This is a genomic window from Streptomyces sp. NPDC040432 (assembly GCF_055595445.1).
This window is the reverse complement of sequence record NZ_JBVIVP010000028.1, coordinates 1-99685: the sequence shown is the minus strand read 5'-3', so window position 1 is coordinate 99685 and position 99685 is coordinate 1. Positions and strand designations below refer to the sequence as shown.

The following is a 99685-nucleotide window of genomic DNA, read 5'->3' as shown; positions in this document are numbered from 1 at the left end:
GGGTAGGGGGGGGAGGGGGGAAGAGTGGGGGGGGGGGGGGGGGGGGGGGGGGGGGGGGGGGGGGGGGGGGGGGGTTCCCCCCCCCCCCCCCCCCCCACCACCGCTCAGGCGCGCATGATCCCCGTCAGACGGCCGCGGAGCCGGGCGAACTCGGTCGACGCCCGCAACGCGGCGACGTCCGTCCCCGGATCCCGTTCCAGGCCCACCGGCAGCTCCGCCACCACCCGGCCGGGTCCGGCCGCCATGACCAGGACCCGGGAGCCCAGCAGTACGGCCTCCTCCGCCGAGTGCGTCACGAACAGCACCGTCGTTCCCAACCGGGCGGCCAAGGCCCGTACCTCCTCCTGGAGCCGTTCCCGGGTCAGGGCGTCCAGCGCGGCGAAGGGTTCGTCCATGAGGAGCAGTTCGGGCTCCGCCGCGAGGGCCCGGGCGAGCGCCACCCGCTGCTGCTGACCGCCCGAGAGCTCCCAGGTCCGCCGACCCGCCGTGCCGGGCAGCCCCACCCGGTTCAGGAGTTCCGTGATCCGCCCGGCCCGCTCGGCACGCGGCACCCCGAGCCGGGCCAGCGCGAAGCCGATGTTCCCGCCGACCGTGCGCCACGGGAACAACCGGGGTTGCTGGAACACCACCCCGGCCCCGACGCCCGGCCGGGGGAGCGCACCGCGGACCCGGGCGACACCCGAGGAGGGCTGCTCGAATCCGGCCACCACGCGCAGCAGGCTCGTCTTGCCGCAGCCGGAAGGCCCGACGAGGACGACGAACTCTCCGGGCTGGATCAGCAGGTCCACGCCATCGAGCGCCGTCACCGGCCGCCCGGCCGTTCCGTACGTCACCGTCACCGCCGACAGTTCGACGGCCGCGGCCGCCGTGACGGCTCCGGGGGACGCGACCGCCCCCGGGGCGTCAGTTCGCGGCACGACCGAGCTCCTCCACCGCGAGTGCCTTGCCGAACACGGCCTCGTCGGGTACCGCGTCCACCGCCTTCTGCCCCTTCAGGAACACCGCTGCGTCGTGCAGGTTGGCGGCGAGCTTCCCCGGCGCGCCGCGCGTGCCAAGGTACTCGGGACCGGTCTGTTCCTTCGCGCTCAGCAGCACCAGCTCCGACAGCTGCCGCCTCGCCTCCTCCGTCGGCAGCCCCAGCTCGGCCCCGATGGACTTCGCAGCCCGGTCCGGAGCGGTACGTGCCTGGGCGACGGCCTGGTCCTGCGCCTTGATCCAGGCGGTGACCACCTCCGGATGCTTGGCCGCGAACGCGTTCGTGACCACACCCAGGTCGGCGGTGGGCTTGCCCTGCTTCGCCAGCTCACGGCTGCTGACGAGCACCTTGCCGTCCTTGACGAGCTCGCCCAGGGTCGGCGTCCACACGTACGCCGCGTCGATGTCCCCCCGCTTCCACGCGGCGAGCGCGTCCTGCGGCTGGAGGTCGATGGTCTGCACCGACGACGGTTCGACACCGGCGTTGCCCAGTGCGGCGAGCAGCGAGTAGTGGGCCGTCGACCCGAAGGGGGTGGCCACCTTCTTGCCGGCCAGGTCCTTCACCGACCCGATTCCGGCCTTCGCGACGAGCGCCTCGTTGTCCCCGATCAGATCGTGGATCCACAGCACCTTGTACGGAATGTTCAGCGGCGCGGACAGTCCCTTGGTGACCGGGCTGGACCCCGCCAGCCCCAGGTCCACGGCACCCGCGATGACCGCCGTGTTCACATCACCACCGGACTCGAACCTCACCCACTTCACCTCGACGTCGGGCAGGGCCTGTTCCAGCAGCTTCTGGTTCTTCACCACGAGGTCCGCGTTGGGTATCGCCTGGTAGGCGATCCGTACGGTGGTCTTCCCGGCGGTGCCTTCGGAGGCGTCCGCGCCACCGCCGCACGCGGTGGTGACGGAGGCCGTCAGGGCGACGGCCGCGGCGAGCAGGAAGGTGCGGCGGGAGGGGAATGCGGGCACGGGAGATCTCCGGTCTGAAGTCCGATCCGAGGTCGGATGACGAACGGGGGAAACGGGTGGGGAAAGCAAGACGAGGTGAGGCGAGGTGATGAGGCGGGAGGGTCAGGCGCGAGTGCGCCACGGCACCGCGATCCGCTCGACGAGTCGCAGCAGCGAGTCCAGAACGATCCCGGACAGACCGATCGCGAGGATGCCCGCGATCACCAGAGCCGTTTGGTTGTAGCGCTGCGCATCGCGGATCATGCCGCCGATGCCGGGCACGCCGTTGATGGTCTCCGCCGCGACCACCGAGGTGTAGGCGACTCCGACGGCTATCCGGACGCCCGTGAGTATCTCGGGCAACGCGGAGGGCAGCCGTACGGACAGCAGCAACGCCACCGGGCCCGAGCCCAGGGCCCGAGCCGCCTCGACGAGGTGGCCGGGAACCGTACGGACGGCAGCGGCGGTCGCCGCCGCGATGGGCGGCAGCGCGGCGATGACCAGCAGCCAGATCTTCGGTGCCTCGTCGATGCCGAACCAGATGACGAGCAGCGAGAGGTAGGCGAGCGGCGGCAAGGTCCGCAGGAACGTCACAGCGGGTTCCAGGACGACGGCCAGCGGCCGGATCGTACCGATCAGCAACCCCAACGGCACGCCCACCAGGACGGCGTACGCCGAACCGGTGCCGATCCGCCCGAGGCTGACCCCCAGATGCTCGATCAGCAGGTGGCCGCCGTAGCCGCGCACCCCGTCATGCACGGTGGACGCGAGGACGAACTGTCGCCAGACGTCCCCGGGTGAAGGCACCAGGACCCGCGGCCACACCTCGGCGACGACGACCGCCTGCCAGGCGCCGAGCAGCACGGCGAGCGCCACGAGCCGCAATGCGCCCCAACGCAGCGCTTCCCGCAACCGATCCCCGCGCCGGGACGCGGAACCCGTCCGGTCCGGACCCGGCCGCGGGCTCCGGTCCACCACCTCCGGCGCGGTCCCCAAAGCGGTCACGTGGCCTCCGCCCCGGTCAGGGCCCGCAGGCGCGGGGCCACTTCCTCGCCCACCCGGTAGGCCTCTTCGAGGTGCGGGTAGCCGGAGAGGACGAACTCGTCGATGCCGAGGTCCCGGAACTCGGCGAGGCGCTGCGCCACTTCGTCGTGCGAGCCGACCAGTGCCGTCCCGGCCCCCTCGCGGACCAGGCCGACGCCTGCCCACAGGTTCGGTGCCACGGTGAGTCGGGAGGCGTCCGTGCTCCCGCCGTGCAGGGCCGTCATCCGGGCCTGGCCGATGGAGTCCATGGTGGCGAACCGGTCCTGGCTCGCCCGTACGGCCTCGGGGTCGAACCCCTCAAGGATCCGGTCCGCCTCCGACCAGGCCTCGGCGGCGGTGTCGCGGCTGATGACGTGCAGTCGCAGCCCGAACCGCACGGTGCGGCCGGCATCGCGGGCCCGCTCCTTCAACCGGGCGATCCGTACCGCCAGGGCGGCCGGCGGTTCGCCCCAGAGGAGTTGTACGTCCGCCTGCCGGGCGGCGACCGCCTCCGCGGCGGGGGAAGCCCCACCGAGGTACAGGGTCACCGGGTGGAGGACGTCGGCGTCGGGGAGCCGGGCCCCCTCGATCCGCAGGTGGGGCCCGTTGTGGTCCACGGTCTTGCCGTCCAGTAGTGCCCTGAGCACCGACATGACCTCCTCGGTGCGGGCGTAGCGCTCGTCGTGCTCGACGTGGTCCCCGTAGGCGCGCTGTTCCGCGGGGTCGCCGCCCGTCACCACGTTCAGCGCGATCCTGCCCCCTGCGAAACGCCGGAAGGCGTCGGCCTGTTGGGCGATCAGTGTCGGACTGGCGAAGCCGGAGCGGAACGCCACGAGGAAGCCGATGCGGGTGGTGTGCTGGGCGAGTGCGGCCGTGAGGATCCAGGGGTCCACGCAGCCGAGCCCCACCGGTGTCAGCAGGGAATGGAAGCCGGCCTGTTCGGCCGCTCGGGCCACCTGGGCCAGGTACGGGATGTCGGCCGGTCGGCGGGTGGCGGCCCGGCTTCGGCCCTGGACGGCGGTGACGCCGCCCGGGTCGCGGCCGTCCCCGCCGGTGGGCAGGAACCAGTGGAGCCGGAGTGGGTTTTCGGGCATGGGAGGACCTCGTCGAAGCAGCGGCGCGGCACGTGGCGCCGCCGTGAGGGCGGTGGCACGTGTACACGGGCAGGAGGGAGGGAGGAACGGGGGCGCGAACGACGCGCGGGGGTGTCCGTACGGTTCAGGCGCGGCGGATCAGTGGATCAACAGCCGTGCGTACGAAACTGGTCGGCCCGACACAGCATGGTCGAAACACGCAGCAGATCTACGTGACGACGCGAAACGAGGACGGGGGCCATGGCCGTATCCTGTCGGCGCCCTTCGGACCTGTGCAACCGCCGTCCGCATCCTGGACGATTCTGTTCCGTATCGCGGGACGGGTCGGGGTGGGGGTGGGCCTGCGGCCCGCGAGGCGTGGGTGTGCGGGCAAGGCGTCCCGAAGTGCGGCCGGCTGACGGCTCGGCAGGTGTCGGCCGGCCCGGGTGCGGTGACGGCAACCGGCGCGACCCGAGGGGGCCGATGCGGCGGTGCGGGCGGCGTCGCCGCGTAGGCGCGTCCGCCTTGGCCCGCTCCCCGTCCCCTGAAGGGGGTGTGAGGCGTTGTCCAAGCATTCCGGGCGGCGTCGAATTCGATTGCGCCCCCGTATGCGCTCGGCGCACTTCTCGTCCCGTATTCCCTGCTCCGTCAGCCCGGATCCGGTAACGTTTGTCGGCGCGGGCCGGCGGGGAGTGCGGGCATTTCGTTTTGTGTGCGAGAATCCGAAGGCCTTCCGTGGCGCGGCGACGCCCCAGGGGGCGGACCATTCCTCTGGCATGTTTTCGGCCAAGCTGACCGGTCTCCGATCGTCGAACAGGCGTCACATACCGACCAATTGCCGTCAAGGTGTTGCCAGGAAGTGTCAAATCCAGCCCGGTGGCCGCAACGTTGTTCTCGATCCGCTGCGTGCGTCCCAAGGGAATGCGTAAACGTCGGCTCGACCCTGCGGCCATTTCTTTTCCTTTTGGGTGGCCGGCGGTAATTGCTTCCGCTGTTTCCGGACTTTCGCCCGGGATATTCCTCTACTCTCGAATCGTCCCCGGAGGATTGTCTTCCGGGGACGGTCAATTCGTTCGTCCTCGGGAGGAATCATGAAGCGCACCCTTCGTACCCGCCTCGCCGCCGCCGCCGTGACAGCCATGGCGATGGCGGGCGCCGTGGTCATCGCGGCCCCGGCGGCCCAGGCCGCTCCCAGCGACTGCACGGCGTTCCTCGCGGCCGCGGGCTACTCCAGCACGGACACCAACCTGGCGTGCACCGTGGGTGGTTCTGGTCTGCCGGCCGACCAGCTGCTGTGCCGCCTCGTCCTGATGAACGTCTCGTCGGTCCCGCCGGCCCTCGCGCAGACCGCCTGTACGCTCGCCAAGCTGTGACGGGCCTGTCGGACGGTTAGGCGCTGACCCGGCCGGCCGCACGGCTCGAACGATCGGCTCCACGCCCTGGGAAGACGCCCGAAACGTCTTCCCAGGGCTGTGGCATGCCTGCCCACGGGCAGCCCGGTCGATGCACGCTGCACCGAATCAGCCCCGATCCTCCTGTCGGAAGCCCCCGGAGTCCTGGCGTGCGGTCGTGGCCGGCGGGGCCGACGCCGGTGAGGCAGGTCCCCGATCGTCACCTATGGTCAGGGTTTGGCCATGGCTTGTTTACTATGTCCTCCCGGTCGCCCCTTCCGTCGCACGGCGGCGCGGCGCGACTCCTCCCGCCGGCCCACCGCCGGCGCGAACCCAAGGGCGAACAGGACATGCGCGTACTCCTCGTCGAGGACGAACCCGACCTCCGCGAAGTGGTGGCGGCCGGCCTCAAGGCCGCCGGGTACGCGGTGGACGACGCGGCCGACTGGCCGGCCGCCGAGTTCCTGCTCGACCTGGCCGCGTACGACTGCGTGGTTCTCGACCGCCTGCTGCCCTCGGGGGACACCCTGTACGCGCTGGAACGCCGGCGCCGGAGCGGATGGTCGACCCCGGTGCTCTGCCTCACCGCCCTCCACACCCTGTCGGACCGCGTCGACGGCTTCCGCTCGGGTGCGGACGACTACCTGCCGAAGCCCTTCGCGATGGAGGAGCTCGTGATGCGGGTCGGCAGTCTGGCCCGCCGCGCCGGTGACCGGCTCCCCGTGCACCTCGCCCACGCCGACCTCGAACTGGACGCGGCCCGCCGCGAAGTCCGTCGGGCCGGTGTCCTGCTCACCCTGACGCACAAGGAGTACGCCGTCCTGCGCCACCTGCTCGTGCACCGCGAGACCGTGGTCACCCGCGCGGCACTCGTCGAGCACTGCTGGGACGAGATGGCCGACCCCGTATCGAACGTCGTGGACGCCGTCATGGCCGGGCTCCGCCGCAAACTGGGCGCCCCGCCGCTGATCCGCACCGTCCGTGGCCACGGGTTCCTGCTCGGCTCCGACAGCACGGACCACTCGTGAGGAGCCGGACCCCGGACCGGCACGGCCGCGGCCCGCGGACCGGTGAGGAGTCCGCCGGCCACGGCCGGACGCCCGGCCCGGCCCGCCGGCGCTCGCCCGCCCGCAGGCGGCTGCGCAGGCTCCAGTTCCGGCTCACGCTCGCCTACACGCTCGTCACCCTGGCCGGGGTCAGCGTCCTGTCCTGGATGGTGATCCGCACCGACGCCCGTTCCTGGCGTGCCGCGGAGTACGACGAGATGAACCGGCGCGCCGCCGTGAGCACCTCGCTGATCTACTACACGGACGAAGGCCTCCAACTGGACGGCCTGTACGACGACGAGGCCACCCGCGGCCACCCGCGCGTGAACGTACTGCACACCTCCGCCGACGGTTCCTTGCAGCGGGTCTTCACCTCGCCCGGCCCGGTCGCCGTGCCCATCGGTGACGACCGCCTCGCCGGACTCGCCCGCTCCGCCATGCGGCGCGACGACACCGTCCGCGCCGAGGTACCGGAGGCCCAGGGCGGCACCGCCTACCTGCTGGCCCGGCCCTTCCACCATGACGAGACGCAGGAAGTGCGGGGAGCGGTCGTCGTCACCGGCGACCCGGCGCACCGCATGGCCGAACACGACCGGCTCGTCATGTCGGTACTCGTCGGAGCGGGACTCCTCACCACCCTGGCGGCCGGCACCGGACACCTGCTGTCGGGGCGCAGCCTGCGCCCGGCCTGGGAGTCGCTGGAGGCCCAGGAACGGACGCTCGCCGACACGGCCCACGAGCTGCGGACCCCGGTGGCGGTCATGCGCAGCTCGGTCGACGTCGCGGGCACCGACCCCCGGGGCCTCGACCCCCATCTGCCGCGGATCCGGCGGGCCACCGAACGCCTCGCCGATGTCGTCGAGAACGTCCTCACGCGCGGCCGACTCCAGGCGGCCCACCGCGACGCGCTGCGCGCCGCCCCGCTCCGCCTCGATCAGCTGGTCGAGCAGGCCTGCGAGGAGCCGGCGCCCGGTCCGCACGTCCTGACGACGTCCCTCGATGCCTCCGTCGTCACCGCGGACCCGGCCCTCGTACGGATCGCCGTGCGCAACCTCCTGGACAACGCCCTGCGGCACGGCCGCACCCCCGGCGACCCGGCGGGCCGGGCGGAGGTCCACGTCATGGTCCGCGGATCGACGGTGGTGGTGGCGGACCGCGGCCCCGGCATCGCGGCCGCCGACCTCCCCGCGCTGACGGAACGATTCCGCTCGCCCGCCGGCGGCACCGGCATCGGCCTCTCCCTGGTCTCCGAGATCGCCGCCGCGCACGGTGGCACCCTCACGGCCGACCTCCGCCCCGGCGGCGGCACCCTGGTCAGGTTCTCCCTCGACCGTCGCGACCGGCGTCCGGCCCACGGCGCGCGTCCCGGACACGGCTCGGGCCCCGCCTCATGAATTCCTCACGATCCATCGCGCAGTATGCGAACACCTCATCGCACCTCGCACTGGAGAACGTGTGCCGAAGCACTCCGCGACCCCCTTCCTGCGTCGCAAATCCACCCTGGCCGCCGGCGCCACGGGCGTCGTCCTCGCCGTCGGAGCGGGCCTGACCCTTTCGCAGGCCTCCGCGGGACAGGCCGCCGCCCTACGGCTCCCGGTGGCCAACGCGTCCTTCGACTACCAGATCGGGGCCGCGTACACGCCCCCCAAGGGGGTGAAGGTCGTCTCCCGCGACCGCTCCGCCCAGCCTGCGGCCGGTCTGTACAACATCTGCTACGTCAACGCCTTCCAGGCCCAGCCCGACGCACTCGGCTGGTGGCAGAAGAACCATCCCGACCTGGTGCTGCGTGACACCGCCAAGCGTCCCGTCCTCGACGAGGACTGGGGCGAGGCGCTCCTCGACACCTCCACGCCGGACAAGCGCACCCGGCTCGCCAAGGTCGTCGGAGACTGGATCAAGGGTTGTGCGCGCAGCGGCTTCCAGGCGGTGGAGCCCGACAACCTGGACTCCTTCGACCGCTCGGGGGGCCGCCTGACCAAGGCGCACAACGTGGCCTTCGCGAAGCTCCTCGCCGACCGCGCCCACGCCGAGGGACTGGCCATCGGCCAGAAGAACACCGCCGAGATGCTCTCCGACCGGACGAAGATCGGCTTCGACTTCGCCGTCGCCGAGGAGTGCGGCCAGTACAACGAGTGCGGGGACTTCGCGAAGGCCTACGCCAACCGCGTGTTCGTCATCGAGTACGAGAACTCCGGCTACGACCGGGCCTGCTCCGGTTGGGGCTCGAAGCTCGCGATCGTGCAGCGCGACCTCGACGTCTCCGCCGCCGGCGCGCGGGGCTACCGCTACCGCGCCTGCTGAACCGCGGGGCCCCCACCCCTCTCGGGGGCCCCGCCCCGTCACCGGAACCCGGGAACGCCACCGCCACGCGGACGGTCGGCAGCCGGGTTCCGGTGCCGGTCCACAGGCGAGGCGATCGGTGAGCACCGGGGCGGGCCCGATGAGCGAGCAGCCGACCCTGCCACGGGCCACGGCGACCCGAGGCGGCCCCTACTGGCGCTCCTCGATCCCGATGGCCTTCCTCAGTTCCTCGTGCGCCGGGCCGGGCTCACCCGAATGCTGTTCCAGCAGGGCGGCGGCGATGGCGTCGAGCTTGCGCTGGATGGCGTGCTCGGCCCGCCGCTCGGAGTTCTTCAGCAGGGCCAACAGCAGCAGCGCGACGGAGGCAACGGCGTCGCCCGCCAGGTGCTGCCAGCTCTGGGACAGGTGGAGGGCGTGCACGACCACGACGTTGACCACCAGGGCAACGCACACCGCGAAGAAGACCGCCGAGCTCGTGAAGTTGGAGGCCAGCTCGGCCAGCCTCTCGAACGGCCCGACGCGGCCGTCCTCGTTCTTCTCGGCAGGATGTTCGAATGTCATGCGGAGCATCATCCCTCGTCCGGCGACACGGGTGACCGTGCCGGGCCGTACGGAATTCCGGAGTCCACGCTCCCGGGCGCGCCGGCGCGCCACCGAGCGGCGCCGGATCGTACGGACGGCCGCCATCGCCGACGGCGGCAGCTTCGACCCTTGACCGACGAGCCGATACTCCGCGGGCCGGCGCCCGGGACACCCGCGCAACCCGACGCCCGCCGACCGGCGCGCGATCCCGGGTCGCGGGCAGGCGCGTCGAGCACCCGATGGCGGGCGATCCGGGCCCTCGGTCAGAACGGCGGGTCCGCGCTGTAGCCGCCGGCCGGTCGGCCGCCGTTCCAAGAAGCGCGTTCAGCTCTCAGGCGGGCGTGCCGTTCGCGAGTCGCGACATCGGACGCGTTCTCCAAGGTGCTGGTGTCGTGCCCCCATGCCTTCAGCGCCTTCAGGGCGCGGTCGCGATGGCGACGGTCGGCGCTGGTGGTCAGAAGAGCTCGTGCGTGGTGGGCGAGATCGGCCCGGTGCCCGGTGAGGAGGGGGTGCTCGATGAGTGGAAGGGCAGCGATCAGGGCGGCGCCGCGCACGTCCGCGTCGTCATCGCGGAGAAGGGCCCGTACGGCGGAGAAGAGGGTCGGCCGTGCGTCCCTGAACGCGCGCATCTCCGGGTGGTCATCGAGACCGCCCTCGTCCTGGGAACCTTCGTCGAGGGCAACGCTCTCGTCATCGGCGTCGCGGGCGGTGTCCCCGAGCCAGTCGAGGAGTTGTACGAGGGTGCGGCGGGTCGAGGGAGTCGCGGCGTCCCGACCTCGGTCGACCGCGGCGATGGTGGGGTGGCTGAGGATCGCCGCGACGCAGAGCGCCACGGGCACGGTGGCCTCGTAGATGCTGTTCTGGTGCGTCACCGGTCCCAGCGCATCGCCGAGAGCGGACTCCCTGACCGCCGGATCCGGGCTGGTCAGGAGCGTCAGCGCCGCCGGCAGGGATTCACCCGTTCCGCCGGCCGTCGCGAGCGACGCCCAGTTCGTGCTGTCCAACAGGGTCTGAAAGGGCGGGGGCTCGGCAGGGCGAGGCTGCTCGGTCCGGCTGCGGCTGCGGGTCACGGGCTGAGGCTATTGCGTTGACGGGCCGGAGCTGTGACCGGGTGTCGCACGCCGGACAGGACGCGCCGGCGGTCCACACGGCAGCCTCCCGAACGGGAACCCGGGAGTCCGCGTGATCCGGATCAACAGGGGATGCGGCGGCGCGCAGGGCCGCCTCGACCCGGCGGTTGCTGGTCATGGTCGACGTGACGGCGGTCATGGCGAGGAGAAGGCCGGCCGCGGCGTAGAGCGGGGTGCGCACGTCGTACGCGGTGGCCAGCCAGCCGCCGAGCAGGGCGCCGAACGGGGCGGCGCACATGGAGAGCATGCGGGAGGTGGAAGCGACACGTCCCATCAGGTGGGCCGGTACGATCGCCTGCCGAAGGGACGGAGCGAGCACCATCGTGGCGCCCATGCCCGCCCCGCACACGGCGAGCGCGAGCCCGGCGACGTACGGGTTCGGGGCTGAGGCGAGCGCCAGGATGGCCAGCCCCTCCACTGCGGCCGTGCAGGTCAGCGCGGTACCGGTGCCGAGCCGTCGGCCGAGGACGGAGGCGATCCCCGCGCCGAGGAGCCCGCCGGTGGCCTCAGCCGTGAGGAGCAGGCCGAAGCCGATGGTGTCGATGCCGAGACGGTCGTGCGCGAAGAGGGCCAGTACGGTCTCCACGGCCAGGAAGGCGATGTTCCCGACCGCCGGACGCAGCGCGAGCCCGAGCAGCAATCGATCCCCGAAGACGTACGAGGCACCGGCCCGCGCCTGCCGAAGAAGCGACGCCCCGGCTTCCGGTGCGTGGCGTGGAGTGGCGGGCAGCGAGCGCACGAGCAGTGCGGAGCACGCGAACGACACCGCGTCGACGAGCAGCGGCACCGCCCGTCCGAACGCGAGCAGTGCACTGCCCAGGGGCGGGCCCACGAACCCGAAGGCTGCGGTCTGGGACCCGCGAAGACGGGAGTTGGCGCGTTCGAGGGCCGCGGGGTCGCGGCCGAGCAGGTCCGGAAGGTAGGCCGTGGCGGCCGTGTCGAAGAAGAGCCCGCCGAGGCCGAGCAGGAAGGCGACGGCCGCCAGCAGCGGAATGCTCAGCAGGTCGAGCGCGGCCGCGGCCGCCGGTATCGCGAGGAGCACGGCACGCACCGCGTCCGCGACCCACATCGTGCGCCGACGATCCCAGCGGTCCACCAGCGCACCGCCGAGGATCCCGAAGAACAGCCACGGCAGTGTCCCGGAGGCCGTGACGACGGCGAGTGCCATCGGATCCCGAGTCAACATCAACGCGAGCAGTGGTAGTGCGGTGTGCAGCACTCCGTCACCGAGCGAGGAGACGGTCTGCGCGGTCCACAGCCGTCCGAATCCGAGCGGCAACTTCCTTATTCGAAAACTCACTTGGCCTCCTCTTCGACCTGCTTGCGCGGTGCGGGGTGGAACAGCGCGAAGACGAGTGAGGCGTCCGGCAGCGATGGGTCGGACAGTTCCCGGTACTCGTCCGCCAGTGCCTGCAGCCGCGCTCCCAGCTCGGCGAACTGCTCCTCCGTGAGTCGTAGATGCGCCATTCGCACGTGCCGCTCGCCATCGGCCGGGGCGGCTTCCAGGTCCGCCACCGCATGGCGCATCAGCACGTCCGGCCCTCCCTCGCCCGGATCAGGCAACGCGATCGTCCGCGCGGCCATCGCGTAGTACCGCTCGGTGACCCCCCGTACCTTCCTGGTCCGTACCACTTTGACCAGGCCGGCCCGTTCGAGCAGCCGTACGTGATAGCTGGAACTTCCCTTGGCGAGGCCCACCCGTTCGGCGATCTGGGTGATCGTCGCGGGCTCGAATCGCAGCACGGCCATGATCCGATGGCGCGTCAGATTGGACACTGCGCGCAGTTGTTCGTCAGTGGTGACGTGGAACGTCTCTGGAAGATCTTCATTTGGCATGCCCCAATGGTCAACACTTCTTGACCATTGGGCAAGGGGTTTCGTTCGCCCGGTCGGAGAAGGTTGCCGGGTGCGGGAGGCCTTCGTCCCGTCCCGTCCCGGTTCCTTACCCACCCTCACGTCCCGAGGGGGCCGTCGTTCGTGTGCTGGATCACATCGGGGGGAGTCCGGTGCTGAACTCGGGTCGACCGAAGTGGAGTTGTCGGCCGGGCGGAAGCGGGCGCCCGACCGCGCCCGGCGCGAGCGCACCCCGTCCATCGATTTCGGCCCTCTTCGCGAAAGCTCCCGGGAATGTGACCCGACTGCGCCCCGCCGGCCTCTATGCTTCTACAGATCTGTAGAAACAGAGAGGGGTGTCTGGTTCCGCGACCCCGGCCGCCGTTGCGCCGGGACGCGTACACCTACCCACTCAAACCTGCCGTGATGACCTGTGGAGGGGACCCGCAATGGCTTCGATCGATCGAGCAAGGTGCTGGACAAGGCGTGGGCGGACAAGGGGCTGCCGGAGATCCTCGCAGCGCCCGTGTCGGCCCTGAAGGGCGTCAGTGATCGGCGGGGCGACCTCCCTCAGGAGGCGTTCGGCGTCAGGGCCGTCGCCGACCTCGCCGGCCCGAAGTGCGTCTCCTGGGCCCAGGCTCTGGTCACCCTGGACGGCTCCGCCAAGTAGGCCCGATCCGCGGGGCGGCACGCCCGCGCCGTGCCGCCCCGCTTCCGGTGAACGCAAGCGCAACCAGAAGGAGTGAACGCCACCATGGTGTTCAAGAGACTGCTCGGCTCGCTCGGTATGGGCGGCCCGGCCGTGGACACGGTCCTGGACCCGATCGCAGCCGTTCCCGGCGGGACGCTCAGCGGCCAGGTGCACCTCAAGGGCGGCAACGCCGACTTCGCGATCGAGCACGTCACCCTGGAACTGATCGCCCACGTGGAGGCGGAGTACGAGGACGGTGAGCCCCAGGGTGCCCTCGCCTTCGAGCGGTTCACCGTGGCCGGCGGATTCCGCTTGGCGGCGGGGGAGGGGCGCGGCATCCCCTTCGCGGTCACCCTGCCATGGGAGACACCGATCACCGAACTGCACGGGCAGTCGCTGGGCATCGTCCTGGGTGTGCGAACCGAGCTCGGCATCGCCGGCGCGAAGGGCAAGGGTGACCTCGACCCGCTCACGGTCCGTCCGCTTCCCGCCCAGGAAGCCGTCCTGGAGGCCCTCGGGCAGCTCGGCTTCGGCTTCAAATCCGCCGACCTCGAACTGGGTCACATTCGCGGCACCGGGCAGCGACTCCCGTTCTACCAGGAGATCGAACTCGTCCCGGCCCCCGCCTACGCGCGGCAGGTCGACGAGATCGAGTTGACCTTCCTCGCCGGCCCCGGAGGCGTCGAGGTCGTCCTGGAAGCCGACAGGCGCGGGGACGGGTGCTCCGAGGAGCGCGACATCCTGGGTCGGTACGGCGTCGAGCACGCCGACGTTCCGCATCGCGACTGGAGAGCGGAGGTCGATGGTTGGATCCGTCAACTGGTCGCGCATCGGTCCGACTGGGACGCTCAGGTCGACACCCACGCCCATGTCGGCGTCCCGCATGCCGACAAGGGGCACGGGAGCCATGGCGGTTCCGGTGGCGGACGTCGATCCGGCCCCGGCGTGGGGGCGGTCGTCGCGGCCGGAGCTGCCGGCGTGGTCGGAGGCATGGTCGCGGCCGAGGTGGTCGACGAGGTGGGCGACTTCTTCGAGGATGACGAGGGCGAGGAGGGTGGGGCGCCGGAGCGGGAACCCTGCTGATAACTTCTACAGAGTTGTAGAAATCAAATGGTTTCGGGCGCCGGCCCGATATCGCCGTTCAAGAAATGAGGAGTGAGCGTGGCACTGTGGGACCGGATCAAGGAATCCGCATCAACGATGCAGACCCAGCTGGTGGCGAGGAAGAACGACCTCAAGAGCGGTGCGTTCCGCGACGCGAGCATGGCCATGTGTGCTCTGGTCGCCGCCGCCGACGGCACCATCGACCCTGCCGAACGCCGTCGGGTGGCCCAGCTCATCGGCACCAACGAGGTGTTGCAGAACTTCGACGCCGCCGACCTTCAGCGGCGCTTCGACGCGAATCTCGACAAGCTGGCTGCCGACTTCGACTTCGGCAAGGTCGCCGTTCTGCAAGAGGTCGCCAAGGCCAAGAAGAAGCCCGCAGAGGCTCGCGCGGTCATCCAGATCGGCATCGTCATCGGGGGCGCGGACGGCGATTTCGACAAGACCGAGCAGGCCGTCGTACGCGAGGCCTGCTACATCCTCGACCTGCCGCCCCACGAATTCGACCTCTGAGCAGAGGGCGACGAGGGGGCGCCCGCCCGCTCATCGGGTCCGGGAACCCGGGTGTGGCCGATGTCGACCTTCGGCACCCCGGGGCCCGCGTCCGCTCCCCGGCCCCGCTGCAGGGGCCGGGGACTCCGCCCCTACAGCGGGGTCGCGGCCTTGAGGATGGAGAACAACGTGATGGCCGAGTTCGCCGATGACAGGGCCGAGGCGGCCGTACCGGCCGCGGCGCCCCACACGGCGAGGCCCGCTGCCGTGAAGACCGGTGGCCAGCGCAGCGCCGCCGGCGCGGGAGCCAGCAGCGCGGCCACCCGCCGCGGCACCGGACCCGCCGCCGCGAAGTGTGCGAGGGCCCGCTCCGGAGCGGCCACCCGCACCAAGGCCGCCTTGGCCACGGCCCGGGCGACACCCCGACGGTTTCCCGTCACCGCAGCCGCCTCCTCGTCGGCCCACCGTTCGGTGGTGTAGGTGACCGACGTGCACAGGGGACGCAGGAACGGATTGGCGCACGCCGCCAACCGCGAGGCCAACAGGAACCGGTGGTGCCGGGCGTTCAGGTGGGCGCGTTCATGGGCGAACAGGGCCCGCCGCTCACGCCCGTCGAGCTCCGCCAACATGCCGGAGCTCACGACGATCCTCTGACGTCGTCCGGGCAGCGCGAAGGCGAAGGCCTCGTCGTCGGGCAGCACGGCCACACTCCGGTCCGGCAAGGAGCCCAGAGCGCGCCGGGCCGCACGCCGCACACGGAAGTGACCCCAGGTGATCGACGCGCAACCGGCGAGAGCGCCGAACAGCGCGGGAATGGCCACTTTTCCGGCGACCTCGTCGTACGGAACCGCCTCACGCACCTCCGGATCGGACCAGCCGTCGGGCAGCGGGTTCCCCGGCAATTGCGCGGTCCCGACCACCATCAGCAACGCCAGGCACAGCGTGCTGCACACCGCCAGAACGACCGCGATGCCCGTCAGCAGCCAGGTCCCGGTCCGCGGATGGAGATGGTGCTCGGCGAGCCGGGCAATGGGCCACGCGGTCAGCGGCAACACCAAGGGCAGGAAGACGAAGACCCCCATCGGTGCTCAGCGCTCTCCCTCTTCGTCCACCTGCGAGAGCAGACCCCGCAGCAGGTCCTCGTCCCCCGGGGACAGCGACGTGACGAAACTCGTCAACACCGCCTCCCGGTCGGCCTCGCCGTCCAGGACCTTGCGCATCCGCAGCGCCGCGAGCCCCGCCTCGTCGGTCACCCGCACCCACTCGAAGGAGCGACCGGCACGCTCGCGTTCCACCGCCCCCTTGGCGTGCAGGCGGGTCAGGATCGTGATCACGGTCGTGTACGCCAACCCGCCGGGCAGGCGCTCCTGCACCCATGCGACGGTCACCGGCCCCGGGGCGGTACCGAGCACGGCCAGAACCTGCGCCTCCAACTCACCCTGCCCCCGACGCGAGGGGGACGCGCCTTCCTTGTCGTGCCGGGCCGTCATGCTCAAGCCTCCCGTCCTGGGGTCGTGGTCCCACGCGAAGTGCGCCCCATCGTACTGAGTGCCGAGGGCCACCATCGTCGCGAACCCTCCGGGCCCCACCCGACCGGGCCCGCGTCGACTCCGCCCATCGGGCGCCCTCGAAAACCCCTTGCGGAGAGGACCGCTCCCGCCCCCGGTCCGCTGCCGGTCACCCGCCGGTCCCGGGTCACTGGTCCAGTCGTCGATAGGCGGCGCGGGCATGGGCGATGCGGGCCGTCGCGGTGCCCGCGGTGGCGGCGAGGAGCAGGCAGGCGATCCGGGCGGGGTCGTGCGGGGCGGCCCAGGTGAGCTCTCCGATGGGCGGGGCGCCGAAGGCGTTGAGCACCGCCCAGCAGAGCAGCGCGGTACCGGGCGCGGCGGCGAGCCGGGCGCCGGTGCTGGTCAGCGCGACCACGAGTGACAGGACGACGAGACCGGCGGTGGTGCCGCCCTGCCGTCCGAGGAGGTGGAAGGCGACCACGACGGCCAGGGCCGCCGTGGTCGTCAGCGCCCACACGGAGGAGGTCGCGGTGGGGTCGGGAACGGGACGGCGGCCCGGGTGCACCGGTTTCCATTCGAGCAACACTGCCTCCTCGGCACCTGAACCCCACCGTTGGAGCCCCCGCCATGGTGCACCACCGGGCGACGACGGTCCTTACCGCGTACGGCCGGCCGGGCGGCCGCCGAGGGAATGCCTCGACGTCCACGACCCGGGCCGGCCGGATACCGGCGACCGGCGACCCGTTCCCATCCGAGGGGAACCCTTCGGAACCTCGCAGCGACCGCCGTCAGGGTGCCCTTCCTGCGGGCGGGGTCGGCGTGAACTCCACGAGCAGGGACTTCGGTCCACGGGTGAACACCCCTTGCTCGGAAGGGTCGTAGCCGTCGGCGGGCCGAATGTCCGGCATCGCGTCGAGGAGTTGATTGACGGCGGTCTCCACTTCGGCCTTGGCGAGGAGCGCGCCGACGCAGAAGTGCCGTCCGAGCGCGAAGGCCAGGTGGTCCGCCGCCGCCGAGAATGCGGTGGTCGCCGTCAGGTCGTCGCGGAAGATGTCGAAGCGGTCCGGGGACTCGTACCGCCCGGGATCACGGTTGGCCGCCCCGATGAGGCAGGTGACGGTGGAGCCGGCGGGAATCGTGCCCCCGCTCGTCCGGACCTCGGCGGCGGACTGGCGCATGATCATGTGCACCGGTGGGGTGAAGCGAAGGGTCTCGGCGAAGGCCCGGTCGATGAGTCCGCGGTCCTGCCGGACGGCCTCAAGCTGCTCGGGGTGGGCCAGCAGGTTCGCGAAGAGGCCGGCTATGGCCTTGTCCGTGGTCTCGGCACCCGCGGTGAGCAGCAGGCTGCAGAAGGCCTTGATGTCCTCGTCGCTCATGCGTACCCCGTCCACCTCGGCGGTGCACAGCGCGGACAGCAGGTCATCACCGAGGTTGCTCCGCCTGTCGCTGATGATCGGCAGCATGTACGCGGCGAACTCGGCCTGGGCCCGGACGCCGGCCGCCGCGAACTCGGGATCACCGGACAGGTTGGCGGTGAACGCCACGAAGGCCCGGTACCAGCCGCCGATGTGTTCGTGGCCGGACCGGTCCAGCCCGAACATGTCGGCGATCACCGAGATGGGGAAGTGGGAGGCGAAGCCGCTCACCAGGTCGACGGAGCCGGCGCCGCGGAACGCGTCGATCAGCTCACGGGAATTGCGCTCGATGACCGGAAGAACCTTCTCCCGCAGTTCGTTGCCGCGGAAGGCGGGCGCCACCAGAGCCCGCCGGGTGGAGTGTTCGCGCCCGCTGAGCTGGAGAAGCGTCCTCCCGTGCACGGGCTCGGCCTGCCAGGCGTAGTTGTCCGTGGTGAACTGCGACTCCTTGTCCTTGAAGGCCCGTGCCACGTCCTCGTAGCGCGAGATCAGGTAGCTCTGCGTCGCGTCGTGCCAGAGCAGGGGCGCGTGCTCGCGCAGGGCGCTGTAGGTCGGGTACGGGTTGTCGGCGAATTCCTGGGACAGGATGTCCGGGACGTTGTGGACGGCGGTCATGGAGTCCCCCATCAGCTTGGCTTCGTCGCACCGGCTCTGACGGTGTCGTCATGCCCGGCCGTGCTGCCGTACCGCGCTCGTCACCCCGGCTGCCGGATGTACGGCGAACTCGGCTGAGTGGCCTGGGGGTTGTGTCGGATCGATGGTGTCCGTCCGGATGGGCCACCTCAAGGAAACACCACACCCCTGCCCCTCGCCAGGGCTTGGGCAACTCCTCCTGCGCGCGCCCCGACCCGCCCGTGACCTGAGTGTTCCCGAGAGGCGGCACGGACGGTTGGGGATGCGAGGACGCTCCGACGACCCGACCTCGGTGGTGGGGGAACGGGGCCGGGGCGACGGCCGGCCGGCGGGGGCGATCAGGCGAGTACCGCCGTCCTCGGAGCGGCGGATGCCATGTCCCGCGCGATCTCGGCCGCTGAACATGTTGGTTATCTGGGTCGACGTGATCCTCTCGCCGACACTCACCCCACGACTGGTCGACCGCTTCGGCAACGCCAAGGTGATCTTCGGTGGGCTCCTGGCGGCGGTACTCGCCTACGCCCTGTTCCTCCCGCTGGGAGCCGACTGGAGCTACACCGCCATGCTCCCGGGCCTCGTCATTCTCGGCCTCGCGTTCTCCCAGGCCTACGGCCCGCTCACCATCGCGGCCACGGAAGGCATCGCGGAGGAGGAGCAGGGGCTCGCGGGCGGCCTGCTCCACACCGCCTTCCAGTTCGGTGCCGCCCTCGGGCTCTCCGCGGTCACCGCCGTCTCTGTGTCGGCCACGCACGCGCAGACCCCTGCCGCACTGCTGGACGGGTACCGGGCCGGACTGCTCGTGCCGTTCGCGGCGGCCGTGGCCGCCGCCTCGATCAGTGCCTTCGGCCTCCGCTCGCGGCGGAGCGCCACACCGTCCGCGCCGGACGAAGCCGTGGTGGACGCCGTGCTCGACGCGGGCACCGCACGATCCGCCACGGTCGCCGCACGCTGACCGCCACACCGTGGACCCCTCTCCCGTCGCACGCGGTGCCGCGGCACTCCGGCCGAACGGCCCGGAGGGTCACGGCGATCCACCCACCTGCCGGGTCTTCGAACGAAGTCGGCCGAAGACCCGGCAGGCGGCTCACGCCGGCTGCGGTGGCCCGGAGGTCAGCGGAACGAGTCGATGTTCTCGCGCACCCAGTGGTCGTACGTGAGCATCGGACGGCCGATGATGTCCTCGACGGACGGCCGCTGCTCGGCCGTCCACCGGGCGAGCTCCGCGAACCGGGCGCCGTACTCCTCAAGGGCGTACAACGTCACGTCGATCGCACCGTCGGGCCAGCCGCGACCCCGCCAGATCGCCCGGCTCTCATCAGGTGTCAGCTCGACGGTGGCGATGTCCCGGCCTAGGGCGGCGCCGATGCTCCGAGTGCGAGAACGTGTGCTGAGCGGCGGGCCCACCCCCTCGATCACCATCCCGGTGAAGTCGTCGCCGATCAGGGCCGAGGCCACCACGGCGGCGAGGTCCTCCTCGTGGATGAAGGGGTAGTGGCCACCGTCGAGGAAAGCCTCACGGACCACCCCGTCGGCGCGCACGGTGTCGGGCCAGTCCGACCCTGTCGCCGGGTAGGTTCCCTCGACGACGGCACCCATCACCGCCGATGGCCGGATGTGCGTCCACGGGATGGTCGAGCGCTCGACCGCCTTCTCGATCGCCAGCCAGAACCAGGTGTCCGGCGCATTCGCCTCCTCGTACTCCGACCCGTGCGACGACAACAGGACGATCTTCCTCGCACCGGCGTTGCGAGCCAGGGCCAAGGCCTTCTCGACCGTGGACGGAACGGCGCCCGCGAGGAACACGGCCTTGACGCCGTCGAAGGCCGAGGCGCACTCCAGTGGCCTGGTGATGGAGCCGGGAACCACCTCGACGCCGTCGGGCCAGCCGTCGCACTGGCCCGGCTCGGCGATCACCCGCACGGGACGACCCAGGGAGACCAACTGTCGCGCCAGCCTTCGACCGACGATCCCGGTCGGGCTGTTGCCCTCGTCCTTGCGCGGGCTGACAACGGTCAGCAGATGGACGCCTTCGGAATTCGGAGCCGTCCCGTTCCGATCGAACTCGTCCTGATCGAACTTCTTCACAGCAAGACCTTTCGACGCGTGCGCGAGGATCTTGCACCTGGCCGGGGCACCGGACGGACTCCGCCGTACCGAACGAACGCAAGGCCAAGGCTGCGGATCGAAGTGGGCGAGCCTACCAGGTGGCGCGACCGGACCGAAGCCCCGGACCTCCGCGCGACCGGGCCGGAGGCCAGGGGGCGTTGTGGAAGTCCCGCCCGGCCCGCTCTCACAACACCCCCTAGAACGGGTCAGGATCGATGTGCACCCGGCCGGTGGAGGCCGCACAGACGTCCCAGCGGACGCCGGTCCGGCGCAGGTCCAGGACGATCGCGACGGGGGCGCCGACCTTCGGAGTGAGGTCGACGTTGACGGAGGCACTGTCACCGCTCTCGGTGGACGACACGATGCGGTGCCCGAAGGCGGGCGACGTGATCCCGCGCAGGGCGGCCGTGGGATCCCCCTGCCCCTCCGGGCAGTTGCCGCCCTGCGCACGCACCGGTGGGGCACCTTCGCCGCCCACCACGTCGAGGTAGGAATCCACCGCCCGGTGGAGCGGGCTGCGCCCCGGTGCGCCGGTCCCCGTGAACACCACCGCCATGACGATCGCGGCCAGGGCCGACGGTATTCCCACCGCCAGGGCCACGTACCACCTTCCCGCTCCTCGCCCACCCCTTGCCATCCGGCCCTCCCTCTCGCCACGGACCCGAAACCCCGGCGCCGTACTGCTCCGACTGACCCGAAGGACGCAGTACCGTCCCCGGCCGTTCCCGCCCCGCTGGTGTTCGTCTCGCACGGCACCGGCGGGTCGGGCGGCGAGATGCACTGGCTGGTGCGCCCGCTGCGCGCGGCGGGTTTCCGGGTCGCCGCTCTCGACCACCACGGCAACAACTTCGTCGACGGCTACGAACCGGAGGGCTTCCTGCACGTGTGGGAGCGGCCTCGGGACATCTCCTTCGCCCTTGGCGCGCTCGACCGCGAGCACCCCCTCGGCCCGGTCGGCGCCGCCGGCTTCTCCCTTCTTCGCGCCGGAACCGGCAGACCCGCAGGTCCGCATCCGGGTCGGCGAGGAGGCGGCATCCTTCTTCCTGGAACACCTAGTCGGGCATCCGCGGGTAGCCGACGCCGGGGCGTGAGGGCCGGCCCGCCGCCCCGCCCGCGGTCGACGACCCGGTCGGGGCCGGGCACGCGCCGGCCCCTCGGCCCTTCGGCGACGCCGGGGAGCGCACCGCGACGGCCGGACGTCACCGCACTGCGATGGTGGCGCAGGCGAACACGGTGTCCCGAAGCAGCTCGGGCGTGATGGCGACGCCGGTCAGGTGCTCCGCCAGAGCGAACGCCGCCGGCGAGGACAGGTCCGTTTCCGGAGCCTCCTCGAAGTGGAATCCGATCTGCCGCATGACGTCGAGAAGTTCGTCGGGCACGGTTCCCCACCTGTCCTCCGGGAACATGGGGTCGAAGCAGAGCCGCAGAACCTGATCCTGCGCCCAGAGGAACGTGCCTACGGCGTTGACATTCACGAAGTGGGAGACCCAACTCGCCCCGGTCGAGGCGGGCAGCGCCCGGTCCTCGCTGACACCGAGATATCCGTTCGGCTCGATCAGCAGCGTCCAGGCACCCACAGTGGTCAGGGCGACCAACTGACGTGCGCCCTCGGCCGACCCGTACGGAGCGAAAGCGGCGTCGACGACCGCCCCGACACCCCGCAAGGGCTCTTCCTTCCGTCCCTCCAGCCGGGACACCACGTCATCGGGCGACAGCCCCCGTACCAGAGTGAAGCAGTACGCCTCGGCGAGGTCAGGGAAGTCGTTCTCGAACCACGCGTAGTCCGCTCCGGTTTTCGTCATGCCGCCCATCCTCACCCGTGTCACCGACAGTGGAGCGAGCACGCCGATGCCGTCGAGGGGATGGCCCGTCACCACTCGTGACCATGGTCACCGACGGTGCCACCGCAGGTCATCGCCCTCGGCCCGGGCCGAGGGCAGGTCCTAGGATCTTCGACATGGCAACACGACTCGTACAGATCAATATGAAGGCCCACGACGATTCCGCGCTCGGCCGGTTCTGGGCGGAGGCACTCGGATGGGGCGTCGACAGCGAGGGCCCCGGCGTGACGAACCTCGAACCCGTGGGATTCGCCTACCCCGACCCGGCGGCCGTCTGCATCGACATCATCGCCCGCCCGGAACCCAAAACGGTGAAGAACCGGGTGCACCTTGATCTGGCCACCACCTCGACCGCCCATCAGGCGGAACTGGTCGCGCGCCTGCGGGACCTGGGCGCGACGTTCGCCGACGTGGGCCAGGGCGACGTCCCCTGGACTGTGATGGCCGACCCGGAGGGCAACGAGTTCTGCGTCCTGGAACCCCGCCCGATCTACCAGGACACCGGGGTGATCGCCGCGGTGGTCGTCGACTGCACCGACCCGCGGGCGATGGCCCGGTTCTGGGGCGAGGCGATGGACTGGACCCTCCACGGCGTCACCGACGACCAGGCGTCCATGCGTTCCGCCCAAGGCGTAGGCCCGTACCTGGAGTTCGTCCGCTCTCCCGACGCCAAGAGCGGATGGAACCGGGTCCACCTCGACATCAGCCCGTACACCGGTGACGACCTCAAGGCAGAAGAGACCCGCCTGCGTGCCCTGGGCGCCACCACCCCTGGCATCGACCAGTCGGCGATCCACTGGACGGTTCTGGCCGACCCGGAAGGCAACGAGTTCTGCCTCCTCAGCCCTCGCTGATCCCGGGCAACGGCCGGCTCCGGGCCGATGGCGCATGCCCCCGGGGCGGCCCCTGAACCCCGGAATCCGACGCAGCCGTGAGGGCCCGCTCCCGGCCCGGTCGGGTGGTCGTGACCCCGGCTCACGCGGTCTTCTGGTGACGGGTGGGTCACGGACCGATACGGCGCCCGGCATGGCGTCGTTGGGCTGGATATGGACCAGAGAACCGTTCCAGCACCGAGGGCGTCCGCCGATACGGGGGCGGACACCGGTTGGGCGTGGGATTCCCCGATCTACGACGCCCTGGAGCGGCAGTGGCTCCAGGAAGGCCGGGAAATTCCCGGCGGCGGGGGATCCCTGCCGACGGGAAGGCACAGGGCGGGGGAGGGCGACCTGTTCCGCCGAGGCTGACCGGGCCAACGCCCCCGGATCCCGTTCGAACCACGCAGGGCCTGTTTCCGGGCCCGGTGGCGGCGGCGTGTCCTGGACGGTGCCGAGCCGTCGAGAACGTCTCGGCACGAAGCCCTGCTCGCCGGCCCCTTGGCGCAGGGCGCGGACGTTCACGGGGCGGGCCGAGCCGTCGGACCATGAGTCTCATCCATCTCATCCTTTGCCCCGGTCGCCCCTCACCCGGTTGGGGGAGAGAGATCGAGGGGGATTGTTCCGGCGGCCGATGCCCCCCACCGCAACTGCTGGGACCTTCGACACATGACCGGTTTCGCGCGGACGACGCAGACACACCGGAGCGCCCCGCAGCGGCAATGGCCGTACCGGGTGGCCCGGGCAACGATGCTGTGGGCGGTGGCATACGCCGCTTTCGGCCTGGCATGCGTACTGACCGGGACCACCTTGTCGCACCACGGCGGGGCCTGGCCGGCCTGGACGGTCATGGCGCTGGGGGTGCCGGCGGCCCTGACCAGCGGAGCGGTGGTACGGCACGGGCTGCGCCCGGTGCTACGGCTACTGCTCGGGGTCCTCAGCGGGGCGGCCGTGATCACCGCGTTCAGTCTGCTGATGGATGTGATCACGCTGATGTTCGCTCAGGGAGCCGAAAGCCCGGTATCCACCGCGAACAAGGCTCTGGCGGCCATCGGGGCAGTCCTGCTCGCGGCCACCGCCCGATCCGACCGCCGGCCCGCCGGCACTGCTGTACGAGCACCGTCCGCCGCCCCGCGACTCGTCCAACTCGCCGCCATTGCAGGGACGCTGGCATTCGTTCCGTACGCGGCGATGAAGCTGGTCTGGGCGTCCGGCGGCACGTTCGCGGGCATCAGCGGCGAGGAGATGCTCGCCGTATCGGAGCGCAACGGTGCCTCGGAAACCTTCCTCGCCCTGGAATCGTGGGGCCTGGACCCCACGGCACTGCTGGCCGCACTCGGTGTCTTCCTGCTCTGGGGTCTGGTCCGCCCGTGGGGGCAGGTCTTCCCTCGCTGGACGCTCTTCCTGCGCGGTCGACGGGTCCCACGGTGGCTTCCGCTCGCCCCGGCGCTGCTGGGCGCTGCCACGCTTGCCCCGTACGGCTTCGTGGGGGCCGGCTATCTGACCCTGGTCACGTCCGGCGTGCTGACGATGCGACGCGGTGACTTCCACTCCTCGGGCGACGCGCTGCTGGTCGGCTGGATAGGGATGGCCGCCTTCGCCGTCTACGGCACCAGCCTGACCCTGGCGGCCCGCTCGTACTGGCTTCGTACGCGCCCCGCCGCCCGGATGGCCACCGACACGGAGCGGCCGTCGTAGGCCGACGGCCGGTTTCCGCACGATCGGCCGGCCACGAGGGGCGAACCCGTACCGGCGGGCCGCCCGACCGAGGTGTCGGCCCGTCAGGCGCCGGCCGAGAGCGTCGACGGAGTCAGCAATCGGGTCAGTCGGACGGCGAAGTACACGGCCGCGCCGGCCGCCACGACGTTCAGAGCATCGGCCGCGATGCCCACGTTCACGGCGTCCAGGAGCGCGTCGAGGTCCTCCGCCCTCCTGTAACGCATTCCGCCGTAGGCGCGGAGCAGGACGGATCCGGCGAAGGAACCCCACCAGAGGTTCACCGGCCAGAAGGCGCCCCGGCCGGCCGTGGCCGTCCGCAGGCCTGCGGACCACATGTCGACGGCTATCCGGTACGGCATCCAGAAGCAGGCGAACGGTACGAACCACGCGCCGATGGACCAGCCGGGCCCTCCGCGGAACCGGTCCGGGGCGAGTGCCCCGGCATTGCGCCGCATCCGGTGGAACCAGGCGATGAAGACGGTCGCGCAGGCCGCCACGGTCACCGCACGGAACTGGTCCGAGATGGAGAACAGCTTGTCCGCGGTGGCCAGTCGGTCCTCGGCGATGTAGCGGAAGCCCCCGCCGCCGAGGACCTCGAAGTGCATCCGTATCCCCGCGTAAAGAGAGAAGAGGTCAGCGGCGACGGCGGCCGTCAGCAGTGCACAGACGCCCACGAGCAGGGGGCGTCCGGTGCCGCGTGCCGGCGTGGGCAGTGGAGGGCGCGGCCGGACTTCCTGGAAACGGGACATGACGGTGTGGACCCCTCACGGGCATGGGACAGGATTCGCCCGTGGATCCGGTGCGCAGAGTGAAAATACGCGACGCGGCGTTGCCCGTCCACGGTGAAACCCGGAGGCCGGGCCCGGCAGGGCGCGGACCGTCGTACTGCCCGGCGGTGGAAGGCGCAGCGGGGTCGGTCATCGGGCGGTCTGCGTCATCGGGCACACCCGGGAGGACGAACGACCCGCCGGATGGGGACACGGTCGGGCTCGAAGAGCGGCGGTGTGCGCACCCACGAAGGACCCCGTTGCGGGGTGCGCCCGCGTTCCGGCTCATCCGGAGAAACGCGGCACGGACACCATTGCCGGGCATCCGGAGCGGCCGCCCGGAATGCGGAGCCGTGCGGGGCTGTGCACGATGGGAGCCGGACGGGTGCACGCTCAGGCCGGCCGCGCCGGGGAGCCCGCTCCGCACTCCGCAGGGGAGGCGCCATGGCCCCGGACCGCACCGACGACAGGACAACCCCCCGCCATACCGGCATCCTGCTGGGTTTCGCACCGTGGATCATCTTCGACGTGGTCGCGAGCCCCAGTACGTGGAAGCTGGCCGCCTTCGCCGCGCTGATCGCCTCACTGGTGCTGAACGTGCCCGACCTGCGACGCGGTAGCGTCAAGGTGTTGGAGATCACCGGCATGGTGTTCTTCGCGGTGATCTCGATCCTGGCCCTCGTGCTCGACCGCGGTGACCTGATGTGGTTGGAGACGTACGCACAGGTAGTGTCGAGCGGGGTCATCGCCGCGGTCGCCCTCGGGTCGCTGGCGTTCACACCGTTCACCGAGCAGTACGCCCGAGAATCGGTGCCCTCCCAGTACTGGGACTCGCCGGTGTTCCGCAGGACGAACCGGGTGCTGACGGCCGTGTGGGGTGTCGTGTTCGTACTCATCGCGATCGCCGGTCTGATCGCTGTGGAATCGGGCCACCACGGCGATTGGTTCAGCTGGATCATCCCCGTCGTCCTGCTCGTGGTCGCCATCAGGATCACCGCCTGGTACCCGGAACACGTACGCTCCACCGTCCGGCAGGCCTGAGCCGGGTGGCGCGGGCGGGCGCGACGCCCACGGATCCGTGACCTCGGTCCGGCCCCTGCTCAACCCCGGGCCCGAGGGGCCGTTCCCCGAGCCCGGTGTGCGCCCCCCGGGGACTGCGGCGACCCTGCCCGGCTCGTGCGGTCGTCGCCCGGCCACGCCCGCCCCCGACGAACTCGGTGGAACCCGTAACGAGTTCGCGCTCCGACCGGTGACGCCCGTGGTCGCGACGGGCCCGTGGCGGCCGTCGGGGCGCGGGTGGCCGCAAATCGTTGGACGGGGCGGGTGCAGGTGCACTGGGATGAACCCGACCGCCCGTTCCGTCCGGAGGGCCGACCGCAGGAGCCGTACGTGGCGACCGAAAGCACCCCGCACCTCACTCCGGTGATCGGCACGGAGCTGGTGAGGCGCCTGATCGACACCCAGTTCCCGCAGTGGGCCGGACTGCCACTGACTCCGGTCGACCCGGGCGGCTCGGACCACGTGATCCACCGGCTGGGTGGGGAACTGTCCGTCCGGCTGCCGCGCCGCGCGGCGGTCGCCGAGCAGTTCTCGAAGGAGTACGAATGGCTTCCCCGGCTGTCCCCGCACCTCCCGTTGGCAGTCCCGGAGCCCGTGGAAGCGGGCCGGCCCGCCCTCGGCTATCCGTGGCCGTGGTCGGTGGCCCGCTGGCTGGACGGTGAGCAGGCGACCGTCGAGGCCTTGGCCGACTCGTCGGAGGCGGCAGTCGACCTGGCGGGGTTCCTGACGGCCCTCCAACGGTTCACGCCCGGGACCCTCCCACCCGGGGACGTGCCGACGGGCCTCCGCGACGCTCCGCCGGCCGATCGCGACCAGGACACCCGGGCTGCCATCGCCCGGTTCGACGGGGTGTTCGACGCGACGGCAGCGACCGCCCTGTGGAACGCGGCACTTCAAGCTCCAGGCTGGGACCGGCCCCCGGTCTGGTTCCACGGTGACTTCCACACCGGCAACCTCCTGATGGTGGACGGCCGGCTCAGCGCGGTGATCGATTTCGGTGGACTCGGCATCGGCGACCCCGCCCGGGACCTGATGATCGCCTTCACCCTGCTGTCCGCGCGGAGCCGGGCCGTGTTCCGCGCCGCACTCGACGTGGACGAGGCGACCTGGACCCGGGGACGCGGCTGGGCCCTTGCCACGGGCCTGAACGCCTACGCCCGGTACGCGGCAACGGACCCCCGGATCGCCGCGCAGACCACCCGCCAGATCACCCAGGCCCTCATCGGCTAGAAGTCCGTTCGGCGGCCCGAGCCGCGCGGAGGTTCAGGGAGCGACTCCGCGCCGCACGGCGGCGAGCGGAACATCCTGCCGGGGGAGGTGTATCCAGCCCTCGACCAAGGCCACGGCACGCTCCTCCTCCGTCGTCGGCACATGGGTCATCCCGCATGCCGAGGCCCGGGCGACGACCGCAGATATCAACGCGTCCAGATCGTGGTCACTGCGCGCGCACCGATCGCGCACGGCTTCGCCGAAATCGAGGCCCAAACCGTCGGCGACTCCGGCCAGGATCTCGACCCTCGCAGCCGCAGCGCCGGGCTTGGAGCCCTTGTAGCCGGTTCTGCCCGCAAGCCCCCACTGGATCAGTGCGAATGCCGGGTAGACCTCGACGACCGAGCCGGAGCCGTCCCGGGGGATGGCGGGTCCCGTCCCGGCCAACCGTTCCAAGAGGTTCACCGCGCGCATGGCCACGATCCCCAGCTTGTCAGCGGCGACCGAAAGGGGGCGCTGCTTCCCGGCCCCGGTGCGTTTCCACGCCAGGTCGTCGGTCAGACGATGGGTGAACGTGCACAGCCCGTCAGGGCCACCGGGGAGCGACGCGTAGCGTGACCGTACGGGCAGCTTCGCTCCTGCCTGGTGAGCGGCGAGCAGAGAGGTGAACGCCACGGGCCAGCCGACGGGGGAGTCGACGCCGGTCATGTCGGCGGACCGCATGGCCGCCAGGAGGTCTTCGTCGCCCCTGGCGTCGAGCAGTTCGACGACCGGTTGCTCCGACCAGGTGACACGGCAGACCCCGGTCGTTCCGGAATGGCCCGATAGGTCCATGCCCACGGTCACCAGCGGAGGAGCGTTCGTGGCGATGGGCTCCGGTCCTTCTTCCACAGGCGTCACGTTCAACTTCGTTCCGCTTCCTTCTCGACGGCGGATTCCAGGTGTTGGCTGCGTGGCAGGCGCTCTGTCCTTCAGGGCACGAAGCAGGTCCAGTCTTGCCCATCCCCGGAACGCACCTTCGGCGTTGCCCCGTTCCGGGGACGACTCGGCACGGAGGGACGTGAGCCCGGCGTCCAGCATTCGCTCTCGTAGGGTCTGCGTATGCTCCTTTGGATCAACGGCCCCTTCGGCGGGGGCAAGACGCAAACTGCGCACGAGCTCCGGCGTCGCCTACCCGCCAGTGTGATCTGCGACCCGGAACATGTCGGCTTCGGCCTGCACCGGATGATGCCGCCCGAACTGCGCGGGGATTTTCAGGATCTTCCGGCCTGGCGGCAGGGCGTTCATGATGTGCTGGACATGGCCCTCAGCAGGCACGACGGCACGGTGATCGCACCGATGACGCTCGTTGATCCGGTCTACTTCCGGGAGATCATCGGCCGGCTGCGGGAACGGGGCCATGAGGTACGGCACTTCGCGCTGCTGGCCGAGCGGAGGACGGTGCTGCGGCGGTTGAGCGAGCGCGGCTTCGGACATGCCGTGCGGTTCGTGGCCGGTCAGGACGCCACCCTGCGTCGCGAGAGTTTCGCCGTGTCGAAGCTCGACCTGTGCCTGGACCGACTGCGCGGGCCCGACTTCGCCGAACACCTGTGGACCGATCGCCTCACGATCCCTCAGGTCGCCGACCGCATCGCAGCCTCGGCCGGGCTGACGATCGCCCCGAACACGGACAGCCCGGCGAGGAGGCGGTTGCGCCAGGCCTGGACCGGGGTGAAACACATACGGTTCGACTGAGGGCGGGCCCGCTGGTTGCACGGCGCCCGCCCGGGTCCCTGACGATCCCGTGCAACGCGGCACGACGCGGCTGTGCCCCTCCGTGGGGGGAGGGGCACAGCGGGTCGCCGGACGCGGCCGGGGGCGGGGCTCCCGCGGCGCGGATCTCCGGCTTGCCCGGGCCTCCCGCGGCGTCCGCCGAGACGGACTGCACCTGCTGCTGGGCGCGGCGGAGGCGATCGAGGCGGTACCGGCGACGCCGAGAGCTGCCAGGGCCAGGGTCGCGGTGGCGAGGGTACGGGAAACACGCATGATTGAGGTCCTCCAAAACGACGGGGTCCGTCGGTGCCGCACCGTGGTGTGGCGGACCCCAGGGAGTTGGGGGGCTTCGTCTGTTCTGCACCGACACCTCTACGAGCCCCCGGACCCCGCCACGGCCGCGTCGTCACTTCGGTCCCCCTCCCTGATGAACGGCCGTCCTCCGCCCCCGGGCGGCCCCGGTGGGCGGCATCGACGCCGCACGGGGTTCAAGCGACGCACGGGTTCAGAGAAGGGGCCGCAGGGCTTCGGCCACGGCGGTCTGGGAAGGAGCGATGGCGGTCCGCCCGTCCTCGATGTCCCACAAGGTGTTCTGGAGCAACCGGGCCGAGGTCCAGCCGGCCGCGCGCCGGCGGTCCAGGTCGAGCGTCTCCGTCAGCAGGTCGAAGCGGCGACGCACCACCCGGTGGGCGTCCCCGGCCGAGCCGAGTGCCTCCCAACCGCTGTCCAGGGCCGGCCACAGATCGAAGCCCGGGTCACCCACCAGGGGTTCGGGGTCGATGGCCAACCACGGCTCGCGTTCGGCGGCGAGCACGTTGTCGTAGTGCAGATCCCAGTGCAGCATCCGATCGCCGGGCTCGCCGACCAACTCGGCGACCGTCGCTGCCCAGCCGTGCAGCCGCCGCCGGTCCGCCGGGTCCGCCAAGGCGGCGCCGGCCACCGGGACGGACACCAGCATGTCGCGCGCCACGTCACCGAGGCCTCGCAGGCCCTCGGGCGCAGGGACGGAGTGCAGCCGTGCCATCAGTGCGGCCAGGGTGGTCATGGCCACGTCGTCGTCCTCGACGGAGGACAGCGTGCGCGAGCCGTCCAGACGTTCCAGCAGTACGGCGCCGCTCTCGGGGTCGTGATCCAGCAGCCGTACGATGCCGTCGCCGTTCCACGCCCGCAAGCCGATCAACGCGGCGGCCGTCTCCGCGCGCGGCATCTGCAGCTTGAGCGCGGCGCGGGTACCGTCCGCGCGACGCACCGGCACCACCAGCGAGGCCTCGCCGGACCCGACGCCGCCGTCGGGCTCCAGCCCCCACCGGCCGAGGAGCTCCGCCGCGAGCGCGGGCAGCCCGGCGATCCAGGCCCGTTCAGCCTCACCACCGTTCCCCGTGTACGAGGCGATCAGGGAGTCGGGGACTTCGATGTCCAGCGGCGCACTCATGGGGGCCTTCGGGGGAGTGGGGTTCGGGAAATGCCGCCGCGAGCCTAACGAACGGGCTGCCCCCCGAGCGCGCGAATTGTGCCGGTACCGCAGAGCGGTGGGGGCGAGCGAGCGGTGGGCGGCCGCCGCGCCCGCGTCGCCCGCGCCCCGGGCGGCGCCGGCCCAACCGATGGAGCAACCGGGTCGGGACCACCTCCACTCGCCCCCCCGCGGTGAAACGCCGCGTTCGTACCGCCCGCGGAGCCCATGGCGGCCGACACTGGAGGGCGACGAAGGGAAACGCGGTGGAAGACGTCTGGACGATGGTGCACGCGGAGCGGGCGGCCCTGATCGAGGACCTGGAGCGACTCGATCAGGGCCAGTGGGGGAGTCCGTCCCTCTGCGCGGGGTGGACGGTGCACGACGTGGCCGCCCACCTCGTCGACACGGCCCGTACGACGCGTCTCGGGTTCGTCACCGGACTGGTCCGGGCGCGCTTCGACTTCGACCGGCAGAACGCCCGCGGCGTGGAACGCGCGCGGGGAGCCTCACCGATGGAGACGTTGCAACGGCTGCGCGAGGCGGCGACCCGGAGGTCGACCCCGCCGGCGCCGCTCGACAGCCGCCTCGTCGAGGAGATCGTCCACGGTGAGGACATCCGCCGCCCCCTGCGCATCACCCGCTGCTACCCGCAAGAAGCCGTCGTCAGGGCACTACGGCTGCAGACGCGCACATCGGCGTCGTTCGGCGGGGCCAGGGAACTCGTCACCCGCGTCCGCCTCACGGCGGGCGACGCGGGCCTGACGATCGGCACCGGACCGGACGTCGAAGGGCCCGCGCTCTCCCTCCTGCTGGCCGTCACGGGCCGCCGGGTCGCCCTGGACGACCTCGCCGGACCGGGCCTCCCGACACTGGCGGCAGGCGTCTGACGCGCCCGGCACCTCGGCGCGACGCCGTACCCCCGGACCCGGCTCCACCCCGATCTCCACCTGCCTCTCCACCCCTGGACGCAGGTGTTCCTAGCCTTCGCGCAGCAGCCTTGGGGCATGGACATCACGACTTGGATCATCGACATCGCCCTCGTCCTCATCGTCTTCCGGCAGCTGCGCGAGGGCCCGCTGACCCCGCGGTCCTACCTCCTGCCGCTCGGGATCGTGACCTTCGTCGGATTCAGCTACCTCGACGGCATTCCCACCGGCGGCAACGACCTGCTGCTGATCGGCGCGCTCATGGGCGTCGGCGCGGTCCTCGGCGTCGCCGGCGGGATCTTCACCTGGATGCGGCGTGCCGACGGGCAGATCCTCATCAAGGCCGGGGTGGTCTCGGCCGCGCTGTGGGTGATCGGCATGGGTGCACGGCTCGGCTTCCAACTGTGGGTCGATCACGGTGGCGCCGGCCACGTCGCGCGGTTCAGCATGGACAACCGGATCACCGGCTCCCAGGCGTGGGTGGCGGCCCTGGTGCTGATGGCGCTCACCGAGGTCGTCACCCGGCTGGCGACGATCTTCGTACGGAGCCGGATGCTGCCCGCCGCGACGCCCCTAGGGACGGCCCCGCTGTCCGCCGTCGGCGCCGGTCGCGCGGCCTGACCGTGGGTTATGGTCGCGCCATGCCAGAACCAGGCACGGACCGGGCCGCCGCCGCGACCGTACGTCCGCACGAGGGCCGCGGCGGCCGCGCCGAATGGGCGGTCGTGACGGCCCTCGTCGTCGTCGGGATCGTCACCATCCGCCCCATGGGTTTCAGCGGCCGAGGGCTGGCCGTCACGCTCCTGTTCGTGCTCAACTGCGCCGTACTGGCGTTGCGGCTGGTGCCCGCGGACCGTGTTCCCGGCCGCTTCGTCCTCGTCTGGTCCCTCACGGGCGTCGTGGCGGCGGCCGCTCTCCTCGGCGTCGCGGACACCGGTTCGTCCTACCTCTTCGCGTTCTTCCTCGTCGCCCTCGCCGGGAACCGTCTGGAGACCGCGCCCGCCACGGCTGTCGCCGCGCTCAGCAGCCTCCTGTGCGGCGGCGTCCTGTACCTGCGGGCAGAACCGGGCGACCGGACCGTTCCCGCGCTGGTCGGCCTGGCCACCGGGGCCGCCGTACTGGCGGGGATGGCCTCGCGCAGTCGTGCGCAGGCCACCCGGGCGGCCATCGAGGCCGCCGGGTCCGCGGAGCAGGCGGCACGGGCCGAGGCCCGGACCGCCGTACTGGCGGAGCGCACCCGGATCGCCCGCGACATCCACGACGTCCTCGCCCACTCGCTCGCCGGCATCAACATGCAACTCGAACTGGTCGACGCGCTGATCGACACCGGCGACCTGGAACGGATCAGGAACGCCAACGGCACGGCCCACAGCCTGGTGCGGGAAAGCCTGAAACAGGCCCAGTGGACGGTGCACGCACTGCGCGAGGACGCCCTGCCGCTACTGGAGAACCTGACGGCGATGCTGGAGTCCTCCGGCCACCACGACGCCCTCACCGTCGACGGGGACGTCCGTACGCTGCCCGCGCAGGTGACCCAGGGCCTGCTCCGGGTCGCCCAGGAGGCCCTGACCAACGCGGGCCGCCACGCACCGGGCGCAGCGGTGGCCGTACGGTTGGCCTTCACACAGGACACGACCGTACTGAGCGTGCGCAACGGGCCCGCCACCCTCCCGGTGACGGCGGTCGAGGGCAGCGGATGGGGATTGATCGGTATGCGCGAACGCCTCGCCCTGCTCGGCGGGAGCATCACCACGGGCCCGCTCACGACGGGTCCGGAACGGGGAGGATGGCAGGTGGAGGCGGTGGTTCCGCGATGACCGGGTCGGACGAGCACAGGAGCCCCGCCGGGACCACGGGGTCGGCCGGGCCCGCTTTTGCCGGCCCCACCGGACCTTCTGCCTCCCCTTCCCCTGCTGCCGCTCCCGGCGGCGGATCGCCGCCCGTCCGGGTCGTCGTCGCGGACGACCAGGCGGCGGTGCGCGAACCGCTCGCCGCGGTCCTGGCCCTGCTGCCGGACATCGACGTCGTCGCGGCGGCGGCGAACGGGCAGGAGGTACTGGAGGCCGTGGCCGCGGCTCCCGTCGACGTCGTCCTGATGGACCTGCGGATGCCCGTCATGGACGGGACCGAGGCGACCCGGCGGCTGAGCGCCGACCACCCGGACGTCGCGGTGGTCGTCCTCACCACCTTCGCCGACGACGAATCGATCATGGCGGCGCTCGGCGCCGGAGCGCGCGGATACCTGACGAAGAACGCCGGACGCCAGGACATCGCCCGAGCCATCCGGGCGGCCGCCGCAGGACAGTCCGTCCTCGACCGCGAGGTGCAGACCCGCCTCCTCGCCGCGGCCGGTGCTCCCCGCCGGGCCACCGCACCGGCGCCCGCACCCCTACCCGTCGACCTCACGGTGCGCGAACGCGAAGTGCTCGCCCTCATCGGCCAGGGCCTCCCGAACCGGGCCATCGCCGAACGGCTCTTCATCAGCGAGGCCACCGTCAAGACCCACATCAACAACCTGTTCGCCAAGACCCACGTCCGGGACCGGGCCGAAGCCGTACGCCTCGCCCTCACGTCCGGCCTGACCTGAGCCGGCCCGACCTGAGCCGGTCCGATCGGCGTCGGCCGAGGTCGGGCCGGGCCGCCGCACGCCGATTCCCGCGTGCCCGGACCCGTTCATCCGGGCACGGGACCGAATGGAGGACGAGGCTCGGGGGCGGCTCGCGGTTCAGTGGAGGGGTCGGTGCACAACAGATCAAGCCCCCACCCCCTGGGGTCCGCCACACCACGGTGCGTCACCGACGGACCCCATCGTCCCGGAGGACCTGAACCATGCGCATCACCCGTACCCTCGCCACCGCCGGCCTCACCCTTGCCGCTCTCGGCCTCGCCGGTACCGCGACCATCGCCTCGGCCGCACCCCAGACCACCAGCACCACCGCCGTGGCGGCCGCCCACACCGCGCATGGCGGCACCCATGTTCCCGCCTCCGTGCAGGGCGGCTGCAAGCTCTGCCTGCCGTAACACCCGCGGAACCCCATCACGTCGCAGCGGCTGCCCCTCCCGGGGCGGTCGCTGCGGCGCGTCCGGATCCCGCGGCGCACCATCGGAACGGTGACGTCGTCTCGGCGAGTGCCGCCGCACCCGTACGCCTGCTGATTCACTCCCCGCTCGCGGAAACCGCCCCGCTCGACACCTCCGGACAGCAGGGGGAGGATGAAGTGATGGACCGGACTCCCTTTGGGGTGACTCGGTAAGCGCCAGGGACGCACTCGTCTTTGCCGTTCGCGACAGCCGGTGGCCCACGTCGTCCCCTGCCGCTCGGCGGCCCCCTTCGTTCCTCATGCGGCTGCCCTCGCCCCCGTAGGTGTGAGGAAGCAGAGATGAACAAGCGCACGTGTGTCGTCCTGAGCGCCCCCGTGTTGGCCTGCTCGCTGGCTCTCGGGCCGGCTGCCGCAGCCGTATGGGCGGCTGCCCCGCAGGCCCTGCCCTCGGCGCAATGCTTCGTCGAGGCGAAGCCGGGTGACGCCACCAAGTCGATCATCACCGGCGAGGGCTTCAGCAAGGGCACCAAAGTAACCGTCGACCAGACCGACGGGCCTGGCGGTGTGCTGGTCACCGTCGGCGAGGACGGGAAGTTCGCGGTCGCCGACCAACCCAACGGCAAGTACACGGCCAACGGTGGCGGTCTGAACGCCACCTGCCTGGGCGGCCAGGCGGCCCAGGACGCCGTCAACAAGAACGCGGTGGACGCGGCGCGCAAGGCGGGTGCCACCGAAGGCTTCACCATCGGCAAGGAACTGGCGCAGGCCGGCAACTGCGAGGCCAAGCCCAAGGCCAAGCCGGTACCCCAGGGACTCGTGCCCGACGCGGCGTCCCAGAAGGCGGCCAAGGAAGCGCACGACGCGGCCTTCGACGCGGCCTTCAACGCGGCGATCAAGCGCTACTGCACCGACTAGTCCGCAGAACGCTCGCGCTTGCCGCCGGATCCCACCACCCGAGGGGCCTTCTGTGGCCGCTAGAGTCACGGGGCATGGGGGATCGGACACGTGCCAAGCACTGCAAGCAATGCCGCCGGCCGCTCGACGAACGCAGCCGCCGACGGCGCCCGAAGCGGTTCTGCAACCGTCGGCACCGACTGAGGTACTGGGTGGAGGAGGTCCTGGACGCCGTGCTGAACTAGACCTTGCTCCTTGCGGAGGCAGTCCGGCGTCCGAAAACGGCGTGGTCGACACGCCCGCACATGACTGATCCGGCGCGTTTCCCGTGCGTCCATCGACACAACGGCTCGGGAAGCATGGCGCGGCCGGTGCCGGTGCCTTTCCGCCGACGAGTTGGAGCCGGACCCAGGAGGTCCGTCAGTGCGGGATGCGGCGGCCGAGGAACGCCGCCACGTGATCCAGGGCCGGGGCGTGCTCGGGTACGGGGCGCGCCGGGTCGAAGGACCCGCCGGAGGTACGGGGTAGGTCGCCGTGGATCGCGCGGACGACCGGCAGCGCGGCCCGTGCGACATCGGCCTCCAGGTCACGGTCCAAGCCGAGCGCGGCCGCGAGGTCCCAGCCGTGTACGAGCAGTTCGACGAGGAGCTGTTCGACCACCCGGCGGCCGGGGGCCGGGCCGAAGGACCGGTCCAGCATCCCCGGCCGCAGGAAGGCCTCGCGCGCGGAGGCCGCGGCGGTCTCGAAGGCTGTGACGTGGTCGTCGCCCAGGTGGTCCTCGGTGTGGCCGTGGGCGGGGGGCGCGCCTTGGGCCATGCCGCCCCAGATGATGTTCTCCCACACCAGATGGTTGAGGAGATCGCGTACGGTCCAGTCGTCGCAGGGGGTCGGCAGGTCGAAATGTGTCGGCAGTGTCGCGCGTACGAGGGTGCCTACGGTGTCCTGGACGTGCGTGAACGCGTCCAGGACGCCGCCCGGCCATGGGTCGGCGTCGTCCGTGTAGAGCTCTTCGAGCCGGGCCTCGCGTGCGCCGGGCGAGGAGTTGGCACGCAGCGCGGTGAGCAGCCACCGTCCCTCCTCGGCGATGCCGGCGGGCGCGGGGCGGTCGCCCAGGACGCACAACAGCTGCCAGAAGCGCTCGACGGCGGGCTCGGCGGCGGCCGTGAGCTGCTCGTGCAGGAGCGCGCGTGCCTCGACGCCGTCCGACTTCACGGCGGGGGCCGTGTTCGCGCTGCCGGCCAGCCAGAGGGCGACGATCTCCGAGACGACCCGGTCGGCGGCCGCGGAGTCCGCTGCCGTGCCTGCGCGCATCGCCGTGCGGACGCGTGCGGTCCAGGTGTCGGTGAGGGCGCGCATCTCCTCCGCCACTGCGGAGTCCCGCGTTCGCCCGCCGTGGCGGGCGGCGTACTCCGCGATGCGGCGCACGGCCGGACGCAGCTCCCCGGCGGCGACCAGTTCTCCCAGCTCAAGCCATGCTTCGACCTGTTCGTCGGTGGGGTCTTCCGACAGTTCGGCGGCCGCTGCGGCGAGGCCTTCCCGGAACTGGGGCACGTCCAGATCGCCCAGCGTGTCGCTGAGGAAATCGTGCACCAGCTCGCGACGTCGGGCGGGTGACATGTGGGCGGTACGGGTCATGAGGGCAAGTCCTTCAGAGGTGGTGCGACGGGTGACCGTGCGCAGGACGGCCTGGTGGGTCCGCAGGCGGCGGATCTGCGTCTCCAGCGCGTCGACGTGCGCCGCCGCCACCTCCGAGAGGCCGTCCTCGCCGTCCAGCGCGGCCCGGATCTCGGCGAGTCCCAGCCCCAGGTCCCGCAGCGTGCGGGCCAGATGCAACCGGGCCACACCCGTGGTGTCGTAGCAGCGGTAGCCGCCGGCCGTCCGGCCCGCCGGGACCACGACGCCCGCGTCGGACCAGTGCCTGACGACCTTCACCGGCAGCCCGACCTGTCGCGCCACGGCCCCGATGCTCCACAGGGGTGACGACGACGCTGACGAGGACGCCTTCTCCATGCGCATGTGCTCCACCTTCGACTCTCCCTCCGTGGGAGAGTCAAGCAGCTTCACACCCCCGACGCGTGAGACGCCCGCATCCGGAACGGGGTGGCGGGCAGAAGTACGGAGCGCCGTCGCAGCAGACGAGAAGGGCGGAAGAACCGTGCGGGAAACCGGTAGGCATGCGGGAGTTCACGGGGGTCGCGGGTGGGCCGCGCTCGCCGGGTTCGTCGTCCTCACCTACGCCGTTGCCGCAGCGGGTGCTCTTGCCTCGTCGAACGCGGCTGAGGTGTACACGTCTTTGGACCGGCCGGATTGGGCGCCGCCCGCTTGGCTTTTCGGCCCTGTCTGGACCCTCCTCTACGCCACCATCGCCCTATCGGGTTGGCTCGTCTGGCGGCGGGCCGAGCACCCGGAGCGGCGGAAGGCGCTGGCGTGGTGGGGTGCCCAGCTGGCCCTCAACCTCGCATGGACCCCGCTGTTCTTCGGAGCGCGCAGGTACGACGTGGCCCTGCTCGACATCATCCTGCTGGTTGCCGCCCTCGTCGTCACCATCCGCCTCTTCCACCGCGTTCATCGAGCGGCCGGACTCCTGCTGATCCCCTACCTGGCGTGGGTCGCCTTCGCGATGGTCCTGAATGCCGCCATCTGGCAGGCGAACACCTGAGGTGATCCGCTCAGGCGGGCGGGTATGCGCTGCGCTTGAGGCGGCGGGCGAGGTGGGCGGTGTTCGCGGCGAGGGTCCTGGTGGTGGCGGCGGTCTTCTCGGGGGTCTTGCCGAGGTCCTGGTAGTCGGTGCCCTGCATGGCTTCCCCGACCCAGTAGGTGACGGCGTTCGGGGCGAGGGTGAACCCGACGTCGTTCAGACCCTGGAAGAGGTCCGCGCTGACCTTGTGGGCGCCGTCCTCGTTGCCGACCACGCAGACGGCGGCCACTTTGCCGTAGGTGAGCATGCGGCCCTCGTCGTCGGTCTCGGAGATCTCCGCGTTCAAGCGTTCCATGACGCGCTGCGCGACGCTGGAGGGATGGCCGAGCCAGATCGGGGTCGAGAGGATCAGGATGTCGGTGCCGAGGATGTTCTCCCTGATGTCCGGCCAGGCGTCACCGTCACCCAGGTCCGTCGCCACACCGGTCTTCACGTCATGATCTGCGATCCGGATGGTCTTGCCGGTCACGCCGTGCTCGGCGAGAGCCTCCATGGTCTGCCGCGCGAGGAGCTCGGAGCTGGACGCGGCGGGGGACGGGGACAGCGTGCAGACGAGGGCTACGGCACGCAGCGGGGTGTTCTCAGTGGCTTCCATGCCCCCCGACTACCCACGGTCCGACGGTCAACCCCGATGTTCCTCACCTGATCCACGCCCGGGCCGTGCTCGCGGCCCCGGCCACCGGCGTGCAACCGCGGATCCGCACGATGTCCCCTTGGGATCCGCCCCGCCGGGTGGGCCTCGTGTTGGTGAGGGTGGGGAACCGTCGGTGGGGCGGATGACGTGGAGGGGGAGGAGAGGACGAGAGGTGTGAGACGTGTGAGGAGAGCGACGATGCCTGGGATGTCACATCACGCGGCTGGTCCCAGAGGCGTGGACGCCCGGCGGCTCGCTCGTGAGGTTCTGGCACCCCACCGTGTGGATGAGCGGGCACTGGACGACGTGCTGACGGTCGTCGCCGAACTGGTGTCCAACGCGATCCGGCACGCGGGAGGTGTGACCGCCTTCGACGTGCGCCACCTCCGCGACGAGGTGGCCGTCGAGGTGTCGGACGCCTCCCCGCTCCTGCCCCTGTCGCCGGGAACGCCGCCCACGGTGCCGGGCGGCTTCGGCTGGCTCCTGGTGAAGAGGTTGGCCACCCGCACCGAGATCCGTGCGGACGACGACGGCAAGACGATCACTGCCTACCTCCCCGTCACTTCCGCCGCAGCCGACGCGTAGAGCACGTCGGTCAGTGGGCACGTGCGGCGCCGGCGCCGTCGACCCGAACAGCGTGCGAGGGACCTGTGGATGGCCCGCCTCGGAGCCCTGTCGGATGCGTGATTGACTCCGCGCTGGACACAAGAAGGGGTGACCGGGGCATGAAGACGGCCCCCTGGGGAAGACGTGGGGCTGCGATGACGGGTACGAGGGTGCGCGAACGCGAGCGGCACCGAGCCGACCTACCGGAGGAACTGTGGGATCGGGCCCGGTTGGCGGCGGTCGAGGCGACCGGTCTCCTGGACACCGGTCCCGAACGGGTCTTCGAGGATTTGGCCGACCTTGCCGCACGGGTGACGCTCTCGGGGCGGGCGTTCGTGACCCTCGTCGATCAGCATCGCTCGTTCTGGAAGGCGTGCGTGGGAGTCGACGCCGTCGATCTCGCCGACCGGCAGAACCCGGTCGAGGACAGCTTCTGCTACCTCCTGATCGGTCTCGGTGGCGCCCCGCTCATCGTCGAGGACGCCCCCAACGATCCGCGCACCCGCCGGCACCCGTCCGTCGGACCGATGAACATCGGGGCATGGGCCGGCTTCCCGCTCCTCGGACCGGAGGGCGAGGTGCTGGGCAGCTTCTGCGTCATCGACGACCGGCCCCGCGCCTGGTCCCCGACCGACCTGATCACCCTGGAGACCCTGGCCCGTGCGGTCAGTGCCGAGATCAGCCTCCGCCAGTCCCTGGCCGCCGCGCAGAAGGCCCTCACCCTTTCCGCGGACCTGGCCCACTCCCTCCAACAAGGCCTCCTGCCACCGTCGCCGCCCCGGATTCCCGGGATCGAGGTCGCCGCGTCCTACAACCCGGCTTCCCGGGCGGGGCGCTCGGACATCGAGGTCGGCGGCGACTTCTACGACCTGTTCCGCACCCGCGGCAGTTACTGGGGCGTGGTCCTCGGCGACGTGTGCGGCAAGGGCGTCCAAGCCGCCCAGGTCTCCTCGATGGCCCGCTACACGATCCGCGCCCTCGCGACGGAGAACCGGGCCCCGGCCGATGTCCTGGACCATCTGAACACCGCGATGCTCACCCAGGACTCGCCGCGGTTCCTGACCGCGGTCTATGCACGCTTCCGCCCCACGCCCGGCGGGATCGCGGGGAATCTGGCGCTGGCAGGGCATCCACCCGCCCTGATCCGACGCGCGGACGGCACCGTCCGCCCGATCGGCACCCCCGGCATGCTCCTGGGCGTTTTCGCGCCGAGCGCCCTGGTCGACGTCCGGTTCCGGCTGACACCCGGCGACCTCCTCCTGCTGTACACGGACGGCGCGACCGAGGCCCGGGCGCGCCCCGGGGCAGGAGAGAGGCAGCAGGACGTGTTCGACGACTCGGACCTGATCCGCACGCTCGCCGCCACGACGCGGATGGACGCAGCCGACACCGTCGACCACATCAACCAGGCCCTCGCAGCCCGGCACGCCGGCTGGGCCAGCGACGACACCGCCCTCCTCGCCCTGCGCGTCCCCCCTGCCCACCGACCCTGAGGCTCACGCCATGGACCACGGAACGGACTCCGCCGACCGACTCACCCTGATCGGCTGCTGACGGATCCGCGGCCGGCGGGCCCGCACCGACCTGCGCCCGGCACTGGGGGCCGGCCCGCCCGCTCATACCGCTGAGCCCACGGCCATCGTGGTCGGTCCCCCCTCACGGACGGACGGGGCAGGCGTCAATTCTCGCGGCTGGGGAGGTTCTCCTTCAGCTTGGCGATGGCGAAGCCCCACCCCTGGGCCGCGGTGGGCTTCGCCGGTACGGCGATCTCCTCGGGATTGGTCAGGACGTCCAGGAGGACCGGTCCGGGCGTCGCGAAGGCGCGGCGGACGGCGTCATCCAGACGATCCGGATCGGTGACCCGAATGCCGGTGATGCCGAGCGCGGTGGCGACGGCGGCGAAGTCCGGGTTGTCGAGTTCCGTGCCGAACTCCGGCAGTCCCGCCTGTTCCTGCTCCAACTTGACCATGCCCAGGCGACGGTTGTCGAAGACCACGAGCTTGACCGGCAGCCGGTACGTCTTGATCGTCATCAGGTCACCGAGCAGCATGCTCAGGCCCCCGTCACCGCAGAAGGCGACGACCTGACGCTCCGGTGCCCACAGTTGCGCGCCGATGGACTGCGGCATCGCATTGGCCATCGAGCCGAGGTTGTAGGAGCCGATCAGACGCCGTGAGCCGTGCATCGCGACGAACCGGGAGAGCCAGACCGTCGCCATGCCCGTGTCGGACGTGAAGATCGCGTCGTCGGCCGCGTACGTGTCCACTGCCGCGGCCAGGGCCTCGGGACGGATCTCGTGATCGCGGTTGTCGAACACGGCCCGCAATTTGCCCGTCCAGCGGTGTTCGTGCCGCGGGTCGGCCAGCCGTGCCTGCCCTTCCCGCCAGCTCGTGAACCGTTCCACCGCGTCTTCGAGGTGGTCCCGCTCCGGAGCCTTGTCCAGCAGCGGCAGCAGGGCGCGCAAGGTGGCGCCGACGTCGCCCGCCAGACCCACGTCCACGGGGACCCGTCGGCCGAGGCGCTCCTCACTGGTGTCGATCTGGACCACCTTGGTGCCTTCGGGGTACCAGTCCCGGTAAGGGAAATCCGTACCCAGCATGAGCAGTGCGTCCGCGCTGTCCATGGCGTGCGCGGCGGCGGGGTTGCCGATGAGCCCGGTCTGGCCCACCTGGAAGGGGTTGTCGCCCTCGAAGCCCTCCTTGGCCTTCAGGGTCAGCACCATCGGCGCCGCGAGGTGGTCGGCGAGACGAAGGACTTCATCCCGCCCGTCGCGGGCTCCGCGCCCCACGAGCAGGGTCACGCGGGAGGCCGCGTTCAGTAGCTCGGCCGCGTCCGCCAGGGCGGGGTCGTCAGGCCGGGTCACGGGCCGATCGAGAGCGAATCGGGTGGGTCGGTCCTGCGGCACGTCCTGATCGCCCAGGTCGCCGGGAACCGTCAGGACCGCCACACCGCTGCGGCTGATCGCGGCGCGCACCGCGGATTCGAGCATCCGCGGCATCTGTTCCGGCGAGGTGACGGTGGCGCGGTAGACGGCGACGTCCCGGAAGAGCAGATCGTTGTCGACTTCCTGGAAGTAGTCACTGCCGATCTCGGCGAGGGGGACCTGGCCACAGATCGCCAGTACCGGGGCGTGACTCTTGGCGGCGTCGTACAGCCCGTTGAGCAGGTGCACGGAACCGGGGCCGACGGTGCCCATGCATACGCCCAAGGTGCCCGACAGCTGGGACTGCGCACCGGCCGCGAAGGCTGCCGCCTCCTCGTGCCGGCATCCCACCCAGTCGAGTTCCTCGGCGGTGCGAATGGCGTCGGTCAGCGGGTTGAGGGCGTCGCCGACGACGCCGAAGACATGCTGAACGCCCAGCTCCTTCAGCGCGTCGACGATCACGTGAGCAACGGTACGGGTCACTGCGATGCCCTTCGGTTCGATGCGGTTCCCCGGCCGAGAACCACGCGAGCGGTCCGGATCGGCCGTCTCCCGGTCGCATGCCCCGCCGGCCGGCCCTGATGCCCTCGACGAAGCGTCACGATTCGAGTCACCGGGGCCGGACCCCGGGCCGCGCCCCACGCGTCACCGTCCTACGGGGTCGAACCTCGACACCGAAACGGGGGGAGTGCGCCGGGGCTGCCCACAACAGGATCGGGTAGGCGGTCACGACGAGGCCCTCCCACGGGTCCACGGGAATGGGGAACGGCTTGCTCGGCTTGACCGGGATCGACATGGTGTACGCCTGCGCGGGGCTGGGCGCCCTGTGCGCGGCGGTGTTGCCCTCTGCCCTGGCCAAGCGGCCCCTGTCCTTGCCGATGGTGTTCCTCGCGGCCGGGTTCCTGGTGTTCCTGCTGCCACTCGACGCGCTCCCGGCACTGGACCCCGTCCGACACCGGAGCATGGTGGAGCACCTCACGGAGGTATGCGTCGTGGTCGCGCTCATGGGTGCGGGACTCGCGATCAACAGGCCCCCGGGATGGCGCAGCTGGTCCACCACATGGCGGCTGCTGGGCTTGGCGATGCCCCTGACCATCCTGTTCACCGCGGCGGTCGCGGCCTGGCTGCTGGGGTGGCCACCGGCCGTGGCCCTGCTGGTGGCGGCTGCCCTGGCTCCTACCGACCCGGTCCTGGCCGCCGAAGTACGCGTGGGCGAGCCGACGGACGAGGACGACGACGAGGACGAGGTCCGCTTCGCGCTGACCAGCGAGGCGGGGCTCAACGACGGGCTTGCCTTCCCGTTCGTCCTGGCTGCCATCGCCTTGACGACGGCCTCGGCGACGGGATGGTCCACGGACGGGCTCCGGCACTGGCTGTGGAGCGACGTCCTGCTGCGCAGCGTGGTGGGACTGGTGGTGGGACTCGGCGTGGGACGGTTCCTCGGGAGGATGTTCTTCCAGGCACGCTGGAGAGCGCTGCGGCTTTCCGAACACCGCGAGGGTTTCGTCGCACTCGCCGCGACCTTCACGGCCTACGGGCTGACCGAACTCCTCCACGGCTATGGCTTCCTCGCCGTCTTCGTCGCGGCCTGCGCCATCCGCAACGCCGAACGCGCCCATCGGTACCACCGCGTCATGCACGCCTTCACCGATCAGGTCGAAAGGCTCCTCACAGCCGTCATCCTCTTCCTCGTCGGCGGGTTCATCGCCGATGGCGGCCTCTCGGCACTGACCTGGCGCGGAGCCGTTCTCGGACTGACGCTCTTCCTACTGATCCGCCCGGCTGTCGGCTGGTTCGTCCAGCTGCGGGGCAACGCCACGGGCCAGGAGAGAGCTGCCATCGCGGTGTTCGGCATTCGCGGCATCGGCTCGTTCTTCTATCTCGCCCACGCCTTGGGCGAAGCCGATTTCGCCGTCCCCGCTCGGGAACTGTGGGCCGTGGTGACCTTCACCGTGCTGCTCTCGATACTTCTGCACGGCGTCGCGGCCACGCCCGTCACGGCCCGGCTGGACCGTTCGCCTCCGGAAGACTGAAATGCGCACGGGGCGCGGGCCCCATCGCGGGCGAGGGGGAACGACGGGCCGGACGAGATCCGTGTGCGATGCCGGCCGGCCGGGAGGGGGCTGCGCGCGTCGGCCATCGGCGGGCCAAGATTGTCCGTGGTGCGGCCCGTTAGGGTCAAGGCATGACCTCATCACTCGTCGGCAGTGCCTTCGACTCGCTCCGTCTCGACGCCGTGTCCGACCAGGAGGCGCTGCGCAGGGCCTACGTACTGCCCAAGGAGACGGCGTTGCGCAAGCAGATGGCCGAACTCACCGATCAGACAGAACGGTTGATCGGGTGCTCATCACTGGTTCTGATCGCCAGCGCGGACGCCGAGGGCAACTGTGACGTCTCCCCGCGCGGCGGTCCCCCCGGGTTCGTATCCGTCCTGGACGCGCGGACGTTGGCGATACCGGACGCGACCGGCAACAAGCGTCTGGACACCCTGCACAACGTCATCGCCACCGGACGGGCCGGGCTGCTGTTCGTCATCCCGGGGCGCACGACGACGCTCAGGGTGAACGGCCGGGCCTGCGTCTCCACCCGCCCGGACCTGTTGTCGCAGTTGACCGCCGTGGGAAAGCCGCCGGCCAGTGCGCTGGTGCTGGGCATCGAGGAGGTCTACCCGCACTGCCCGAAATCGCTCCTGCGCAGCGGAGCCTGGAAGCCGGCGCAATGGCTCCCGGCGGACGCCCAACCGTCCTCCGCCGAGGTGACGTTGGCTCAGCTGCGGATGCCGGAGCTGACGATCGCCGCCATCGAGCAGGACGAGGCGGACTCGCTGAAGTACCGGTACGAGTGACGGACGCCTGCCCCGGCCGAACAACCGGCCTCCGCCCCCGGCCGGCGTGCCCGATGGATGGGCCGGATCGGACGCGGGTGATGGCGAGGACGACGTCACGGCGGTATTGCGGTTGCCGTGGGCCAGGAGTGCCGGAGCGGGGCATGCCGTCAGTCCCGCTGCACCGTGAGGGAGAGACCTGAGAGAAGCACCGCGTGGTGTGCTACTCGGCGATCTGCCTCTACGAGATCACCCCGGACACCGGGCGGGCCGGCCAGAAAATCGGTGGAGCCCCGCTCCCGCGGACCGTTAACGTGCTGCCACCCGCATTCGCCCCAGGCAAGGACGTCCGTTGTACACCAAGTGAGACCCCCCGAGCGCTGAACCGTCGCGCGTCGCACTCGTGCGCCGCGCTCCTTTTCGCTGCGGTCTTCTCACTGGAACCGGTGTATTCGCATGTCTCGAACCTGGGTGGTTGCTCCCACCTGCCCTCCGACAGTCCTCCGCCGTTGTCACCGGTGCCCTTCCGGGCGCTTCCGGACGCACGGCAAGTTTCGCGTCAACGCCAACCACAAGCTCCTCGACGCCTGGCTCCTGGCCTTGTGCGCCGGCTGCGGGGACACCACCAAACTCACCGTGCTGGAACGGACGCACGTACGTTCCGTACGACCCGAGTTCCTGGACCTGATGCACGACAACGACCCCCGCCTGGCGGCCGAACTGCTCCAGGACCCACTGCTCCTGCGCCGCAATCACGTTGCCCTGGACTGGGACAACGCCTGGCGACTCGACTGCGGCGAGCAGGGTGATCCGGAGCAGCCGGAGGGTGAGGCGATCGAGGTCCAGGTCCGCTTCGCGGCACGGGTGCCCGTGCGACCCGTGCGGCTGATCGCCGAAGGCTTCGGCTATGCGCGAGCCGAGGTGGAGAGGCTGCTGGCGGCGGGGAACCTCGTGTCGACGGTCCGTCTGAGCGGCAAACTCTCGGGCGACTTCACCTTCACGCTCAAACGCTGAGCGTTTCGACAGCCCGAAGGGCCTTGCCCGGCGGCATCCGATCGGATCTGCCGGGCAAGGCCCTCAGGGGGTGCTGCTCCTGGTCGGATGCTCCCGGGGTGGGGTGACGACGAAGTACCACCGGGGGTGGGTGTGCGCGGGCCCGGAAGGTGGCTGCGCGGCGGACATCAGTCGTCTCGACCCTGCCAGGTGGTCACGCAGGCCTCGTTGCCCTCCGGGTTGGCGAGCACCCAGAATGCCGGGGCGTGTGTCGCCGATACGAGTCGGCCTCCTGCCGCCAGCGCGGCCTCGATCCGCCGGGGGTGCCTCGTCGTCCGGTAACCGCCGCCTGGTCCACCAACTGCAGTGTGAGCACGAGCCGCCGGGGGCGGGCATCGACCTGCAGGTGCCGATCGGCGCTGCTGCCGCACACGGCGATCGCGCCCGCCGCCAAGCTGATGGCCTGGGCCAACGATTCGACCGGGACCGACGTTCGCAACGTGCCCAGCAGGAAGCGCCAGCCGTAATCGTGGACGGCTTCCGACGCTTCCTGTCGACTCAATACTTGCTCCAGGCCCGGATCCTCGCAGCCGACTGCGAGATCCGTCCGGTGGACATCGCAACACGCAGCCCGACGGTGGCCGCGGAGGCGGTAACGGGGGCCCGCGGTAACTTGCCGGGGTGCGCGAGGGTGATCGCGCCCCGCACCCAGGGGGCGAAACGTTGACCGGGGCCCGCGTCCTCGGACCAGTACCGCAGGACCGTTCCCCGGACGATGTCGAGCCGCGCCGCGGCGATGAGGCAGGAGACCGGCTCCGGACCGCCGGCATCGGCGTCGAAGGCGACCACGACGGGCGGCTCCTCACCGAGCTCACGCGTCAGTCTCACGAGCTCGTCACGGGACGGGGCTCTGAAGACCGGATCGTGGAAGCAGGACGGACAACTGACGAAGAGCACATCGTCGAAGACCAGCTCCAGGCCGTGGTGGTACGTCAGGTCGTGGCCGGCGGCGAGCCTGAGCCGTCCGCCCTCCCACGCGATGACGTCCCAATCCCACCAGGACCCTTCGGGTAGCCGGATCGCAGCGCGCGCTCCATCGCTATCCACCGGCGGAGGCCTCCTCATGCGTGCGGTTGCGGAGCTGCGGTGACCGCGGAATGGATTGCGCTCCGCGCTCCTCGTGACCCGCATCGCGGCGATCTTAACCATCGGAGTCGTGCGGGGCCGGGCGGCCCTGGTATCAGGCGAGGGCCGTCACCAGCAGGGTGAACGCGGCGATGATGACGGTGACGCGGAGGTAGTGGTAGCGGTGCCAGCGCTGCAACTGCTCCTTCCAGTCGGCGGGCCGGTTCTCGGGGGTCCAGGTCTTGTTCCGGTTGTTGATCGGGACGAGCAGCAGGATCGACATGATGACGCTGAGGATCAGCAGTCCGGCTGCGGTGACGACGAGTCCCGCGCCGCCGTGCTGCCATCCGGCGACGGCCCAGATCGCGCTGAGGACGACCGAGCCGATGTACCAGAACGGCATCACGGCGCCGAGCATGCGGCCGCCGTGGGCATGGCCGAGCTGGCCGCTGTCCTCGGGAAGCGCGTCCAGGATGCGGTTCATGATGAAGAGGACGGAGAACTCCACCCCCACCATGAGGCCGACGACGACGACGGTGAAGACCTGAAGAGCGTTGAGCATGACGATCCCTCCCGAACTAGCGTTGCTAGGTGATGAGGCAACGCTAGACCTACTGTCGCTCAGTTGTCTAGCGGTGCTAGAATTCCTGCATGTCGGCAAAAGAACGCAAGGAGCGCGAACGGGCGGAGCGAGAGCGCCTGATCGTGGCGACCGCCCGTGAACTCGCCGAGCAGCAGGGCTGGGACGCAGTCACCACCCGACGGCTCGCCGAACGCATCGAATACAGCCAGCCCGTCCTCTACAGCCACTTCCGCGGCAAGCGCGCGATCATCGGCGCCGTGGCCCTGGAAGGCGCCGTCGAACTGGCCGCGGAGGTGCGCGCCGCGGCCTCCAGAGGGGACGGCCCGCGTGAACGGGTCGCCGCCCTCGCTCGTGCCTACCTCGACTTCGCCGAGCGCAACCCGGCTGTCTACGACGCCTTGTTCCAGCTCGACGGCGGCCTGATGTACGCGCAGGAGGACACCCCCGAGCCGCTGAAGGACGCCTTCGCGGCCCTGCTGGAGAACCTCACCGAGGTCGCCGGCGACGGCGTCCACCCAGGGCTGTTCACCGAGGTGTTCTGGGCTTCCCTGCACGGACTGGCGACCCTGACCAGAGCGGGCCGGCTCCTGCCCGAGGACGCGGAGTCGAGACTGGAGCTGTTGGTGGACCGGCTCGCCACGGCCTGACGCGCCGTCCCGGAACGGGCGGGGGCACCCGTACGCGGCGGTCCGGGGTGTGTGGGTGAGCTGCCGGCGACTCCGTCCGTCCATCCATGCCTTGCGCGGCGAAGCGGGCGGGCGGCGCCCCACCGGGAAGGCCCCTGCGCGCCTGTGCTGCGGATTCGTGACGCCTGGGGGAGTCGGGCGTGCCGATGTGGAGGTCCGATGCGCCTCCGACCGCCGTGCAGGCCGAACCCCTCCTCGCTCCGGTGCTGCGGCGGCTACCGTGGCGGTACCACCTGCCTGGAGGAGCCCGTGAGCGCTCAACCCGTAGACCCCGCGATCGTCCCGCCGTACGCGCCCGCGCCCGGGGCCCCGGCCGAACTGCGTGCCCTGCTGCGTGCCGACCGTCGTGCGGACACGTGGGTGCCGGCTTTCGAGCGGGACTGGGCCAAGGCCTTGGAGGACGCCCGCGACTCCTTCAGCCTCACCCCACTGCACGAAGTGGTGCGCATCTGGCAGTTGCGCGTCGCCGCGGCCCCTGCAGTGGACGCCTTCGTGGGCTCCGGCCGAGACGAATCCGACTTCATCGACCTGGACGACGTCCTCGGTCGCCGCAGGTGACCGGTCAGCCCTGGGCGGCGCACCTGTCCCCGCAGGCCGCGAAGACCCTCTCCGATCTCCCCGACCCGGCGCGGAAGATGGTCCGAGACGTCCTGCACATCGTCTGGCTCGGGTAGCAACGCCTCGCCCTCGACGTGCGGTGTCAGGGCAGTGATGCGGACATCTCACGGCTGCAGGACCGATACGCGTGGAGCCGTGGAGCGTCGCGGCCGAACGCCGAGGACGACAGGCGCTTTGCCGGGGTCCCGGGCGTCGTGGTTGCCGGCAACAGAGTCTTCAAAAGGGTCTGTTGTCAGTGGCGTTGACTACGGTCGGCCCATGATCACCGGAGTGCGGGATACGCACGGCAAACACAGAGTCGGGTGGCCGTTGCGTTTGAACACCATGCCCTCAACGTTTGCGTTGCTCTCGGCGGGCCGGGTGGTCAGGAAGTCATCGGCAGGGTCGAACGGCCCAATGCCTCGTGCGACGCTCGACGCCGCACTTGGATCGCGCGGTCCGTGCGCCTGATCCGGTGGTTCCCCCGCCCGGGGAGCCCGGCCCGCGAACGGTACCCGAGCCGAATTCGACATGAAGGCAAGTCAGAATCACACCGGTATGAACGCAACAACCTCTCCCACAGCGTCTGCGGCGACCTCCACCGACCCTGTTCCGCCTCCCGTGGCCGCGGCCGATGGCCGCAAGAAGCCGATCCGGTCCCGAGTCCGGCACGGCAGTCCGTCCTGCGCCGACTACGGCTGTACCCGTCCCGAGTGCATAGCCGCGGCTCGCCGGGACCGAGTTCGGCGGACCAGGGAGTTGAAGGCGGGCAGACCCGCTCGGGTCTCCTCCGGCGCCGCTGCTTCCCATGCCTGTCGACTACGGGAGTCGGGCCTGTCGGCCGCGGACATTTCCGCGATTTCCGGAGTCGCCGTCACTCTCGTGCGGCGACTGCTCCGCCCGGCCGGAGAGCGGCCTGCCGGCATTCACCGCGTCACCTCCGATGCCGTTCTAGGAACTCCCCTGAACAGCGTCTTCAGGCGAGATCGGCTTCTACCGGGCCTGGTTGGGGCGGAACGGGCCGCCGCCGCTCTGCGGGACCTCGCCGAACGAGGATGGCCGACCAGCTTCCTGGCCGCCGAGCTGGACACCAGCACGCATACGCTCGCCGCGATCCGCAGCGCGCGACGCCGGCGCATCGCCCTGGTCCTCGACCAACGGATCCAACGCCTGGCCGTGGTTCTGCTCGCGAGCGAGCCTGCTTACCACGGCATCTCCGCGCACCGAAGCCGCCGCACGAAAACGGCGGCCCGGCAACGAACTCAGCGGCCACAGCCCGCGAACGGCTCCACCCGGCCTCAGCCAGGGCAGCCGGTCCCGGGGGCCGCCCGCTGCTTTCCGTGACGCCGTCCCGCACAGGTGCATCCCGCAGCCGATCGCATGTGGGCGCGGCCGACGACACCGTAAGGGGCGACACCTGTTCGCCATGGCCCGACGGGTGCCTCGGGCGGCCCGGCCAATGAGGGCGCGACCAGCCGCTGATCAGACGTCCGGCCCCACTTTCCGGATGCAGAATGGGATGCCCGGATTCGAGCAGGGGACCGAGCCGCAGCTTCGTGCCGAAGTCCCGGCCCGGCGACAGCCGAATGCTTCGCCGGAGTCGGCGGTCCCGCCCTCCTGGGCGGGGCGGGCGGACGGGCGGGGCGGGGAACCGAGTACGGCGATCGCCGGTTCCCCGCACCTGAAGCCGTTCACGCCCCGAGACCCGCAGTGGCTCAGGGCGTGGGGGCCGAGGGTTCGCCTCGGACTGGCTGAACCTAACAGCCAGGTGTGGCCGAATTTCAGTGGCTGATCAGCCGGAAGGAGCTGCCCGCCGGGTGCCCAACCTGGGTGATCCCTCCGAACCGGGTGGCGGTCGCCATGTTCCTTCCGGGTCCGGCGGGCCTACGGACACCAGGACGCGGAACGACCTACCGGATGCCGTTGCCGCTCTCGACGCGGCGCAGCTCGGCCTCCAGGTCGAGCGGGCCGAACGGTTGGCGTCCCTCCACCCAGGTCTCCCGCGGTGTGAGCCACATGACCTCGAATTCCAGGCCGTCGGGATCCTGTGCGTACAAGGACTTGGTGGCGCCGTGGTCGGTTCCTCCCAGGAAGGCGTCCACCGCTGTCAGACGCTCGCGAATCTCCACCAGCGAGGAAAGCGACTCGCACTGCCAAGCCGTGTGATACATGCCCGGACTTCCCGGTGTGACCTCTCGTGTCACCTCGGCCTGGAATAGTCCGAGATCATGATGATTGGGGCTTGTGGGGGAGCGGAGAAACGCCTTCTCGTTACCGTGTTGCTCGATCACCGATAGGCCCAGAACGAAACTGTAGAATTCGGCGGATCGATTCACGTCACGCACCCAGAGGACCACGTGGTTGACTCGTTCGACGCTCACAGGTACCTCCGGGGCCCGTTGGTTCATCCTTCTGATCAGTGCCGATTCTTCATGCTAGGCGCCTGTGTCCGTGTGCGGGGGAGGAGGGTGCGGACGATCCGAATTCATCCGTTCCGGGTCCGATCGTAGGAAGCGGATCGAGTGCCGGAGCGATGATGCTCGATCTCATCCATGACGGGAGGATTTCGATGCCGCACTACAGGAATGTGGGGTTCTATCCGCCGAAACGGCACATCTACTGGGACGGGCCGGAAGGAACGCCCCTGGTGGAGGAACTGCTCGGTGACGACGGATTCGACGGCGAATCCTCGCTGCTTTACCACCTGCACAACCCCGCAGGTGTCGAAGGACGTGTTGCGTGGGAACCACCGTCGACGGAATCCGATTCCTCGGGACTGCACGCCGCCCTGCATTTTCCCCGTCGGCCGGCGCCCGCCCCCGGTGCGGAGGCCGACGCGGTACGTCACCGCGTCATGCTGGTGGGTGGTGAAACGTTGCGCGTCTGGCGTGCCGTGGCCACCGCTGCTTCGCCCCTGTACCGCAACGCCGGCGCCGACGAGTGCGCCTACGTCGAGGCGGGGACGGCCCGGGTGCACACCTCGATGGGCAGCATGGAGGTCGGCCCGGGAGACTTCGTCGTCATCCCGGCCGGGGTGGTGCACGCCTGGCATCCCTCCACGGCGGGAGGGTCGGGAACGGTGCCCCCGGCGGACCCCGGCCGGCGCACACCACCGGCGGCCCACGATACGGCGCCCCCTCTGCGGCTGACCCTGTTCGAGTCGGCGGGCCGGATCGGCGCCCCGGCCCGGTACCTGTCCCCGCAAGGGCTGCTCCTGGAAGGGAGCCCCTACTGCGAACGTGACCTGCGGCATCCCGACCCGCCACAGCCCGTCGACGCACGCGGCACGACCGTCCTGACCCGGCACGGTCACCGCGGAACGGCGATCACCTACCGACACCATCCGTTCGACGTCGTCGGCTGGACCGGGACGCTCTATCCGTACGTGCTCAACATCGCGGACTGCGAGCCGGTCAGCGCCCGGCTGCACGCGCCACCGCCGGTCCACCAGATCTTCGCCATGCCGGGCGCCGACCTGATCTTCTTCACCCCGCGTCTGCTGGAGTACCACCCGCACGCCGTCAAAGTGCCCTACCAGCACGTCAACCTCGGCGGTGACGAACTTCTGCTCTTCGCCGACGGCGACTTCAGCTCCCGAACGGAGAGCGGCGTGCGCCAAGGGTCGGTGACCGTCTTCCCGCCGGGCGTCCCGCACGGCCCACCCCCAGGACTTGCCGAAGCGACACGAAGCCACGAGGAAACCTCCGAGTGGACCCTGCTGCTCGACGGACACGAGCGCCTCGAACCCGGACGCGAGGCACTGCCCATGCTGGACCCGGACTATCCGCTGACGTGGTAGCCCCTGACACACAGGACCCCTGCCGTGACCACGAAACCGCTCCCCCTCCTCCACGCGCGCGACCTCCCCACCACCGGGGAGGAACTGTGGTCGGCGACGTCCGCGGTCAACGCACTGGTAGCCGAGCTCGACACCCCACCACCGGCGACCGACCCCGGACGACTGAGGCAGCTACTGGCGCCGGACCACTACGACACCGCCGGGCCCCAGGAAACCCCCTCCCTGGAGGAGGCCTTCACCGAACACGACACCTTCTTCGGCGTGGCCAGGGCCCACGGCCCCGCCGAGTACTTCCTCCGCGCCCTCCTCGTCGCCGAGATCGACACCGCCCTCGACCTCGCGCGGACCGCCTCCTCACTCAGCCCGGCCGAGCGCTCCATGCTGGTGGGCGGCGGCTCGGCGCTGCTGCGCCGGCGGCGGACGTACCCCGGAGACGGAGGACTCGTACGCCCGCCGCGGGGCCACATACCGGCCCCCGCCGACGAGCACACGGCACAACTGCGCTGGACGTCCGGACACCGCCTCTTCTTCGCGCACCTCCAGGCCATCACCGTGACCTGCGGATGCGCCGTCAACGCACGCACGGCCGCGGAACAAGCCGCATACCTCGACTGGACCGTGCTGTTCTGCACGAGCGCCGCACTCGCCATGCGGCACGCCGCGGACTTCGCCCCCGAGCTCTACGTCCGCTCGATCCGACCGACCATGACCCCACCGCGTGTGGGCTCGGGATTCAGTGGCCTGCAAACCCGTGACCACTACTACCTGGTGCAGTCCCTGGACAGCCTCGGCACACGGCTCCTCCCGGCTGTCGCCGGGGGAGCGACCTACCGGAGTTTCGAGGACGCACTGGAGCGGCTCTACGCGGCACATGTCCATGTGTGCCGTCACTTCGGCGGCGACACCAACGTGAGCCTGCGCATGGAAGCGAGCAAGGAGGACAGCGGCACGACAGGCGCGGAACGTGCCCAGCAGTACGCCGGGCTGCGCCTGCGCAAGCTCGGCGGGCGACGGTCCGCGGCATGACCGACTCCGCCGACGTGCCCTGCTCCTCGACGTGGTTCTGCTCGAACATCGAACCCCACCCGCAAAAGTCCGCGGTACACAGTCTTGCGGGTTGAACTTCCTGTTCCGCCCATGGTCCATCGGGTCTTCTTGAGGGACAGACGAAGAGAACCGGCCCCACCGGTGCCTCGCCCCCATCTGCGGTACCCGCGCGCCTGCGCGAGCTCCGCGCCGAACACCCGGGGAAACCACCGATGAATCCGAATTCCGCCGTCCGCCGCGAGGGCAGGCGCCTGGGCGCCCTGTGCTTGGCCCTCCTCGCGACCTGCACCACGGTGAGCGCCGGCGGCGCGCAGGCCCAGGCGGACACCCGTCGTCCTTGGAGCGCGAGCCAGTGGAACACCAGCGACAGCACAGAAGGGTCGGGCTCCAACGGGACTGGCGCACTACCGGGTTCGAGGATCTGCGGCCGTCACCGCACCATGATCGTCAAGCTGTGGAGTCCGACCGGCGACATCAGTGGGCCCGCCCCCCGATTCCGGCACGGCCGGCTGGTGGCCGCCCCGAACGTCGCCGGTGACGACCGTCGCCATTCACCACGGCGCGGAGCTCCTCACGCAGGCCGCCGACACCGGGGACCACACCTCACGGGACCGCGGCACCAGACGTGGCGATGCGTCCCACGCCGGGCCGAGCATGTCCTCCACCCTGCGAAGTCGTCCGTTTCGGCCGGGTCGAACGCGGCATCGCCGACAGCCGCGGAGCCGGCGGAGATGGGGACGGGGACGCAGCCAGGGACGGCGTTCGGACCACCGTCAGGTCCGGGACGGACCGCCCGGGGCCGGCATGGCCGGGGCCGGGATGCGGTTCCGCTGCCCTGCTGTCCCGCTCGTCAGCGCTGACGTCGGGGGATCAGCCTTCGAGGCGGGCGCGGGTCTCCCTGGCCATCCTGCGCTTGAGCGCGCGCCGTTCGTCTTCGGTCAGGCCGCCGCACACACCCATGTCCTGGCCCCCTTCGAGGGCCCACTGGAGGCATTCGCTCAGAACCGGGCAGTTTCGGCACACCGCCTTCGCCTCCTCGATCTGGAGGAGGGCCGGGCCGCTGGTTCCGATGGGGAAGAACAGATCCGGGTCCGCCTGTCGGCAGGCGGCCTGGTGACGCCAGTCCATCGTCATGCCTCCGTTCACATTGCCGGATTGCTTCTCCCCCCGCCTGGCCGATATCACCGGCTCTATGCAGAACATGGGCACCAACTTTCTCCTCCTTTCCAACAGCCGGGCACGGATCCGTTTGGTGCCGGTATGTGGGGTAGGCGGGACGCATGTTCAGGCATCGACGTGTACGTACCGCTGTTGTACTCGTGATCAGTTGGGTGGTGTTGACAGGCGTCGAGCACTGGGGCGAGGGCGTGTCCTGGTCGAAGGCCGCGCTCAGCGGGCTGTTGTGGGCTGCCGTGGTCACCGGCGCCTGGTGGTTCGCCGAATGGACACAGGTGAGCCGGCGCCGTGGCACGCGCCGGTCGGACCTTTGCCGTGCGGAGTCGGATCAGGGGCGGTAGACCGTCCCCGAGCGACGACATGTGAGGGGGCGCCCGCGCCGGCGCGGGCGCCCCCTCACGATCAGCCCCGAATCCGGGCGAAGCTAGGGAACGTCACCGGCGCCGCCCTCCGAGGGCGCTGCGGTCCGCTGGTGCCCGCCGGGGCGCGGGGCCCGGGCCGTGTCGTCGATGCTGTCGCGGGCGGCCGCGGCGACCGCCTCGGCGGTGATGCCGAACTCGTCGTAGAGACGCTGGTAGTCGGCGGAAGCACCGTAGTGCTCCAGGCTGATGATGCGTCCGGCGTCGCCGACCACGTCGCGCCACCCCTGGCCGACGGCGGCCTCGACACTCACCCGTGCGCGCACGGCCGGCGGCAGGACGGTGTCCTGGTATTCCCGAGGTTGGGAGGCGAACCATTCGAGGCACGGCATGGACACCACGCGCACCGCCAAGCCGTCGGCGGCGAGCAGGTCGCGCGCCTCCAGGGCGATGTGGACCTCGGAACCGCTCGCGATCAGGATCACCTGGGGTGCGGTCCCGTCGGCCGCGTCCGCGAGGGTGTAGCCGCCGCGGGCCGCTTCCTGGGCAGGGGCGTACGTTCCGCGGTCGAGTACGGGCAGGTTCTGGCGGGACAGGATCAGACCCGCGGGTCGGTCGTCGTGCTCCAGGATGGTCCGCCAGCAGGTGGTGGTCTCGTTGGCATCGGCGGGCCGCACCACGTCGAGGCCGGGAACGGCGCGCAGCGCGGCGAGGTGCTCGACGGGCTGGTGGGTGGGACCGTCCTCGCCCAGACCGATGGAGTCGTGGGTCCAGACGTAGGTCACGGGCAGCCGCATCAGCGCGGCGAGACGCACGGCGGGCCGCATATAGTCGGAGAAGGTCAGGAAGGTGCCGCCGTAGGGGCGGGTGAGACCTTGGAGCGCGATGCCGTTGAGGACGGCGCCCATGGCGTGCTCGCGGATCCCGAAGTGCAAGGTGCGTCCGTACGGCCCGCCCTTCCAGTCCTTGGTCTGCCGGTCGGCCGGGATGAACGACGGTTCGCCGTCCATGGTGGTGTTGTTGCTCCCGGCGAGGTCGGCCGAGCCACCCCACAGTTCCGGCAGTACCGGGGCCAGGGCGGTGAGCACCGCACCCGAGGCGGCTCGCGTCGCCATCCCCTTGGCATCGGCGGGAAAGGTCGGCAGAACGTCGGTCCAGCCGTCCGGCAGCCGGCGGGCTCGGAGCCGGTCCAGCAGCGCGGCGCGTTCGGGCTGCGCACTGCGCCAGCGCGTGAAGGATTCGTCCCATTCGGCGCGTACGGCGAGGCCGCGCTCCGCGGCCCGCCTGGTGCGTGCCAGGACATCGTCCTCGACGACGAAGTGAGCTGCCGGGTCGAACCCCAGCAGTTGCTTGGTGGCGGCGATCTCGTCCTCGCCCAGGGCCGAGCCGTGCGCTTTGCCGGTGTTCTGCTTCGTGGGGGCCGGCCAGCCGATCAGCGTGCGCAGCATGATCAGCGAAGGCCGGCCGGTCTCGGCCCGGGCGGCCCGGGTCGCGGCGAGCAGCGCGTCGACGTCCTCGACGTACTCGCCGTCGGCGGTCCAATCGACGGTCTGCACGTGCCAGCCGTAGGCGGCGAAACGGGCGGGCACGTCCTCGCTGAAGGCGACGTCGGTGTCGTCCTCGATCGAGATGTGGTTCGAGTCGTAGAAGACGGTCAGGTCGCCCAGTTGCTGGTGGCCCGCCAGGGAAGCGGCCTCCGCGGTGACGCCCTCCATCAGGTCACCGTCGGAGGCGATGACATAGACGTGGTGGTCGAAGGGGCTCGTGCCGGGCTCCGCGTCCGGGTCCAGCAGTCCGCGTTCGCGGCGGGCGGCCATCGCCATGCCGACCGCGCCGGCCAGACCCTGCCCCAGCGGTCCGGTGGTGATCTCCACTCCGCGGGTGTGATGGTGCTCGGGGTGGCCCGGCGTGGCCGAGGCCCAGGTCCGGTACGCCTCCAGGTCGGAGAGCCGCAGGTCGTAGCCGGCCAGGTACAGCTGGATGTACAGGGTCAGACTGGAGTGGCCGCAGGAGAGCACGAACCGGTCCCGTCCGGGCCACTGGTCGTCGTTCGGATCGTGCCGCATGACGTTCTGGAACAGCAGATACGCCAGCGGGGCCAGGCTCATCGCTGTCCCCGGGTGGCCGTTGCCGACCTTCTGCACCGCGTCGGCGGCCAGCAGACGCACGGTGTCCACCGCGCGTACGTCGACCGCGTCCCACCCCGCGCGTTCGGCTGTGGGGAGCGCCACGGACCTGTGACCCCCTACTGCGTCGGACTGCTCGCTCGTCATGCTGCTGTCCCTTCGTCGAGTGGACGGACCGGCGCTGTGGGCGGCCCGTCGGCGCGTGCACCCTCGCCGCCTTGCCGGGCGACGCACGCTGATGTCTCGTGGTCGTCCGTCACCGAGCGGCTTGCGGCCGGAATCCCATCGTCCGAGCTGCGGCGGCGGAGCGCAGCCGTCCTGCACCGAGCTCCGTCGTTCGGCTCGTGCCGGCAGCACGTCCAGGCCTTCGGCGAAGGGCGGTTCGTCGCCGGGCACGTTCGGGCGGGGTGGTTCTCTCCCCGCCTGCCCGGATCCTCGGTCGGGATGCCGCTCGGTCACGCGGAATCCGGACCCGCGCACCTCCGTGCGATGGGACCGGGCTGATCCCTCGCGCTCGCGCCCGCCGCCATCGCGGCCGCTGCCCCGCTCATCAGGGCGAACGGGTCGAGGCGGCGCGCACCCTGATCCCGGCCGCCGGCGCCCGTCATCCTCACGGGAGGTGACTTCACCACCTCGCCGCTACGGCGTCGACCGGCCGTGCGGGGCCCGGTGCCGGACTTCGCCGGCACCGGGCGCATCACCGCGACCGGTGACGGCGACGTCTATACGGGGGTGTCGGGCAGGCTGGTGAAGCCGGGTGCGCATGCGGTGCGCAGGTTGGAGGGGGTGAAGGGAACGTTGTCGGTGGTCGTGCAGGTGGCCTGGTGGAGGGTGCCGTCGTCGGCGAGGAGGGTGACGAACAGATGCCCCGGGCTTTCCTCCGTGACGGCGAGGGTGGTGTCGTAGACGCAGCTGGGGGCGTTGGGGACGAGCGCGAGGTTGATCCAGACGCCGGGGTTGCGGCTGTCGTTGAGGAACGCGTGGCCCTGGTTGTCCGTGGCGGATCGGAAGACCGTCTCGAAGAGCCCGGTGCCTGCGTAGTCCACCACCGCGGAGCTGACGTCACGGGAGGTTCGACAGCTGTTGTCGGAGCTCTGCTCGCCCGCACCCTGCTCCGCGGCCGGTTCGGGCAGGGCCGGAGCCGGCTTGGGAGCCTGCTTCACAGGCGGCTTCGCTGCGGGCTGCTTCTTCGCGGCCTGCTTCTTCGGAGCCTTGGGATCGGGCCCCTGGTGCGCCGACGCTGCGGGCGCGAGGAGCGTCCCGGCGAGTGCCACGCCCGAGAGGACCGCCACGCTTCGTGCTGCCCAGGTAAGTGTTCGCATGTCTGCTCCGTCGTCACTGAGGGCCTACCCACGCGGGGGCGGCTCGCGGTTGTGCGGGGATGGGGGCGGAGGTGACGGCCTGAGGCCTGGCGCGATCGTGCGCCGGGTGGGGTCCGGGGCGGGTGGCCGGCAGGGTCCTGAGGCCGTCTCGTCACCGTGGGCGAACATCGCACAAGAGTTCCGATCGGAGTCGGGTGCCGTTCCGTGATGTCACCCGTCCGGGTTCCCGCGCGGGCTCCGAATGGCCGCGCGCCGGGGGCCGGTGCCTGTCCCGGGCCGATGGGACCATCCGTCCATCGACGCCTCGGCCGGCACTACGACCCGAGCGAGGATCCGAGCAAGGCCCGGCCAGGCCCCGCTGTTTCGGGGATCCGAGACGGCCATCGCGGACGACGGCTACTCCTCCCGGACCTTCCGCGCCCGCCTCCGGCGGCTCGGTGCCCCGGTCACCCTGCGGATGGTGACCGTCCCTGGATGCCGGACGATCTCTTGTCGAAGTGAATCGAGGGTGATGGGTGACGCCGGTGCTGCCGGATCGTTTCAGCCGATGTGAACGAACGACCTCGCCTCCTGGAGCCGGCTTCATGCCGGTCGATCCTGAGCGCCGCCTCTTCCCACGGGCCCTCGCCGGACACGGCCGCCCGCCGCCCATCCACCGCCGTCCGGGAGGCGATGTGAGCGACCTGTCGTTCTATTGGTGCAGCTCGTGCCGGCGTCCTCTCTACGCCACGAGTTCGACCACTGACGATGCCGACCGCGACTGGGAGATCGATCACCAGCAGCCGGGCGAATGCGGAAACGAACACCTGATGCCACTGACCGGCACCGCCCCGGCGCCCGAGAACCTGCGTGGCGCCCTTCGGGTTCTGCGACTGTTCGGATCCTGAGCCCGGGCCTCCCGCCACTTGCGGCGCGTCCACGGCGATCTCTCGACGGTGTTGAGCGCGTTGTGGCTGCGGGAGGCGGGAGGCGGGAGGCGGGAGGCGGGAGGCGGCCTGGGCACGCCTCGTGACCAACGGGGCCGGGGGCGGCGGCCCTGACCCATGACGGTTGCTCACCGATGGCCGACCGAAGGCCTGTCGCCGTCGCTCGCGATGGCCGCTCAGGGACGGTGACGGGGCAGCCCCCACGGGCGGTGACGTCCTTCGGGGCGGGCCGGGGCGTGGTACGGCCGATTGGGGAATCGCCGTGAACACCTCACCGTCCACCTGTGCGTACCTCCTCCACGCACTGCTCGTGTCGATCGGGCCCACCGTGTGCAACGTCCTCGGCCTGGCGACACCGGACCCGGGACGACCCCGGCGCTCGCCGACCGGTTCACGACGTGGTGACGGCAAGGGGACGGCGTAGGGAGGGGGAGAACGGCCCGGAACCAGCCCCACCACCCGCACCCGAGCCTCGCCGGCGGGTCTACAGCGGTACTCACCGCCTGGTGCGTGACCGCTGCCAGGAGGTGGCTACGCTGCTCGACGTCCCGCACCTCGGACAGCGGGCCCCGAAGGAGCATCACCGGAATGCACCACCCCGCCAGCCCACTGGCGCCGTACGCGGTTCCCGTCGAGGGACGCGCCCCGTTCGGCCTTCGATACGCACTCGTCGACGGGCTCGGAGATCTCGTGCGACCGCCGGACCTTACCGAGGTGGGGCCATGGCACACCGACGGTCGTGGCGGCTTCACGGCTCCGGCCGCAGACCTGGCGGGCACGTGGGGGTACCTGGACGGGCAGGGGCGTTGGCTGGCCGAACCGGCCTTGCAGTACGCCACCGGGTTCGACGAAGGCTGCTCGCGGTTCATGACCGGCGGGAAGTGGGGCTACGCCGACGCCTCGGGGACGACGGTCCTCGCCGCTCGCTTCCTGGAGGCCGGTCCGTTCACCCACGGCTGCGCCGTCGTACGCGAGGAGAGCGGCACCGGCCACATCGATCCGAGCGGTACGTACGTGACCGAGCCCGTCCACCGGGCCGCCGGCCCGTTCGGACCGAACGGCCTGGCCGGCGTCCGGACGGTCGACGGCGCGTGCGGCTACGTCGACCGCGAGGGCCGCCTCGTGATCGCCGCCCGCTTCGACCGGGCACTGCCCTTCAACGGGGCCGGTACGGCGCCCGTTCTGCTCGGGGAGGAGTGGGGGCTGATCGACGCCACCGGCGCGTGGGTCGTCGAGCCGTGCTTCCGTCGTCTCGACGCCTTCGACGAGAACGGCCTGGCCTACGCCGTCGGCGGGGCCGCGGACGCCCTGTACATCGGGTTCGTCGACCCGCACGGGCAGGTTGTCGTCCGCCGGGAGGGCGAGATGGACAGCGTTCTGCGATGTGGTCTGCTGAAGGTCGGTGACGAGTACGCGCGAGGCTTCCGCGACGCGACCGGCGCATGGGCGATCGAGGACGAGTACGAGTGGACGGACCGCTTCGACGCCGGGGGCGCGGCCGTCGCCAGGCCGCTGGACCCACCGGTGTGGGGGGTGCTGCGCAGCGACGGTTCCTTCACCGCCGTCGCGCACCCCGAGCCCCTCACCGATTCCGAACGCTGGATCACCGGTTTCGACGGCGGGCACGGTACGGCGCCCTTCCTCACTCCCGACGGAGGTATCGTCCATGTCGGCCGGGACGGCCGCGACGTGTGTCGGGTCGAGGTCGACGCGCCCGACCGCAGCGCGATGGCCCTGCGGAACGCGGCGGGCACCACCGTGTGGCGTGGAACCGCAGCTCCCGGCACGTTCGAACACCACCGCCCGTTCCTGGCCGAGGATGTCAGGGCGTTCATCGACCACACCACCGCCTGGGAGGGCGACCTGGGTGGTGTCGTGAGGGAACTCGTGGCCCTGCCGCCCCGCGACTTCTACCCCACGTCCCTGGTCTTCGACGGCAATGAGGACCCGTACGACCTCACGGACCTGGACGAGTACGACCGGGCCAATACGGAGCGAGGCGCCATGCTCGTGCTCGCGAGCACGTGGCTGGCGGCGGAGTGGCTCGTCGAGTACCCGTGGTTGGAGGACGGTGTGCAGGACTGCTTCACCGAGATCCTGGAGACGTACGAGAAGCACCTGTGCAAGCTGTTCGGCGAGCCGTCGGCCGCGCTGGTGAACTGCCTGCGCAGCGGCGACGGCGAATGGCAGGCCACCTGGGAGCTCGAAGGAGGCCGCCACCTGGTCCTCCAGTACTTCCTGCTCATCGGCGACGGCGACCGCGAACTGCAAGTCTGGCTGGCCGTCCTCGAAGCGTGACCAGGTGACCGCCGCAGCCGCCACCTTGATTCCGGTGGTGGCCGGGGCCGAGGACGTGAACGCCGTGCCCGGCGCTCGCACGGAGCCGTGGAGCCGCACTTCACGCCGTCCGTCACGGGGCGGACATGCCCGTGACGGCTACGGCAACCCCTCGTCGGTGACCCCTGGAATCCGGCGGACGTCCGCGCGCTGTTACCGTCGGGCGCCATGAGCTGGCTCCCCGATGACTTCGTCCACCCCGTCCTGGTACCGCTGCCCGGCCATGGCCATCACCTGCGGCCGATCCGGGAGGCGGACACCCCGCTCGACTATCCGGCCGTGATGGGTTCGCGCGAGCGGCTGTGGACCATCTTCGGCCCGGCCTGGGGCTGGCCCGCAGCCACCATGACCTACGAGGCCGACGAAGCGGACCTGTTGCGGCACGAGAAGGAGATCGCCGCACACCAGTCCTTCAACTACGCGCTGTTCGACGAGGCGGAGACAGCTCTGCTCGGCTGCGTCTACATCGACCCACCGGCGAAGGTCGGCGCGGACGGCGAGATCTCCTGGTGGGTGGTGGACGCGCTGGTGGACAGCAAGGTCGAGCAGGCCCTCGACGAACTGGTCCCGCGGTGGATCGCCGAGGACTGGCCGTTCGAGCAGCCGCGCCTCCTCGGCCGAGACATCTCCTGGTCGGACTGGCTCGCCCTGCCGGAGCACCCCGACGCGTGATCAGCTTTTGTCGCACTGCTGTGCGCGCCGGGTTCCGCCCCCTTCCGGGGCGGAACCCCCTGGGATGGCCGGGGCGGCCGTGGAGGGGAGGGGAAAACTAATTCACGCGCTCGATGCGTGCTCGCCGGATCAGGTTTTTGCCCGGTTCTCGGACTTTTTCGAAGGCTGTGGTGTTGAGGAGGACGCAGCTGCCTGATGGGCCGGTCACGGTCACGGTTGTCGCTCGGCCGTTGTCGAGGTTGGTTACTTTCAGTTTCGTCCCGGTCGGGAATGTTCCGCTGCTCGCTGCGGGCGGGCCGGCTTCGGCCGAGAACGTCACCGTCGACCCCGGGCATACGACGTCCGTCGTGCCGGGAGTGGCCTGACCACCGGGGGGAGGGGCGGGAGCGGCCGGACCGCCTGTGGGAGCCGCGGGCGTGGAAGTGTCACTGCCCACGCGCTCGATGCGTGCTCGCCGGATCAGGTTTTTGCCCGGTTCTCGGACTTTTTCGAAGGCTGTGGTGTTGAGGAGGACGCAGCTGCCTGATGGGCCGGTCACGGTCACGGTTGTTGCTCGGCCGTTGTCGAGGTTGGTTACTTTCAGTTTCGTCCCGGTCGGGAATGTTCCGCTGCTCGCTGCGGGCGGGCCGGCTTCGGCCGAGAACGTCACCGTCGACCCCGGGCAAACGGCCTCGGGAACAGCGGCATTGCCAGGTGCCATCGTCGCGACGAATCCTCCTGCTGCCAAAGCTCCCGCGACCACGGTGAGCACGAGCTTCTTCTTGGAACTCATAGTCCGTTTTCGGGACATGGACACTCCTCGATCCGATGGACGCTGTGCCCCCTCTCCTTCTTACGGGGAGGAATCCGTATCGAGCGCACTCTTGTCACTGTCTTATAAATTCTCTCTTGAGCCGTGAGGACGCTGTGCCCCCGGCACCGGGACCCGCAGCACGAAACATCCTCCCGTCCACGCCGGCACCGGCGCACACCGGCGCACACCGACGCACACCGACCACGGGCCACTGGCAGGGAGTTGGCTCCTCGGCACACCACCCCGCGCCCTGGAAACGAGGCCATGGGGCCCTTCGGCGGCCCCCCGTTGCGGCCGGAGGACGGACGGTGCATGGAACGGGGACCGCCGGATATACGGACGGTAGCTCAACCGGCCCGAATGCAGGCCCGGTTCACATCGAGGGTCAGTTCATTCGCCGGCCCGTACGCACACCGAGGAAGTGGGACGACATGCCGCTGACATTCCGCAAGAGTTTCCGGATCCTGCCCGGTGTCCGGCTCAACATCAACCGCAAGTCGTGGTCGATCACCACGGGCGGAGGCAAGTACGGGCCTCGCCACACCCACAGCAGCACCGGGCGCCGAACCACCTCGGTCGACCTGCCCGGCCCCTTCGGCTGGCGCAAGACCCGCCGCGGCTGATCCGCGAGCGGCCCACCGCTTCCAGCCCCGTGGGCGGGACGGGCCGGAAGCGCGGGCCACGGCGTGGCGCCGCCGTGCTGCGACGGTTTGATGAGGACGTGAGGCAGCCCCGAACCCGTAGGGTTCGGGGCTGCCTCACGTGTCAGCGCAAGCGGCGGGCCCGCAGTACGACGTCGGCGGTGTGGTGTGCCCCGGCACCGCCCTCGGGCGCAACGCGGGGGCGTTCCTCGTTCACCTCCACCCGCCAGTCGTCACCGAGGAGCGCGGCGACCATCGAGGGCCAGACGTAGTCGGCGGGGTCGAAGGCGTTGTCCTGCGAGGAGTGGTTCTCGTCCATGCCCGCGTGGTGGACCAGCAGGAGCAAGCCGCCGGGTGCGACGGCCGCCAGCAGCGCGTGCTCGGCCGTCGAGCCCGGTGTGCGGAGCAGCGCCGGGTACTGCGCGGAGACCAGGTCGAAGGACGCGGGCGGGAGCGCCGCCTCGGTCAGGCCGGCGTGCACCCAACGGACGCCGACCCCGGCGTCCTGAGCGTGGGAGGCAGCCCGCGCCAGCGCCACCCCCGAGACCTCCAAGCCGGTGACGTCCCAGCCGGCGCCGGCCAGCCAGATGGCGTCCGCACCCTCACCACAGCCGACGTCGAGCACACGACCGGGTGAGAGGCCGGCGACTTCTTCGACGAGCGCCCCGTTGGGCTGCCCGCTCCAAAGCTGCCGACGTTCGGAGTAGCGATTGTCCCACTCGTCGCGCACGGTGGGGTCACCGACGTAACCGTCGGCATACGGAGGGAGGCTCTCTGCGGGAATGTGGTGGGTCATGGCCACACCGTCGCCCACTCCCTCCTCGGCAGGCCAGCCTTGTTGCCGAAACGGCAAAAGGAGGCCGCCGATAGGCTCGATGGCCACAGCGTTCGAACATATGATCGGTAGCGACAGTGGTAGCCCCGCACCGCTCGAAGCGTGCAGCCGGGGACACTGAGAGGGCCGTGCCCGACCGGCTACGGGTCGGCGGTGGGATTTCCCGGTCCGGTAGGTCTCACCATCGTTGTCGACACCGTAGGAGGAGAAAGTGACCCAGCTGCTGAGAGTCCAGAACTTCAACGTCTCGCGTGACGGAATCGGTGCGGGTGAGGACCAGACCCTGGAGAGGCCGTTCGGTCATGTCGATCCCGGGAGGCTGTTCGCGTGGGCGGGCGCCACGGCGAGCTGGCCCATGCGTACCGAGCCGGGAGGGAGTCGGGGCCTGGACGACTACCTCACACGCGACTACGCCCGCAACATCGGCGCCGAGATCATGGGCCGCAACAAGTTCGGTCCTCAACGCGGTCCCTGGCTCGATGACCAATGGCAGGGGTGGTGGGGGGATGAGCCCCCGTTCCACACTCCGGTGTTCGTCCTCACCCACCACGAGCGTCCTTCGCTCACCCTCTCCGACACCACCTTCCACTTCGTCGCCGGCGACCCTGCCGCGGTTCTCCAACAGGCCCGGGAGGCCGCGAGGGGCAAGGACGTCCGGCTCGGTGGCGGGGCCACGACCATCCGACAGTTCCTCGACGCCGACCTCGTCGACACCCTGCACGTGGCGGTCTCCCCGATGGACCTCGGGTCCGGTGTCCGCCTCTGGGACTCTCCTGATGAGCTGCTCGACCGCTTCCACCTGGAGGTCGTTCCCAGCCCGAGCGGGGTGGCGCACCACCTGTTCTGGCGCAAATGACCGGCCTTCAGATCTGAGCGCCCTCGAATCGACGGAGGCGCGGGTGGTTTGGTGCAGCGGACGTCCGGAGCCGAACGGGCCGGCCATGCGTCGCGGACGGGGACCGGGCCGGAGCCGGTGAGCAGTCACGTTTCTGCGGTGAATCCTTGCCTCCGAGCGGGTGACCGTGCCGGTGGATTCCGGTCACCCCTTCGGGCGGCGCGTTAGAAACCGCGCGTGATCAGGAATCCGTCGCGGAGCTTCTTCACGCTCCTCCTCGCGCTCATGTCCCTCCTCCCCACCACCGCGTTCGCGGTCGATGGCCCGCACCGGGCCGCCGGCCCCGACCCGGTCGTCCTCGTCCACGGTTGGAACTCCGACGGCTCCACCTGGCGGACCATGGCCGACCGCTTCCGTGCTGACGGGTGGCCCGCCGGATACGTCGACCAGTGGACCTACGACTCCAACCAGTCCAACGCCACCACCGCACAGCAACTCGCCGGGGAGATCGAACGCGTCCTGGACGCCACCGGTGCCACCAAGGTAGACGTCGTCACCCATTCAATGGGTGCTCTGCCCTCGCGCCACTACCTCAAGAACCTCGGCGGCACCTCGAAGGTCGACGCGTGGGTCTCCCTTGCCGGGCCCAACCACGGTACCGAGACGGCACGCTGGTGCGGCGGCGCCGCCTGTGTCGAGATGCGACCGGGATCCGATTTCTTGAGCAACCTCAACTCCGTTGACGAGACCCCCGGATCCGCCCGCTACGCCACCTGGGCGTCTCCCTGCGACATCATCATCAACCCCGCGTCGAGCGTCGCCCTCAACGGAGCCGCCAACCACACCACGACCTGCCTCGACCACAGCGGGCTGCGCACCGACCGAACGGTCTACGAGCAGGTCAAGGCGCATGTCCTCCTCCAGGGTCGGTCCGGGTGACGTCTCAGCCCGAGGACGGCGCAAGTTGGTCATGGACCGGGTGAGCACCGGTACCGATCGATCGGCCTGCTCGCGCGCGGGGTGTGCGGCGTCATGTCTGGCATGTGGCTTTTCCCGCTGGACTTCCGCTCGATCCGTGGCATCTCTTTGCTCGTCGGATCTTGCTGATCCTCGAAGGCTCGGGATCAAATTGAGACAGGACCTACCAGGTGCACGCGTCTTACGAAAGCGGTCCGACATGATCCACCGCACTTACCCGATCGGTCAGCGGCCACAAACCGCGCGACGCGACCAGCCCGTCCGTACGGCACCCGCGCACAACGCTCCGGGCGACGTCCTGCTGTCCCTGCAGCGGGTGTTGCTGAACGTTCACGGTGGCGATTTTTCGGACGCGCGTGTCCGTCGACATGAACGGCGCAACGCGCTGCACACGTTACGTGGATTGATCCAGCTCGCCCGCCACGCGGCGGAGCGGCCCGAGCTGGCGGCCGCGTGGCCGGGCATTCCGCTGGCGGGCATCTCCGAACTCGTCGGCCGCGTCGAGGATCCGCTGGTACGGGCCCATCTGGTCGGCAAGATGCTCGCCACCACCGAGCGTGGGGTGCGGCTCGGCATCAGCCCCCGCTCCCAACTGCCCGCCCGCCCGGACCTGGCCGGGGCGTTGATCACGGTTCTCGGCAACCTCGTCGACAACGCGATGGACGCCGTGCTGGACGGCTGTGGCACCGACCCGTGGATCGAGGTCTCCGTCCGTCAGGAATCGCTCTCCGATCCCGAGTCCGGCAGCGCGGGTGCCGTCGAGCTCCGTGTGGCGGACAACGGGCCGGGCGTCGCCGTCGAGCTTCGGAGCCGGATATTCACCCGGGGGTTCTCCACCAAACCGGTCGCGTCGGACCAGCGCCGGGGCCTGGGACTCGCACTCGTGAGGACCATCGCGGAGGAACACGGCGGCTCGGTCGCGGTCACGGACCGCGTGGGTGGCGGCTGCCTGTTCACCGTACGCATACCGACGCCGATACCGACACCGAACCCCCGAGGTTCGTCCGCCTCCGGCCCGCGCGACGGAGACGCCCCGTGATCGACGTGCTCGTCGTCGACGACGACTTCTACGTTGCGAAGATCAACGCCCACTACGTGTCCGAGGTCCCCGGGTTCCGGGTCGCCGGGATCGCGCACAGCGCGGCCCCGGCGCTCGCCGCCGTCGAGAGGGGAGGCGTGGATCTGGTCCTGCTCGACCAGCACCTGCCGATCGAGACCGGGCTGGCCCTCACCCGCAGGTTCCGGGCGCTGCAGCTCGACGTCGACGTCATCATGGTCACGGCCGACCGGCGACCCGCCTCCGTGCGAGCCGCCCTGCGCGCGGGAGTCCTGCACTACCTGGTCAAACCGTTCACCATCGAAGCCCTGCGCGACAAGCTTGAGGCGTATGCCCAACTGCGCGCGACGATGGCCCAGGGCGAGGAGTTGGACCAGGCGCGCATCGATCGGGCGCTCGGGGCCCTGCGCGGTTCCGTCGCGGCCCGCGCCATGCCCAAGGGGTACTCGGAGCGCACCGCCGAGCTGATCACCCGCATCGTGTCGGACGAGGGTCGGCAGGTGTCCGCACACGAGGTTTCCGAACGGGCGCGCATCAGCCGGTCGACCGCCCAGCGCTACCTGAAGTTCCTGTCGGAGGCCGGCACGGTGCAACTGACCCTTCGGTACGGGGACAGCGGCCGGCCCGAGCACATGTACTCCGGTTCCTGAACGGGGCATGGCGCCGGCGCGGTGTCCGCGATGTCGACCCGGTCCTGTCGGAGGGAATTCGGCCGGCAGCACGACGGCCGTTGGATCAATGGGAATTACCCGCTTTCCGCAGTCAAACTGGTTTGTCGTCACAAACCGGGTGCCGCCGTGATCATGTCCTAGCCTCCAGGGACCATCAGACCCAGGACCGCGGCCGGAAATCCAGTTCGGACTTCGGCGCCATGACGCGACAGGAAGTCGATCGGTGCTGAACCGCCTCCTCCCCCCGCCCGGTCCGGCTCGCATGCTCACCGTCATCACCATGGTGATGAGCCTCGGCCAAGGTCTGTGGATGGCGATCAGCGTGCTCTACGCCGTGACGATCGTCCGCCTCACTCCGGGCGAGTTGGGGATCAGTCTCGGGATCTCGGCCGCGCTCGTCCTCGTGTCCAGCATCCCCCTCGGTCACCTGGCCGACCGGGCCGGGCCGCGTACGGTCCAGATGTGGTCGTTCCTCGCGCTGGCCCCGCTCACCGCGGTACTGCTCCTCGTCCACGGCTTCTGGGCCTACATGATCGTCACCTCCGTGCAGGGGCTCTTCTACCGCGCCGGCAACAACGCCCGCAAAGCGATGATCGCGGCCAACGTGCCGCGGGCCGACCGGGTGCGCGTCACGGCGCGGATCCGCGCCGCCCTCAACGCCTCGGTCGCGGTCGGAGCCGGTATATCCGGCCTCGTCATCGCATGGGGCACGCCCGTCGGATACGCGGGGGCGATCCTCCTCACGGCGGCCTGCTTCCTCGCCACGGGACTCCTCAGCGCCAAGGAGCCGCCGGTGCCTCCGGTTCCGGCCGCCGCCGGTGCCGCTTTCGCGGTGCTCCGGGACATCCCCTTCCTGCTGTTCACCGCACTGGACGGACTGCTGCTCACCCACGCGCTGCTCATCGACATCGTGCTGCCGCTGTGGGTCATCCAGCACACGAACGCTCCGCGATGGATGGGCGCGGTGATCCTCATCATCAATACCGCCATCGTCGTCACGCTCCAGACGAAGGCGGTGCGGGGCACCGACGATCCCAGGTCGGCCTCATGGGCCGGCGTCCAGGGCGCGGGTTGCGTGGCGGCGGCCTGCGCGCTCTTCGCGCTGACCGACGGAGCCGGAGCGGTGGCCGCCTGTGTGTTGCTCGTCCTGGGCGCTCTGGTCCACGGGCTGGGCGAGATCCGGCAGGCCGCGGCGAGCTGGACCATCGTGTTCGGCCTGGCACCCGACCACGCGCAGGGCCAGTACCAGGGCACCTACAAGATGGGTGGCGACCTGGGGAGGATCCTGGCGCCGGCGGCCTTCACCTGGTTGGTCATCGGGCAGGGCGTCATCGGCTGGATCGTACTGGCCGCGTCGTACGTCGTCCTGGCCGCGGCCATGCCGGTGGTCGTCGCCAAGGGGGTCCGCGCCCGCGCTCCCGAGGCCACGGCGGCGGCGAACACCTGAGGTCAACGCGCACCCACGGGAGGGCCAGAATGCTGAATGTCGAATTCCGGAAGGATAAATGAGAAGAACGCTTCTTTCGCGACTCAGAAGTGTCTAGGGAGTCTTTGGCGCAAAGGGGCCTCCGTGGAAACGCGTTGTTAGCGTGACCGGGTCCCGTCACCGAGGTATTCGGATTGCCATGAGCACAGCATTGAACCCGCGTTTGGGCTCCGGTCTGCTCCGCCATGCGAGTGGGCGTCCCGACAGCGTCGCCCTGACCCTCGGCCGCCGCGACTACACCTACGAGGAATCCGCGCTCATCGCCCGACGGTGGGCCGCCCCGCTCGTCGAGGCGACCCGTGGCCGCCCCCGCAGGGTCGGCGTGTTCGCCCAGCGCAGCGAGGCCTCCTACCTGGGTGTGGCCGCGGCGCTGTTCGCGGGCGCCGCCTTCGTACCGCTCAACCGGAAGTTCCCCGTCGAGCGAACCCGGTCCATGATCGAACACGCCGACCTCGATGCCCTGATCGTCGACTCGGCGTCCCTGCCGAATCTCGCCGAACTGCTGCGCGGCCTGGCGCGCAAGCCGGTCGTCCTCCTGCCCGACACCCTGCGCGGCGCGGCAGGGGATCTCGGCGACGTACGGGTGCTGGACGCGGTGGACCTCGCCACGGCCACCCCACTGGAACCGGACCAGCTGCCGCCGGTGTCGTCCGAGGATCTCGCGTACCTGCTCTTCACCTCGGGCAGCACCGGCGTGCCCAAGGGGGTTCCGGTCACCCACGGCAACGTGCGGGCCTTCATCGGGGCCAACCAGCAGCGCTACGGACTGACGCCCGACGACCGGCTTACCCAGACGTTCGACCAGACCTTCGACCTCTCCGTCTTCGACCTCTTCATGGCCTGGGAGAACGGAGCGCGGCTCTGCGCCATGGACCCCCTGGAAATCCTGGCGCCGTTCAAGTACCTGGAGCGCAACGGGATCACCGTCTGGTTCTCGGTGCCCTCCGTGGCCGCGATGCTGCGCAAACGCGGTGTGCTGGGACCCGGCACCATGCCCACGTTGCGGTGGAGCCTGTTCTGCGGTGAGGCGCTGCCGCGGGCCTCCGCCGAGGCCTGGCAGGCGGCGGCTCCGGGGTCGATCGTGGAGAACCTGTACGGCCCGACCGAACTCACCATCGCCTGCACCGTGCACCGTTGGGATCCCACGACCGGTCCGGACGCCTGCGTCCACGACAACGTGCCCATCGGCCGCCCCTACCCGGGCCTGAGCACCCTCGTGGTGGACGAGCACCTCGTGCCGGTCCCCGACGGCACGATCGGGGAACTCTGCGTGGCCGGCCCGCAGACCACTCCCGGCTACTGGCGGGCGCCCCGGATCACCGCCCAACGGTACTTCGCCCACGAAGGCCGCACCTACTACCGCACCGGGGACCTCGTACGGCTCCGAGCCGGCGAGTACGTGTGCCTCGGCCGCAACGACCAGCAGGTCAAGGTCGGCGGTCACCGCGTCGAACTGGGCGAGATCGAAGCCGTGCTGCGCCGCGCCGGCGCCGTGGAGGCCGTCGCGCTGCTCTGGCCGGACCCGGAGACCATCACCGCCGTGGTGACCGGCGAGGTCGGACCGGGTGCGCTGACCGACGCCTGCAACGCGGCGCTGCCCCCCTACATGGTGCCGCGCTCGGTGCGCGCCGTCGAGGAACTGCCGGTCAACGGCAACGGCAAGGTCGACCGTGCGGCACTGCGCCGGCGGCTCGACGGGACGGCACCCGCAGGTACCTGACACGCGGACGGCACCCGAAACGCCCTCGGGCGCCTGACATGACCGATGACCGCACAGGAAGGCAACGCGAGCGACGTGAGCAACGTGGAGCGACTCATAGCGCAGATTCTCGGCATTTCCGAGGACCGTGTCACGGAAGGACTCGAATACCAGTCGATCAGGGAGTGGGACTCGCTCGGACACGTCTCGCTGATGGTCGCCATCGAGGGGGAGTACGGCGTCGAGGTCGACGACGAACTCATCCTGACGTTGCGTTCGGTGGCGGCCATCCGTGAGTTCGTCGCCGGCCGGGACCTCGCGGGCGGGGCCCCCGCGACGCACCCTTCCGGCCGCGAGGAGGAAGCCACGGGCACCGGCCGGGACGCGCGGTCCACCGTGCACCGCGGCCTGGAGGGGGTGGTGTTCGACGAAACCGCCATCACCCGCATCGACGGCGCCGCGGGAGTCCTGGAATACCGCGGCTACAGCATCCACGACCTCGCCGACCGTGCCTCGTTCGAGGAGGTGGCCCACCTCCTCGTGCACGGCGAGTTGCCGGACGCCGCGGCCCTGGAGGTCTTCCGCAAGCAGTTGGCCGCCGCCCGGACGTTGCCGCCTCCCGTCCTCGACCTGGTCCGCGCCCTGACGCACGCCCACCCCATGGAGGTCCTGCGCACCTGCGTCTCGGCCCTCGGTGCCTTCGGGCCGCGCAGGCCCGCAGGAACGGATGAGACCTACGTCGAGGCACGCGCCGCCGGGATCGAGCTGATCGCGCGGATCCCGATGATCGTCGCCGCCCACCACGCCCTCCGTGAGGGGCGGGAGCCGCTCCAGCCCGCCGAGGACGCCTCGCACGCCGAAGCCTTCCTCACCGTGCTGCTCGGCGAACGGCCCTCCCCGGCCGCGGTCCGCTTCATCGACAAGGGCTTCATCGTCCACGCCGACCACAGTTCCAACGCCTCGGCCTTCACCGCCCGTGTCGCCATCGGTTGCCGGGCCGGCATGACGGCCGCGCTCACCGCCGCCATCGCAGCCTTCGCGGGATCCGTGCACGGCGGCGCCGCCGAGCGCGTCGTCGGCCTCATCGACGACGTGGGTCGCGCCGACAACGCCGCAGCGCACGTGGCCGCGCTCCAGGGCCGCGGCGAGCCGGTGATGGGGTTCGGCCACCGGGTCTACCGCACGGAGGACCCCCGCGTGCGCCACCTGCGGGACACGGTGGTGGAGCTGAGCGAGGAGCGCGGCGACAGCGTCGGCCTCGACATCCTCGACGCGGTGGCCCGTGCCATGCGGCCCTACGGCCGACACGGCGTCGCGGCCAACGTGGACCTCTACGCCGGGCTCGCCTACCGGCTGCTCGGCCTGCCCGACGACCTGGCAGTGGCGCTGTTCGTCGTGGGGCGCACGCCGGGCTGGGTTGCCCAGGCCTTGGAGCAGCAGGCGAACAACGTGCTGATCCGTCCGCTGTTGGCCTATGCGGGACCGCGCGGTCGGGCGTACCGGAACGTGGAGGAACGATGACGGACAGGGCCTGCGAACCGCCCGTGCGGAAGGCACCTACCGGCGGGGACGCCGCGGTCGACCTGCCGGCTTTCGCCGTGGACCACGGCCTCGACCTCGGCGCCGTCCCCTACAGCGGACGCGTACTCCTCGAATCGCTGCTGCGTTCCGGCGATCCGGAACGGGCCGCCCTGCTCGGGAAGCGACTGGCCCGCGGCGAGGTTCCCGACCTGGAAATGCCCTTCCGACCCGCACGCATCCTCGTGCAGGACTACACGGGCATCCCGCTCCTCGTGGACCTGGCGGTCCTGCGGGACCGGGTGGCCGAACCCACCCGGGTCAACCCGGCCCTCCCCATCGACGTCGTCGTCGACCACTCCGTCCAGACGGACTGGGCGGGCCGCCCGGACGCGCTCGCCCTGAACGAGGCACTGGAGATGTCGCGGAACCAGGAGCGCTACGCGTTCCTCAAATGGGCGGAACGTTCCTTCGAAGGGCTGAGCGTCACACCACCGGGCCGCGGCATCGTCCACCAGGTCAACCTGGAGCGGCTGGCCACCGTCGTCGCGGAAGGCCGGGACGGCACCCTCTTCCCGGACACCGTCATCGGTACCGACAGCCACACGACGATGGTCAACGGCCTCGGCGTGCTGGGCTGGGGCGTCGGGGGCCTGGAGGCGGAGGCACAGATGCTGGGCCTGGCCCAGCCGCTGCGCGTACCGGAGATCGTGGGCGTCCGGCTCACGGGCTCGGTCAGCCCCGGAACCTCCTCCACCGACGTGGTGCTGACCCTGACGCGCAGGCTCCGCGAGGAGAACGTACGCGCCCTGATGCTGGAGTTCACGGGACCGGGCATCAGCGAGCTCACGGCGGCCGACCGGTGCACGATCGCCAACATGGCGCCGGAGTACGGAGCCATGTCCGCCTTCTTCCCGGTCGACGAGGAAACCCTGGACTACCTGCGGCGCACCGGCCGCTCGGCTGCCGAAGTGGCCCGCGTACGGGACTACTGCCACCGGCAGCGGCTGCTCCGTGACGGGCCGGATCCGGTGTTCGGCCGGACCATCGACTTCGACCTCGCCGCGGTCGGCCCGAGCCTCGCCGGGCCCAGCAGGCCCGACCAGCGGATCTCCCTCGGGGAACTACCCGCCTCCTTCGCCGCGGTTCACCCCGGAGAGGTGCGTACCGAGGGAGCGGTGAGCGACGGCCACCTGGTGATCGCCTCCATCACCTCGTGCACGAGCACGTCCAACCCCAAGTCGATGTTGGCAGCCGGGCTGCTGGCACGCCGTGCGGTGGAGCGCGGTCTCACCGTGCCGGCGCACGTCAAGACGAGCCTGTCGCCCGGCTCCCGCGCGGTGACCCGCTACCTCCGGGACTCGGGACTCCTGGCGGATCTGGAAACCCTGGGCTTCCACGTCACCGGATATGGTTGCATGACGTGCAACGGCGGCAGCGGCCCCCTCAACCCCGGTGTCGGGGAAGCCGTCGACCGGGCAGGGCTGACGGTGGCCGCCGTCCTCAGCGGCAACCGCAACTTCGAGTCCCGCGTGCACCCCCAGGTGCGCGCCGGCTACCTGGCCTCGCCGGCCCTCGTCGTCGCCCTGGCGCTCGCCGGCAGCGTCCACGCCGACCTGGAGAACGAACCTCTCGGCACCGACCCCGACGGAAACCCGTTCCACCTGCGCGACCTGTGGCCCCACAGCAGCGAACTACAACAGCTGGAGGACGCCTTCGTCACCCCCGAGGTGTTCGCGCGGGACGAGGAGCCCGGCTCCTCCTGGGACGCGGTCCCGGTACCGGAGGGCACGGTGTTCCCCTGGGACGCGGACTCCACCTACATCAAGGCCCCCGCCTACGTCGACCCGGCCCCGGCCCTCGGCTCGCTGACCGGCGCCCGCGCCCTCCTCGCCCTCGGCGACGACGTCAGCACCGACCACATCTCCCCGGTCGGCGCCATCCCGACCGACTCGCCCGCCGGACGTCACCTCACGCGGCACGGAGTCCGCGACTTCAACTCCTACGGATCCCGCCGCGGCAACCACGAAGTGATGGCCCGGGGCACGTTCAGCAATCCCAGGCTCCGCAACCATCTCGTCGGCGACGGCGACGGGGGCGGTACGACACTGCACCTGCCGGACGGCGAGCGGTTGCCCGTGTTCGAGGCCGCCGAACGCTACGCCGGGACCGGAACCCCGCTGATCGTCCTGGCCGGCCGCAGTTACGGAATGGGCTCCTCACGCGACTGGGCCGCCAAGGGACCCTGGCTGCTGGGCGTGCGGGCCGTACTCGCCGAAAGCTTCGAACGCATCCACCGGGCCAACCTGTGCGCGATGGGGATCCTCCCGCTGCTGCTGCCCGAGGGACGGAGCTGGAGCGGCCTCGGTCTCACCGGGCGCGAGGAGTTCGCGCTGGACCTGGACCGGATGCGGGAGACCGGCGAGGTACGGGTCACCGCGGACACGACGACCTTCACGGCACGCGCCGATGTGCAGTCGGCGGGGGAGTGGGAGGTCCTCCTGGCCGGCGGAACCCTCCCGTACCTGCTGCGACGGATGCGGGCCGAGGAAGGCGAGCGGTGAGCGTCCACATCCTCGACCGGCTCGGCCTGCGCGGCGCGATGGACACCGACGCCCTCGCCGCCCGGACGAAGACCTTCCAACCGGTCCACGTCGGGACCCGGGACGTGCCCATCGGCACCCTGCTGGACGCCCTGGACGAGGACCCGACCCTGCTGCCCCCGCGGACCGGACACCTCGGCAACTGGCAGGACATCGTGGCGGGACGCTCCGGCCCGATGGACTTCAACACGGCCGTCTGCGGCGGCGGGTACGGCTATCCGATGGTCTACGGATTCACCCGGACCGAGGCGGACACCCCGGGCGGCGACGAGGCCTACCAGCCCGGCTCGCTCATCGACCGGGGCCGCCGGCACCTGCTGCCCCTGTTCACCTGGGACGGCGCCGGCTTCGCCCGCCGCGACCGCTCCGTGCCACTGTTCTGCCCGTTGGTGCAGACGGAGGTGGACGGGCAGCTCGTGCCCCTGGCCGAAGTGCAATGGCGAAGGATGCTCGCCGCACCGGGCTACCGGTTCGTCCAGTGGGCCGACGTCATCACCAGGAACGGCCCCCTCGTCACGGACATGCTCACCCTGCTCGTCGAGCAGGCCGGTACGCAGGGCCGCAACCAGGCGCTCGTCGAACTGATCGGCCACGCCGTACGCCTCGACGGTCACGTGGACCGCAGCGACCTGCGGGCCGACGGCCACGGGTTCGTTCTCGACGGGTTCCGCTACCCCTCGGCGCGGGCCCTCGCCGAAGCGACGATGCTGACGGTACGTGCCCTGGTGGAGCCGCGCGAGTTCTTCGCCCGGATGCCCGACCTGCCGCCCGTGCTTCCGGTGATGTCGCTCCAACTGACCAACGTGCTCTTCGGGCTCCTCGACACACACCGACCGGACGCCGGCGCGGGCACCTCGGAGCGCCCCTTCATCACCCATCTGCATTGGGGCGCGCGGGCCATGGCGGGCTGCCCGCCGCGCAGGAGCGGCTACCTGACCCGGCGCAGCATGGTGCGCTCACTGAGGGCCATCACCGATCCGCTGGTACGCCACTTCGACGTGGTGAACCCGACCGCCTTCGTCCTGCTCCCCGCACAGGTCTTCATGCTCTGCCCGCCGAGTACGTCCGAGGGCGACGTCGAACGTCTGGCCGGACTGTTCCGCGCCGTGTCGGCGGCGGGCCCCGAGGACGCCCAGGCGACCACGGCGGCCTGGCTCGACGAGCACCGCGACGGCCTGTCGCCCTACCTGATCAGCAGGTTCCGCAGTTGGGGAGGGGTCCCCGCCGATGGCGACGCACGCGAACCGTCCGTGCCCGTCCAGCCCGAGGGCTTCCGCTCGCTGACTTTCCGGCAGGCGTGCGGCGCGGTGGCGGCGTTCGAGGAGGTGCTCGGATGAGGCTCGCCCACCACGAGGTCTTCATCACGCTCAAGGAACCCTTCGTCAGCAACACCGGGTCCACCACGCGGGTGCGTCAGAGCGTCGTGACCCTGACCTGGGAGGGGCTGGTCGGCCTCGGGACCGCCCGCGGCGCCGCTCCGGCGGACCTGGACGCCTGCGCGCCCGCCTTGGCCGGAGCCTCCCCCTTCGCCCTTCGCGACGTGCTGGCCCGGCTGGGGCACGTGGGCCCGGCTGCCCTGTCCGCCGTCGACATGGCGCTCCACGACCTGTTGGGCAAGGCCTGCGGGCAGCCGCTCCACTGCCTCCTCGGTCTGGACGGACTGCCGGCGGAGCCCACCGCCCTGTCCATCGGAGCATGTACGGACGACGAACTCGTCCGCAGGGCCGAGCGGCTGGCGCACTGGCCGATCCTCAAGCTCAAGCTCACCCCCGAGGACACAGGACGCCGGGTGGGAGTGCTCCGCTCGGTGTACACCGGGCGCATCCGTGTCGACGGCAACGGTTCGTGGAGTCCCGTCCGGGCCCTGAGGGTCGCGGAGGAGATCTCCCGGTACGACGTCGAGCTCCTGGAGCAGCCGATCGCTCCCGGCGCGCCGGACGACCTGCGTCATGTGCACGAGCGTTCCCCGGTACCGGTGTTCGCGGACGAGGACTGCCGGGGAACCGAGGACGTCCTCGGGCTGAGCGGTCGGGTCGCGGGAATCAACATCAAGCTCCTCCAGTGCGGTGGTCTGGCCCGGGCCCGGGACATGATCACGCTGGCTCGCGGCTGCGGGCTCAAGGTCATGCTCGGCTGCAAGGTGGAGAGCGTGCTGGGTACGACCGCCATGGCACAACTGGCCGGTCTCGTCGATCACCTCGACCTGGACGCACCCCTCCTGCTGAGCGACGACCCGTACACCGGCGTACGCATCGACCGAGGCCGGCTCACCCTGCCCACGGCGCCGGGCATCGGCGTCGCACCCCTTGAATCCCCCAACCGAGAGGACCGACATGCGGCTGCGCTGCGCAGTGCTCGATGACTTCCAGGACGTCGCCACCACGATGGCCGACTGGAGCCCCGTCCTGGACCGCGTGGAGGTCACCGGTTTCCCGCGGCACTTCGAAACCGAGGACGAACTGGTCGCGGCCGTCGCCGACTTCGACATCATCGTGACCCTGCGCGAACGGGTCGCGTTCCCGGCCACCCTGATCGCACGGCTACCGAAGCTGCAACTGCTGATCGCCTCGGGAATGCGCAACTCCGTGATCGACTACGTGGCCGCGGAGCGTCACGGCGTCACCGTGTGCGGCACGGGCAGTGCCTCCACCCCGCCGGTGGAGCTGACCTGGGCGCTGCTGCTGGGCCTCGCCCGGGGCATCGTCACCGAGAACAACAACCTGCGCGAAGGCGGCCCCTGGCAGTCCACCGTCGGCGCCGACCTGCACGGCCGCCGCCTCGGCCTGCTCGGACTCGGAAAGATCGGCAGCAAGGTCGCACAGGTCGGCCTGGCCTTCGGCATGGAGGTGACCGCCTGGAGCCAGAACCTCACCAAGGAACGCGCCGAAGAGGTCGGAGTCCGGGCAGCCGCCTCCAAGGAGGAACTCCTCTCCACCAGCGACTTCGTCTCCCTGCACCTCGTGCTCGGCGACCGCACCCGCGGCCTGCTCGGAGCCCCCGAGCTGGCCCTCCTGAAGCCGACGGCCCACCTCGTCAACACCTCGCGCGCCGGCCTCGTCGACCAGGACGCCCTGCTCGACGCGCTGCACGCCGGGCGCATCGCCGGAGCCGGCATCGACGTCTTCGACATCGAACCGCTGCCCGCCGACCACCCGATGCGCACCGCTCCGCGGCTGTTGGCCACACCGCACCTGGGCTACGTGTCCCGATCCAACTACCGCACCTACTACGGCCACGCGGTCGAGGACATCGAAGCCCACCTGGCCGGCACGCCGGTCCGTCGCCTCGGCTGACGGCACCCCCTCCCGCCCTGCCCCGCCCAGCCCCGCCCGTTCCCTTGGAGAACCACCGGTGAGCAGCACACCCCGCCGCATGATGAAGCTCGGTGCCTTCCTGCCCGCGCCCGGCCACCACGTCGCGGCCTGGCGCCATCCCGACGCCCGCCCCGACGGCGGTCTCGACTTCGATTACTACCGCTCGCTCGTGCGGACCGCCGAACGCGGAAAGTTCGACATGGTGTTCCTGTCCGACGGTGCGGGTGTCCGCACCAAGTACAAGGACGCGGACGAACTCAGCCGTCAGGGCCGCATGGTCCACTTCGAACCGATGACGCTGCTCTCCGCGCTCGCCGTCCACACCACCCACATAGGTCTGACGGCGACCTCGTCGACCACCTACAACGAGCCGTTCACCGTCGCCCGACAGTTCGCCTCCCTGGACCACCTCAGCGCCGGCCGCGCGGGTTGGAACGTCGTCACCTCCGCCACCGACGCCGAAGCCAGGAACTACAACCTGGACCGCCAGCCCGAGCACGCGGCGCGCTACCACCGCGCGCGCGAGTTCATGGAGGTCGTCACGGGTCTGTGGGACAGCTGGGAGGACGACGCCTTCCTCTACGACAAGGAATCCGGGCGCTTCTTCGACCCGGAGAAGCTGCACATCCTCGGCCACGAGGGCGAACACTTCTCGGTCAAGGGCCCGCTCAACCTGGCCCGCCCGCCGCAGGGTTATCCCGTCATCGTCCAGGCGGGCTCGTCCCCGGACGGCCAGGACTTCGCCGCCCGCTGGGCCGAAGTGGTCTTCACGGTCCAACAGACGCTCGAATCGGCGCAGTCGTACTACCGCGGTCTGAAGGACCGGGTCGCCGGCTACGGCAGGAACCCGGACGACGTGAAGGTGCTGCCCGGCGTGTTCATCGTCGTGGGCCGCACCCTCGCCGAAGCGGAGGAGAAGTACGAGACCCTGCAGGCGCTGGTCGACCCGGTGGTGGGTCTGGGCATGCTCTCGTACCAGCTCGGCATGGTCGACCTCTCGGGCCACCCGCTGGACGGACCGCTGCCGGAACTCCCCGCGATCGAGGGAAGCACGAGCAAGCAGCAGACGATCTACGAGCAGGCCAGGCGCCAGGGCCTCAGCATCCGCGAGCTGTACCTGGCCGTGGCGGCGGGGCGCGGCCACCGCTTCCTGCTGGGTACCCCCGAAACCGTCGCCGACCAGTTGGAGGACTGGTTCGTGAACGGAGCGGCCGACGGCTTCAACATCATGCCGGACTACCACCCCGGAGGGCTCGACGCGATCGTCGACCTCCTCGTGCCGGAGCTCCGGCGTCGCGGGCTGGTGCGCACCGAGTACGAGGGCACCACGCTCAGGGAGAACCTGGGACTGCCCCGGCCGTCCCTCGGCGCGGCCGCGAGGACCGGTCGGTGACCGGGACCGAGGGACCCCTCGGTGTTCCCGCGTCCCGTCACCCACTCATCCCCACGAGGACCTGAACCATGCCGAAAGTGCTACTGCTCTCCCGCCAGCCGCTCGCCACGCGTCCGTTGCAGGACTGGCTGGACCGGACCCGGGACGACATCGTGCTGGTGACGATGCCCAAGGCGGTGACCGGCGCCGAGGACGCCCTGGCCGAGCACTTCCCCCAGCACCTGATCGTCGACGACTACCACTCCTGGTCCGCCGAGCAGGCGGCGGAGGAAGCCGCGCGCGGGTACGGGGTGGACCTCGTCGCGAGCAGCAGTGAGAACGACGTGCTGCGGGCCGCGCGGCTGAGGGAACGCCTGGGACTGCCCGGCCAGGGAGTCGCATCGGCGACCGCCTACCGGGACAAGGTCGTCATGAAGCAGCTGGTGCGGGCGGCGGGCATCGCGGTGCCCGCGTTCGCCCCGCTCGACAGCCCCGCCGACCTGCTGGACTTCGTCGAGGCCGAGGGATACCCGGCGGTGGTGAAGCCCCGCTTCGGAGCCGGCGCCGCCGGTGTGACGGTCCTGCGCGGCCCCCGGGACGTCACGGCGTTCCTGGCCGGGGAACGCAGCTCTGACGTCCCCTACCTGCCGGGGCAATGGATGGCCGAGTCCTTCGTCAGCGGGGAGTTCTTCCACGTCGACGGCATCATGCGGGACGGGCGGGTGGTGCACGCCTGGCCCTCCCAGTACACCAGCGGCTGCGCCGAGCGCATCCACGACGAACTGCACCTCGGCAGTGTGATGTTGGCGGCCGACGACGACCGCACCGGTCGACTGGTCCGCATGGCGGCCGAGGTCGTGGCCGCGCTACCTGCGGCACCCCATCCGCTCGCGTTCCACCTGGAGGCATGGATCGACGGCGACGACACACTCGTGATGTGCGAGATCGCGAGCCGGGCGGGCGGCGCGCTGATCGCGCAAGCCTACGAGCGGTCCTTCGGCGTGCAACTTGCCCGCGAGGGCCTGCGCGGGCAGTGCGGCGCGGAACTGATCCTGACGGACCAGCCCGCGACACCGGCCGCCCTGGTCGGCTGGGCCATGCTCCCCCCGGGACACGGAGAGTTCGTTCCCCCCGCCGGGACGTGCCCGGTTCCGGGAACCCGGTTCGAACTGTTGATGGAGGCCGGGGCCGAAGGGAAAGGCGTGACCCACCTCCTGGACTCGGCCGCCTCCTTGTTCGTCGAGGGACCCACCGCCGACTCCGCGCGCCGGCGCCTGATGGCCGCGATCGACTGGTGGAACGAGAACACGACCTGGAAGTAGCCGACCTGCCCGCCCACCCGAGAGGAACAAGGACCACCTCCATGTCTTCGTCCGAACACGTACTGATCGTCGGCGCAGGCCGCGACTTCCCCGCCCGCATCCGCGACGCCCGGCCGGGCGCCAGGACCACGGTCATCTGTCAACTGGACTCGATCGCCAAGATCCGCCGACCGGGGGACAACGCCCGGGTGCTGTGCCTGCGCGGTGACGCGCCCGACCAGGAATGGATCGATCTCGCCGCCGCCGCGCACGCCCACGACCCGTTCACCCGCATCGGTACCTTCGGGGAGCGCGACCAGGACCGCTACGCCGCGATCTCCGACGCCCTCGGCCTGGGAGGGCACACCGCCGAAACGGTGACCCTCGTCCACGACAAACACGCGATGCGGGCGCGACTGCGCGAAGAGGGCATCGACACCACCGCGTGCGCGCGGGTGGCGGACCAGGACGAACTGCGTGCCTTCGTGGAGGCGTACGGCACGCCGTGCGTCGTCAAACCGATCTCCAGCGCGGGCAGTGCGGGCGTCACGAAGGTGACGCACGAGGACGGGCTGGACGGAGCCTTCGAGCGGGCCCTCGCCAACCACCTCGGCATGGGCGGCACGGGCGTCATGGTCGAGGAGTTCCTGGAGGGTCCGCAGTTCAGCGTCGAGGCGTTCTCCGAGGCGGGCGAACACGTCCTGGTGGCCGTCACGCGGAAGTACTCGGATCCGGGGACGTTCGTCGAACTCGGCCATGTCTGCCCGGCATCGCTGCCGCCGGACGACGTCTCGGCGATCGAGGCGTACGTGTTCTCCGTGCTGGACGCGCTCGCCGTGGGGTTCGGTCCGACGCACACGGAGATCGTGCTCACCCCCAAGGGGCCACGGCTGATCGAGACGCACGTCCGCATGGGTGGCGACATGATCCCCACGCTGACCCTGGAAGCGACCGGGGTGGACACGGACGACTGCACGGCGCGCCAGACCCTCGGTGAGTCGGTCCTGCCCGGCATTCGCGCGCAACTCGCCGAACCGACCGCGGAGGCCCGTAGCTCCGCGATCTGGTTCGCCTCGGTGGACGTCGGCGGGACGTTGGAGGAGATCCTCGGACTGGAACGGGCCCGAGCGCTCCCCGGCGTGACGCAGGTGGACGGCATGGTCGGGCCCGGCGCACGGGTGGGGGCGCTGGAGAGCTCACTGTCGCGGGTGGCCTACGCACGAGCCCTCGGACCTACCGAGGAGGAAGCGGTGAGGGCGGCGAGGGACGCGGTGAAGAGCCTGGAATTCCGCGTCAGGTCAGCGGCCCGGGACACCGACACGGTGTAGCGGCGACGGCCCCGACGGACGGCGGATGTCGCGTTCCATCATTGCCGCGGGTCGACAGGCCACGCCCGGGAGTTCCTGCGCCAACCACTGCCCCCCCACCTACGCCTGGCGACGAGTGCGGGACGCGATCCGACGGGATGGCACGTCCGGCGAATGGACGGGCGCGCACCCGCCTCACCGGCGCGGGACGGCCGGGACGCCCGCCAGGACGTCGTTGCCGTCCCGGACGTCCCGCCGGGAGCGGGAGGTCAGGCGTGCGCTCCGACGTTGACGGAACCGATGGTCAGGGTCGGGCGGGCGTGCAGGATCTCCGCGACGCGTTCGACCTGTTCGTGGAGTTGCCTGAGCCGACGCGCGGCGAGGTCCGCCGGCGGCTCGACGGTGATCGCCACCTTGGAGCCCGACTTCCTCTGATGCCCTACGCCGCTGACGGCCTCGTCGATGAGAAGGACGGGGAAGTTGCCGGCCTGCCCCCTCGCCAAAGCCCGGTCCCGGGCCGCGCCGGGGGAAGAGCAACTCCCTGGGCTGGGAGGCGACGGTGAAGGCATCGAAGCAGGGCAGCAGCCGGACGCCCGCAGGTGACATGCCCGGTTCGATGTCTCCGTCGGCGGTCCACGCCCGTTCGCCGTCGACCAGGACCTCGGTCAGGTCGGCGCTGTCGAACCGGGCCTTCGCCCAGCCGGCGGTGGTGGCCGGCCAACGGGCGTAGTGCTGCGGCGTCGCCGGTGGGCCCCCCGTTCCCGTCTCGGAATGGAGCGGGTGCGTCAGCCCATCGAGCAGACAAACGCCGCTAAACACCCATCGCTTCGCCCACTTCGAAGATCGTTCACCCTCTCTATTGAAAATGACTGTCATAATCGTATAGAAGTACGGGGTGCTCATCTCACGACAAGTGCTGGAGCGCCCGGCGGCCGTACTCCGGCCCTTCGCGCTCACCGCACTCCGACATCCCATCGTTTCCACGCTCCTGGCGGATCACCGAGCCCTCCTGGCCGACCTCCTGGACGGCCTGGGCTCCCCCCTGCACGTCGTGCTGCCCCAGGTCTTCGAGGAGAACGTCGGCAGGCTCCGGCAGGCGTTCGCCGAGTCGGCCGTCGACGCCGAAATCCTCTTCGCCAAGAAGGCCAACAAGGCGGACTGCTACGTCGGTTCGGCCGCCTCGCTGGGTATCGGGGTCGACGTCGCCGGCGCACCCGAACTGATCAAGGCGCTCGCCGGCGGAGTGCCCGGACACCGGATCGGAGTATCCGGGCCGGAGAAGGACGACACGCTGCACGCCCTCGCCGTTCAGCACGGTTGTCTGATCGCCGTCGACTCGATCAGCGAACTCCGGCGGCTCGCCGCGACCGCCCGGCTCGCGGGACGACAGGCCGCCGTGCTGCTGCGGTCCCGGACCACCGGTCAACCTGCAAGCCGCTTCGGCATGTCCGCCGCCGAGCGGGGGGCCGCCGTCGGTCTGTGCGCGGAACTCGCGGAACACATCAGCCTTCGAGGCTTCTCCTTCCACCTCAACGGCTATTCCGGCGAGGAACGCGCGACGGCGGCGAACGAGATGATCGAGCACTGCCTCGACGCCCGGCGGCGCGGCTCGACGGCCGCGGAGCTGGTCGACATCGGCGGCGGACTCCCGGTCCGCTACGTCGATCCGCAACTGTGGGGCGATTTCCTCGCGCAGAACGAACCGGCCCACTACCACGCGGCCAAGAACTTCGAGGCCTTCTATCCGTACGGCGGCCAGTGCGCCGACCAGGCCGTCCGCGCGATCATGACGCATCCCGTCGACAGCGGCGAAAGCCTCGCCGCGAAGGCACGGCGCCACGGCATCCGGTTCGTCGTGGAACCCGGCCGGGCCCTGCTGGACCAGGCGGGATTCACGCTGTTCCGGGTACAGCAGGTCGACGACCGCCGGGCGTCCGACGGGTACGCGATCGTCACCGTCGCCGGGAGCAGCTTCAGCCTCTCCGAACAGTGGTTCAACAGCGACTACCTCCCCGACCCGCTGCTGATGTCCGACCGGTCGGCCGCCGACGAGACGTTCCCGGCCTGTGTCGCGGGAGCGACCTGCCTGGAAGGAGATCTGCTGACCTGGCGGAAGGTCGGCTTCCCCCGACCCGTGCGGCGCGGGGACCACCTCGCCTATCTCAACACCGCCGGATACCAGATGGACTCCAATGAGTCCCCCTTCCACGACGCACCCCTGCCGTCGAAGGTCGTCGTCCGGCTGGGCGGCGACGGGACCGCTCCGCGTTGGCGGCTGGACGGCACCCGATGAGACCTCGAAACCGATCCGAACACACCCCACGAAGGAGAACCCCCGCATGTCCACGAGCTACGCCCCGCCCGGCCAGTTGTGGCTGTTGCCCCAAGCGCAGCAGGAAGGGCTGGACATCGACCACCGGCAGGTGATCGCGGTCGTCGAGCGGGCCTACCGAGCGCTGCGCGAGGACGGCTCGAACAACCCGGTCAAGACCATCATCGACGATCCCGATCACCGCTCGCTCGGCTACTCGATGGTGGCGAGGGACGGCGGTAGCGGAACCGTCTGCTTCAAGGCCGTCTACGAGTTCGACCCGCGCCGCAGCCGGGACGGATACCGCTTCCACTCGTTCGTCTTCCTCGTCGACGACACCACCGGGAACCCCATCGCGCTCATGGACGTGGTGAAGCTCGGCCCCCTGCGTTCCTCGGCCACCACCGCTCTGCTCGCCCGCGCCGCGTGCCCCGACGCACGGACCGCCCTCGTCGTGGGCAGCGGCGTCCAGGCGAAGGCGGCCCTGCCGATGTTGGTGGCGGCCCTGCCGGAGCTTGAACGGTTGCAGGTGTTCGGCACATACCCCGAGGGCCTGCGCGCCGTGAGGGACAGCGTCGACGGTCGCGAAGTCGAGATCGTCGAGGACCTGCGCCGGGCGGCTGCCGGCGCGGACATCGTGATCGGCGCCGCCGGCCTGTCCGCCACACAAGAGGTCCGGCGGAACTGGATGAAGCCGGGCTCGGTGGCCGTTCTCCTCGGATACGGCGTGCACGCCGACGTCTGCCACGGCGCGGACCACCGGATCGCCACCGACACCGCCCAGATGTACGCGACCTGCGACGACCTGCGCGGCGAGGACGGCAGCCTGCCGCCGGTCGACGCCCAGCTGCCGGAGATCCTGCTCGGCCTGGCACCCGCCCGGCGCACCGCGGACGACGTGGTCTTCGCCTACAACAGCGGCATGGCGGTCACCGACGCCGCGCTGGGCCGGTACGTGGCCGACCTCGCGCGAGCGGCCGGACGCGGGGAAAAGGTCAACTTCTGGTGATCACCGATACGACCGACACCGCCGGTTCGAAGCCCAAGGGGGCGCCCGCGACGGCCTGGTGGGTCAAGAACTCGCGTGCGCTGCTGGGGCTCGCCCTCCCGCTGATCCTGACCAACTTCGCCCACGTCGCGCTGACCACGGTCGACATCGTCATGCTGGGCAGACTCGGCACGGTCGAGATAGCCGCCGCAGGTCTTGCCCTCGCGCTGTTCAACCAACTGCGCACCACCGGCACGGGACTGGTCACCGGGGTCGGCAACCTGGTGGCGGAAGCGAAGGCGCGGGGCGACCGGCGGCGCATCGCGGCCCTGCTGTTCGCGGGCTTCTTCTGGGCGACCGTGTGCGGCGTGGTGTTCTGCGCGGCCCTGCTGCTGGTCGGACCACTGCTCGTCCTGCTGGGCCAGGATCCCGCGGTCGTCGACCGGGCCGGTGACTTCCTGACGGTCCTGGCGCCGGGCATGCTGCCCTGCCTCTGGTTCCAGAACCTGCGGCACTTCACCACCGGCCTCAAGCGGCCCGGCCCACTGCTGGGCATCACGATCGTCTCCGTCGGCCTGACCATCGGCCTGAACCACGTGCTGATCCACGGGAAGTTCGGCCTGCCCGCGTTCGGTTTCGTCGGCGTCGCCATCGCCACCGTCACCGTGTTCACATTGTCGTTCCTGGCGTTCCTCGTGGTGATCCTGCGCGACAGCGGCCTCCGCCCCTACCTCACCTCGCCCCACGCGAGGCGCTGGAACGGGGACGCCGTCCGGTCGGTCCGGCGCATGGGCCTGCCCATCTCCGGAACCTACGCCTCGGAGGCCGGGTTCTTCAGCGTGCTCACCCTGGTCATCGGTTCCTTGGGCGTCGAGGCCCTGGCCGCGCAAACGGTGCTCAACCAGATCGTCTACATCGTCTTCATGGTCTCCGCCGGCATCTCCCACGCCGCGTCCATCCTCATCAGCGAGGCCGACGGCGGACGCGACCACCGGGAAGCCCGCAGGACGGGGCTGCTCGGCATCACCTGGGGCGTCATCGTGACGCTGCTGATCGCCGTCGTGTACGTGCTGGTGCCGGACACGATCGTGTCGCTGTTCCTCCCGGCCGAGCACGCCCACGACGCGGACATCATCGCGCTGACGGCGACCGGACTGCTGATCGCCGCCCTCATGCAGGTCTTCGACGCGACCCAGAACATCGGCAACGGCATCCTGCGGGGCATCGGCGACACCGCGGGCCCCTTCCGGATCTCCCTCGTCGGCTACTGGCTGGTCGGTCTCCCCGCCGGCTACCTGCTCGGGGTCACCGCCGACTGGGGCGTCGAGGGCGTCTGGACCGGCCAGACCATCGGCCTCGCGGCCACCGCCGCCCTCCTCCTGGTCGCCTTCCTACGCCGCCTCGACCGCCTCGAACGTCTCGACCGCCTCGGCCGGGAGAAGTCCGGCGCACCCGTCACGAAACCGGAGCCGTCATGAATCCCCTCCTCACACCGCCCCCCTCCACCTCCCTGATACGCAAGGAGGTCGCGGGACTACCCCGCTACGATCCCGGCGCCCACCCCGATGAGGTGGCCACCCTCAGCGGCTCCGGCCGCGTCATCAAACTCTCCAACAACGAGAGCCCGTTCGAGGTCTCCCCGGCAGTCGCCCGAGCGGTACGGAAGGCCGTGAGCGACGGCATCTCCCGGTACCCCGACCCCACCGGTCGGCGTCTCGCCGAGGCCATCGGCATGAGTCTCGACGTGCCACCCGACCGGGTCGTGCTCGGAAACGGGTCGGAGAACCTCCTGGAGCTGCTCTGCCGGGCCGTCCTCGACCCCGCTGATCTGGTCGTCACCCAGGCGCCCGGATTCAGCCTGCACGAGACCTTCCCCCGCGTCATGGGCGCCCGGGTCCGGAAAGTCCCCGTCACCGATGGGTTCGGGTTCGACGCGGCCGCCTGGCGCGACGCCCTCGCCGAGGGCCCCAAGCTCGTCTTCCTCGCCAACCCCTGCAACCCGACCGGGTCCGTGCTCGACGCCGACCAGTTGGCGCAGATCGTCGACGCCCTCCCGGAGTCGGCCCTGCTGGTGCTCGACGAGGCGTACGGCGAGTTCGCCCGTTCCCACCCCGGCTACCCCGACGGGCTGGAGGCCCTGCGCGAGAGGGCCCGGCCGTGGATCGTGCTGCGCACCTTCTCCAAGGCCTACGGCCTGGCCGGCGTGCGCGTCGGGTACGGCATCGCCTCGGACCGGGCCCTGGTCCAGGCCCTGGACCGGGTCCGTACCCCGTACAACGTGAACCACCCGGCGCAGGAGGCCGCCATCGCCGCGCTGGGGGACCACACACACCTGGCGGAGACGATTCACCGAACCGCTGTGGAGATCACCAGGGTCACCGACCGGTTGGGCGAAGCGGGGCTGCGCGTGGTCCCGTCCTCGACCAACTTCCTCTTCATCGACACCGGCCACCGCGCCGACCGTGTCGCCCGTGAGCTGCACCGTGCCGGAATCATCGTCAAGGCGTGGCGCGAGCCGGGATACGAGACCTACATCCGAGCCTCGCTGTCGACCCCCGGGGACAACGACGTCTTCGTCCGGTGTCTGACCGAGATCTGCGCGAAGGACAAGCCGTGATCACAAGCAGGATCTCCGACCTGATCGGCCGAACGCCCCTGCTCAAGCTGCCCGTCGCCGAAGGCGGGGCAGACGTCCTGCTGAAGCTGGAGCAGTTCAACCCCACCGGAACGGCCAAGATCCGGATGGCCAGGAACATGGTCGACGAGGCGGAGGAGGCCGGGCTCCTGGCCCCAGGGGGACGGCTGGTGGAGTCCACCTCCGGCAACACCGGGCTCGGCCTCGCGCTCATCGCCGCCGAACGCGGCTACAAGTTCACCGCCGTGGTGGACAACCACTCCAGCGCGGACAAGCTGCGAGGCATGCTCGCCTACGGCGCCGACATCCTCAACGTCGCGGGGGAGGAGGGGGGCCTCGCCACCGCCGAACGCGACACGACCGCCGAGCGCCTCGCCGCCGAACACGGTGCCCATTGGACCGCGCAACACCGCAACCCGGGAAACCCCAACGGCTACCGCCCGCTCGCCCGCGAACTCCACGACGACCTGGGCGACGACATCGACTACCTGTACGGCGCCGTCGGCACCGGCGGCTCGCTGTGCGGTACCGGCCGTTTCCTGCGGGAACGCATCCCCGACCTGAAGATCATCGGTGTCGAGCCGGTGGGATCCGTCGTCTTCGGCGGCGAGGGGGCGCCCTACCACCAGTCCGGCACCGGTACACCGGAGGGTTCGGAGATCGGCGGTGTCGTCGACTACGCGGTCTTCGACCAGGGGATCAAGGTCAGCGACGCGGAAGCCTTCGAGACCTGCCGCTACCTCGCCAGGAACTTCGGGCTCCTGATCGGAGGTTCGGCGGGCGGCGTGGTGTACAAGGCCCTCGAACGGGCCCGGAGCGCGGACCCCGGGGCCACCATCGTCGTGCTGGTCTGCGACGGCGGTGACAAGTACCTCGACACCGTGTTCAACGACGACTGGATGGCCGCCCACGGCCTGTTCGACGAACAGGTCGTCCGCCGGCTGGCCGCGATGCTGCGGTAGCCGGACGCACCCGCCCCAGGCCGCCCCCGGGCCGATTCCCCGCGTCGAACGACCTGTTCCGCGGCCCGACGTGCCACCCCTGCCGGTCGCGTCATGCGACCGGTGTCATCCCCTCTGCCACTTCGAACGATTTGGGCCCCTCAGATGATCAAAACGAAAACGATTCCCATGTTGGCCGCGGCTCTGTTGATGTGCGCGGTCACGGGATGCGGCGCCGATCCCTCCTCCGGTGCCGACGGCAAGACGGAGGCAACGGCGAAGAACGCCGCGACCCACCCGTTCACCCTCAAGAACTGCGGCACGGACGTCACCTACAAGGCCGCGCCCCGGAAAGTCGTGACGCTCAACCAGACCGCCGCCGAAATCCTCATCCACCTCGGGGTGGGAGACCGGATCGCCGGAACGGGCTACGAGATCGAGAAGACACCGCCCGCGATCGCCGAGCAGTACGGGAAGATCCCGCTCCTGTCGGCGCCCGGTGCGGAGATCAAGCACGAGAAGTTGCTGGAAGCCCAGCCCGACTTCGTCTACGGCTCCTTCGCGAGCATGTTCACCGAGGAGCAGTCCGGCGAACGCAAGCAACTCCATGACCTCGGCGTGCCGACCTACCTGACCGAGTTCGACTGCACCTACCACCAGAACGTGGCGAACGCGGACTTCGCGATGCTGTTCGAGGAGTACCGCCGGCTGGGCAGGATCATGGGCGTGCCCGAAGCCGGGGAGAAGCTGGCGACCGAGCAGAAAGCCGTCGTGGACCAGGCCGTGGGTACGCTCAAGAAGCGGGACGAGCCGCTGAAGGTGATGTGGTTCTACTCCACCTACGAGGGCACTCCATGGGCCGCCGGTCCCGGCGGTCTGCCCCAACACATCTCCGAGCTCGTCGGGGTCGAGAACATCTTCGCCGACGCCAGGACCAAGTGGGCAGAGGTCGGCTGGGACCAGGTCGCGGCCCGCGACCCCGACGTCATCATCCTGGCCGACCTGACCCGGGGCGACCCCAACGACACCGCCGAGGAGAAGATCGCCCTCCTCAAGAAGGACCCCCTCACCAGCAAACTCGCCGCCGTGAAGGGCGACCGGTTCATCACCGTCCCCGGCAGCCACATGGATCCCGGCTACGGCAGCGCGTCCGTCGTTCCCACGCTGGCCGACGGCCTGAACAAGCTCGGGTGACCCGTCCACCATCATGACGACGAACTCACAGAAACCCGCCGCGCGCACCCACACGCCGGCCGGAGCCCCGACCGCCGGCGGTGCGCGAGCTCCGATGCACCGTCGCAAGGCCCCCACCGCCGCGCTTCTGATCCTGGCCGCGACCGCGCTCCTGGTGTCGGTCATCGCCGCGTCCCTGTTCGGGAGCGCCGACATCCGCCCCCTGGACGTGGTCTCCACCATCCTCCGACACCTCGGTCTCGGCGACCTCGCCCCCACCCCGCCCCTGCCGCGCCTCCTGGACGCACTGATCTGGGAGTCGCGATTCCCGCGGGTCCTGCTGGCCGCCGTCGTCGGCATGGCCCTGGCCGTCTCGGGCGCGGTCCTGCAGGCCGTCACCAGGAACCCACTGGCCGACCCCTACCTGCTGGGAGTCTCCTCGGGCGCCTCCACCGGCGCGGTCGCCGTGCTCCTGCTGGGCATCGGCGGCAGCGTCTCGCTCTCCGCCGGAGCGTTCGCCGGCGGCCTGCTCTCCTTCGGCCTGCTGTTGCTCCTACTCGGCGGCGGAAGGGTCGCCACCCCGTCCCGGGTGGTGCTGACCGGTGTGCTGGTGTCCCAGTTCTTCGCGGCGGTCACATCGGTCATCCTCATGGTCGGCGGCGACGCGAACTCCACCCGCGGCTTCACCTACTGGCTGCTCGGCACCCTCGGGGGCGCCCGGTGGGAAGGCGTGACGATCACCATCGTGATCATCCTGGCCGGTGTGATCGCCGTGCAGTTCTTCGCACCCGCCCTCGACGCCTTCACCTTCGGGTGGGACTCCGCGGCCGCTCTGGGGATCAACGTCACCACGGCCCGTGTCCGGCTCATGGTGCTGACCTCCATCATCACGGCGGCCGCCGTGGCGGCCTCCGGCGCGATCGGCTTCATCGGCCTGCTCGTCCCGCATGCCGTCCGCGTCCTTGCCGGCCCGACGCACCGCGCCCTTCTCCCCTTGTCCGCGATCACCGGCGCCGTCTTCCTCATCTGGGTCGACGTGTTCGCGCGCAGCGCGTTCTCGCCGCACGAACTGCCCGCGGGCGTCATCACCGCCCTCCTCGGTGCACCCGCCTTCGCGCTGATCCTCAAGCGTCTGGAGTCCTGATGGGCCACATCACCACCACCCACCTCTCCTGGTCGGTCAAGGGACAACGGCTGCTCGACGAAATCGACATGGCGGCTCACGGCGGAAAGGTCACCGGTCTCCTCGGCCCGAACGGCTCCGGCAAGTCGACGCTGCTGCGCCTGCTCGCCGGACTGCGCCGCCCCGACTCCGGAACCGTCCGCTACGACGACACCGACCTCCGGGAGCTCGGCCGCCCAGTGCTGGCCCGTCGCCTCGCGGTCGTCGAACAGGACGTCTCCGCCCACCACCGCGTCACCGTCCGCCAGGTCGTGGAGCTCGGACGCACACCGTTCCGCGGCCGTTTCGACGCACTCGACGGGGACGACAGGCGGATCGTCGACGCCGCGCTGGAGCGGACCGACCTCACCGACCGGCAGGACCGGAGCTGGCACGTCCTCTCGGGGGGCGAGAAGCAGCGCGCCCAACTCGCCCGCGCCCTCGCGCAGGAGCCCCGGGAGATCCTGCTCGACGAACCCACCAACCATCTGGACATCCGTCACCAGCTGGAACTCCTGGACCTGCTGACCTCGCTGGACGTCACCTGCGTCGTCGCCCTGCACGACCTGAACCTCGCCGCCCGGTACTGCGACCACCTCGTCCTCCTCCGATCCGGGCAGGTGGTCGCGTCCGGTGCCCCGGAGACCGTGCTCACCCCGGACATGATCAACTCGGTCTACGGTGTCGAGGTGCTCGTCGACCGAGAACCCGCCACCGGCACCCTCCGCATCACCTACCTCACCACCGCCACGCGAGCAGGTGCCGCGCGGGCCACTCGGTCCGGTACCGGGTAGGGCCGGTCGGCGGACGATGCCACGGCCGCGACCACCACCCAGCCGAAGCCCCGGTCCATCGGAGCGCCGTCCGGGCAGCCCGCGCGGAACGTTCTCACGGCGGTCCAGGTGTGGTCGCCGCTCTCGCGCCGCCGGGGGCCCGCCTGCGCCGCTCCGGGTCCTGCCCGCCGGGTTCCGGGTCCGGAGCCGCAGGTGAGGGGCTGTGCGGCAGCGGCCGCGCTGCGCTGCCGATATCGCGAGCGGATACTTGGCCGAGAGATCGGCGCCCTCGATCGCACCGCGGACAACACGGCGCCACGGAGGTTTCCATGCACCGTCAACGGATCGCCCGCCGTGCCGGGCTCTTGATCGCCGCCGGAACCGCTCTGATGCTCACAACGGTCCTGCCGACCTCGGCCTCGGCGGCCGTCGGCGACATCCAGGTCGTGCTGGGTGGGCCGGGTGCGGATGGGCCGATCATCGGCGCGCCGCGCAAACTCGTCCAGAGCCCCATGGACGGACACTGCTACACGGTCAAGGAGGTCTTCCCCGACGCCCCGGAGGGCAGCTACTTCCGGTCGGTGGCCAACCAGACCAACACGTCGGTGTTCATCTACGAGGCCGACGCATGCCAGGGCGCTCCGCGCGACCGAACGCCCATGGAACCGGGCAAGGTCATCATCAACCTCCCCCTGCTCTCGTTCAAGGTCGTCCCGGGGCCCAGCCTCGAACCCTTCAAGACCCCGCCCCCGGCCGGCTAGACTCCCGGGCCCGCATCCGATGCCCCCGGGTGCCGTGTCGACGTCTCGGGACAACCCGACGGGGGAGTACCGCCACCGGCACCGGAGGCTCGGGAGGACCGGACCCCACGGGCCGGGGCCCATCACCGATTCCGATGCATTCAGGCATGCCCCGGGGGCGCCAGTCCCGTCCCGCCCTTCCGAGGCCGTGGCGGCCTCCCTGCCGAACGGCTCCCGTGCCCTGTTGCGGCACGACCGACCGCTGCCCGGGGAAACCTGCCCCCGGGCGTGCCCGACACCGGCTCGCGTCAGCCCGACGGGCCGTCCGACCAGGCCATGACGCCCGATCGGTGGACGACCGAGGCGGGGGATGCGCACGGCGCTCCGCCGTGCGCATCCCCCGCCTCGTCCTCCGAAGGCAGGACGACCGGGGGCGTGTCCAACTGGTGGGCTGGGGTCGACGGGGAACCCGACCATGACCACACCCCAGGACCCGCCCCGGGCCCGACCCGTCCCCTCGGCACGGACGGCCCCCACGCGAGCCCTACAGGGACTCCGTGACCGGGGGAAACCCGCCTCACCGGTGGCACCCGTTCGACGGCCGAGAACGACGCCCCGCGCACCCGCACCCGCCCCCACCCCCTGCACGGTTCCGGAGGACCACATGCATCGCGGATTGCCCCTTCCCCTGGGCCGGACCGCGTCCCGGTCCGGCATCGGAGCCGCAGTCCGTGGGGCCATTGCCCTCGCCGTGCCGCTGGCGTTGGGGCTGGCCGCCCACCGGCCCGAGTACGGGGCCCTCGCCTCCCTGGGCGGCCTCTTCGGCGTGCTGGCCGCGACGGCGCCCGACCGCCGCGATCGCCTGCGCGGTGTCTGCGCCTGCCTGCTGTTGGGCGCCGGCGGCGCGCTGCTCGGCGGCCTCTCCGCCGGCCACGGGTGGGTGACCTGGGCGGTCGTGACTGCGCTGGCTCTGCTCTCGGGCATGCTGTCCGTGCTCGGCCGTACCGCTTCCCTGGCGGCCTTGATGTTCCTGCTGAATGCCGTCCTCGCGACCGGCGCGGTCCCGTCCGGGCCGGTGTGGGCGCCGCCCCTGCTCGTGGCGGGCGGCGGTCTGCTCGTCCTTGCCCTCTGCGTACCCGCACGCTCCCGAGCCGCACCGTCCACCGCGACACGGCAGGTGCGCCGCCGCACCCTGCGGGAGTTCCTTTCCAAGCCCGCACCGTGGTGCTACGGCCTGCGGCTCGGTCTGTGCGTGGGGGCGGCGCAGGCACTGGTCCTCCTGGTCCCGCACGAACGGGCCTACTGGGTGCCGATCACCGTGGTCTTCGTCCTGAAGCCCGACCTCGGTCCGGTGTCGTCCCGCGCCCTGGCGCGGGTGGTCGGCACCGCTGCCGGAATCCTCGTGTCCGTCGTGGTCTTCGCCGTCGTGCCGCGCGGCGGATGGGAGGTGCCGATCGTCCTCCTGCTGGGAGCGGTGCTGCCGCCGCTCTGCGCCCGCGGCTACGGCTTCCAGACCGCCGGCATCACCCCGCTCATCCTGCTCCTGTCGGACATCAGCAACCTGGAGGGCATGGAACTCGCCGGCCAACTGATGGCGGACAGCCTCATCGGTTGCGCCATCGCCTTCCTGGTGGGACACGCCCTGTGGACCCACGCCGGCGCCCGGTGGTCATCCGATCGGACGGTGGCCGGGACAACGGGTACCCACCCTCCCGGAGGGACGCTCGTCATCCGCCGGACGGGGCGGTCGACCGATGCCGAGGTCGATCCGGCACGGGCAGGGTGGACGTGTAAGCAAGCGTGACCGAACCGCCGCCACGAAGGAACGGGACCATGATCCGCACGGAGAGCTCCGCGCAGTACCAGATCCACCCGATGGCCGACCGTTACGAGGTGCGGACCCGGGAGGGGCGGGTGCGGGGCGAGTACCTCTCCCTGGACGCCGCCGAGTGGGCGGTCCGCCACCACTTCACCCCGGTCCCGGCGTCGGACTTCACCTCGGTCCGCGCGTCGGATTTCACCCCGGCCCCCACCTTCGACTTCACCCCGGTCCCCGCCGTGGACGGCGCCGCCCCCGTGGGGCCGTGACGCCCTGACCGTGACCCCCACCCGGTACCGGTGCCCGACCGACCGGTCACGGGGTGGACGGAACGCGAGGGCCGCGGCGCCGTGAACGCGCCGTGGTCCGGTGGGTCCGGCAGGGACGCTGCCCCAGGACCTATGGTTCCTGCATGTTCGGTGCCCCCGTCCTCATTGCGCGGCGGGTCCGCTTCGCCGCCGCTGCCTGCGTCGTCGGCGTGGGAGCCGGGGTGTGCGGCGGCCTGCTGCTCCTGCTGTTGCGCACCGTGCAGCACCTGGCGTTCGGGTACGAGCAGGGGTCCTTCCTGGACGGCGTGGAAGCCGCTTCGGCGCTGCGTCGCGTCGTGGTCACGGTGTCGGCGGGCGTGGTGGCCGGCGTGGGCTGGTGGATGCTGAGCCGCTACGGGCGTCCCCGTGTGGAGATCCGGCAGGCCCTGACGATGCGGTGGCCCCGGATGCCCGCGGTGACGACCTCCGTCCACGCGGTGCTCCAGGTGGTGACCGTCGCTCTGGGCTCTCCGCTCGGCCGGGAGGTCGCGCCCCGCGAGGCAGCGGCCCTCGTGGCCACCGGCGTCACCCGCAGGGCCGGACTCGACCCGTCCCAGAGCCGTGTCCTCGTCGCGTGCGCGGCGGGCGCCGGCCTGGCGGCGGTGTACGACGTTCCCCTGGGCGGCGCCCTCTTCACCTTGGAGGTGCTCCTGGGGACCTGGGCCCTCGGCACGGTGGTACCGGCTGTGCTGACGGCCGCGTTGGCGACCATGGTCGTGCGCGTGGCGATGCCCGACGAGCCGACGTACCAATTGCCGGAACTGCCCTTCAGCGGCTCGCTGCTGCTGTGGTCGGCACTCGTCGGTCCGCTGGTGGGCGCGTGCGCGTACGGGTTCTCCCGGCTCACGACCGCCGCCCGCGACCGGGCGCCGCGCGGCAACGCGCTCCTGGTGACCGCACCCGCCGCCTTCCTGTGCCTGGGACTGCTCTCGGTGCCGTTCCCGCAACTCCTCGGCAACGGCAAGGGACCCGCCGAGGTCGCCTTCACCGCCGATCCCTCCCTCGCCCTGGCGGCCGTACTCCTCGTCCTGCGCACGGCGGTCGTCGCCCTGTGCCTGCGCTCCGGGGCGCACGGCGGCCTGCTGACGCCGTCCTTCGCCAACGGTGCGCTGCTCGGCATCGTCGCGGGCCGACTGTGGGAGTTCCTGTGGCCGGGGACCGTCCTCGGGGCCTACGCCGTCGTCGCGGCCGGGGCCTTCCTGGCGGTGTCGCAGCGGATGCCCCTGACGGCGATCGTCCTCGCCCTGGAATTCACCGGAGCGCCCCGAGAAGCGGTCGTGCCGTTGCTCCTCGCGGTGGCGGGGGCCTCGGCGACGGGCGCGCTGCTGCGGGGCGCTTCCTCCCGCCGGGCGTCGGGTGCGGCGGAAGGTTAGCCCGGGAACGGGCTGCGAACGCGACCGCCGCGTCCCGGTGCTGCGGGAGCCGGGATCAAGGCGTCCCTCGGCGTTACGCCTCGTCCTTCTTGTCGTCCCAGCGGGGATCCTCCTGCCAGGTCCTGTTGCGGTCGGCCACGGTCTCCATGGCCGAGGCCGCCTTCTCGCGGGTCGGGTAGGGGCCGAGGCGATCGGGGCCGGGCCCGTCCACGACGGTGTGGGTGACGGTGTCGAAATACCATGCGCCGGACTCGGACGCGTTGTTGCTGTTCATGCTGATCATGGTGCTCCGGATCGGGGCGCCCAAACCCGGGGCAGTGGGGCGGGAACGGGCGGCGCCGGGCGCCCGCCCGAAGGAGCCTGTCGGGTCCGTCAGGACGGGGCGTCCGTCTCCGCCTGCCGGACGGCGTCGGTGAGGGTGCGCAACAGGGTCCGGGCGGCGGCGATGTCGGCTTCGGGGATCAGGTGCGTGATGCGCCGGTGTGACGCGTGCGCCTGTTCGGTGATGGCCTCCAGGACCTGGTGGCCGGAGGCGGTGAGCGTGAGCAGGGGCGAGGTCCGATGGTCGGGGTTCGGCGTGAACGCGGCCAGCCCGTCCTTCGCGAGGTCGTTCGCGATGCGCTGGACGTTCTGGCGGGCCACCCCCAGCCGGCGGGCCGCGGCGGGGACGCTCAGGGCCTGCTCGGAGACCACGCTGAGGACCTGCCAGCGGGCCTGGGTCTGGCCCTGCGTCGCGGCGACGGCCTCGCCGGACCGTCGCAGGGCTCCGGCCGCCTCGTAGATGTCGGCGACCAGCAGAGCCATCTCGTCGGCCATGCCGACACCTCCAGTTTGACAACATGATGTCTAGATGGGACGTTATTGTCATCTTAGCAAGGCTGTCCGGTCGGGCAGGCGGGGGCACATACCTCAAGGAGCGCGAGATGAGTACCGGTATCGAGAACCTGAAGGCCGCCCGCGAGCGTGCCGCCGCCGTCCGTCCCCGGGTGGGCGGGTTTCCGTACCTCGCCGAGGCCCTGCGCCAGGGGGGTGTGAAGACGTACCGCTGCGTCGTCCCCGCCGGAACGAGCGTCTACGTCACCGCCACGGGCCCCGTCGTCACGCAGGCCGCGCCGGTCGTGGACGAAGGAAGCGCGGAGGACGTCCCCGGTTGGAACGAGGCTGCCCTCATCGCGGCGCTCCGGACGGACCAGGCGGGGGAGAGCACCTACCCCGAGTTCGTGCACGGCTGCTGGACCGCGGGCGTCCTGCACTACGAGGTGGACCTCGCGGCCCGCACCTGTGTCTATTACGGAGCCCTGGGCGAGTCGTACACCGAGTCCTACCCGCACGTCGACATCTGAGCGACGGAGCCCCCTCCGTGGCTGCCTCCCCCCGAGGGGGCGGAGTGGAGGGGCTCCCGCGCCCGAGTCGGCGTTCGGATCCGGGAGTCTCGGACGTACGCGGGCAGGCCGTATGCCGGTTCACGGGACGTACGCAGGTTCAGATGTCGAGGAAGCGGACGTCCTTGGCGTTGCGCTGGATGAAGGAGCGTCGGGCCTCGACGTCCTCCCCCATGAGCACCGAGAAGAGTTCGTCGGCCAGTGCGGCGTCGTCCAGGGTGACCTGGCCGAGCACGCGGTGATCGACGTCCATGGTGGTGACGCGCAGCTCCTCGGCGTTCATCTCGCCCAGACCCTTGAAGCGCTGAATGGTGTCGTCGCGCAGCCGCTTTCCGGTGCCGGCTCCGCGGGCGATCAGGGCGTCGCGCTCGCGGTCCGAGTACGCGTACTCGAAGTCGTCGCGGCCCCACTTGATCTTGTAGAGCGGCGGGCGCGAGAGGTACACGTGCC

General features: G+C 70.8%; 91 protein-coding genes and 4 pseudogenes. 61 read left to right on the top strand and 34 right to left on the bottom strand.

Going from position 1 to position 99685, the window contains the following annotated elements:
• Window positions 1-104: 104 nt before the first annotated feature.
• The 4 genes from ACZ58N_RS34695 to ACZ58N_RS34680 form a co-directional block, all read right to left on the bottom strand.
• Window positions 105-917, bottom strand: coding sequence for an ABC transporter ATP-binding protein (locus tag ACZ58N_RS34695; RefSeq protein WP_471168294.1), 813 nt, complete (start codon window positions 915-917; stop codon window positions 105-107).
• On the bottom strand, window positions 904-1947 hold the full coding sequence (locus ACZ58N_RS34690) for a taurine ABC transporter substrate-binding protein (RefSeq protein WP_471168291.1): 1044 nt from the start codon (window positions 1945-1947) through the stop codon (window positions 904-906). Before ACZ58N_RS34690 ends, ACZ58N_RS34695 begins: the two co-directional genes overlap by 14 nt.
• A 102-nt stretch (window positions 1948-2049) precedes the next feature.
• The gene (locus tag ACZ58N_RS34685; RefSeq protein WP_471168308.1) at window positions 2050-2922 is read right to left on the bottom strand and encodes an ABC transporter permease; all 873 of its coding nucleotides are present in this window, start codon (window positions 2920-2922) and stop codon (window positions 2050-2052) included.
• A gap of 5 nt (window positions 2923-2927) precedes the next feature.
• Window positions 2928-4043 carry an LLM class flavin-dependent oxidoreductase gene (locus ACZ58N_RS34680; RefSeq protein WP_471168289.1) on the bottom strand — a complete coding sequence of 372 codons (1116 nt, stop codon included), beginning with the start codon at window positions 4041-4043 and terminating at the stop codon, window positions 2928-2930.
• 1070 nt (window positions 4044-5113) lie between these two features.
• Here ACZ58N_RS34680 and ACZ58N_RS34675 point away from each other — a divergent pair.
• From ACZ58N_RS34675 to ACZ58N_RS34660, 4 genes are all read left to right on the top strand, one after another.
• A complete protein-coding gene (locus ACZ58N_RS34675; protein ID WP_471168286.1) occupies window positions 5114-5395 on the top strand; it encodes a hypothetical protein in 282 nt (93 codons plus the stop codon).
• A gap of 368 nt (window positions 5396-5763) precedes the next feature.
• Window positions 5764-6441 carry a response regulator transcription factor gene (locus ACZ58N_RS34670; protein WP_471168283.1) on the top strand — a complete coding sequence of 226 codons (678 nt, stop codon included), beginning with the start codon at window positions 5764-5766 and terminating at the stop codon, window positions 6439-6441.
• Window positions 6438-7853: a sensor histidine kinase gene (locus ACZ58N_RS34665; RefSeq protein WP_471168281.1), complete on the top strand. Its 1416-nt coding sequence runs from the start codon at window positions 6438-6440 to the stop codon at window positions 7851-7853. Before ACZ58N_RS34670 ends, ACZ58N_RS34665 begins: the two co-directional genes overlap by 4 nt.
• A 61-nt stretch (window positions 7854-7914) precedes the next feature.
• On the top strand, window positions 7915-8760 hold the full coding sequence (locus ACZ58N_RS34660) for an endo alpha-1,4 polygalactosaminidase (RefSeq protein ID WP_471168278.1): 846 nt from the start codon (window positions 7915-7917) through the stop codon (window positions 8758-8760).
• 189 nt (window positions 8761-8949) lie between these two features.
• On the opposite strand, the gene ACZ58N_RS34655 is transcribed toward ACZ58N_RS34660, so the two are convergent.
• The 4 genes from ACZ58N_RS34655 to ACZ58N_RS34640 all read right to left on the bottom strand — a co-directional run bounded on the left by ACZ58N_RS34655 (window position 8950) and on the right by ACZ58N_RS34640 (window position 12308).
• Window positions 8950-9321: a low affinity iron permease family protein gene (locus tag ACZ58N_RS34655; RefSeq protein ID WP_471168275.1), complete on the bottom strand. Its 372-nt coding sequence runs from the start codon at window positions 9319-9321 to the stop codon at window positions 8950-8952.
• A gap of 284 nt (window positions 9322-9605) precedes the next feature.
• On the bottom strand, window positions 9606-10346 hold the full coding sequence (locus ACZ58N_RS34650; protein ID WP_471168272.1) for a hypothetical protein: 741 nt from the start codon (window positions 10344-10346) through the stop codon (window positions 9606-9608).
• The gene (locus ACZ58N_RS34645) at window positions 10297-11772 is read right to left on the bottom strand and encodes an MFS transporter (RefSeq protein WP_471168270.1); all 1476 of its coding nucleotides are present in this window, start codon (window positions 11770-11772) and stop codon (window positions 10297-10299) included. Before ACZ58N_RS34645 ends, ACZ58N_RS34650 begins: the two co-directional genes overlap by 50 nt.
• Window positions 11769-12308 carry an ArsR/SmtB family transcription factor gene (locus ACZ58N_RS34640; protein WP_471168267.1) on the bottom strand — a complete coding sequence of 180 codons (540 nt, stop codon included), beginning with the start codon at window positions 12306-12308 and terminating at the stop codon, window positions 11769-11771. The genes ACZ58N_RS34645 and ACZ58N_RS34640 overlap by 4 nt, the downstream gene beginning before the upstream one ends.
• A 446-nt stretch (window positions 12309-12754) precedes the next feature.
• Between ACZ58N_RS34640 and ACZ58N_RS34635 the strand changes: the two are divergent.
• The 3 genes and pseudogenes from ACZ58N_RS34635 to ACZ58N_RS34625 all read left to right on the top strand — a co-directional run bounded on the left by ACZ58N_RS34635 (window position 12755) and on the right by ACZ58N_RS34625 (window position 14613).
• Window positions 12755-12975, top strand: a pseudogene (locus tag ACZ58N_RS34635) (hypothetical protein).
• An 84-nt stretch (window positions 12976-13059) separates the two neighbouring features.
• Complete coding sequence (locus tag ACZ58N_RS34630; protein ID WP_471168264.1) at window positions 13060-14079, top strand: sporulation protein; 1020 nt, start codon at window positions 13060-13062, stop codon at window positions 14077-14079.
• Window positions 14080-14157: 78 nt separating this feature from the next.
• On the top strand, window positions 14158-14613 hold the full coding sequence (locus ACZ58N_RS34625; protein ID WP_471168306.1) for a tellurite resistance TerB family protein: 456 nt from the start codon (window positions 14158-14160) through the stop codon (window positions 14611-14613).
• 131 nt (window positions 14614-14744) lie between these two features.
• Here ACZ58N_RS34625 and ACZ58N_RS34620 read toward each other — a convergent pair whose 3' ends face one another.
• The 4 genes from ACZ58N_RS34620 to ACZ58N_RS34605 form a co-directional block, all read right to left on the bottom strand.
• The gene (locus ACZ58N_RS34620; protein WP_471168261.1) at window positions 14745-15674 is read right to left on the bottom strand and encodes a M56 family metallopeptidase; all 930 of its coding nucleotides are present in this window, start codon (window positions 15672-15674) and stop codon (window positions 14745-14747) included.
• A 6-nt stretch (window positions 15675-15680) separates the two neighbouring features.
• Window positions 15681-16082: a BlaI/MecI/CopY family transcriptional regulator gene (locus tag ACZ58N_RS34615; protein ID WP_471168258.1), complete on the bottom strand. Its 402-nt coding sequence runs from the start codon at window positions 16080-16082 to the stop codon at window positions 15681-15683.
• 205 nt (window positions 16083-16287) lie between these two features.
• Complete coding sequence (locus tag ACZ58N_RS34610; protein ID WP_471168255.1) at window positions 16288-16683, bottom strand: DUF4118 domain-containing protein; 396 nt, start codon at window positions 16681-16683, stop codon at window positions 16288-16290.
• A 205-nt stretch (window positions 16684-16888) separates the two neighbouring features.
• Window positions 16889-18130, bottom strand: coding sequence for a cytochrome P450 (locus tag ACZ58N_RS34605; RefSeq protein WP_471168252.1), 1242 nt, complete (start codon window positions 18128-18130; stop codon window positions 16889-16891).
• Window positions 18131-18551: 421 nt separating this feature from the next.
• On the opposite strand from ACZ58N_RS34605, the pseudogene ACZ58N_RS34600 reads away from it, so the two are divergent.
• Window positions 18552-19100: pseudogene (locus tag ACZ58N_RS34600) on the top strand (MFS transporter); the annotation flags it as partial.
• Window positions 19101-19258: 158 nt separating this feature from the next.
• Here ACZ58N_RS34600 and ACZ58N_RS34595 read toward each other — a convergent pair.
• The 3 genes from ACZ58N_RS34595 to ACZ58N_RS34585 form a co-directional block, all read right to left on the bottom strand.
• Window positions 19259-20233 (bottom strand): NAD(P)H-binding protein, encoded by a 975-nt coding sequence (locus ACZ58N_RS34595; RefSeq protein WP_471168249.1) that lies wholly within the window; start codon window positions 20231-20233, stop codon window positions 19259-19261.
• A gap of 217 nt (window positions 20234-20450) precedes the next feature.
• A complete protein-coding gene (locus tag ACZ58N_RS34590; protein ID WP_471168246.1) occupies window positions 20451-20855 on the bottom strand; it encodes a hypothetical protein in 405 nt (134 codons plus the stop codon).
• A gap of 598 nt (window positions 20856-21453) precedes the next feature.
• Window positions 21454-22056: a DUF6461 domain-containing protein gene (locus tag ACZ58N_RS34585; RefSeq protein ID WP_471168244.1), complete on the bottom strand. Its 603-nt coding sequence runs from the start codon at window positions 22054-22056 to the stop codon at window positions 21454-21456.
• 155 nt (window positions 22057-22211) lie between these two features.
• On the opposite strand from ACZ58N_RS34585, the gene ACZ58N_RS34580 reads away from it, so the two are divergent.
• Window positions 22212-22949, top strand: coding sequence for a VOC family protein (locus tag ACZ58N_RS34580; protein WP_471168242.1), 738 nt, complete (start codon window positions 22212-22214; stop codon window positions 22947-22949).
• Window positions 22950-23729: 780 nt separating this feature from the next.
• Window positions 23730-24665 (top strand): hypothetical protein, encoded by a 936-nt coding sequence (locus ACZ58N_RS34575; protein WP_471168239.1) that lies wholly within the window; start codon window positions 23730-23732, stop codon window positions 24663-24665.
• Window positions 24666-24748: 83 nt separating this feature from the next.
• Here the strand turns inward: ACZ58N_RS34575 and ACZ58N_RS34570 are convergent, their stop codons facing one another.
• Window positions 24749-25435, bottom strand: coding sequence for a DUF4328 domain-containing protein (locus ACZ58N_RS34570; RefSeq protein WP_471168236.1), 687 nt, complete (start codon window positions 25433-25435; stop codon window positions 24749-24751).
• A 462-nt stretch (window positions 25436-25897) separates the two neighbouring features.
• Here ACZ58N_RS34570 and ACZ58N_RS34565 point away from each other — a divergent pair, with 462 nt between their 5' ends.
• Window positions 25898-26494, top strand: a complete 597-nt coding sequence (locus ACZ58N_RS34565; RefSeq protein WP_471168234.1) for a DUF3159 domain-containing protein — start codon at window positions 25898-25900, stop codon at window positions 26492-26494.
• A gap of 348 nt (window positions 26495-26842) precedes the next feature.
• Complete coding sequence (locus tag ACZ58N_RS34560) at window positions 26843-27742, top strand: aminoglycoside phosphotransferase family protein (RefSeq protein ID WP_471168232.1); 900 nt, start codon at window positions 26843-26845, stop codon at window positions 27740-27742.
• Between the two features lie 33 nt (window positions 27743-27775).
• Here ACZ58N_RS34560 and ACZ58N_RS34555 read toward each other — a convergent pair whose 3' ends face one another.
• Window positions 27776-28567 carry a DUF429 domain-containing protein gene (locus ACZ58N_RS34555; RefSeq protein ID WP_471168229.1) on the bottom strand — a complete coding sequence of 264 codons (792 nt, stop codon included), beginning with the start codon at window positions 28565-28567 and terminating at the stop codon, window positions 27776-27778.
• Window positions 28568-28822: 255 nt separating this feature from the next.
• Here ACZ58N_RS34555 and ACZ58N_RS34550 point away from each other — a divergent pair, with 255 nt between their 5' ends.
• Window positions 28823-29455 carry an AAA family ATPase gene (locus ACZ58N_RS34550; RefSeq protein WP_471168226.1) on the top strand — a complete coding sequence of 211 codons (633 nt, stop codon included), beginning with the start codon at window positions 28823-28825 and terminating at the stop codon, window positions 29453-29455.
• Window positions 29456-29978: 523 nt separating this feature from the next.
• Here ACZ58N_RS34550 and ACZ58N_RS34545 read toward each other — a convergent pair.
• The gene (locus tag ACZ58N_RS34545) at window positions 29979-30905 is read right to left on the bottom strand and encodes an aminoglycoside phosphotransferase family protein (RefSeq protein ID WP_471168223.1); all 927 of its coding nucleotides are present in this window, start codon (window positions 30903-30905) and stop codon (window positions 29979-29981) included.
• 302 nt (window positions 30906-31207) lie between these two features.
• Between ACZ58N_RS34545 and ACZ58N_RS34540 the strand changes: the two genes are divergently transcribed.
• The 7 genes and pseudogenes from ACZ58N_RS34540 (at window position 31208) to ACZ58N_RS34510 (ending at window position 36032) form a co-directional block, all read left to right on the top strand.
• Window positions 31208-31813 (top strand): maleylpyruvate isomerase family mycothiol-dependent enzyme, encoded by a 606-nt coding sequence (locus tag ACZ58N_RS34540; protein ID WP_471168303.1) that lies wholly within the window; start codon window positions 31208-31210, stop codon window positions 31811-31813.
• A 117-nt stretch (window positions 31814-31930) separates the two neighbouring features.
• A complete protein-coding gene (locus tag ACZ58N_RS34535; protein ID WP_471168220.1) occupies window positions 31931-32473 on the top strand; it encodes a hypothetical protein in 543 nt (180 codons plus the stop codon).
• Window positions 32474-32493: 20 nt separating this feature from the next.
• A complete protein-coding gene (locus tag ACZ58N_RS34530) occupies window positions 32494-33669 on the top strand; it encodes a sensor histidine kinase (protein ID WP_471168218.1) in 1176 nt (391 codons plus the stop codon).
• Between the two features lie 125 nt (window positions 33670-33794).
• Window positions 33795-34439: pseudogene (locus ACZ58N_RS34525) on the top strand (response regulator transcription factor); the annotation flags it as partial.
• A 242-nt stretch (window positions 34440-34681) separates the two neighbouring features.
• Complete coding sequence (locus tag ACZ58N_RS34520) at window positions 34682-34873, top strand: hypothetical protein (protein ID WP_471168215.1); 192 nt, start codon at window positions 34682-34684, stop codon at window positions 34871-34873.
• A 359-nt stretch (window positions 34874-35232) separates the two neighbouring features.
• Window positions 35233-35808, top strand: coding sequence for a hypothetical protein (locus ACZ58N_RS34515; RefSeq protein WP_471168212.1), 576 nt, complete (start codon window positions 35233-35235; stop codon window positions 35806-35808).
• A 74-nt stretch (window positions 35809-35882) separates the two neighbouring features.
• Window positions 35883-36032, top strand: a complete 150-nt coding sequence (locus tag ACZ58N_RS34510; RefSeq protein WP_471168210.1) for a hypothetical protein — start codon at window positions 35883-35885, stop codon at window positions 36030-36032.
• 175 nt (window positions 36033-36207) lie between these two features.
• Here ACZ58N_RS34510 and ACZ58N_RS34505 read toward each other — a convergent pair whose 3' ends face one another.
• Window positions 36208-37803: a TIGR03086 family metal-binding protein gene (locus ACZ58N_RS34505; protein WP_471168207.1), complete on the bottom strand. Its 1596-nt coding sequence runs from the start codon at window positions 37801-37803 to the stop codon at window positions 36208-36210.
• Between ACZ58N_RS34505 and ACZ58N_RS34500 the strand changes: the two genes are divergently transcribed.
• Window positions 37751-38446: a TspO/MBR family protein gene (locus ACZ58N_RS34500; protein WP_471168205.1), complete on the top strand. Its 696-nt coding sequence runs from the start codon at window positions 37751-37753 to the stop codon at window positions 38444-38446. The two genes, ACZ58N_RS34505 and ACZ58N_RS34500, sit on opposite strands and share 53 nt — an antisense overlap.
• 10 nt (window positions 38447-38456) lie before the next feature.
• On the opposite strand, the gene ACZ58N_RS34495 is transcribed toward ACZ58N_RS34500, so the two are convergent.
• The gene (locus tag ACZ58N_RS34495) at window positions 38457-39080 is read right to left on the bottom strand and encodes a flavodoxin family protein (RefSeq protein WP_471168202.1); all 624 of its coding nucleotides are present in this window, start codon (window positions 39078-39080) and stop codon (window positions 38457-38459) included.
• Window positions 39081-39317: 237 nt separating this feature from the next.
• Here ACZ58N_RS34495 and ACZ58N_RS34490 point away from each other — a divergent pair, with 237 nt between their 5' ends.
• A complete protein-coding gene (locus ACZ58N_RS34490; protein WP_471168200.1) occupies window positions 39318-39704 on the top strand; it encodes an ATP-binding protein in 387 nt (128 codons plus the stop codon).
• 176 nt (window positions 39705-39880) lie between these two features.
• Window positions 39881-41218, top strand: a complete 1338-nt coding sequence (locus tag ACZ58N_RS34485; protein WP_471168198.1) for a PP2C family protein-serine/threonine phosphatase — start codon at window positions 39881-39883, stop codon at window positions 41216-41218.
• A 185-nt stretch (window positions 41219-41403) separates the two neighbouring features.
• On the opposite strand, the gene ACZ58N_RS34480 is transcribed toward ACZ58N_RS34485, so the two are convergent.
• Window positions 41404-43131 (bottom strand): thiamine pyrophosphate-dependent enzyme, encoded by a 1728-nt coding sequence (locus ACZ58N_RS34480; RefSeq protein ID WP_471168196.1) that lies wholly within the window; start codon window positions 43129-43131, stop codon window positions 41404-41406.
• A 311-nt stretch (window positions 43132-43442) separates the two neighbouring features.
• Here ACZ58N_RS34480 and ACZ58N_RS34475 point away from each other — a divergent pair, with 311 nt between their 5' ends.
• From ACZ58N_RS34475 to ACZ58N_RS34465, 3 genes are all read left to right on the top strand, one after another.
• Window positions 43443-44681 (top strand): cation:proton antiporter, encoded by a 1239-nt coding sequence (locus ACZ58N_RS34475; RefSeq protein ID WP_471168300.1) that lies wholly within the window; start codon window positions 43443-43445, stop codon window positions 44679-44681.
• Window positions 44682-44833: 152 nt separating this feature from the next.
• Window positions 44834-45493 (top strand): MSMEG_1061 family FMN-dependent PPOX-type flavoprotein, encoded by a 660-nt coding sequence (locus ACZ58N_RS34470; RefSeq protein WP_471168194.1) that lies wholly within the window; start codon window positions 44834-44836, stop codon window positions 45491-45493.
• Between the two features lie 435 nt (window positions 45494-45928).
• Window positions 45929-46486, top strand: a complete 558-nt coding sequence (locus ACZ58N_RS34465) for a DUF1062 domain-containing protein (RefSeq protein WP_471168191.1) — start codon at window positions 45929-45931, stop codon at window positions 46484-46486.
• A 167-nt stretch (window positions 46487-46653) separates the two neighbouring features.
• On the opposite strand, the gene ACZ58N_RS34460 is transcribed toward ACZ58N_RS34465, so the two are convergent.
• From ACZ58N_RS34460 to ACZ58N_RS34450, 3 genes are all read right to left on the bottom strand, one after another.
• Window positions 46654-46896 (bottom strand): VOC family protein, encoded by a 243-nt coding sequence (locus ACZ58N_RS34460; protein WP_471168189.1) that lies wholly within the window; start codon window positions 46894-46896, stop codon window positions 46654-46656.
• A gap of 127 nt (window positions 46897-47023) precedes the next feature.
• Window positions 47024-47572, bottom strand: coding sequence for a hypothetical protein (locus ACZ58N_RS34455; protein WP_471168188.1), 549 nt, complete (start codon window positions 47570-47572; stop codon window positions 47024-47026).
• A 133-nt stretch (window positions 47573-47705) separates the two neighbouring features.
• Complete coding sequence (locus ACZ58N_RS34450) at window positions 47706-48152, bottom strand: anthrone oxygenase family protein (protein ID WP_471168186.1); 447 nt, start codon at window positions 48150-48152, stop codon at window positions 47706-47708.
• 89 nt (window positions 48153-48241) lie between these two features.
• Here ACZ58N_RS34450 and ACZ58N_RS34445 point away from each other — a divergent pair, with 89 nt between their 5' ends.
• Together ACZ58N_RS34445 and ACZ58N_RS34440 are read left to right on the top strand one after the other, a co-directional pair.
• Window positions 48242-48820 carry a TetR/AcrR family transcriptional regulator gene (locus ACZ58N_RS34445; protein ID WP_471168183.1) on the top strand — a complete coding sequence of 193 codons (579 nt, stop codon included), beginning with the start codon at window positions 48242-48244 and terminating at the stop codon, window positions 48818-48820.
• Between the two features lie 288 nt (window positions 48821-49108).
• Window positions 49109-49417 carry a DUF6247 family protein gene (locus tag ACZ58N_RS34440; RefSeq protein ID WP_471168181.1) on the top strand — a complete coding sequence of 103 codons (309 nt, stop codon included), beginning with the start codon at window positions 49109-49111 and terminating at the stop codon, window positions 49415-49417.
• Between the two features lie 1949 nt (window positions 49418-51366).
• On the opposite strand, the gene ACZ58N_RS34435 is transcribed toward ACZ58N_RS34440, so the two are convergent.
• Window positions 51367-51864, bottom strand: a complete 498-nt coding sequence (locus tag ACZ58N_RS34435) for a VOC family protein (protein WP_471168179.1) — start codon at window positions 51862-51864, stop codon at window positions 51367-51369.
• Between the two features lie 161 nt (window positions 51865-52025).
• On the opposite strand from ACZ58N_RS34435, the gene ACZ58N_RS34430 reads away from it, so the two are divergent.
• Both ACZ58N_RS34430 and ACZ58N_RS34425 read left to right on the top strand, forming a co-directional pair.
• The gene (locus tag ACZ58N_RS34430; protein ID WP_471168177.1) at window positions 52026-53255 is read left to right on the top strand and encodes a cupin domain-containing protein; all 1230 of its coding nucleotides are present in this window, start codon (window positions 52026-52028) and stop codon (window positions 53253-53255) included.
• A 24-nt stretch (window positions 53256-53279) separates the two neighbouring features.
• The gene (locus ACZ58N_RS34425; protein WP_471168175.1) at window positions 53280-54281 is read left to right on the top strand and encodes a hypothetical protein; all 1002 of its coding nucleotides are present in this window, start codon (window positions 53280-53282) and stop codon (window positions 54279-54281) included.
• A gap of 891 nt (window positions 54282-55172) precedes the next feature.
• Here ACZ58N_RS34425 and ACZ58N_RS34420 read toward each other — a convergent pair.
• The 3 genes from ACZ58N_RS34420 to ACZ58N_RS34410 all read right to left on the bottom strand — a co-directional run bounded on the left by ACZ58N_RS34420 (window position 55173) and on the right by ACZ58N_RS34410 (window position 59285).
• Window positions 55173-55430 (bottom strand): WhiB family transcriptional regulator, encoded by a 258-nt coding sequence (locus tag ACZ58N_RS34420; protein ID WP_471168172.1) that lies wholly within the window; start codon window positions 55428-55430, stop codon window positions 55173-55175.
• A gap of 472 nt (window positions 55431-55902) precedes the next feature.
• A complete protein-coding gene (gene tkt, locus ACZ58N_RS34415; protein ID WP_471168170.1) occupies window positions 55903-58068 on the bottom strand; it encodes a transketolase in 2166 nt (721 codons plus the stop codon).
• A 617-nt stretch (window positions 58069-58685) separates the two neighbouring features.
• Window positions 58686-59285, bottom strand: coding sequence for a hypothetical protein (locus ACZ58N_RS34410; RefSeq protein WP_471168167.1), 600 nt, complete (start codon window positions 59283-59285; stop codon window positions 58686-58688).
• 515 nt (window positions 59286-59800) lie between these two features.
• Here ACZ58N_RS34410 and ACZ58N_RS34405 point away from each other — a divergent pair.
• The 3 genes from ACZ58N_RS34405 (at window position 59801) to ACZ58N_RS34395 (ending at window position 63220) form a co-directional block, all read left to right on the top strand.
• Window positions 59801-60172 carry a hypothetical protein gene (locus ACZ58N_RS34405; protein WP_471168164.1) on the top strand — a complete coding sequence of 124 codons (372 nt, stop codon included), beginning with the start codon at window positions 59801-59803 and terminating at the stop codon, window positions 60170-60172.
• Window positions 60173-60925: 753 nt separating this feature from the next.
• Window positions 60926-62509, top strand: coding sequence for a WG repeat-containing protein (locus ACZ58N_RS34400; RefSeq protein WP_471168161.1), 1584 nt, complete (start codon window positions 60926-60928; stop codon window positions 62507-62509).
• 207 nt (window positions 62510-62716) lie between these two features.
• Window positions 62717-63220 carry a GNAT family N-acetyltransferase gene (locus tag ACZ58N_RS34395; RefSeq protein WP_471168159.1) on the top strand — a complete coding sequence of 168 codons (504 nt, stop codon included), beginning with the start codon at window positions 62717-62719 and terminating at the stop codon, window positions 63218-63220.
• A gap of 97 nt (window positions 63221-63317) precedes the next feature.
• Here the strand turns inward: ACZ58N_RS34395 and ACZ58N_RS34390 are convergent, their stop codons facing one another.
• Window positions 63318-63992 (bottom strand): RlpA-like double-psi beta-barrel domain-containing protein, encoded by a 675-nt coding sequence (locus tag ACZ58N_RS34390; RefSeq protein ID WP_471168156.1) that lies wholly within the window; start codon window positions 63990-63992, stop codon window positions 63318-63320.
• 452 nt (window positions 63993-64444) lie between these two features.
• On the opposite strand from ACZ58N_RS34390, the gene ACZ58N_RS34385 reads away from it, so the two are divergent.
• The gene (locus ACZ58N_RS34385) at window positions 64445-64636 is read left to right on the top strand and encodes a DUF4236 domain-containing protein (RefSeq protein ID WP_453787338.1); all 192 of its coding nucleotides are present in this window, start codon (window positions 64445-64447) and stop codon (window positions 64634-64636) included.
• 142 nt (window positions 64637-64778) lie between these two features.
• On the opposite strand, the gene ACZ58N_RS34380 is transcribed toward ACZ58N_RS34385, so the two are convergent.
• Window positions 64779-65450 carry a class I SAM-dependent methyltransferase gene (locus ACZ58N_RS34380; RefSeq protein ID WP_471168152.1) on the bottom strand — a complete coding sequence of 224 codons (672 nt, stop codon included), beginning with the start codon at window positions 65448-65450 and terminating at the stop codon, window positions 64779-64781.
• A gap of 250 nt (window positions 65451-65700) precedes the next feature.
• Between ACZ58N_RS34380 and ACZ58N_RS34375 the strand changes: the two genes are divergently transcribed.
• The 14 genes from ACZ58N_RS34375 (at window position 65701) to ACZ58N_RS34310 (ending at window position 83651) form a co-directional block, all read left to right on the top strand.
• The gene (locus tag ACZ58N_RS34375; protein WP_471168150.1) at window positions 65701-66345 is read left to right on the top strand and encodes a dihydrofolate reductase family protein; all 645 of its coding nucleotides are present in this window, start codon (window positions 65701-65703) and stop codon (window positions 66343-66345) included.
• Window positions 66346-66609: 264 nt separating this feature from the next.
• On the top strand, window positions 66610-67263 hold the full coding sequence (locus ACZ58N_RS34370) for an esterase/lipase family protein (RefSeq protein ID WP_471168297.1): 654 nt from the start codon (window positions 66610-66612) through the stop codon (window positions 67261-67263).
• Window positions 67264-67705: 442 nt separating this feature from the next.
• Window positions 67706-68341 (top strand): sensor histidine kinase, encoded by a 636-nt coding sequence (locus tag ACZ58N_RS34365; protein WP_471168147.1) that lies wholly within the window; start codon window positions 67706-67708, stop codon window positions 68339-68341.
• A complete protein-coding gene (locus tag ACZ58N_RS34360; protein ID WP_471168145.1) occupies window positions 68338-69009 on the top strand; it encodes a response regulator in 672 nt (223 codons plus the stop codon). The genes ACZ58N_RS34365 and ACZ58N_RS34360 overlap by 4 nt, the downstream gene beginning before the upstream one ends.
• 244 nt (window positions 69010-69253) lie before the next feature.
• Window positions 69254-70477 carry an MFS transporter gene (locus tag ACZ58N_RS34355; RefSeq protein WP_471168142.1) on the top strand — a complete coding sequence of 408 codons (1224 nt, stop codon included), beginning with the start codon at window positions 69254-69256 and terminating at the stop codon, window positions 70475-70477.
• 178 nt (window positions 70478-70655) lie between these two features.
• Window positions 70656-72236 carry an amino acid adenylation domain-containing protein gene (locus ACZ58N_RS34350; protein WP_471168140.1) on the top strand — a complete coding sequence of 527 codons (1581 nt, stop codon included), beginning with the start codon at window positions 70656-70658 and terminating at the stop codon, window positions 72234-72236.
• Between the two features lie 45 nt (window positions 72237-72281).
• Complete coding sequence (locus tag ACZ58N_RS34345; RefSeq protein ID WP_471168138.1) at window positions 72282-73736, top strand: citrate/2-methylcitrate synthase; 1455 nt, start codon at window positions 72282-72284, stop codon at window positions 73734-73736.
• Window positions 73733-76297: an aconitate hydratase AcnA gene (acnA, locus tag ACZ58N_RS34340; protein ID WP_471168135.1), complete on the top strand. Its 2565-nt coding sequence runs from the start codon at window positions 73733-73735 to the stop codon at window positions 76295-76297. The genes ACZ58N_RS34345 and acnA overlap by 4 nt, the downstream gene beginning before the upstream one ends.
• Window positions 76294-77673: a DUF6025 family protein gene (locus tag ACZ58N_RS34335; RefSeq protein ID WP_471168132.1), complete on the top strand. Its 1380-nt coding sequence runs from the start codon at window positions 76294-76296 to the stop codon at window positions 77671-77673. Before acnA ends, ACZ58N_RS34335 begins: the two co-directional genes overlap by 4 nt.
• Window positions 77670-78698 (top strand): mandelate racemase/muconate lactonizing enzyme family protein, encoded by a 1029-nt coding sequence (locus tag ACZ58N_RS34330; protein ID WP_471168130.1) that lies wholly within the window; start codon window positions 77670-77672, stop codon window positions 78696-78698. Before ACZ58N_RS34335 ends, ACZ58N_RS34330 begins: the two co-directional genes overlap by 4 nt.
• Entirely contained in the window at window positions 78670-79629 is a 960-nt protein-coding gene (locus tag ACZ58N_RS34325; RefSeq protein WP_471168128.1) for a D-2-hydroxyacid dehydrogenase family protein, read from the top strand. The genes ACZ58N_RS34330 and ACZ58N_RS34325 overlap by 29 nt, the downstream gene beginning before the upstream one ends.
• Before the next feature lie 58 nt (window positions 79630-79687).
• On the top strand, window positions 79688-81043 hold the full coding sequence (locus tag ACZ58N_RS34320; protein ID WP_471168126.1) for an LLM class flavin-dependent oxidoreductase: 1356 nt from the start codon (window positions 79688-79690) through the stop codon (window positions 81041-81043).
• A 68-nt stretch (window positions 81044-81111) separates the two neighbouring features.
• On the top strand, window positions 81112-82344 hold the full coding sequence (locus ACZ58N_RS34315; protein ID WP_471168123.1) for an ATP-grasp domain-containing protein: 1233 nt from the start codon (window positions 81112-81114) through the stop codon (window positions 82342-82344).
• Window positions 82345-82385: 41 nt separating this feature from the next.
• A complete protein-coding gene (locus ACZ58N_RS34310; RefSeq protein WP_471168121.1) occupies window positions 82386-83651 on the top strand; it encodes an ATP-grasp domain-containing protein in 1266 nt (421 codons plus the stop codon).
• A gap of 248 nt (window positions 83652-83899) precedes the next feature.
• On the opposite strand, the gene ACZ58N_RS34305 is transcribed toward ACZ58N_RS34310, so the two are convergent.
• The gene (locus ACZ58N_RS34305; protein ID WP_471168118.1) at window positions 83900-84133 is read right to left on the bottom strand and encodes a hypothetical protein; all 234 of its coding nucleotides are present in this window, start codon (window positions 84131-84133) and stop codon (window positions 83900-83902) included.
• A gap of 392 nt (window positions 84134-84525) precedes the next feature.
• Between ACZ58N_RS34305 and ACZ58N_RS34300 the strand changes: the two genes are divergently transcribed.
• From ACZ58N_RS34300 to ACZ58N_RS34245, 12 genes are all read left to right on the top strand, one after another.
• Window positions 84526-85923, top strand: a complete 1398-nt coding sequence (locus ACZ58N_RS34300) for an alanine racemase (RefSeq protein ID WP_471168115.1) — start codon at window positions 84526-84528, stop codon at window positions 85921-85923.
• Between the two features lie 46 nt (window positions 85924-85969).
• Window positions 85970-86950: an ornithine cyclodeaminase gene (locus tag ACZ58N_RS34295; protein ID WP_471168112.1), complete on the top strand. Its 981-nt coding sequence runs from the start codon at window positions 85970-85972 to the stop codon at window positions 86948-86950.
• Window positions 86947-88407 (top strand): MATE family efflux transporter, encoded by a 1461-nt coding sequence (locus ACZ58N_RS34290; RefSeq protein WP_471168110.1) that lies wholly within the window; start codon window positions 86947-86949, stop codon window positions 88405-88407. Before ACZ58N_RS34295 ends, ACZ58N_RS34290 begins: the two co-directional genes overlap by 4 nt.
• On the top strand, window positions 88404-89546 hold the full coding sequence (hisC, locus tag ACZ58N_RS34285; RefSeq protein WP_471168108.1) for a histidinol-phosphate transaminase: 1143 nt from the start codon (window positions 88404-88406) through the stop codon (window positions 89544-89546). The genes ACZ58N_RS34290 and hisC overlap by 4 nt, the downstream gene beginning before the upstream one ends.
• Complete coding sequence (locus tag ACZ58N_RS34280; protein WP_471168105.1) at window positions 89543-90526, top strand: PLP-dependent cysteine synthase family protein; 984 nt, start codon at window positions 89543-89545, stop codon at window positions 90524-90526. Before hisC ends, ACZ58N_RS34280 begins: the two co-directional genes overlap by 4 nt.
• A 168-nt stretch (window positions 90527-90694) precedes the next feature.
• Complete coding sequence (locus ACZ58N_RS34275) at window positions 90695-91699, top strand: ABC transporter substrate-binding protein (protein WP_471168102.1); 1005 nt, start codon at window positions 90695-90697, stop codon at window positions 91697-91699.
• A 94-nt stretch (window positions 91700-91793) separates the two neighbouring features.
• Entirely contained in the window at window positions 91794-92822 is a 1029-nt protein-coding gene (locus tag ACZ58N_RS34270) for a FecCD family ABC transporter permease (RefSeq protein ID WP_471168100.1), read from the top strand.
• The gene (locus ACZ58N_RS34265) at window positions 92822-93634 is read left to right on the top strand and encodes an ABC transporter ATP-binding protein (RefSeq protein ID WP_471168098.1); all 813 of its coding nucleotides are present in this window, start codon (window positions 92822-92824) and stop codon (window positions 93632-93634) included. The genes ACZ58N_RS34270 and ACZ58N_RS34265 overlap by 1 nt, the downstream gene beginning before the upstream one ends.
• A gap of 308 nt (window positions 93635-93942) precedes the next feature.
• Entirely contained in the window at window positions 93943-94374 is a 432-nt protein-coding gene (locus tag ACZ58N_RS34260; RefSeq protein ID WP_471168096.1) for a hypothetical protein, read from the top strand.
• 643 nt (window positions 94375-95017) lie between these two features.
• Window positions 95018-96157 carry an FUSC family protein gene (locus ACZ58N_RS34255; RefSeq protein WP_471168093.1) on the top strand — a complete coding sequence of 380 codons (1140 nt, stop codon included), beginning with the start codon at window positions 95018-95020 and terminating at the stop codon, window positions 96155-96157.
• Between the two features lie 29 nt (window positions 96158-96186).
• On the top strand, window positions 96187-96441 hold the full coding sequence (locus ACZ58N_RS34250; RefSeq protein WP_471168091.1) for a hypothetical protein: 255 nt from the start codon (window positions 96187-96189) through the stop codon (window positions 96439-96441).
• Between the two features lie 143 nt (window positions 96442-96584).
• Window positions 96585-97853, top strand: coding sequence for a chloride channel protein (locus ACZ58N_RS34245; protein ID WP_471168088.1), 1269 nt, complete (start codon window positions 96585-96587; stop codon window positions 97851-97853).
• 73 nt (window positions 97854-97926) lie between these two features.
• Here ACZ58N_RS34245 and ACZ58N_RS34240 read toward each other — a convergent pair whose 3' ends face one another.
• Both ACZ58N_RS34240 and ACZ58N_RS34235 read right to left on the bottom strand, forming a co-directional pair.
• The gene (locus ACZ58N_RS34240) at window positions 97927-98127 is read right to left on the bottom strand and encodes a hypothetical protein (RefSeq protein ID WP_471168085.1); all 201 of its coding nucleotides are present in this window, start codon (window positions 98125-98127) and stop codon (window positions 97927-97929) included.
• A gap of 98 nt (window positions 98128-98225) precedes the next feature.
• The gene (locus tag ACZ58N_RS34235; protein ID WP_471168083.1) at window positions 98226-98669 is read right to left on the bottom strand and encodes a MarR family winged helix-turn-helix transcriptional regulator; all 444 of its coding nucleotides are present in this window, start codon (window positions 98667-98669) and stop codon (window positions 98226-98228) included.
• A 107-nt stretch (window positions 98670-98776) separates the two neighbouring features.
• On the opposite strand from ACZ58N_RS34235, the gene ACZ58N_RS34230 reads away from it, so the two are divergent.
• A complete protein-coding gene (locus tag ACZ58N_RS34230) occupies window positions 98777-99196 on the top strand; it encodes a DUF1398 family protein (protein ID WP_471168081.1) in 420 nt (139 codons plus the stop codon).
• A 139-nt stretch (window positions 99197-99335) separates the two neighbouring features.
• Here ACZ58N_RS34230 and ACZ58N_RS34225 read toward each other — a convergent pair.
• Window positions 99336-99685 (bottom strand): annotated as a pseudogene (locus tag ACZ58N_RS34225) (DNA topoisomerase IV subunit B); the annotation flags it as partial.

Coding starts and splice junctions, on each gene's coding strand:
- ACZ58N_RS34475 (WP_471168300.1), top strand. CDS start 43,443: ATGGTGTACGCCTGCGCGGGGCTGGGCGCCCTGTGCGCGGCGGTGTTG.
- ACZ58N_RS34535 (WP_471168220.1), top strand. CDS start 31,931: ATGGACATCACGACTTGGATCATCGACATCGCCCTCGTCCTCATCGTC.
- ACZ58N_RS34240 (WP_471168085.1), bottom strand. CDS start 98,127: ATGAACAGCAACAACGCGTCCGAGTCCGGCGCATGGTATTTCGACACC.
- ACZ58N_RS34470 (WP_471168194.1), top strand. CDS start 44,834: ATGACCTCATCACTCGTCGGCAGTGCCTTCGACTCGCTCCGTCTCGAC.
- ACZ58N_RS34230 (WP_471168081.1), top strand. CDS start 98,777: ATGAGTACCGGTATCGAGAACCTGAAGGCCGCCCGCGAGCGTGCCGCC.
- ACZ58N_RS34260 (WP_471168096.1), top strand. CDS start 93,943: ATGCACCGTCAACGGATCGCCCGCCGTGCCGGGCTCTTGATCGCCGCC.
- ACZ58N_RS34445 (WP_471168183.1), top strand. CDS start 48,242: ATGTCGGCAAAAGAACGCAAGGAGCGCGAACGGGCGGAGCGAGAGCGC.
- ACZ58N_RS34245 (WP_471168088.1), top strand. CDS start 96,585: ATGTTCGGTGCCCCCGTCCTCATTGCGCGGCGGGTCCGCTTCGCCGCC.
- ACZ58N_RS34255 (WP_471168093.1), top strand. CDS start 95,018: ATGCATCGCGGATTGCCCCTTCCCCTGGGCCGGACCGCGTCCCGGTCC.
- ACZ58N_RS34450 (WP_471168186.1), bottom strand. CDS start 48,152: ATGCTCAACGCTCTTCAGGTCTTCACCGTCGTCGTCGTCGGCCTCATG.
- ACZ58N_RS34410 (WP_471168167.1), bottom strand. CDS start 59,285: ATGCGAACACTTACCTGGGCAGCACGAAGCGTGGCGGTCCTCTCGGGC.
- ACZ58N_RS34495 (WP_471168202.1), bottom strand. CDS start 39,080: ATGGAAGCCACTGAGAACACCCCGCTGCGTGCCGTAGCCCTCGTCTGC.
- ACZ58N_RS34565 (WP_471168234.1), top strand. CDS start 25,898: ATGGCCCCGGACCGCACCGACGACAGGACAACCCCCCGCCATACCGGC.
- ACZ58N_RS34675 (WP_471168286.1), top strand. CDS start 5,114: ATGAAGCGCACCCTTCGTACCCGCCTCGCCGCCGCCGCCGTGACAGCC.
- ACZ58N_RS34310 (WP_471168121.1), top strand. CDS start 82,386: ATGTCTTCGTCCGAACACGTACTGATCGTCGGCGCAGGCCGCGACTTC.
- ACZ58N_RS34540 (WP_471168303.1), top strand. CDS start 31,208: ATGGTGCACGCGGAGCGGGCGGCCCTGATCGAGGACCTGGAGCGACTC.
- hisC (WP_471168108.1), top strand. CDS start 88,404: ATGAATCCCCTCCTCACACCGCCCCCCTCCACCTCCCTGATACGCAAG.
- ACZ58N_RS34505 (WP_471168207.1), bottom strand. CDS start 37,803: ATGCGCATGGAGAAGGCGTCCTCGTCAGCGTCGTCGTCACCCCTGTGG.
- acnA (WP_471168135.1), top strand. CDS start 73,733: ATGACGGACAGGGCCTGCGAACCGCCCGTGCGGAAGGCACCTACCGGC.
- ACZ58N_RS34330 (WP_471168130.1), top strand. CDS start 77,670: ATGAGGCTCGCCCACCACGAGGTCTTCATCACGCTCAAGGAACCCTTC.
- ACZ58N_RS34620 (WP_471168261.1), bottom strand. CDS start 15,674: ATGGGGGTCTTCGTCTTCCTGCCCTTGGTGTTGCCGCTGACCGCGTGG.
- ACZ58N_RS34500 (WP_471168205.1), top strand. CDS start 37,751: ATGCTCCACAGGGGTGACGACGACGCTGACGAGGACGCCTTCTCCATG.
- ACZ58N_RS34550 (WP_471168226.1), top strand. CDS start 28,823: ATGCTCCTTTGGATCAACGGCCCCTTCGGCGGGGGCAAGACGCAAACT.
- ACZ58N_RS34510 (WP_471168210.1), top strand. CDS start 35,883: ATGGGGGATCGGACACGTGCCAAGCACTGCAAGCAATGCCGCCGGCCG.
- ACZ58N_RS34315 (WP_471168123.1), top strand. CDS start 81,112: ATGCCGAAAGTGCTACTGCTCTCCCGCCAGCCGCTCGCCACGCGTCCG.
- ACZ58N_RS34390 (WP_471168156.1), bottom strand. CDS start 63,992: ATGAGTTCCAAGAAGAAGCTCGTGCTCACCGTGGTCGCGGGAGCTTTG.
- ACZ58N_RS34430 (WP_471168177.1), top strand. CDS start 52,026: ATGCCGCACTACAGGAATGTGGGGTTCTATCCGCCGAAACGGCACATC.
- ACZ58N_RS34370 (WP_471168297.1), top strand. CDS start 66,610: ATGTCCCTCCTCCCCACCACCGCGTTCGCGGTCGATGGCCCGCACCGG.
- ACZ58N_RS34250 (WP_471168091.1), top strand. CDS start 96,187: ATGATCCGCACGGAGAGCTCCGCGCAGTACCAGATCCACCCGATGGCC.
- ACZ58N_RS34585 (WP_471168244.1), bottom strand. CDS start 22,056: ATGACGAAAACCGGAGCGGACTACGCGTGGTTCGAGAACGACTTCCCT.
- ACZ58N_RS34325 (WP_471168128.1), top strand. CDS start 78,670: ATGCGGCTGCGCTGCGCAGTGCTCGATGACTTCCAGGACGTCGCCACC.
- ACZ58N_RS34655 (WP_471168275.1), bottom strand. CDS start 9,321: ATGACATTCGAACATCCTGCCGAGAAGAACGAGGACGGCCGCGTCGGG.
- ACZ58N_RS34275 (WP_471168102.1), top strand. CDS start 90,695: ATGTTGGCCGCGGCTCTGTTGATGTGCGCGGTCACGGGATGCGGCGCC.
- ACZ58N_RS34630 (WP_471168264.1), top strand. CDS start 13,060: ATGGTGTTCAAGAGACTGCTCGGCTCGCTCGGTATGGGCGGCCCGGCC.
- ACZ58N_RS34490 (WP_471168200.1), top strand. CDS start 39,318: ATGCCTGGGATGTCACATCACGCGGCTGGTCCCAGAGGCGTGGACGCC.
- ACZ58N_RS34545 (WP_471168223.1), bottom strand. CDS start 30,905: ATGAGTGCGCCGCTGGACATCGAAGTCCCCGACTCCCTGATCGCCTCG.
- ACZ58N_RS34420 (WP_471168172.1), bottom strand. CDS start 55,430: ATGGACTGGCGTCACCAGGCCGCCTGCCGACAGGCGGACCCGGATCTG.
- ACZ58N_RS34605 (WP_471168252.1), bottom strand. CDS start 18,130: ATGACCGCCGTCCACAACGTCCCGGACATCCTGTCCCAGGAATTCGCC.
- ACZ58N_RS34235 (WP_471168083.1), bottom strand. CDS start 98,669: ATGGCCGACGAGATGGCTCTGCTGGTCGCCGACATCTACGAGGCGGCC.
- ACZ58N_RS34670 (WP_471168283.1), top strand. CDS start 5,764: ATGCGCGTACTCCTCGTCGAGGACGAACCCGACCTCCGCGAAGTGGTG.
- ACZ58N_RS34615 (WP_471168258.1), bottom strand. CDS start 16,082: ATGACGGCCCGGCACGACAAGGAAGGCGCGTCCCCCTCGCGTCGGGGG.
- ACZ58N_RS34465 (WP_471168191.1), top strand. CDS start 45,929: ATGTCTCGAACCTGGGTGGTTGCTCCCACCTGCCCTCCGACAGTCCTC.
- ACZ58N_RS34295 (WP_471168112.1), top strand. CDS start 85,970: ATGTCCACGAGCTACGCCCCGCCCGGCCAGTTGTGGCTGTTGCCCCAA.
- ACZ58N_RS34345 (WP_471168138.1), top strand. CDS start 72,282: ATGACCGCACAGGAAGGCAACGCGAGCGACGTGAGCAACGTGGAGCGA.
- ACZ58N_RS34680 (WP_471168289.1), bottom strand. CDS start 4,043: ATGCCCGAAAACCCACTCCGGCTCCACTGGTTCCTGCCCACCGGCGGG.
- ACZ58N_RS34350 (WP_471168140.1), top strand. CDS start 70,656: ATGAGCACAGCATTGAACCCGCGTTTGGGCTCCGGTCTGCTCCGCCAT.
- ACZ58N_RS34270 (WP_471168100.1), top strand. CDS start 91,794: ATGCACCGTCGCAAGGCCCCCACCGCCGCGCTTCTGATCCTGGCCGCG.
- ACZ58N_RS34380 (WP_471168152.1), bottom strand. CDS start 65,450: ATGACCCACCACATTCCCGCAGAGAGCCTCCCTCCGTATGCCGACGGT.
- ACZ58N_RS34580 (WP_471168242.1), top strand. CDS start 22,212: ATGGCAACACGACTCGTACAGATCAATATGAAGGCCCACGACGATTCC.
- ACZ58N_RS34570 (WP_471168236.1), bottom strand. CDS start 25,435: ATGTCCCGTTTCCAGGAAGTCCGGCCGCGCCCTCCACTGCCCACGCCG.
- ACZ58N_RS34435 (WP_471168179.1), bottom strand. CDS start 51,864: ATGAACCAACGGGCCCCGGAGGTACCTGTGAGCGTCGAACGAGTCAAC.
- ACZ58N_RS34485 (WP_471168198.1), top strand. CDS start 39,881: ATGACGGGTACGAGGGTGCGCGAACGCGAGCGGCACCGAGCCGACCTA.
- ACZ58N_RS34265 (WP_471168098.1), top strand. CDS start 92,822: ATGGGCCACATCACCACCACCCACCTCTCCTGGTCGGTCAAGGGACAA.
- ACZ58N_RS34530 (WP_471168218.1), top strand. CDS start 32,494: ATGCCAGAACCAGGCACGGACCGGGCCGCCGCCGCGACCGTACGTCCG.
- ACZ58N_RS34640 (WP_471168267.1), bottom strand. CDS start 12,308: ATGCCAAATGAAGATCTTCCAGAGACGTTCCACGTCACCACTGACGAA.
- ACZ58N_RS34385 (WP_453787338.1), top strand. CDS start 64,445: ATGCCGCTGACATTCCGCAAGAGTTTCCGGATCCTGCCCGGTGTCCGG.
- ACZ58N_RS34520 (WP_471168215.1), top strand. CDS start 34,682: ATGCGCATCACCCGTACCCTCGCCACCGCCGGCCTCACCCTTGCCGCT.
- ACZ58N_RS34515 (WP_471168212.1), top strand. CDS start 35,233: ATGAACAAGCGCACGTGTGTCGTCCTGAGCGCCCCCGTGTTGGCCTGC.
- ACZ58N_RS34395 (WP_471168159.1), top strand. CDS start 62,717: ATGAGCTGGCTCCCCGATGACTTCGTCCACCCCGTCCTGGTACCGCTG.